We start from the raw sequence: 115,343 nt of genomic DNA on the forward strand, positions 1-115,343 counted from the left end.
AAACCAAGTGTTCCTGGCAAGCCAGATATTATTGCGTGGTGAAGGATGTGGCAGCGGCCAGATTTGTGGCGAATACTGCGGCCATTCACGGACCCGTGCTGTCAGGGTCTGTGAGCGCGTTTCGGGCAGGTAGTAGCGCTGGGCATACTGGCCGACGAGCAGGGTCATTTTAACCTGCCCTAGAGCACCAAGAATCTCCTGGTGCCAGCGGGGGGCGCAGCGCGGATCCGGCGGCAAGTCACCCGACTTCCCCCTGCCCGGGTAGCAGAAGCCCATGGGCACGATGGCAACCTGCTGTTCATCGTAGAACTGAGCGTCTGAAATACCCAGCCACGCCCGTAGACGTGCGCCACTGGGATCGTCCCAGGGCACGCCACTGGCGTGCACACGCGTGCCCGGGGCCTGACCGATGATGAGGAGCTTCGCGGTGTCGGTGGCGCGCAGCACGGGGTTTGCGCCCAGTGGCAGGTCGGACTCACACAGCGTACAACGCCGGGCGGCGGCCAGTGCATCTCTCAGTGCAATGCTGTTTATAGCTGGCATGGCGAGCCTGTGCAGGTTGGTTATTATTCATACTATGTAATTGCTGGTAAAGGTGGAGACTGTTACCATCGCGCCCGTCAAAACCCGCCCCTTTTTAACCGTTTCTCGTCCATGGAGACTTTATGAAGCGCGCACCGCTATTTGACCTCGAAAATCACGCAGAATTCGTTCAGCGTCATATTGGACCGACGCCAAAGCAGCAACAAGAGATGGCCCAGACCATCGGTTACGAGAGCATGGACGCGCTCATCGACGACACAGTACCCGACAGCATACGCCGTACCATGGACCTGCCCAGCGCACAGACCGAGCAGGCGGTGATTGCTCGCCTGCGCGAGATCGCCAGCAAGAATGTTGTGAATCGCTCGTTCATCGGTACGGGATATCACAACACCTACACCCCCCAGGTGATACAGCGAAATGTGCTGGAAAATCCCGGCTGGTACACCGCCTACACGCCCTACCAACCCGAGATATCGCAGGGTCGCCTGGAAGCGCTGCTGACTTACCAGCAAATGGTCATGGACCTTACCGGTATGGAGCTGGCCAACGCCTCTATGCTGGATGAGGGCACCGCGGCGGCTGAAGCCATGACACTGCTGCAGCGGGTCAACAAAAAGAATCGCAGCAATACCTTCCTGATTGCAGACAATTGCCACCCCCAAACCATCGCTGTTATCCAGACGCGCGCGGAAGCACTGGGCATCGATGTACAGATCGGTGACCCTGCAGCGCTGCTGGCCGACACGGAAGCTTTTGGACTGCTGGTGCAATACCCCGGTACGGATGGCGCAGTCACAGACATCGCACCGATGATCGAGCAGGCACACAGTCGCAATACCCTGGTTACCATCGCCACAGACTTGCTGGCACTCACCCTGCTACCGGCACCCGGCGCACTGGGTGCAGACGTGGTCGTGGGCAACAGCCAGCGATTTGGGGTTCCCATGGGCTTTGGCGGTCCTCACGCAGCATTTTTCGCCACGCGCGACGCCTACAAGCGCTCTACCCCGGGGCGCATCATTGGCGTCTCCGTTGACCGCGCCGGCAATCAGGCCCTGCGCATGGCCATGCAAACCCGGGAGCAGCACATCCGTCGGGAGAAAGCCACGTCGAATATCTGCACCGCGCAGGCACTGCTGGCCATCATGGCAGCGTTTTATGCGATGTATCACGGCCCTCAGGGCCTGCGCCGGATTGCCGAGCGCACCCATACGCTGACCAACGTGCTGGCCAGCGCCCTGACAGATGCGGGTCTGGCACCGGACAACAGCAGCTGGTTCGATACGCTGACGATCAGTGTTGGTACTCGGCAGGCTGAAATCATCGCGCGCGCCCTGGAACTGGGCATGAATCTGCGCATCCTTGGCGATGACAAGCTTTCCGTAGCGCTGGACGAAACCACCAGCATTGCGGATGTACGCGACCTGGTCGCAGCCTTTACCGGCAGTGATGCAGCCGATGCTGCGGCGCTGGAGACTTCCTGCGCGCATTCGGGTATCCCGGATGCATCTGCCCGCGATGTAGACTACCTGCAGCACCCACTGTTCAACGAATACCATTCAGAGACAGAGATGCTGCGCTACATGCGCCGCCTGGAAAGCAAGGACATCGCACTCAACCGTGCCATGATCCCCCTGGGCAGCTGCACGATGAAGCTCAACGCCACCACCGAAATGCTGGCAGTAACCTGGCCGGAGTTTGGCGCCCTGCACCCCTTTGCACCCGTGGACCAGACCCAGGGGTATCGAGAGTTGCTGGCTGAGTTGGACACCATGCTGCTTGAGTGCACGGGCTATGACGCCATTTCCATGCAACCCAACGCTGGTTCACAGGGCGAATACGCCGGCTTGCTGGCGATCCGCCGCTACCACGAAAGCCGCGGGGATCATCAGCGCAATGTCTGCCTGATTCCCTCTTCCGCGCATGGCACCAATCCGGCCAGCGCCGCATTGGCGGGCATGAAAGTCGTTATCGTTGAGTGTGACAACCTGGGTAATGTCGACATGGCAGACCTGACCGCCAAGGCGGAGCGTCATACTGATGACCTGGCGGCGATCATGGTGACCTACCCAAGCACCCATGGTGTGTTTGAAGAGTCCATCGTCGAGCTGTGCGAGATCATCCACAGTCACGGCGGGCAGGTTTACGTGGATGGCGCAAATCTCAACGCGCTGGTGGGCTTGGCAGCGCCGGGCAAATTCGGCGCAGACGTCTCTCACCTTAACCTGCACAAAACCTTCTGCATCCCTCACGGTGGCGGCGGCCCCGGCATGGGGCCGATTGGCGTCGGCAAACACTTGCAGCCATTCCTGCCCACCAATCCCGTGGCGCCGGTCCCCGGCTTGCCCGAGACCAACGATGTGGTATCGGCAACGCCCTACGGCAGTGCGTCGATCCTGCCGATTTCCTGGGCCTACATTGCCCTGATGGGCGGCGAGGGCTTAACACAGGCAACCAAGGTTGCGATTCTCAGCGCCAACTACATCGCCTACCGTCTTCAGGATCACTTCCCGATTCTGTACACCGGCACCAGCGGTCGCGTGGCCCACGAGTGCATTATCGATATGCGCCCTATCAAGGAGGCCAGCGGTATCACGGAAGAAGATGTTGCCAAACGTTTGATCGACTACGGCTTCCATGCCCCCACCATGTCGTTCCCCGTGGCCGGCACCCTAATGGTGGAACCCACCGAGTCGGAGTCATTGGCAGAACTGGATCGTTTCTGTGACGCGTTGATCACGATTCGCGAGGAAATCCGGGCTGTGGAAGACGGAAGACTGAGCAGCGACAGCAACCCCCTGGCAAATGCGCCTCACACTGTGAACGAGGTGACTGCCAGCGACTGGCCACATGCCTACACAAGGGAACAAGCGGCCTATCCCGTGACGTCATTGCGCATGGACAAGTACTGGCCACCGGTAAACCGCGTGGACAACGTCTATGGTGACCGCAACCTCTTTTGCGCCTGCCCTGCGATAGACAGCTGGCGCGAGGAAACCGAAGAAGCCTGATACCACCGGCGCCGCGCAGCGGCGCCGACACGCGACAGGGAGAGCACCATGGATCTTTATGAGGTCATGCGGACCACCTTCGCCTGCCGGGAGTTCACAGGTGACCCCGTACCCGGTGAGGTGCTGCAGCGCATTATCGACAACGCGCGCTTTGCACCTAGCGGCGGCAATCGGCAGGGTTGGCGCATTATCCAGGTGCAGGACCGGGCAAAACGTGAGGCGCTGGCAGACTTATCCCTGCCCTGTGCGACACGATATTTGCTGGAAATGCAGGCGGGCGATAGCCCACTCAACACCATACACCCCAGTGCCGTCAGCGATGATGACGTGCTCGCAGCCGAACCGCCCAACTGGCTGGTGGCCCATATACGCAATGCACCGACGGTGCTGGTGGTGACGGTCGATATGGCGCTGGTGGCCAGTATGGATAAAGATCTGGACAGAGTGGGCGTTATCAGTGGCGGATCTATCTACCCGCTGGCGTGGAACATCCTACTCGCCGCCAGAAACGAAGGCTACGGCGGCACCATGACCACCTGGGGTGTCGCGAAAGAACCTGAGATTCAAGCCTTGCTGGACATTCCACCCACCTGGGCGGTCGCGACCATAATGCCGCTGGGCAAACCCGTAAAGCAGCTAACCAAGCTGAAGCGCAAGCCGGTGGCGGAGATTCTTTTCCAGGACTCCTGGAACGGCCAGGCATAAAAAAACCGCGCGGTTGCCCGCGCGGTTTTTTTGCCATCCTATCGCCTAGAAGCGGTAGGAGAAGTCCACGCCATATGAGCGCAATGCCGAGGGATGGTTGAAGCTGCCGCCAAATTCCGGCGCGGGGATCACTTCCTGCAGATACTCCTCATCCGTCAGATTGCGACCCCAGGCAGTCACAGACCAGTTATCAGCCTCTAACCCTATCCGCGCATCAACCGTCGAGAAAGAATCTCGTGACGACTTGGACATATCCTGGTTGAAGACAGGCGCACCGAACAGGTTGTTCCAGATTGTCGGAGTCTGCTCACCCTGCAAGGTGTGAAACCACATCTCTCCGGTGTACTGCCAGTCAATGCGGCTTACGAGATCGACATTGCCAAAGGCAGGGTATACGAATTCAACACCCAGGTTGCCCGTAGTCTCAGGTGCCTGCGGTACATCATTACCTTCAGACAGTGGCCGGTTGCTGTTCTTTTCGATCTCAGAATCCAACAAACCGATACCCCCGTAAAGTGTTAGACCCTCAGCCGCGGCGAAGGTAAAGTCAGCCTCGAAGCCCTGCACATACATCTCATCGATGGTTGTCACTGAGCGCAGCAGACCAAACGGGCCAGCAAAGAATTCGAAGAACTGGTTGTCTTCAACATCCGTGCGGAACACAGCTGCGTTCAGGCGAAGCCGGCGATCAAAGAACTCGGACTTCATCCCGATCTCGTAGGCGGTTGAGACCTCCTTGTCATAATCGTCGGTCACCTGCAGTTGCGCATTCACGTCTTCACCAGGTCCGCCAAAGCCGGCGTTGAACCAGAAGTTCAACAGGTCTTCAGTACCCACTGAGTTAAAACCGCCTGACCGGAAGCCGATGCCATAGCTGGCGTAGAAGTTGATTTCATCACTCGCTGCCCAATTCAGAGTCACTTTGGGCTGGAACTGGCTAAACGAATCATCCCGGTCCGGAATGCCTGCGGGGTTGTTGGCAAACGCAGGGTTGATGGGGCCCGGATTACCATTGGCATCCAGCAGGTTGATGTTGAGACCAGAGTTAGTAACGTTCGGTACCTGGTTGCTGACTTCGCGATCTTCGTAGTCGTAGCGAGCAGCGATTGCCAGCTCCAATGTATCCGTCAGGTCAAACTCAAGCTGACCATACGCGGCATAGACCGTGGTATCGAAATCATCCCAGAACAAAAGGTCTGTCGGATTGGGACCTGTGGGTGACACGTAAGGAGCACGGTCAAAGCCAGCGCCAGTGTCCGCGCCATAGGCCACCACAACCTCACGCTCGATCTCGGCGAAGTAGACACCACCGATCCAACTGAAAGGGCCGTCTTCGGCTGAGACCAGACGCGCGTCGATGCTCAAGTCTTCCTGGTTGCGCTCCTGATACTGGTAACCGTCACAAGCAGTCGCCGTGTAGGGACCATACACACCCTGAAAATCGGCACCCGGAGGCAAAACTAGGAAAGGATCGAGTTGGCCACCAAACAGATCAGGGCGCGTAAAGCTGTTGATCGTGGCGCGGTCGTTCTGGCACGCGCCGGTCAGTTCATAGCCGTAGAATGTCGCGCTGGTGCCATCTGAGATCAAATACTCCTCAAGGTCGTTATACGCAACACTGGCGACAAAATCTGCGAAGCCTAGGTTCCAATCAGCCTTAAGAGCAAGATCAAGAGTTTCTTGCTCATTACCATTGGGCGTATTGAACTGAAACACGAAATCGAGATCGTTTACGTCCTTGAAAAACTCTTCTGAGCCTAACGCATCGACGAAGGCTGGGATGGCAAAAGCGGCATTAAAATTAATCGCACCTGCATCCACCTCGGAGTAACCGGCACGGAAGTCGAAGCTAAGGTCTTCATTCACATTCCAGATAAAGCGCGTTCGAACGCTGGTATCTTCAATGAAGTCGACGACGTCGTCCTGATTGGTAAAGTCATTCTCGTAGAAGCCATCGGTTTCGCGCGTACTTATGGACAAACGACCGAGCAGCGTGTCCTCGATAATCGGCCCACTGATCATGGCATTGACTTTATAGGCGCCATTATTGCCGACGCCGCCGCCAATTTTGGCCTCAAACTCGTTCGTAGGTGCCTGCGTGGTTACCAAAATGGCACCCGCAACGGCGTTGCGGCCGTAGAGTGCGCCCTGGGGGCCTTTCAGAACTTCAATCTGCTTTACGTCAAACAGCTCTTCATTGAAACTATTGGGGTTTGTGCTGAGTACGCCATCAACAACATAGGCGAAGGTTGATTCGGCATCACGGGTTGAAACTACACCGCGAATGCTCACCTGTGTGTCACCCACATTGGCCGTATCTACAAGGGTCACGTTAGGAATCAGACCGATGTAGTCAGATGCCCGCTCGATACCGGCACGCTCAATCGTGCCCTCATCGATGGCCGTGATTGCGATGGGAACGTCCTGCAGGTTCTCACTGCGCTTACGCGCAGTCACCACGACCTCCTCTATCGTAAAACTTTCCGACTGCGCCTGTGCACTGAGCGACGGAATCGTCGATACCAGTGCGGCAGCCAGCGCTCCTACCAATGGTTTTTTACTTAGGTTCATGGCATTCCTCCTGCCTCTTATTACCCGGATGTTGTACCGCTTGAAAATGAATGACTGCTCTCGCCACTGCTGTTTTCTATAACGCGTAATCTGCGCCACAGTGTTGTTGTGCTAATGCCCAGTGCCTGAGCCACTTTGTTTTTGTCACCGTTAAAGCGCGACATGGCCTCGAGAATGGCGTCTGTCTCCTGCTCGCGCAGGGAAGCCGGCGATGTGGATGCCCGGCTTACCGGCGCAAACAGCTCCGGCAGCACCTGTTCCAGCGGGGCCGCGTTTGGGTCCTGAGATTGTGCCGCCTGATTGACGACCAGACGCTCGATAAAGTTCTGGAGTTCGCGCACATTGCCGGGCCAGTGATAATTGGCGAAGTGCTGCGCCACGCCCGCGTAAACGCTGACCGCATCAATGGCCACCTGATACTGACGCGCGTAGCGTTGCAGGTAGTACTGTGCAATCGCCTTTACGTCTTCCACCCTCTCCCGTAGCGGCGGCATTTGCAGTGAGAAGACGTTGAGTCGGTAGTACAGATCGTCGCGGAAGCGACCCTGGGCCACCGCGGCGCCCAGATCCCGGTTGGTTGCTGAGAGCAACTTGAAGTTAAGGGGTATCTCACGATTGCTGCCCACGGGGCGGACACGCTTTTCCTGCAGCACCCTCAGCAGCTTCACCTGCTGTGACGCGGGCATTTCACCGACCTCATCGAGATAGAGCACGCCACCATTGGCGCGCTCGATAAGGCCAATGCGCCCGCCCCTGCGTGAACTGGTAAAGGCACCCTCGACATACCCAAACAGTTCACTCTCGAACAGGTCGTTGGGAATGCTGCCGCAGTTAAGCGCCACCAACGGCCCTTCCTGGTAGTCACTCAGGCGATGAATCTCTTTGGCAATATGCTCTTTACCAGTTCCGCTTTCGCCCTGGATCAGCACTGCGCCATCGCCACGCGCGTAAATAGCGGCCAGTTTGGCAAGTCGCTCCATGCTGGGCGAGCGGATAACAAACTCGTCGCGACTCTTATCGGGCTCGGCGCTGGTTTGGCCGCGATAGGCATTGCCCGCTTCGATGGCTGCTCGCAACAAGTCACGCGCAGAGCTTCGGCTGTAGACCAAGATGGCGGGCAGCCCGGCCTGCTCGGCCATGTGGCAAGTGTAACTTGGGCCCACAATCACACCGGGACGCTCCTCAGCCATTGCCAACTGAAAAGACTCACTGGCCTGGCCAGAGGTCGTGTAACCGTGCGGCGTAAAGTCAAACTTCACCATGCCCTGCAAGCTTTCGAGCAAGCGCGGCGGCTCGGCATTCGCCGCCTGATAATAAAACAGGTGAACATTGCGGGCGATGCGTTGTGCTTTTTCCAGTGCCTCTACGATGTCTGCATCTGACACCGGCTGGCTGATCACGGGCACGGACAGGGTTGCTGACAAATAGGCAGCGTTGGAACCCGCGCTCGCTACAACGTCAGGCTCGTGCAATGCCACCAGGCTGCGATAATCCGTGTTGCCATTGGCCACAGACTCGACGATGGTCACCTCAGCCTGATCTTCGAACTCGTGGACAACCGCATTGATCAGCTCACTGAACTTGCGATACCCCACCAAGAGCACTCTGACTTTGCTGTTACGTATCGATGCCATTAGCTGCGCCCCCTCTCGGCAATCGCGCTCAGAACATCAGCGCTACTCACAACATCCGCATACTTGGCGTGCAGGTCATGCAGATTAGCCTCGTGCGCCTGCGCACTGCGATCACCCACGGCCTCGCGGGGTATGCAAACCGGGTAGTCGTGTTGCAGACCATCCACTGCCGTTGCGCGCACGCAGCCTGAAGTAGTGAGCCCGGTGACTACAAGGCTGTCGGCACCTGCCGCCTGCAGCGCCTCGTTGAGATTGGTGCCAAAGAAGCCGCTGGCGTACTGCTTTTCGATCAGCTCTTCACCCTCACGAGGTGCCAGGCGTGCATCCACCTGAACCCAGTGTGAGTCGGGCTGCAGAACGTCCAGCGCCGGCAAACGCGAGCGGAACACCGGCGCCTGATTGGCGTCGCGATACACCACCGTGGTGTAAAACACGGGCAAACCCTTGTTGCGGAAGGCGTCCAGCAATCTGGCATTGGCTGCCACCACCGCATCACTGTCGCTGCCCAACGGGCAGGTGGGATCGGTAAACCCGTTGATCAGGTCTACCAACACCAACGCGGGCCTCTGGCCCAGTGACTGTGATTGGCGGCTAAGGTCTGGCATGGCTTAGGCGGCGCTACTGGGGTTGAAACGCGGGGACTCGGGCGCCGGCATGTGCGTTTCTTCCAGACAGCGTGCCTTCAATTCCTCGATGGTTCCGCCGCGGTTAAACACCGTCACTTCACCGCGCTCAGCCTTTAGCTGGGCACGCCGGGCTTCGGTGGCAGCCTCATCGAACACGCCGTCTTCTGAAACAATCACGCCATAGCGCTTGGCACCCTCAGGCGTTACCAGACGCCGCGCTATATCCTGCAAAACCAATGCGGGATCGCGATCATAGGGATCACCCCAGCCGCCGCCGCCCCAGGTGTTGAAGTACAGCAGATCACCCGCCTGCACTTTCACACCTTCGATTTTCGCGGGCAGCCATTCCTCAGAGCCATCCTTGCGCACCAGTTTCTTGGTGGACCGCTTGCCGGTCTCTCCGCCCAATACGCCCCAGGGATAGGTCAACCAGCGTTCATCGTGAATACCTATTTCACCGTCAGCGAGGAATCGATAGGCCACACTGAGGCCGTTGCCGCCACGGTGCAGCCCCGCACCTCCGGAATCAGGGATGGTTTCGTAGCGCTCAATGCGCAGTGGGAAGTACGACTCGATAAATTCGTTGGGCACGTTGGTGAAGCCAGGCCAGAGCGAGTGACCGTCCGGACCATCACCGACCGGGCGTCCGGGAATTCCGCCGAAGCCAATCTGGAACAGCTGGAACCAATCGCCATTCTTACCTTCACGCTGGTCATAGCCCGAGTAGAACAGGTGGGGTGAATCGGAGAAGCCCGCCGCGTTCAGCATTTGCTCCGGTGCGCCCATGCCCAATAGCGCGCCCAGCAGATCGAAGATACGACCCAAGGCGTGCGTACGGCCTGACAAGGCCGCCGGGAAATTGGGCTTAAGCAGAGTGCCCTGCGGAATGCGCACATCAACGAGGTCATAGAAGCCGTCGTTAAATACGATCTGCGGATCCACCACGTTGATCGTGAAGGAACCGAAGAACATCTTGAACATGTCTTCGTTGAGGAAGAAGTTTACCGAGCTCTGCGCCTGCGGATCAGTGCCTTCGAAATCGAAAATCGCTGTCGAGCCCTCGCGCCACATCTTGCACTTGATGCGATACGGGCCCATGCCCATACCGTCGTCGCAGAGGAAGTCTTCAAACTCGCGCGGCTCTTCGGGGATGAACATCTCGATGATGTGTTTCATTGCCGCGTGGTTGCGCGACAGCATGGTGTCCATGGTGGAGATCAGGACCTCATCACCAAAGCGCTCAGCCAATTCAACGCAGCGCTTTGCCGCGGTGTTACAGGCCGCTACCAGTGCATTCAGATCGAAGCGGTTCCACTGCGGAGTGCGCACGTTATGAAGGATTAGCTCCAGCAGATCCGCCTGCAGCTCACCCTTCTTGTACAGTTTGATGGGCGGAATGCGGATGCCTTCCTGGTAAATAGTAGTGGCCTCAATAGGAATCGAGCCGGGGACCATGCCGCCGTTATCTGACATATGACCGAACATCGCCGACCAGGCGATGTGCCTGCCTTCTTTGAACACCGGCACCAGCACCACCCAGTCGGGCAGGTGCGACACTGCGGCGTTACACATGTAAGGATCGTTGGTGAGGATAATATCGCCTTCCTCAATCTCCTCATCGTAGGCTTCAAGGAAGGGTCCAATGAACGAGCCGAACTGACCCACCACCATTTTCCCGTCGCGATTAGCGATCATCGGGAAGCAGTCGCCCTGCTCACGGATGCCAGGCGACATGGCGGTGCGGAACAGCACAGCATCCATCTCTTCCCGCGCATTGCGCAGCGCGTTCTCAATGATGTCTACCGTGACTCCGTCGACCTCAACCGGATTCAGGGGCGCCGTATTAGTCTGGATAATTGTTGCACTCATTGTCCTGGTCTCCTTACGCCGCCGGGTTTATTAGAAGGTTGCCCACAGCATCAACACGGGCGTCGTAGCCCGGCAGCACCACGGTGGTGGAGTCCATTTCGCTGACGATGGCAGGGCCAGCCACCACAAGCCCTTCGTGTAGCTTGTTGCGATCGTAGATGCCCGCTTCGTGCCACTGCCCCTCGAAGAAGAACTTGCTCTGGTGCAACTTGCACTCATCCAACGTTGTACCGGCAGTACCCAGACTCATCTCGGCGATGGCCTTGGCCCGCGCCTTGGCAACAGCGCGAATCATCAGGATTTCGTGCCCGTCACCCAGTTTGAAAGTGAACAACTGCTCGTGCTCCGCATCGAACTGGTCCGTCAGCAAGGAGATACCCCGCTCTGTCAGCTCCTGCTCAGTAAAGTCCACGGTAATCTGGAAGGCCTGCCCCGCGTATCGCAAGTCAGCCTGGTAGCCGATCTCGTGGTCTTCGACGGGAATACCGTCAGCAACCAGCGACTCCCCGGCCCGCAGCTGTAGCTCTCTCAGGTCGGCGCGCAGTTGCTCATCGGTCAGATCCGAGGCCATGGTGATGTAGGTTCGCGCAGCTTCATCCTGCACCTGTGTAGTGGCGTCACCGTAGGCGCAAAGTACACCCGGGCCGGGCGGCACAATCACAGGCCAGGCGTCAGTGAGAATGCCCAGAGCGTTAGCATGCAGGGGGCCAGCGCCACCGAAGCCCACCAAAGCAAAATCGCGTGGGTCATAGCCCTGCTCTACCGACACTAGCCGCAGCGCACCGAACATGGCTTCGTTCACAATTTTGATGATGCCTTCGGCCGCTTCCATCAGCTCAATGCCCATGGCATCAGCGACCTTCTGAACAGCCGCAACGGATGCGTCGCGATTGATTTCCATCGCACCGCCTAACTGGACGTCAGAGGGGAGATAACCCAACACCACGTTAGCGTCGCAGACAGTCGGCTCTACGCCACCCTTCATGTAGCAGGCAGGCCCGGGGACAGCACCGGCAGACTCAGGACCTACACGCAGCGCTTTGGTGAGTTCGGGCACAAAGGCAATGGAGCCACCGCCGGCGCCCACTGTACGCACGTCCACTGACGGTGCGCGCACACGCACATCACCCACAAAGGTTTCTCGACGAACGCGTGCACGCGAGTTCTGAATCAGGGCAACGTCGGTAGACGTACCGCCCATATCAAAGGTCAGGATGTCGTCATAACCCGCGCGGCTGCAAAAGTAGATGGCACCCGCCACCCCACCCGCTGGGCCGGACATCAACAAATTTACTGGCGATTCCGCCGACGCACGCGCCGACGCCAGACCACCGTCTGAGCGCAGGATGGACAGCTGGGTGTCTTCACCCATCTTCTGTTCCAGCGCTGCCTGAAGGTTATTGACGTACTGCTCTACCTCGGGCCGCACATAGGAGTTAACCACCGTGGTTTCTGTGCGCTCGTACTCCTGCATTTCCGGCACAACATCACTGGAAATAGAAATAGGCGTGTCGCAGAAAACTTCTTCGGCGATAACCTGCGCGCGGCGCTCATGTTCTGCATTGATGTAAGCGTTGATAAAACAGATCGTCAGGGCTTCGATACCACCGCGGGCTTTCAGAGTTTCAAGATCAGCCCGCAATGCGGCCTCATCCAGTGCCTCTACCACCTCGCCGTCAGCACCGACGCGCTCACGGGCACCGATAGTTAACTCCAGTGGTGCCAGCAGCGGTTTCTTCACGTAGCTCACCCAACCGCCCAGACCGCCAGGACAAAACGAGCGCGCAACCTGCAGTGTGTCTTCGTAACCGGCGGTGGTGACCAGCCCAACTGTGGCCCCCTTGCCAGTAAGTACCGCATTGGTGGCCACGGTAGTACCGTGCATTACCAGCTTGATGTCTGCCGGGTTAACACCCGATTCGTCACACACACGCGCGACACCGTTTAACACACCAATGGACTGGTCCTGTGGCGTTGATGGCACCTTGGCGGTGTGGGTCTGCCCGGTCTCTTCATTCATCAGCAGGAAGTCGGTGAACGTGCCACCGACATCCACACCTAAGCGATAGGCCATGCCTGTTATCTCCTCGTTCTCAAAGCCTGTTACTGCCGCTTCAGGCGGCGTTGTTTGTTAGCCAGTAATGGGCGCGACCGCCCTGCACGTACCCGGTAAATTCGCTGGCGCGACTGACCGCCTGCAACAGCGCGGGCATATTGATGCCAGTGGTAAAGCCCATTTGCTCCACCATCATCACCACGTCTTCGGTAGCGACATTGCCTTTCGCACCGGGGGCGAAGGGGCAACCGCCCAAACCGCCCAATGAGCAGTCAAAGCGGCGCACGCCGCTCTCAATGGCGGCAAATACATTGGCCAGACCCATCGCGCGGGTATCGTGGAAGTGACAGGCCAGTCGCTGAGCGCCGTGCGCTGCAACCAGTGCATCCATGACGTCACGCACCCCGGCGGGATTAGCCGCACCGATGGTGTCAGCCATCACAATCTCATCGGCACCCCAATCGGCCAGCAGTGCAGCCTGCTCAATCACTGTGGCAGCGGGCACGGGACCCTCAAACGGGCATTCCCAGGCGACGGACAGGTAGGCTTGTACGCGCGCGCCCTCAGATTTGCCGCGCGCAATGATGTCCTTGGCAACCGCCAGGGTCTGTTCCAGAGTCATACGAATGTTTTTCAGGTTCATGGTTTCCGTCGCGGACACCACGACGGCCACGGTTTCGGCACCCGCGGCCCGCGCCAACTCGTAGCCCTTCATGTTGGGCACCAGCACACTGAGCTCCGCATCGGCTGGCAACGACACGGCTGCCAGCACCTGGTCAGTCCCCGCCATTTGGGGCACGGCCTTGGGGGAGACGAAACTGCCTGCTTCGATGTGCTTAATACCGGCGGCCAACAAGGACTCAACAAGGGCGACGCGCTGCTCAACCGTGAGGTGCTTGTCCTGGCTCTGCAGGCCATCACGGGGACCAACTTCATTGATGACAATGGTTTCCTGTGTCATTAGCCGATCACTCCCTGTTCACGCAGTGCGGCAATTTCGTCGCCGCTGTAGCCCAGCAATTCACTAAACACACTGTCGGTGTGCTGCCCGAGCAGAGGTGCAGGCGAAAAGTCCTCTGCACTGCTGCGGGAGAGCTTGATGGGGTTTCCGGGCCCCTGGGTGGTTGCACCGTCAGGATGCTTCAACTCGACCACCATATTGCGGTGGTGTACTTGCGGGTCAGAGAGGGCCTGACTGAAGCTATTCACGGGGGCACAGGGAATCCGTTGCGCCTCCAACTGGTCCAGCCAGTAGCGGCAGGTGTTGGTCGACAGGATGTCGTTCAAACGGTTGTTAATCGTTTCTCTGGCGGCCCAGCGTCCGGGCTGCCCATCCAGATCTGGATCGTCAAACTCCGGGCAATCGACCACCGTTTTAAGGTTCTGCCAGAAATTGTCCGTGATCACGGCGATCACGATGAATCCGTCAGAGCATCGGAAGGTGTTGTAAGGCACATGCACAAAGTGGGAATTACCAATGGGGTAGGGATCTTCGCCGGAGAGGAAGTGCATGGTGGCCATGTAATTGAGCAGCGAGATCTGGCAATCGAGCATGGAGATGTCAACGTGCTGGCCTTTACCGCTGCGCTCGCGCTCATACAGCGCCGCCAACAGCCCCATCACCCCGAACATGCCACCACCCAGATCGCCGATGGGAATGCCTGCCCTCACCGGGTGCTCCTGGTCCGGTCCGGTAATGGACATGCCACCGCCGGTCGCCTGGGCAACCTGGTCGAAGGCCGGTCGCTTACACGCGGGGCCGTCGGAGCCAAAGCCGGTGACGGTACAGGTGATGATCTTGGGGTTCACACGGCTAAGCGAGTCGAAATCAATCTTCAGGCGCTCGGGAACGCCGGCACCAAAGTTACTGATCACGATGTCAGACTTCTCAACCAGGCGGTAGAACTGGGCTAATCCCGCTTCGCTCTTTAGATCAATGGCAACACTCCGCTTGTTGCGGTTCAGCGTGATGAAGTAGGCACCCATGCCCTGCAGCGAGTTGTTGGGGTCGCTGGCCAGTAGCTTGCGCGTGCCCTCGCCCTTAAGGGGCTCAACTTTGATGGTATCGGCACCGAGGTCGGCCAAGATCATGGCGCCGTAGGGGCCCGACAACATGTGTGTCAGGTCCAGAACCCTCAGGCCATTCAGGGGTTTGTTCATGCGTGCGAGGCTCCTGTGCTAGTCACTGCACTGATAGACGATGCCCCATACTGGCAGGAACTGTGCCAAGGCCTCATAGAAACCTAAATTTTAGTAAACTTAAATTTATTATTCATAAGAATCAGTAACTTAAGTCGCGGCTTCTGAATATTATGTATTCGTTGGGTTTGAACTAGCTACGCCGGGGCCAACCAAGCGGATTCAATATGAAAAGAATAATTTCAAACTGAATAAGGAGAGTGGTTCGCTAGCGCTCTTCTGGAGACCGTTCGGGATCCTCTGTCAGTTGCAGATCAGCGCCGCTGAATGCATCGGGATCAAGGTCGATAACCTGCCATCCCTCGAGGCCAGTTCGGGGCGAGGTGTTGAGCACTTGGCTGCCATTTTCCTGCACGATATCTCGCGCTGCGGTCACATCGTCCACCCCAAAGGACAGCAGGAACAGACCCTCACCATGCTTCGCCAGGTACTGACCGGGCACACCCTCAGGGTCAGTAGGCTCAATCAGCACGATCCAGGTTTCACCGGCGCGGAATCGGGCCGTCTTAACGCCGCGACCTTGCAGGTTGCCGCGTAAAAATTCAGTCACTCCCAACGCCCCGTACTGGGATATGGCGCTGTCCAGATCGCGAACCAACAGATTGATGTGATGAACATGAGTGAGCATAAGTGGTTCCGCCAAACACGAGTTTGTTTTAGGTCAACTGCGCAGATACCGCCCGTTTCAAAGACAATAGAGGCATTTCGTCGCAGCACCTAACCACTCATCGCAGCATAACAGGCATTCACCGCAAAGCTATCAACATTACCGCGTGAGGGTGAGAGCATCCGATCTCGAACAGACCTATCGTAGGGGTAGGGCCTTCACTGTTACCCACGGTGAGGCACAGGGGCCAAAAGCCCGTTTCGCACAGGACGTGCGAGGAGCTTCGCACAGGATGTGCGTAGAACAAGAAGGCTAAACATGTCAGTAAAGATTCGTAGGCTTATTGCGCCTATCGTCGTTATCGCCGGCGGCATGGGGATGTACTCCCTACTGCACGCCACCAAACCAGAACCTGAGAAAGCCACCGAGGAACCGAGGCCAACCAGCGTCTACACCGCGCCGGCGCAGGCCACGGATGCTACCCTCACAGTAACCACTCAGGGCGAGGTCCGTTCGCGCACTCACGTGAATATGGTGTCGCAAATCAGCGGGCGCATCGTATCTGTATCGCCGGAGTTTATCGAAGGCGGCCGGGTGCACCCTGGTGAAACCCTAATCACTATCGAAGATACCGATTACCAGTTGGCACTGCGTCAGGCGCAGGCGGCCGTCGCCGATGCTGAAGTGGCCTTGCAACAATCGCTGGCCGACGCGGATGTAGCGCGCAAGCAATTACGCAACACTCCCAGCCCCTCTGATCTGGCGCTGAAAAAGCCGCAGGTTGCGCAGGCAAGGGCAGCACTGGCGGCTGCGCGGGCAACTCTTGAACAGGCGCAGGTTAACCTGCAGCGCACGCGGGTCAGCCTTCCCTTTGATGGGCGCATAGCACACACATCGGTTGACCTGGGTCAGTTCATTACTGCTGGCACGGTGCTGGGAGAGGCCTTTGGTACCGAAGTCGTCGAAGTTCGACTGCCGCTGGCTGACAAGCAGTTAGCAGCGCTAGGCCTACCCATCGGCTACAGCGCCGATGAAAATGGCGGCATGCCTGCCACCCTTCGAGCAGACGTTGCCGGCCAGACACATCAGTGGCAAGGAGAACTGGTTCGCCTGGACGCATCGATCGACCCCAGCACCCGCATGCTCTATGCCATTGCCGAAGTGGAAGCTCCTTACTCGGAAGGCGCCTCGCGCGGCGGCATGCCGCTGGCTGTAGGGCTGTTCGTGGACGCCACCATCAATGGTCGGGAAGTCGCAGACTCCGTCGCCGTTCCAAGCAGCGCCTTGCGCGCAGGCAATGTGGTCTTCGTACTGGATGATCAGGGAAGGCTGGATGTTCGCCATGTCGAGGTTGCTCACAGCGATGGTGACACTGCCGTGATTACCGCAGGCCTCGAGCCTGGCGAGCAAGTCGTGACATCGGCCATTCGCAATCCCATTCAAGGGATGGCGCTTTCGCGTATCGATACCAGCGCTGTCGCTAACAACGGCTGAGGGGCGTCATCATGGAACGAATTATTGCGTGGTGGGTGCGTACGCCCGTTGCTGCCAACCTGTTGATGGTGGGCATAGTGCTGGCCGGCTACCTGGGCTTTCTGGCCATGGAGCGGGAAGCATTTCCGCAGGTTTCACCCAATCAGGTTGAGATCGAGGTTACCTGGCCCGGCGCGGCACCACAGGAAGTTGAAGAGCAAATTATCATCCGCATCGAAGAAGCGCTTAAGAACATTGACCGCCTCTATCATGTGTACTCCACGGCACAGGAAAACTTTGGCCGTATTGAAGTCACCACGTTTCCGGATGTTGACGTCAACACATTCCTGAACGATGTGAAAAACGCGGTGGACTCGGTGGCATCCCTGCCCCGGGATATGGAGAACCCCATAGTCCGGCGCACCGAGTGGCGCAATGAAATGATGCGCATAGCAGTTTACGGCGACATTGGCGAGAAGGCCCTGACGCGTCTGGCGCAGGACCTGAGAAACGAGGTCGGTGCCCTGCCCTACATCTCTACCATTGATCTTTTCGGTACCCGCCGCGAAGAGGTCACTATCGAACTTTCTGAAAGCGCCATGCGCAGCTACCGACTGACATTTGCAGAGGTGGCCGATGCGATACGCGCCAACTCGCTCAACCTGTCGTCAGGCCAAGTGCGCACGGACACCGGTGACATCCAATTGCGCGCGCGCAATATGGCTGACACCCAAACGGACTTCGAACAAATCGTTGTGCGCCAGACTGAGGGCGGCGCAGTCATCCGCGTGGGTGATGTGGCCCGCGTTAACGACGGCTTCGAGGACAATGAAATACTCGCCACTATGAACGGCCAGCCCGCCGTCCTTATCCAGGTGCAGACCACCGACAACATGCAGGTGGTGAAGGCCAGTAATGCCGTCAAGGCCTGGATGGCTGAGGCGCAAATGCGTATGCCCGAGGGCGTAGAGCTGACCCTGTGGGCAGACAACGCAGACATTTACAGCAGCCGCATGAACCTGATCGGCGAGTCCTCGGTGCTGGGTCTGATGCTGGTGTTTATGGTGCTTATCCTGTCACTGCGACCCAAAGTCGCCCTATGGGTGACCGGCGGTATTGCTGTGGCATTCATAGGCACCTTCTCACTGCTGCCCATGAACGACGTGTCACTGAACGTGATATCCACTTTCGCCTTCTTACTGGTGCTGGGCATCGTAGTCGACGATGCTATCGTCGTGGGTGAGAGCATCCACCACCACGCCCACGAGGAGCTCTCAGGCGACCAGGCTGCCGTGAAAGGTGCCATGGCCGTGAGTCGACCTGTCATTTTCGCAGTGCTGACAACCATGGTGGCTTTTGCACCCTGGCTGTTTGTTACCGGTGAGGAAGCCCAGGTCACACGCCAGCTGTCAATTGTGATTACCGTGGCGCTGGCCATCTCTCTGATAGAAGCGTTTTTCATCCTGCCCACGCACCTGCGACACCTGGAGCCCCGCAAATCCCTGTCCGGGCTTGCACTGCGTCAGCAACGCATCGAGCACAGTATCGTTACCTTCGCCCACAAGGTGTACCGTCCGGTACTGGCATGGGCCGTGGAACGTCGAGTATTGACAACTTCTCTGTTTGTAGCCGCTTTCATTGTTGCCATGGGACTGTTCTCCAGTGGCTGGGTGCGCTTCTACTTCCAACCGCAGGTTGAGAGCGAGCAGATTTACATCAACGTAGAACTACCCACGGGCACGCCCTACGCCAGAGCTTTGGAAGTGCTGGATCATTTGCAGAAAGCTGAGATGGCACTGATCGGCGAGGTAGAGAAAGCGGCCGAGGCGACCGGTAAAGGTAGCGGACAGCTGATCGAGGGCTGGTACACGCGTTCGCGCCGAGATTCGGTAATTGCCATTGTTGCACTCGCACCGCCAGAGGTGCGTGCCATGTCGGCCCGGGAGGCTGCGGATAGATTCAGGCAACTAGTGGGCGAGATACCCGATGCCGATGCGATCGAAGTGAACTACACCCTGAACAACAACGGGTCTGACCTGACCTACTTGCTCAAGCACCGGGACGATGAACAGCTTCAGGCCGCCAGCAAGGCACTGCAAGCAAAACTCGCGTCCTACGAGAGCACCTTCTATGTCCGTGACAGCCAGCGAGGTGGTCTCGATGAAATTCTGCTGGAGTTGAAGCCCGGCGCCGAGAAGCTGGGCATCACGCTGGCGGACGTATCCCGCCAGGTACGCCAGGCCTACTTCGGCGAAGAGGTTCAGCGCCTTCCCCGCGAGAACGGTGACGTGAAGGTGATGGTCAAGTATCCCCGCGATCTCCGCTCGCGCCTGTCCAGCCTGGACCAGTTCCGGGTGCGCACCGCAGATGGTCGCGAGGTGCCGTTGATGTCAGTGGTGGATATTGAATTGGGTGCGGGGGTGCAACGCATTCAACGACGAGACGGCGAGCGCGTGGTGTATGTGCGGGCGGATATGGCGCAATCGGCGATCAGCGATATCACTCAGGATATCAATGAGCAGTACCTGCCGGAACTCGAGGCGGAGTATCCCGGGCTAGCTATCCTCAAAGGCGGCGCGCAGGAGGCAGAGGAAGAATTCTTCAACGAGATTGCAGCGCTGTACGCGATTGCGTTCTTTGTGATGTACGCGCTGATTGCAATTGCCTTCCACTCCTACTGGCTACCACTGCTCATCATGACGGCCATTCCCTTTGGGTTCATGGGCGCGGTGTTCGGCCACCTGATTTTCGACCTGCCAATGGCACTGTTCTCTTACTTTGGGATTGGCGCGGCGGCCGGCGTTGTTGTGAATGACAACCTGGTGCTTGTGGACTATATGCGGCGGCTAAGGGAGCAGGGGCAGTCAATCAAGGAGGCCGTATTGAATGCAGGCGTCAATCGTTTCCGGCCCATTCTGCTGACTACGGTCACTACCTTTGTGGGGCTGATACCCATCATGTCAGAGCGCTCTACCGATGCGCAGTTCCTCAAGCCTGCAGTACTGTCGCTGGCGTTCGGGGTGCTATTCGCCCTGTTCGTAAGCCTGCTGATGGTGCCCGCTCTGTACGTGATTGGCGACGATGTCTCTCGCGTAGCGACGCGCCTTAAGAATCGCATCCTGGGTCGTTCCACCCAGCCAGTCGCCGAATCCCAGCAAGCCGGCGCCTGACCCCCTTGCCAGTTGAGCATCGCCAGACAGCGGTGCTCAACACGGTACCTCATTGCGCTTTGGATCCACCGCGAGCAAAGGCAAAAGACCACCAATATTCGTCGCACATTGTGTCGAATGTCACATTCACCGAATTGTAATGCGCCAGCCCTTGCGGCTTCATGCGCGCTGGGTAGAATTGCGCCGCTCTCAGGATGGCAGTGGATCCTCACACGAATTAGTAATCGCGGCTGGTTACGGGCAGTAAATTCTGCAGGTTTTAGGCCAGCTGGCACGAGGGTTGCTGGAACTAGCATGACCGTGGGCAAAACCCCAAACCAGGCTCACTTATGCACTGCTGCGGGGAGCGCTCACACAAACCTGGTCAAAAAAGCACCAAAACAGGGCAAAACGGTCATCAGTCCACCAATGGATGGTTGGGCGCAAACAGGAAGCAAGGACAATGAGTGCAGGCATGACAGTGACGGAGAAGGATCGCGTGAAGCAGGCTGTGAACGAGCTGGTGCTAGCGGAGCTATTCCTGGTACAAGCCACCATCGAAAGCGCCACTGCTATTGGCGACGGGCTATCGGCACTGACTGACGACACCCGTGTGCGCAAGGAGTCTGTTGCAAGCGTGCTAGCGCGCACAGCGGATGAAGCACTGGAACCCTACACTTCTCGCCTGAAACTGTATCGAGAGTTACTGGCGCGGGAACCGGGTAACGTCACAACACCCCGGCTACCGGGCTAACCCGCCCTACTACTGGCTATTGGCCGCCTCCAGCGCCGCCAGCTGTTCAGGCGTCGCCTCAGCCTGATGGTTCGCTTTCCACTCACTGTAAGGCATGCCATAAATGTGCTCACGCGCAGCGTCGTAATCCACACTCTGCCCGGCTTCCTCTGCGGCCGCCATGTACCACTTGGATAAACAGTTGCGGCAAAAACCGCCAAGAATCATAAGATCAATGTTCTGAACATCCTTGCGGCTGTCCAGATGTGCCAGCAGGCGACGAAACGCCGCAGCTTCAATAGCGTCTGAGGTAGCTTTGTCCATTGTCGGTCATCCGTTGTTGAAGGCGTGCCATTCTAAAGCAGCGGCTGTCTGGGGCATACTGCGCGCCACACAATAGATAGACACAAACGGGAGACAGGTCTTGGATTCTTTTGAAGGAAATACAGCCGTCATAACGGGCGGTGCAAGTGGCATCGGTAAAGCCATTGCCGCCGCCTGCCTCGCGGAGGGTATGTGCGTGGTGCTGGCTGATATTGAAGAAACAGTGCTTGCAGACACCTGCTCGGAGTTCGACACGCAGTACCCCGACAAGGTGCTGGCGGTGACCACAGACGTGGGAAAGGAGGAGGATTTAACCCGTCTGCGAGACACGGCCTTTGATCACTTTGGTGGCGTGCACCTGCTCTGCAATAACGCCGGCGTCGGTGCTGGCGGGGGCATGTTGGATGCGACGTTGAATGACTGGAAGTGGACCATGGACGTGAATCTATGGAGTGTTATCAACGGGTGCCGACTGTTCCTGCCGCGCATGGTCGCCCAGGACACTCCCTGTCACATCGTAAACACGGCGTCAGCGGCTGGCCTGACTCCGTACAATCCGTCAGCGGCCTATACAGCCACCAAGTACGCTGTGGTGGGTCTCACTGAGAACCTCCACATCGAGATGAAGCAGCGCAACACACAGGTAGGCGTGTCGGTGCTTTGCCCCGGCTTCGTGAAGACAAATATCGCCTACTCGGGCAGAAACCGTCCCGCCGAGCTGCGCGATGGTGGCGGTGATGGCGCGCCTCATGGCGACCCGGCTTTTGAGGCCATGCGACATATGGTGGCCAGCGGCATTCCAGCTGAGGCCTTGGCAGAGATGGTTATAGCCGCAATCCGCTCTCAGGACCTTTACATCACCAGCATCCCACTGGAACCGGTGCTCGCGCTGCGCAACAATGTCATCATCGGCGGTGGTGGCCTGGAGCCATTGACTTCACTGGACGACTTCAAAAACTAGTCGCAGCAATTACCGGCACAAAAAAAGGGGCCTTTCGCGGCCCCTTTTTCATTGCCCCAGCCACCGCTGAGCACGCCGATTCAGATCGGCATAAATTCGCCACCGTTTACATCAAGGGCCGCTCCGGTCACCACGCTTGCGTAGTCTGATGCGAGGAACACCGCCGCTTTGGCACATTCACCATCATCGGGAATGACACCCAAAGGAATGCTTTCGGTGACACCAGCAATCAACTCCTCGACGGTCTTACCCGTTTCGGCGGCCTGCCAGGCAAAGTAGCCCTCCACCGCGGGCCCCCACATCCAGCCCATGTGCGCACTGTTCACGCGAATGTTGTACTGCCCCAATTCCAGCGCAAGGTGCTTGGTGGCGCTGCGAAGCGCAGACTTCGACGCGCCGTAGCCGCCCTGGGTTGCCAACGGCTTGTGTTCAACCATGGTGGCAATCATCACTATCGCGCCGCCGCCGGCGGCTTTCATGCCGGGCACGCAGGCCTGGGTTAACTGTATGGTGCCGAAGAAGTTCACATCCATGGCACGTCGCCAGCTGGACAGATCAGCGGATTCAATAGGCTCAAAGCTGCCAGGGTCATAGGCACTGTTGAACAGCACATCAATACGCCCATACTCCGCTACCGCGGCTTCTGCCAGGGCCTTACACTGAACCTCGTCTGAGATATCGGTCGGCACTTTCAAGAGTGGAGTTTCCAGACCAAGGCCGCGAATCTCTGCCTCGGCTTCGTCAAGTTTAGCTGGCGTCCTGGCGGCCATGACAACGGCGGCAGCGCCCTCTTTGGCCGCCAGCGTTGACAGTTCCTGACCCAGGCCCGGACCAATCCCCGAGACGATTACCACCTTATCGCGCAATAGCATTCTAATTATCCTTCTATCCAAGCAAATCTTAGCCGTTGCACTATATTGTCAGATTGAGTGCAGACACGTCTTTGTCTATGTCATTAGGATGGCTGACGTTTAGCGATGCGGTTTAGAAAACTGGATGCCGGGCGCTGATCAGGGAAACACCCATCACACGACCTAGGCCGGCCACCTGAGTTAGGTGCGGCCAAAAGCTCTTCAGTGACTGCACAAGTAGCCCATCCTTGGAAGAAGCCGTTGTGAAGACATTTCCCACCCCGTCACTGACAGCCGTCATCGCTTTAATAACAGCCGCTTGTTTGAGCGTAGAAACCGTGGCATCCGATTGGCCTGACAATCACTGGCAATTCAGTCACATGCGCGAGTTGTATCCAACCGCAAACATTGAGCGCACTACCTCCTCACCCTGGACACTCACAGGCGAGCCGCTGGCTCCAGAGGACATTGAACTCAGCCAGACGGATGGCGGCTATACACTTGCCGATGCAATCAAGGCACAGAACATCGATTCTCTGATGGTGATTAAGGACGGCCAGGTACGGGTAGAGACTTATCGGGGCGAGCAGTCGCCCTCACGCACCCACCTCATGATGTCCACCACCAAATCAGTAGTAGGCACTATCGCGGCTATTCTAGAAGCGCGCGGCCAACTGGACCTGAGCAAGTCGGTGGATCACTACCTGCCGGAGATGAGTCAGTCGGCTTATCGGGGTGAGTCAGTCCGAGACGTGCTGGACATGCGCGTAGGGTCAAAATTCAATGAGGATTACGAGGCACTGGACAGCGATATTGCCGCCTACGGCTGTGCGACTGGCTGGGACAAGCATCTTTACGAATGCGACGAAGATAGTCCCCAAGGTTTGAAATCGTACATGCAAACTATTCAGCGTGATGAGGCCAATGATAACCGATGGGTCTACAAATCGATTGATACTGATGTGGTTGGATGGGTACTTGAACGCGTCTCCGATAAGCGACTACCCGAGCTCATATCGGACAAAATCTGGAAACCCATGGGCGCAGAATTTGATGCTGACATGATGGGTGACGGGCTGGGCGGTTTCTTTGCATCCGGTGGAATGAATGCTGCTCTCAGAGACTACGCACGCTTTGGGCAGCTGATCTTGGACGGGGGGCGTGGCATTGTTCCCAAAGCATTCATCGACGATCTGATGAACCAGCCCGGCGACCCAACATGGCCTTACCCGGTGGAGGGTGCGAAACCCTACTACCCGTCATTCTGGTGAGGAGAGGGGAACGGCAAGGGCGACATAAAGGCGTACGGCATTCACGGCCAGCTGCTGCATATCGCCCCCACCGAGAACACGTTGGTAGCGGTGTTTTCCAGCTGGGATAGAGCAGACGAGGAGGAGGACTGGGAAGCGATTGAGACGCTGAGCGCAGACCTTATCGCTTACTTCCACACGACAGAAGCTGGCAGCGAGTAAGTACCAGTCGGCCTTACTCTACAATGTTCAGCCGGCGAAGTATCTCTTCGCCCTGGCCCTCAAAGCGCCAACGGACCGCATCAAAGTCTTTCAGCGGAAGCCAGTAAGCGCGCGCGACTTCCCAGGTGTGATCGGTGCTAATAGCGCCTGATGAATCGGTAAGGTCGCAAAAATAGAGATGAAAACCGGTGTCGAAGGTGTGGAACAGCGCACCCGGCGCAAGACTGAGCCCCGTTTCTTCAAAAGTTTCCCGGTGCGCTGTGCATTGTGCGCCCTCTCCCGGCGCGGCACTGCCTCCGGGAGGCCCTACCAGGCCGCGGGGATTTTCCACGACAAGAATGGCATCGTTTTGAACCGCCAGACAGCCAGCACTCAGGGCAGTGACCTGCTCACCACCAAAAGGACAAGGCGGAATTTCACGGGCGCAGCCAGAAGTCAGGACTAGTAGGCAAACAATCACCAGGCGCACGGGATAGGTACTCGGTATCAACGGTAATTCAGTGCCACGTGCTCGCTGCCCACACACTCGCGTAGGGCCTGCAGCAGTTCATCCGAAGGCATCACACGCCAACGCTCCCCGCAGCGCACCCGGGCCACGTTACCCGGCTGGCGATACTCAAGCCATACCGGGCAACTGCCGCCCAAGCCTCGCGACAGTGTGCTTTGCAGTCGCTCGGTGAATCCATCGCTGATCATATCGGTGCTGATGCTGATGGTCAGCGCCGATGCGTAATCCTGCCGCGCCTCGTCCAGGGTGCGAAGCGACTTGGCCCGCATCACCAGACCACCGCTGTAATCATCTGGCGCAACACGACCCTCAACGATGACAATGTTGTCCTTCTGCAGCAGCTCACGGTGCTCGTTATAAGCCTCGGAGAACACCGTAATCTCCATCCGCGCACTGCGATCGTCCAGTTGCAGAATCGCCATGGTGCCGCGCTTACCCTTGATGGTTCGCACCGAGATCACCAGTCCGGCGATCACTGAGTCGCCTTTGCTGTCGCCGCGTAAGTCGACAATGCGCGTGGGCGCGAACTTACGTACCTCGGCCTCATACTCATCAATGGGATGGCCCGAAATGTAAAGTCCCAGCGTGTCCTTCTCGCCGCCCAAACGCTCCTTGCCCGACCAGGGGCGCGCATCCCGGAAATCTGAATACACATCACCGCTGCTGGTGCTGGCTGTGGGCACCACCTCACCAAACAAATCCTGCATGCCGGCATCGCGGTTGCTGGCCGCCTGATCGGCAGCTTTCAGGGCATCATCAACGCTGGCCATCAGCACCCAGCGCTCAACCCCCAGGTTATCGAAGGCCCCGGAGCGAATCAGCGCTTCAATCGCGCGCCGGTTCACCTTGCGCGGGTCGGTGCGTGCACAAAAATCAAAGAGGTCGGTAAATGGGCCGTCCTGCTCGCGGGTGGCCAGCATGTTCTCGATGGGCCCCTCACCGAGACCCTTGATAGCACCCAGGCCGTAGATAATCTCGTTGGCCTCGTTCACGGTGAACATGTACTGGCCTTCGTTCACGTCGGGCAGCTTCAGTGCCAGCCCCATGCGTCGACACTCCTCGACAAAAATTACTATCTTGTCGGTATTGTCGAGTTCCGAGCTCATCACCGCCGCCATAAAAGGCGCCGCATAGTGCGTCTTCAGCCACGCGGTCTGGTATGAGACCAGGGCATAGGCCGCAGAGTGGGACTTATTGAAGCCGTAGCCGGCGAACTTCTCCACCAGGTCGAAGATCTTCATGGCCAGCTGGCCGTCCACGCCTTTGGACTTGGCGCCGTCTTCAAACACGGCGCGCTGCTTGGCCATCTCCTCGGGTTTCTTCTTGCCCATGGCGCGACGCAGCATGTCAGCGCCGCCCAGGGTATATCCCGCCAGTTCCTGTGCGATCTGCATCACCTGCTCCTGATACAGGATGATGCCGTAGGTTGGCTGCAAAATAGGCTGCAGCCACTCATGCTGATATTGGGCATCCGGGTAGGAGATTTCTTCCCGGCCGTGCTTGCGGTTAATGAAGTTGTCCACCATGCCCGACTGCAAGGGGCCGGGACGGAACAGTGCCACCAGTGCCACGATATCTTCGAAGCAGTCCGGCCGCAGGCGCTTGATCAGGTCCTTCATGCCGCGGGATTCCAGCTGAAAGACAGCTGTCGTCTCCGCAGACTGCAGCAGATCAAAACTGGCTGCGTCATCCAGGGGTATCTGGGAGATATCCAGCGGCAGTTCGCCCTGGCGTTCGCGGGCGGTGTTGATCATCTTCACCGCCCAATCAATGATGGTCAGTGTACGCAGTCCCAGGAAGTCGAACTTCACCAGGCCAGCGTCTTCCACATCGCCCTTGTCGTACTGGGTTACCAGACCACTGCCGCTTTCGTCGCAAAAGAGCGGTGAAAAGTCGGTCAGTTTGGACGGTGCGATAACCACACCACCGGCGTGTTTACCCACGTTGCGGGTAATGCCCTCCAACTGCACCGCCATGTCCCAGATTTCCTGGGCCTGGGTATCATCACGCAGGAACTCCTGCAGCAGCTCCTCCTGCTCCAGCGCCTTGGCCAAGGTCATTCCCACTTCAAAGGGAATCATCTTGGACAGCTTATCTGCCAGGCCAAAGGGCTTGTCTTGTGCTCGCGCGACGTCTCGCACCACCGCTTTTGCGGCCATGGTGCCAAAGGTGATGATCTGTGACACCGCCTCGCGGCCGTAGGTATCGGCTACGTACTCAATAACCTGATCGCGCTTCTCCATGCAGAAATCGACATCGAAGTCGGGCATGGAGACACGTTCGGGATTCAGGAAACGTTCAAACAGCAGATCGTACTGAAGGGGGTCAAGGTCGGTAATTTCAAGCGCATAAGCCACCAGCGAACCCGCACCGGAACCACGGCCGGGACCCACGGGTATGTCGTGTCGCTTGGCCCAGCGTATGAAATCCATCACGATCAGGAAGTAGCCTGGAAAGCCCATCTGGATAATGGTGTCCAGCTCAAAATCCAGGCGGTCACGATACGCCTGGCGCAGTGACTCTACCTGGTCACCCGCCTCGGCCAGTATCACCTCAAGCCGCTGGTCCAGGCCTTCATGGGAGAGTTTGCGGAAAAACTCATCCATGGTCATACCGTCAGGTACCGGGTAGTCGGGCAGGAAAGGCTTGCCCAGTTCCAGCACCACGTTGCAGCGTTTGGCGATCTCTACCGTGTTTTGCAGTGCTTCCGGTATATCAGCAAAGAGCTCCGCCATTTCCTCCGGCGAGCGCAAATACTGTTGGTCTGTGTATGGTCTGGCGCGCCGCGGGTCGTCCAGGGTACGCCCCTTGTTGATGCAGTAACGGGCTTCGTGCGCCTCAAACTCATCAGAGGACAAGAATCGTACGTCGTTGGTGGCCACCACCGGGCACTGCTTCTGTTCGGCCAGTGCGACCGCCGCGTGCAAATGTGCTTCATCGCCCTCGCGCCCAAGGCGGTGCAGTTCCAGATAAAAGCGATTGGGGAACACCGCCAGCCAGTGATCGAGTCTGGCACTGGCTAGATCAGGCTTACTGCCCAGCAAGGCCTGGCCAACGTCGCCGCTGGCGCCGGCTGACAAGGCAATCACGCCTTCAGAGTGTTCGCTAATCCAGGCCTTGGAGACTAGCGGCTCACCCAGACGTTGCCCCTGTGTATAGGCGCGAGAAATCAGCAGAGTCAGGTTATGATATCCGGCGTCGTTCATCGCCAGCAGAGTCAGCGGGTAACTGCGCTCGGCGTCCTCATCATCCATAACCTGGAGATCAACACCGAACAGGGGCTTAACACCCGTGCCTAACGCGGCCTTCTGAAACTTGATGAGCCCATAGAAATTGGTGACATCGGTGACACCCACAGCCGGCATTCCCAGCTCTGCGGTGCGCTTGACCAAAGGGCCCATCCGCACAAGGCCATCGACAAGAGAAAACTCGGTATGCAGCCTGAGGTGAACAAATGCGGTCATGGCCGCAGTTTACTCCGCCCCGCTTCCGGCTAACAGAGTTTTCACGGGCGCAAAGCTTTTTCGGTGCACCGGGGTCACACCCAGGCGCTTCAATGCCTCTAGGTGCGCAGCCGTGGGATAACCCTTATGCCCGGCAAAGCCATACCCGGGGTACTGCTCATCGAGCACGATCAGCTCAGCATCGCGCTGCACCTTGGCCAGAATAGAGGCTGCGGCAATCGCGGCCACGCGATCATCGCCCTTCACCACGGCCTCAGACGGGTAAGACCAGTTCGGCAGACGATTACCATCCACCAGCACCATCGCAGGCTGAAGCGACAGGCTCTCTACAGCACGACGCATTGCCAACAGTGACGCCTGCAGAATATTGATCTCATCAATTTCTTCGACGCTCGCTCGGGCGATGGCCCAGGCCTGGGCTCGGGACTTGATCTCCTCCGCCAGCGCCTCACGGCGCTTATGCGTGAGTTTTTTTGAGTCACGCAGCCCGGTGATGGGTTGATCGGGGTCCAATATCACAGCAGCAGCAACCACATCGCCCGCCAACGGGCCCCGGCCTACCTCATCCACGCCGGCAAGGGGCAGCATATCCTGCAGTGGCGCGTCGTAGTCGAAACTGAATAAATCCGTCACGCGTTACGCCCCGCCAATTCCAGCAGGGCTTCCGCGGTTTTACTCGCAAAGTCCAGGCGAAGGCTTCGATGCAGCGCTTCAAATGCCTGCAGCTGGCCGTCATCAGTACCCTCCAGTATTTCATTCACGGCCGACGCAATGCCCTCGGCGGTGGCTGCATCCTGAATAAACTCGGGCACCAGGGCTTTACCGGCAAGAATATTGGGCAATGCGGCAAAGGGGGTTTGGACCAACCGGATTACCAATGCCCAGGACAGTGAGGACATTCGATAGGCCACCACCATGGGTCGCTTCAGCAGCATGGCCTCCAGAGTCGCGGTACCGGACGCCAACAGGACCGCATCAGCCGCTGCCATCACTTCCCGTGACTCTCCCTGCACCAGGGTGACGGGCAGGTCCTGGGTCTGGGCTAGCAAGGCTTTCAGCTGCACCATGCGTTCGCTATTTGCCGCTGGCATTAGCACGTGCAGGGCCGGGTGCGTAGCCTTAAGCCTACGCACCACTTCCAGAAACAGGGGGGCCAGGGCAGCCACTTCGCCACCTCGGCTACCGGGCAGGACGGCCAGAACAGTGGTATCACTTGCGATACCCAGCCCTGCTCGAGCAGCATCGCGATCCGGCTGCAGTGGGAGCTCGTCTGCCAAGGGGTGGCCAACAAAACGGCAGGGAATGTCGTGCTGCTGGTAGATGTCCTGCTCAAACGGAAACAGACACAGCATGAGGTCCACAGAGCGGGCGATCTTGTGGATGCGTTTCTGGCGCCAGGCCCAGACTGTGGGGCTCACCAGGTGCGCAACCGGGATGCCGCACTCGCGCAACTGCCGCTCCAGGGTCAGATTAAAATCCGGTGAGTCTATGCCAAGAAACAGGTCTGGGGGATTATCCCTGAAGTGCTCGAACACCCGTTTACGGATGTTCAACAGCTCAGGCAAGCGCTTCAGGGGCTCGACAAAGCCCATGACCGACAGGCGCTCCATAGGGAACAGGCTATCCAGACCCTGCTGTGCCAGCAGTGGACCGCCAATACCTTCGACAATGAGATCAGGCACGCGGCTTCTCAGCGCTGCAACAACCCGGGACCCGAGAATATCGCCGGACGCTTCGCCGGCAAGAATACCAATGCGCAGGGGGGCTGCAGTCACTACCGGACGATACCGCGCTCCGAGGCGCGAATGCTGTCAATCAATACCTGCACTTCCGGGGTTTCCGCCAGCATGCTTTCCAGCCGCTGCAGTGCGATATCCAGAGTCAGGCTCTGGCGATACACAATCTTGAATGCGCGGCGCAGCTGATTGATGGCATCGGCAGAAAAACCGCGGCGGCGCAGGCCTTCGATATTGATGGTCTTGGCCTCCGCCGGCGAGCCACTGACCGTGACGTAAGCCGGTACGTCCTTACCAATCCCAGTGCCCATGCCGCTAAAGGCGTGCGCACCGATTTTACAGAACTGATGGACCAGCGTGTAACCGCTGAGGATGGCCCAGTCACCCACGTGCACATGCCCCGCGAGCGCGGCGTTATTCACCAGGATCGTGTTGTTGCCGATCACGCTATCGTGCCCAATGTGCACGTAGGCCATAAGCAGATTGTTATTGCCGATAATGGTCTCCGATCGATCCTGAACAGTGCCCCTGTGAATGGTGACATTTTCGCGGATGACATTGTTATCGCCGATCGTCAGGCGGGTAGGCTCGTCGCGATACTTCAAATCCGGCGTCGCCTCACCCACAGATGAGAACTGGTAAATGTGATTGTTGGCGCCAATAGTAGTAGGGCCGCGAATCACCACATGAGGCTCAATAATCGTGCCCTGGCCAATTTCGACATTGGGCCCGATCAGGCTCCATGGCCCGATGGTCACATCATCTGCGATGACGGCCGAGGGGTCGACAATGGCCTGTTCGTGAATCATGGCTATCGGTCAGCGCACAAAATGGTGGCAGAGGCGCAGCGCTCTCCGTCCACATCCGCGCTCACCTCAAACTTCCAGATTCCCCGACGCTCACCCAATATCTTGGCGCGCAGCATCACCCTGTCACCGGGCACACAAGGCCTCTTGAAACGCAGGTTATCGGCGCCAACGAAATAGTAGATAGAGCCATCTGCGGGCGTTTTCCCCTGAGATTTAAACCCCAGTATGCCCGCTGCCTGGGCCATAGCCTCCAGAAGCAGAACACCGGGGAAGACAGGCTTATCGGGGAAGTGGCCATCAAAAAAAGGCTCGTTAATGGTCAGGTTTTTATACGCGACGATTGACTCGCCCAGTTCCAGCTCGACAACCCGGTCGACCAACAAAAACGGATAACGGTGAGGCAGGTGGTTGCGGATGTCTTCCACGTCCATCATGGACCAGGCTCCTTAGTCTTTACTTGCCCCGCAGCGCCTTCTCCAGAGCAGTAATTCGTTGATACAACTTGTTGAGCTGGGTGAAACGCACTGCGTTGCGCCCCCACTCCCGAGTTTCGCCCAGCGGTGTCCCCGACGAATAGGAGCCAGGTTCGGTAATGGAGCGTGTAACCCGCGACTGTCCAGTAAAATGTACGTTGTCACAAATCTCCAGATGGCCGGATACGCCCACCGCCCCCGCCAGGGTGCAGTTTGCGCCAATGGTCGTACTTCCGGCGATTCCCGTGCAACCGGCGATCGCGGTATTTTTGCCAATACGGCAGTTGTGCGCGATCTGAACCTGATTATCGATGATCACGCCATCCTCAATCACTGTGTCATCAAGGGCGCCCCGATCCACAGTCGTATTGGCACCGATGTCCACGTTGTCGCCAATGCGCACACTTCCAAGCTGGCAGATCTTCTCCCAGCCGTCGGGCCCCGGGGCAAAACCAAAACCGTCAGCACCAATCACAGAATGGCTGTGCACAGTACAGTTTTTGCCCATAACAACGCCATGGTAAATCACCGCCTTGGGATGCAGCCGCGAGCCTGCGCCGAGTTCGGCACCGTGCCCCACATAGGCACCTGCACCAATAACAACGCCATCGCCCAGACAGGCATCGGCTTCCACACAGGCGTATGCGCCAATGCTGACGCCCTCACCCAAGGTCACGCTGGGGTCAACCTGTGCGGTTTCATGAACGCCCGGCAACGGTACCGGACTGTCGTCGAATACCTGGGTAGCGCGGGCGAAGCTGACATACGGCTGCGGCGAGAGCAGCACATCGGTGGGGCTTTCTTGCTGCCACTCGGGCTTTAGAATGACTGCGCCGGCGCGTGTTTTCGCCAGCTGGGGCAAATACTTCTTGTCGCTGATGAAAGCGACCTGGTGCTCACCGGCACTGCCCAGTGGGGCAATACCCTCGAGCACCTTATCGCCATCGCCGGAGAACGACAGCTCAAGACGCCGCGCAAGCTCTCCCAGCGTGATCACAATCGAGCCTTATTCAGCAGGCAACTGATTTAGCTTATCGGTCACCTTGGCGGTGATGCTGTAACCGGCGTCCGCATGAATCACAGAGGCGCGCTGCAACAACAGGCCAATGCCTTCTGTAGCAATCAGTTCACGCAGAACCTCCTGCACCTTGGGCGAGAGCTCCTGCAACAGCGTTTGACCTGCCAACTGCTCCGCCTGCTGCAGCTTGCCAGTCACGTGCTCCAGGTCTGCCTGCTTGTTCGCCAGTTTCTGGCGTGCAGCAACCATTTGTTCCTGACTCATCGCCGCTGAATCCTTCTGGAGGTTACCCAGCAGTTCATCGAACTCGGCCTTCAGCTTATCGAACTCGGCCTTATCAGCCTGATAATCTTCGCCATTGCGCACGTCAGCAAGACGCTTCTGTGCGAGATCTGTCTGCAGAATCGCCTCTTGCAGGTTGACCACGGCGATTTTCCCCTGGGCAAATCCCAGTACCGGGAACAGCAAGGCCGTCACGGCGACCAGCGATTTCAGTAAATTAGACACAGTAAACTCCATTGGTTAAAAAATTAGAAGCCGCGGCCGAGGGTAAACTGGAAGACTTCCTCTTCGTCTTCATCGCCCGCATTAAGGGGTTTGGCCAGACTGAAGGTCATGGGGCCGAAGCCGCTCAGCCAGGTCACGCCGACACCGACGGAATAGCGCAACTCATCGGGGTCAACATCGAAACAGTTGATTTGGTTAGACGAACACTGGGTATTGAATACGTTACCCGCGTCGATAAAGAATGCCGAGCGCAGCTTGCTGCGATCCTTGATAAACGGCATGGGGAATAGTAGCTCGGCACTGCCTTCGATCAGCACATTACCACCGAAGGGATCCGCACGATTGCGAATGGTTTCTGCGATGATCTTGCCCGTCTCAGGGTCGACGCGGTAGCCGAAGCCCTGCCCTTCAGGCCCGCCAATTTCGGTTGGATTACCGTTCTCATCGATGCCAGTCACTGGCTGGTCAATGTCATACAACAGCGCCGGAGTACTACGCGGGCCCAGCGTATTGGACTCAAAGCCACGCACGGAGCCAAAGCCACCGGCAAAGAAATGCTCGTAGAACGGCAGCTCGGTCGCGTCACCATAACCGTCCCCATAGCCCAATTCGGTGCGTAAATGGACCACCCATTCCTGCGCAATGGGCAGGAATATCTCACCGCGATAGGTCAGCTTGTAGAACTCCAAGTCAGAGCCCGGGACCGCCACTTCCAGAGCCACTGACTGGGACGCACCGCGCGTAGCGAGTCGACCACGGTTGAGGGTTGACTGCGTCCAGCTTCCTGTAATAGTCCAATTGAGAAACTCGTTGCCGTTCTCGTCCAAAAAGCCCGGTTCAGCAGGAATCGTTAGTGCATCCAGAGGCAGGTCTTCAATGGGTAACAGCACCTCAGGCTCGGCAAAAGTCCCATCCGGGAGTCGCGTACTCTCGAAGAAATCTTCTACGCCGTCTTGCAATCTGGGGCTGGCGAAAATCTCCTGTACAGCAAACCGGCCTGCGGTAATCTCAGTGTTGGATACACCGAAACTGAAGCCCAGACGCTCGGTTTCCTTAATCGGGTAACCAAAGTTCAGCGCCGCACCCACAGTATCGGTGGTGTAACTCGCGACGTTCACTTCTTCCAGGTCAGTTGATCGGTAGAAGATGTTAAAGCCTCGGCTTACCCCGTCTTCGGTGAAATAGGGGTTGGTGTAGCTAAAATTATACAGGTCCTGATAGCGGGATTGGTTCAGCGACACACCCACACGCCGACCGGTACCCAGAAAATTGTCCTGTTGCAGGTTAAGGCCAAGAATCAGGCCCGCATCCTGAGCAAAACCGAAGCTGGCGCCAATGCTGCCGGAGGTCTGCTCCTCCACTTCGAATTCCACATCGATCAAATCATCATGGCCGGGCACTTCGGGTGTTTCTACGCTGGCCTGACTGAAGTAACCCAGCCTTTCCAAACGGATTCGGCTCTGCTCAATCGCGGCCTGGGAGGCGGGTGCGCCTTCCATTTGGCGCATCTCCCGGCGCAGCACTTCATCGGCAGTTTTCTGATTGCCCTTAAAGCTGATACGGCGAACGTAGGTTCGCTTCCCGGGGTCCACGAAAAACTTCATGGAGACCGTGTTGTCTTCTTCATTAACCTCGGGAATACCTGTGACTTTGGCAAAGTTGTAGCCCTCGTTGCCAAGGCGCCGTGTCAGGTAGTCTTCGGTACCCGTTACCAGCTGCTGGGAGAAGGTTTGACCCTCGCCGATCAACAGGAAACGCCGCAGGTCTGCTTCAGGGAGAACCAGATCACCTGAGAGGTCTACGTCACTCACTGTGAACAACTCACCTTCGCTGACATTCGCGGTGATATACACCTCTTCCTTGTTCGGAGATACCGATACCTGGGTAGAGTCGATAGAGAACTGCAGGTAGCCCCGGTCGAGATAGTAAGAGCTGAGCTTCTCGAGGTCGCCGGTGAGTTTTTCGCGGCTGTACTTGTCGTCGCTGGTGAAGAAGGAAAGCCAACCGGTGGTCTTCAGCTCGAAGATATCGGTGAGTTCCTCGTCGCTGAATACCTGATTACCCACGACGTTGATGTGTTTGATGGTAGCGACTGAGCCCTCATCAACGTCGATGTTAATAGAGACGCGGTTGCGGGGCTCGGGTAGCACCTCTGTCTCGATGCTGGCGTCGTAGCGCCCCTGCTGCACATATTGGCGCTGCAGCTCCAACTGCATGCCCTCCAGGGTAGAGCGCTGGAATACCTGACCAACGGCCAGTCCTGCACCTTTCAAGCCTTCCAGCAGCGCTTCCGTCTCGATGGCCTTGTTACCGTCGATATTGATCTCACTGATGCTCGGCCGCTCCGTCACCATGACCACCAGCACATTGCCGTCCCGGCCAATGCGGATATCATCAAAGTTCCCGGTAACAAACAGGCTGCGCACGGCCTGGCGCAAGGCGTACTCGTTAACAACATCGCCCACGCCAACGGGTAACGCAGCGAAAACGCTACCGGCAGAGATGCGCTGCAGACCCTCGACCCGGATATCCGAGATCACGAAGGCCTGGGTCTGTGGCTGGGCATGCGCAGGCATCGAAATGGAAGCCTGTACAATCACCAGCAGGGCTGCCAACACAAACTGCGGCAAAAATGCCCGCGATAAAACAGAGTTTGGGCGTGAATTAATCAAGCTGAAATCAACCAGTTATCGTGCGTTTACGCACCTTATTGTTAAACGCTTTTATAAACGTCGAAACCCCCGAAGCCCCCCGCTCGACTAGAGCCGGGAGAAATCATTAAACAGGGCAACCATCATGATGCCCAACACCAGGAACATTCCCACCTGGTAGCCCAGTGCCTGGATTTTTTCCGGCACCGGTCGCCCGGCCAGCAGTTCCAAGGTGTAGTACAACAAATGCCCCCCATCCAGCACTGGAATCGGCAGCAAATTCAATACACCCAAGCTGATACTCAGCAGGGCGAGAAAGCTGATATAGGATTCCAGGCCCGACTCGGCCGAAGCGGTGGCCACTTTAGCAATGGTGATAGGGCCACTCAAGTTTTTAGGAGAAATCAGCCCCTGAATCATCTTCTTGATGGACTCCAGCGTGAACACCACCAAATCACTGGTTCGCTGCAGCCCTGCACCTAAGGATTCCAGGGGACCGCGCTGGAATTGCCGCAGCATCTCCGGAGGCATCGACGGTAATTCGACGCTCATGCCAACCCGGCCAAAACTCTCTCCATTCTCCGTCACACGATCCGTTGTCAGGTTCAGCACTAGCCGCTGCAGGCCTCGCTCTACCTCCACGCTTATGGATTCGCCAGGTCTGGCGCGCACGTAATTAACCCAGTCGCTCCACAGGGGCATGGCTATGCCATCGGCGCTGATGACTGTGTCTCCAGATTCCATGCCCGCACGCTCGGCTGGGCCTTCCGGTACAATTTCGCCTGCAATGGGTAACACCGCCGGTCGATAGAGGCTAATACCCAGGCCACCATAGAGATCCGGTTCTTCCTGCTCAGACAGCCAGCGTTCGATCACCGCCTCGGATTCGTAGATGACATCGGAGTCCGGGTACTTCACCGCAAAGCTAATAGTGCCCGTGTCGCCAATACGGTCCAGCAGACGGAAACTCAGAGCTTGCCACGTGGGGGTTTCCTGGCCATCCACAGCCACGATTTCCTGCCCCGGCTCCAAACCGGCCACCTCGGCCACAGAATTCGCGCTGACTTCGCCGATCACGGGCACGTAACCGCTCTCTCCGGACAGGTACAAACCCCAGAAAGCCACAATGGCCAGCAGAAAGTTAGCCAGTGGCCCGGCCGCAACAACGGCAATGCGTTGAAGTACCGGTTTGCGATTAAAAGCCAGGTGCTGCTCGGCGCTATCTACCGGCGCTTCGCGCTCGTCCAGCATCTTGACGTAGCCGCCCAGGGGAATCGCGGCCACGGCCCACTCGGTGCCATGGCTGTCGGTGCGCGACCACAGGGGCTTACCAAAGCCAATGCAGAAGCGCAGCACTTTTACGCCACAGCGCCTTGCTACCCAGAAGTGCCCGTACTCATGCACAGCCACTAGTACCGCTAGGGTTAACAGTGTAACTAGGATGGTATAAATCAGATCCATCGTATGCTCAGTTATCTAGTGCGATGTGCGCAGTCGCGCCACGGCCTCAAGTGCCGCCTCACGCGCATCGCTATCGGCTTTTTTGACAACAGCCAAATCATCAGGTTCCACGCTGCTTACGCGCTCAACTACCTGCTCGATAATAGCGGGAATTTGGGCGAATCCGATAGCGCTGTCCAGAAATGATGCCACCGCAATTTCATTGGCCGCATTCACCAGCGCCATGCTGGTGCCACCCTGCTCTACCGCCTCGCGGGCCAGCCGCAGACAGGGAAAGCGCGCTTCATCGGGTGCTTCGAAATCCAACTTTCCAGCCGCCACCAGGTCCAGAGGCCCTACACCCGCATCGATACGCTGCGGCCACGCAAGCCCGTGGGCAATGGGGGTGCGCATATCGGGGTTACCCAGTTGGGCCAGCACTGAGCCGTCACGATACTGCACCATCGAGTGGACAATGCTCTGGGGATGAACCACAACCTCAACCTGCTCGGGTCGCAGGTCAAACAACCAGCAGGCCTCGATGAATTCCAGACCCTTGTTCATCAGGCTGGCCGAGTCCACTGATATCTTTCGCCCCATGGACCAGTTCGGGTGCGCACAAGCCTGCTCAGGGGTTGCCAGCGCAATGTCCTCACTGCTCCAGCATCGGAACGGGCCGCCGGAGGCGGTCAAAAGGACCTTGCTGACACCAGCCATTTCCGGCTGCGCGCGATCGTTTGCTGGCAGGCACTGGAAAATGGCGTTGTGCTCGCTATCGATAGGCAACAGAACCGCGCCACTGCGTTCCACGGCGGCCATAAACAGGTGGCCCGCCATCACCAGTGCCTCTTTGTTGGCTAATAGCACCCGCTTACCGGCTTCAGCTGCGGCAAGTGCGGAAGGCAGGCCCGCAGCGCCCACGATCGCCGCCATTACCACATCGACATCGGCGTGCGAGGCGATCATTGCCAGCGCCGAATCCCCCTGCAATACCTCGGTGCCCAGCGCCTCGGGGAGCGCGGATCGCAGTGCTTGGGCAGCATCGGCGCAGGTCATCACGGCATAGCGAGGCTGGTGCTTTATACACAGGGCCTGCATGGCCTCGACGGATTGATTAGCAGCCAGTGCGAATACCCGATAGCTGTCGGGGTGCCTTGAGATAACATCCAGGGTGCTCTGCCCAATGGAGCCCGTGGCGCCCAGCACCGTGACCCAGCGCCTCTCGCTCATCATCAATAGCCCGCGAGCAGCAGACCCAGGGCGAATACGGGAGCGGCGCCGCACAGGCTGTCCAGCCTGTCCAACAGTCCGCCGTGCCCAGGCAGCAGTGATCCGCTGTCCTTCAGGCCGCTTTCGCGTTTGACCATGCTCACTGTGAGGTCACCAACCACCGACCCCAGCGCCGTGGCCACGGCAATGGCCAGCACCGCCACGTAGTCCAGATGGTCGTAACGGGCAGGCAGCAGCCACCAAACGACGGATGCTACTGCCACAGCCAACAACATCCCCCCCCAGAAACCTTCCCAGGTTTTTGCAGGGCTGACCGCTGGCGCCATATGATGCTTACCGAGGCTCTTACCACTGAAGTAGGCCCCGACATCGGCGGCAACCACCAACAGCACCATAACCACCATCAGGAGCCCACCTCGGGGGTGTGCCAGCAGGAAAACAGCGGCCAGCCAGGCCAGCACCAAGACGACAATACCCATTGTGGAGCGACCAACCACACTGCGCCAGAACACCGCGCTGCGCGGATACCCTTTCACCCACAGCAGGGCAAAGGACCACCACAGGCAGGCCACGCCAAGAAACGGCTGTACGCGTTCGGCAGACGGCCAGGTTGCAGGATCAATGTAGACGTAAAGCCCAGCCATCATGGCCAGTAAGAGAAGTGCATACACTGCACGCGCACCCTTGTTGGCAATGCCCGCAAGATGCGCCCACTCCCAACCCCCGGCCGCCACAATCAGGGCAAACAGCAGCGCAAGAGCCGGTAAGGGCAGGAACATCACCGCCAACAGGAAGGACCCTGCCATGGCAACACCCGTAATCACGCGTTGCTTAAGCATCACCACCCCCGGCAATCATTCCGGCATCCGGGCGCAATCCAAAGCGTCGTTCACGCTGTTGATAGTCGGCCAGGGCTCGCGCGAACTCCAACTCGCCGAAATCCGGCCACAACGTCGGCGTAAAGTAGAGCTCACTGTAAGCGAACTGCCACAGCATAAAATTGCTGATACGGGCATCACCACCCGTTCGGATACACAAATCCGGCGCCGGCAGGTCGGCTGTCGATAATTCCGCCTCAAGGCGCTCGGGGTTAATGTGTTCGGGAGCCAAGGTGCCCGCTTTCACCCGCTCTGCCAGGGTGGCTGCAGCGCGGGCTATATCCCACTGCCCGCCGTAATCGACAGCAATAACAACCGTAGCTTCTGTGTTTTGTGCAGTCAGCGTTTCAGAGCGCTCCATCAGTCGCTGCAGCCGGGTGCTGAAGCGATGGCGCTCACCGATGAAACGCAAACGAATGCCGTCGTTATGCAGTTCCCGCACTTCATTGCGCAGGTAGCGTGACAACAAAGCCAGCAGCGCCCTAACCTCAGGAGTCGGCCGCCCCCAGTTTTCGCTACTGAAGGCAAACAGTGTAAGCACTTCAACACCGTGCTGCTTACAGGCGCGCAAAACGCCGCGCACCGCTTCTACGCCGGCACGGTGACCCGCCGGACCTGGTACGTTTTCACGCTTGGCCCAGCGGTTATTGCCATCCATGATGATAGCGACGTGACGCGGAACCCAGCGTTCTTGGGTACTGGCACCGCTGGGTGAACTGTGATCCGGCATGGGCGCTGGAGATCAGATTTCCATGAGATCGGCTTCTTTTTCCTCGAGCATCTTTTCTACTCGAGCCACGAAGCCGTCCGTGAGCTTTTGTACGACATCCTGTCCACGACGTTCATCGTCTTCAGAGATTTCCTTCTCTTTAACCAGGTCCTTCAACATCTGGTTGGCATCGCGACGGGCATTTCGCACGGATACTCGCGCCGACTCTGCCTCGGATCGGGCCTGACGAATGTATCCCTTGCGGGTTTCCTCTGTCAGCATCGGCATAGGGATGCGAATAACCTCGCCGGCTGTGGCCGGGTTCAGGCCCAGGTCCGACCTCATAATGGCCCTTTCGATATCGGGGATCATGGATTTGTCCCAGGCTGTGAGGCTCAGCGTGCGGGCGTCTTCCACGTTGATATTGGCCACCTGATTCAACGGGGTGTCGGCGCCGTAGTACTCCAGCCGAATGCCGTCCAGCAGACTCGGATGAGCGCGCCCGGTACGGATCTTGTTGAAGTTGTGGGTGAGCGCATCCAGACTCTTCTCCATGCGCTCCGTGGCCTCGGCCTTAATATCGTCAATCACGTCTTTTTCTCTCCCTCTGTGACGGTTTACTCGATGAGCGTTCCGACATCTCCGCCCCGCACAATGCTAAGCAGGGCGCCTTGTTTTTCCATCTCAAACACACGAACCGGCATGTTGTGATCGCGGCACAGGCAGATCGCCGTCAGGTCCATCACTTCCAGTTTCTTGTCCAGCACCTCGTCATAGGTCAGTCGGTCATAGCGTACGGCATCTTTCACCTTCATCGGGTCCGCCGAGTACACTCCGTCCACCTTGGTGGCCTTGAGCACTAGATCGGCCTCAACCTCAATACCTCGCAGGCAGGCAGAAGAATCGGTGGTGAAGAACGGGTTACCCGTGCCTGCGCTGAAGATCACCACATCACCATTACTCAGTGCACGAATGGCCTTGCGACGGTCGTAGTGGTCAACAACACCACTCATTGGGATGGCCGACATCACCTGAGTGGCAATATTGGAACGCTCCAGTGCATCGCGCAGGGCCAGCGCATTCATCACCGTAGCCAGCATACCCATATGGTCACCGGTGACGCGATCCAGACCCGCGGCCTGCAGTGCTGCCCCGCGGAACAGGTTGCCGCCACCTACGACTAGACCAACCTGAACACCAATACCCACCAACTGGCCGATTTCAAGGGCCATTTGATCCAGGATCTTCGGATCGATACCAAAGTTCTCGTTACCGGTCAGGGCTTCGCCGCTAAGCTTGAGGAGTATGCGTTTGTATTTTTTATCCGGGTTTGATTGTGCCATGACGCTCGCTCATTGCAGAAGACGATAGTTTACAGGACAAAGTGCGACTGCCCTAGCGCCGCAAACACGCAGGCACCGCGCCGCGGGCAAAAAAAACGGGGCCGAAGCCCCGTTATGCGAAACGCTGTGATCAGTCGCCCTTCAGCTGGGCGGCTACCTCATCGGCGAAGTCGACTTTCTCTACCTCGATGCCCTCACCCACTTCAAAACGGGCGAATGACTTAACGTCAGCACCAGCATTAGCAACCAGCTTGCCAACAGTCATGTCGGGATCTTTGACGAAGGCTTGCTCGACCAGGCTGTTTTCAGACAGGAACTTCTTGATGCGGCCGCCGATCATCTTTTCGATGATTTCTGCCGGCTTGCCGGATTCCTGCGCCTGGGCGGTGAAGATCTCTTTTTCCTTGGCCACAACGGCTTCGGGCATGTCTTCGGGTGACACAACCTGGGGGTTAACCGCGGCGACGTGCATTGCTACGTCGCGCGCCAGCTCTTGCTCACCGCCCTTGAGTTCAACGATCACCGCAATGCGGTTATTGCCGTGAACGTAGGAGCCAACCACGCCTTCCTCGGCCGTTATCAGCTGGATACGACGCACACTGATGTTCTCACCGATCTTCTGAACCAGCGCTTCGCGTGCTGACTCAAGGTCGCCTGCCATCAGGGCAGCAACGTCCGTTTGACGGCCTTCAAATGCCGCGCTGACCACCTTATCAACGAAGCCAAGGAAGTTTTCATCGCGAGCGACGAAATCAGTCTCGCTGTTCACTTCAACCAGAATGCCGTAGCTGCCATCTTCGGCAACGCGGGTCGCGACAACGCCGTCAGCCGCGGTACGACCCGCTTTCTTGGCTGCCTTCATGCCGCTGGACTTGCGCAGCTCTTCAATGGCCTTATCAACATCACCCTCGGCTGCCGCCAGGGCTTTTTTGCACTCCAGCAGACCAAGGCCGGTGCGCTCACGCAATTCTTTAACCAGTGCTGCAGACATGGATACTCCTCCTGCTCAACACACCCTCACAGGGCATGATTAATGGCTTAAAAAAACGGCGGTGAGATCACACCGCCGCTTGAATGTGTTCGCCCCCGGAAACGAGGGCGTGGGCAATTACTCTGCGGCCGCCTCTTCAGACTGCTCGCTTTCCTCAACGAACTCGTCACGCGCTGCAACCACTTCACCCGCCTCGCTGCGACCCGCCACACAGGCGTCCGCTACCGCGGTGACATACAGCTTGATAGCGCGGATGGCGTCATCGTTGCCGGGGATGATGTAGTCAACACCGTCGGGGTTGCTGTTGGTATCGACAATACCGATGACGGGGATACCCAGCTTGTTTGCTTCGGTGATGGCAATGCGCTCGTGATCAACGTCAACCACGAAAAGCGCGTCGGGCAGGCCGCCCATGTCCTTGATACCACCGATGCTGCGCTCAAGCTTTTCCATCTGACGAGCACGCATCAGCGCCTCTTTCTTGGTCAGCTTGTCGAAGGTGCCATCGGTCTGCTGCGTTTCGAGGTCACGCAGGCGCTTAATAGAAGCGCGGATGGTTTTGTAGTTGGTGAGCATGCCACCCAGCCAGCGATGGCTGACATAAGGCATACCGGCACGTTCTGCCTGCTCTTTAATCACTTTACCCGCGGCGCGCTTAGTGCCCACGAACAGGATCTTGTTCTTGCTGCCTGCCAGTTTGCCGATGAAGGAAAGTGCATCATTGAACGCCGGAACAGTGTGCTCCAGGTTGATGATGTGAATCTTGTTGCGTGCACCGAAGATGTACTGGTCCATTTTAGGATTCCAGTAACGGGTCTGGTGCCCGAAGTGTGCGCCTGCCTGCAGCAGGTCACGCATGCTTACTTGCGTCATATTGATTTACCGTAGTCGGGTTAGTCTTCCACATGCCCCCCGAATCAAACCGGATTTACCGGCACCCTGAACGAAGTTGCGACATGTGTGCGTCGTTTTTCTCGACTTCAGGCGAGTCCAAAACAGACCACCCCTGCGCGAGAGGCGCGCTTTATACCACAAAGGCAAAGGCCATTAAAGGCAATTTTCGGCTGCCTGCCACCAATTTAGTCTGGCTTGGGTTAGACTAGGCGGCCGCCGATCAGCGGGCCAGCGCGCGAAATTCCGCGCTGCAACCAATTTTTCTATATTTATCAGAAGGTTATAGATGTCGGTTACGATCAAAAGCGCCGAAGAGATCGAGAAAATGCGGGTCGCGGGGCGCCTCGCCTCCGAGGTGCTGGAAATGATTCGTCCAAAAGTCGAACCGGGTATTACCACCGGCGAGCTGGATAACATCTGTCACCGCTACATTACAGAGGTGCAGGATGCGATTCCTGCACCGCTTAACTACCACGGGTTCCCACGATCCATCTGCACTTCTGTAAATGAGGTGGTATGCCACGGCATCCCCTCCGACACCAAGAAGCTGCGTAATGGCGACATCGTCAACATCGATGTCACCGTCATCAAAGATGGCTACCACGGCGATACCAGCATCATGGTAGAGGTGGGCGATGTGGCCCCCCACGCCCAACGTCTGATCAAGGTCACCCAAGAATGTCTCTACAAGGCTTTGGACATCGTAAAACCGGGCACCACCCTGGGCGACATCGGCGCAGTCATCCAGCAGCATGCGGAAAAGAACTATTACTCAGTGGTGCGCGAGTACTGTGGCCACGGGATCGGTAAGATTTTCCACGAGGAGCCGCAAGTCTTGCACTACGGCCGTAAAGGAACCGGTATGGTACTGGAGCCGGGTATGACATTTACCATCGAGCCCATGATCAACGCAGGCCGTCGACAAACCAAGCTCAACCAGAAAGACGGCTGGACAGTCACCACCCGCGACGGTCGCCTGTCGGCCCAGTGGGAGCACACCATTGGGGTCACGGAAGACGGCTGTGAGATTTTCACTCGACGCAGCGAGGAATCTTTCTAAAGCTCCATGCAAATCGCCACTCCCCTGCTCCCCAAATCCCTGTTCGACCCCGAGGCCTTTAGCGCAGAACTGGCCGGTGGCCATGCCATCAGCGCCTGCAAGGCCGCTATCGCCGACGTCACCGAGGCACTACACGCGCAGTTCCGCGAAGGTCAAGATATAAACCAGCTTATTGCCCTACGGGCCGCCTTTATCGACGGTCTACTAGGGAGCCTTTGGGATCAAAACGATTGGCAAGGACAAGCCGTGAGTTTGGTTGCCGTGGGTGGCTACGGGCGCGGCGAGCTTCACCCCCACTCTGACATCGACATCCTGCTACTCATGGGCGCAGACTGCCAGGGCTGCGAGGAAGCACTCAGTGGTTTCCTCACGCTGCTTTGGGATATCGGATTGGACGTGGGGCACAGCGTTCGCACCGTTGATGAGTGCGAAGCAGCGGCCCGCGAAGACATCACCATCCTCACCAATCTGATGGAGGCCCGCGTTATCCGCGGGCCGAATCAACTCATGGATGCCGTTAGCCGCCGCATTGCGCCCGATGCCATGTGGCCCAGTGCCGACTTCTTCAGTGCCAAGCTGGCAGAGCAAGAGGCGCGACATGAGAAGTACGCAGATACCGAGTACAGCCTTGAGCCCAATGTTAAAAGCTCACCCGGCGGCCTGCGCGACCTTCAGATCATAGGCTGGATTGCCGAGCGCCATTTTGGCGTGGACAGCCTGGACACGTTGGAAGATGAGCGTTTTCTCGACGCGGAAGAGCGGGAGATTCTCTACCGCGGGCGCGAGTTCATGTGGCGGGTTCGCTACGCACTGCACATGATCACCGGCCGGGAGGAAGACCGCCTCTTGTTCGATCACCAACGTGAGCTGGCGAACCTGTGGGGTTTTGTGGACGGCGAACGACTGGCGGTAGAGCAATTCATGCACACCTACTACCGCTGGGCGCTGTCTCTGGGCCGGCTCAACGAAGTGATCATTCAGTATTTCAGTCAGTCCATACTCCGGCAGCAGGGTCGCGAGACCGAGTCCCAAATCAATGATCGCTTCCTGATCCGCAACAACTATCTGGAAGTGAGCGACGATCAGGTCTTTGAGCGCGAACCCTCGGCCCTGCTCGAAACCTTTCTACTGCTGGGCACTCACGAGAACATTATCGGCGTGGGTGCGCATACCATTCGCCTGATTCGTAATCACAGGCACCTCGTGGATGATGCCTTTCGGGACGACCCGAGGAACCACCAACTGTTTCTGGAGATTCTCCGGGCGCCCTTCCGGATGACGCGCCAGCTGCGGCGCATGACGCGCTACGGCATTCTGGATTTATACCTGCCCGAGTTTGGCGCCATCGTCGGGCAAATGCAGTTCGACCTTTTCCACACCTACACCGTCGATGCGCATACGCTGCAGGTGGTGCAGAACATGCGCAATTTTTTAAAGCCCGCCTATGACGAGCGCTTCCCTGTCACCAGCCGGGTGGCGCGCAGGCTGCCGAAAATGGAGCTTCTGTACATTGCCGGCCTATATCACGATATCGGCAAGGGCCGCGGCGGCGACCACTCGGAACTGGGCGCCGTCGATGCACGCCTTTTCTGTGCGCGTCATGGACTTAATGAAGAAGACACTGACCTGATTGCCTGGCTGGTCGAGAACCACCTGGTCATGTCCAACGTGGCACAGCGCAAGGACATATCCGATCCCGACGTCATACTCCAGTTTGCCAATCACGTGGGTGATCAGGATCACCTGGACTATTTGTTCACCCTCACAGTGGCCGATATCAACGGTACCAATCCTACTCTGTGGAACGCCTGGCGCGGCAGCCTGCTGAGGCAGCTATACACCGAGACCCGACGCGCCCTGAGACGGGGACTGGAAAACCCGGTGGAGCGTGAGGAAGTGATCGCGCAAACGCGCGAAGCCGCCGAGCGCCTTCTGGAGTATCGCGGTTTCACCTCGGATGAACTGGACGAGCTGTGGGCCGAGCGCGGTGACGACTACTTCCTGCGCGAGCGTGCAGAAGATATTGCCTGGCACACCGAGGCAATCGCCGATCATTTTGATACCGAAAAATCGCTGGTGCTGGTGCGAAACACAACCGATTCCAGCGTGGCGAACACCACCCAGATTTTTGTGCACGCCAAAGACAAGGCACAGCGATTCTCGCGGGCCTGCGCGTCTCTGGAACAGATGGACTTGTCTATCCACGACGCCCGCATTTACAGCGCGAACGACGGGATGACCCTGGACACATTCTTCGTGCTGGACTCTGACGGACAGTCCATTGCCGAGGACAGTGTTAGGCTGCGATTTATCCAGGACCAGCTCACCGAAGACCTGAATGCAGACAAACTGGATGCGCCACCACCACAGCGCAGAACGCCACGTAAGGTACGCTCGTTCACCATGCCGGTTGAGACGCGTATGCACCTGGACGAACACAAAAATGTAACCGTGTTGGAAGTAGCGGCGCCTGATCGCCCGGGCCTGCTGGCACGCATCAGCCAGATTTTTGTGGATTTTGGCGTGGAGTTACAGGCGGCGAAAATTCAAACCCTGGGTGAACGGGTAGAAGACGTATTTTTCATCACGGACAGCGACAACCAGCCGCTGGCCAATGAAAGCCTGTGCGAGGACATACAGAGCGCCATCCGCAACGAACTCACCGAGGAGCAGGCTGCCTGAGTTCAGCGCAGTAACCACCGTGAATCCCGATCTGAACGAACTCTACCCCTACCCGTTTGAGCGCCTGCGCACCCTGTTAGATGGCGCACAGGCGCCATCCTCCCTCAGCCCTATTGCACTGTCGGTGGGTGAGCCACAGCATCCGGCTCCGGATTGCGTGAAGAATGCCTTAGCGGATGCACTGTCCGGCTTGTCACGCTATCCCGCCACCAAGGGCGATCTCGCGCTCCGGCAGACTATTGCTGACTGGCTATGCCAGCGATTCAACTTGAGTGCCATCGATCCGAACGCACACGTGCTACCCGTAAACGGAACCCGCGAAGCGCTGTTTGCCGTCGCCCAGGCGCTGGTTGCCCGTGACAGCGGCCAACTCGTGATGATGCCCAACCCCTGCTACCAGATTTACGAGGGGGCCGCCCTGTTGGCCGGTGCAAAGCCTTCCTACTTACCCTGCACAGCCGCCAATGATTATCAGCCCGACTTTGCGGCGATCGACGATGACAGCTGGCGCGCCTGCCAGATGCTGTACATCTGCACACCAGGTAATCCGGCGGGCGCGGTCATGTCTCTAGAGACATTGCAGGATCTTATTCGCAAAGCGCGAGACTTCGATTTCATTATTGTGAGTGACGAGTGCTACTCGGAAATCTACCCGGACGAAACACTGCCACCACCTGGGCTGCTGCAGGCTGCAGCGGCTATGGGTATAAACGACTACGACCGCTGCTTGGCCTTTCACAGCCTGTCCAAGCGCTCCAATTTACCGGGGCTGCGCTCAGGCTTTGTCGCCGGCGACGCACAACTGCTGGCGGATTTTCTGAAGTACCGCACTTACCATGGCTGCGCGATGCCACCGCACCATCAGGCGGCCAGCATCGCCGCATGGTCTGATGAAACCCACGTGATTGAGAATCGCCGCCGCTATCGCGAAAAATTCACAGCGGTTCTCACTGCGCTGGATGACACACTAGCTGTCAGCGCACCAGAGGCCGGCTTCTATCTGTGGCCCCGGACACCCATTGATGATGCCGAGTTTGCTCGTCGCCTTTACCTCGCGCAGGGCGTTACCGTGCTGCCCGGCCAATTTCTCGGGCGCGATGAGGGCGCGGGGAATCCAGCGCAGGGGCATGTTCGTCTAGCCCTGGTGGCTGAGCACGCCGATTGCGTTGAGGCAGCGCGCCGTATCGCTGAATTCACTAGGACGCTCTGAGAATGCTGAAAGCCGAACGGGTCGCCTTCATCCAAAAGCGTCTGGAAGAACTGTATCCCGAGACGCCTGTACCGCTGGATCACAGTGATCCCTACACGCTGCTGATCGCGGTTCTGCTCAGTGCTCAATGCACCGATGAGCGCGTTAACCAGGTAACGCCGGCCCTGTTCGCAATGGCGGACAACCCTGCCGACATGGTGACCCACAGCGTTGAAGAGATACGCGCCATTATCCGACCCTGCGGATTGTCTCCGCAAAAATCCAAGGCCATACATCGCTTAAGCGAGATTCTGCTCGCAGAACATGATGGCGATGTGCCTCAGGATATGGCGACGCTGGAAACCCTGCCGGGCGTGGGCCACAAGACGGCCAGTGTCGTGATGTCGCAGGCCTTTGGCGTGCCCGCATTTCCCGTGGATACCCACATCCATCGACTGGCACAGCGCTGGGGGCTAACCAGCGGCAAGAATGTGGTACAGACCGAACGTGACTTAAAGCGCTTATTTCCGGAGGAGCGCTGGAACAAACTGCATCTGCAGATCATTTTTTATGGCCGCGAATTTTGCAGCGCTCGCGGGTGCGATGGCCGAGTCTGCGAGATTTGCACCACCTGCTATCCCGGTCGCAAACACCCCAAAAAACTTCACAAGCCCTGATACATCATCGGGCATAACTGGCTACTCGGGTCAGTCGAAGTCAGACAAGTAGTTTTTTGGCGGCGGTGCCCACTCGCGCTCACTGCGTTCATGGTGATCGTCACGATCATCGTCCATGGCTGTACTCAGCGCTTCTTCCAACTCAATAAACAGAGACTGGTAGCTGGTGCCGTAACGCTCACCATCCGGCTTTTCCACCCAGGTCTGGTAAAGCGCCTCACGATGACGCTGCTCAAGATCATCGAAGGCGTTACCCAGTTTTTGCGCCTTAAAGGGGTGTACACCCACACTTCTGAGCGCCTCTCGCCCCATTGCCAGGGCAGAGTAGTAGGTCTCGTTAATAACAAAGTCTGCCCCGGCCTCCCGCAGTTGGTAGTGGTGCTGCCGATCAAAGGCACGGGCCAATACGCGAAGGTGTCCATGACTGTGTTTCAGGTGCTCAACCAGGGCCACTGCCTGTTCACGTTCGTCGATGGCCACAACGAACAAGCTGGCCTCGTCCACGCCCGCCGTATGAAGCAGGTCCGGGCGAGACGCATCGCCATAGAAGCTCTGGATTTTGATCTGTCGCATGTTCTCCACCTGCCCGGGCTCGCGATCAAGAACAACCGTGTGAATGCCATTTGCCCGCAACAAGCGGTTGATGATCTGCCCGAAGCGGCCGATACCGGCGATGATCACCGTGCCGTGCTCATCGATATCGTCTGGGTCGGGCTGCTCACTGTTGTCTTGATAACGAGGAAGTACCAGTACGTCGTACAAAATGAACAGCAGTGGCGTTAAGAACATGGATATGGCCACCACCAGCGACAGTATGGGCACGATGTCAGCAGGCAGTACATGATTCTGAGTGCTGTAGCTCAACAGCACGAAGCCAAACTCACCGGCCTGCGCCAGACTCAGCGTAAACAACCATCCGTTAGCACCGCGCAACTTAAACAGCAGCGCCAACCCAAACAGCACCGCGCCTTTGGCGACCATCACACCCAGGGTAAGACCCAATACCAATCCCAGGTTCTCCGTCAGAACCGGGAACTGTATGCCTGCTCCCACCGTGATGAAGAACAAGCCAAGCAACAGCCCCTTGAAGGGCTCGATGTTGGTCTCCAATTCATGCCGAAATTCACTGTTAGCCAGAACGACGCCAGCCAGGAAGGTACCCAGTGCCGGTGAGAGTCCCACCAGGCTCATCAAAAAACCGCAATGCCGATGACCAGCGCCAATGCGGTCGCGGTAAACGCTTCACGCAAGCCGGTGGAGGCAACAAAGCGAAACAGGGGCCGACTCAGGCAATGGCCGATGACGACCACTGCCACGATAGCCGTGATAACAACGGCGCCATACATCCAGCCGGACAGCCCAGCGACCAGGCAAACCACTTGCCGTGCAGGGCATTGCCGTCTTTGCCATAGGCAAAACCATATTCCAGGACCAGGTCTTGCCATTCCTTGAGAATGGCGGGCGTGGAGTACCAGTACAGCGGAAACATGAACACGATGACATCGTGCTCCAGCAGACGCTGCTGCTCGGCTTCAACATCGATGCGAAAGTCGGGGTACTGCTCATACAGATCAACGACAGTCACGGCTTCGGTTTCCCGCGACCGGCGCAAAAGCTCCACATTGACCTCTGAGCGCTCCAGTGAGGGATGCGCAAACAACACCAGGACCCGGCGTTTTATCAACATAGGGCGTATTCCCGGGCAATAGAGACAAACTTGTCAGCTTGAAACCAGGTGCTAGTCTCAATAGACCCGCGTTAATAATAAAATAAGGGATACATCATGTCAGAATTCTTTGTTGCCCCGCCGCTGCTGGGCATTCTAGGCTTGGTTGTGGCTTTGGTCGTGTACAAGGTCATGACCGGCTACGACCAAGGCGACGGCGTTGTCAAAAAAATCGGCGATCAGATTCATCTCGGTGCGATGGTGTTCATGCATCGCGAATACAAAATGTTGGCGATGTTCGCAGCCGTATTACTCATCGGCATCGTGCTGTCGCCGCTGGGCGTCAATACAGCGATCGCCTTCACCGTAGGCGCCCTATCGTCGGCCACGGCCGGCTACCTGGGCATGTTTGCAGCTACCAAAGCCAACGTCCGTACCGCTGTCGCGGCGCACGAACACGGCGCGCCCGCTGCACTATCCATCTCCTTTTACGGTGGCTCCATTATGGGACTATGCGTGGCCTCGCTGGGCCTTATCGGACTTGGCAGCCTGTACTGGTACTTCGGCGGTGAACCCCACACAGCGCACGCGATTCATGGCTTCGGCATGGGTGCCTCTGTCGTGGCGCTGTTTTCGCGCGTTGGCGGTGGCATCTTCACCAAGAGCGCCGACGTGGGCGCGGACCTGGTGGGTAAAGTCGAAGCCGGCATACCCGAGGATGACCCCCGAAACCCCGGCGTGATTGCGGACAACGTTGGGGATAACGTCGGCGATATAGCGGGCATGGGTTCAGATATCTTCGAGTCCTACTGCGGTTCGATGATCGCCTGCATAGCGATTGCCTCCACGATGGCGATCAGCGCCGAGCAGCAGTCAGCCCTGATGTTTCTGCCGCTATCACTGGCAAGCGTAGGCCTGCTGTCCTCGGTGGTGGGCATCCTGATCGTAAGGGCGCGCTCATCCGCAGCACCCGAGACGGCGCTGCGCACAGGTACCCTCGCGGCACCCGTGGTGTTCGCGGCGATGGCCTGGTTCCTTATACAGGCGCTGGGGCTGGACGCCAATGTCTGGTGGTCAGTCGTAGCCGGTGCTGTCGGCGGCGTTCTGATCGGACTAATTACCGAGTATTACACCGGTTCCAGCCCGGTTGAGAAGATAGCGCGCTCCGGCGAAACCGGGCCGGCCACAGTGATGATCACCGGGCTGGCGGTGGGTATGCAGTCGGTCGTATTGCCGGTGCTATTCCTCGCCGCCATTATCTTTATCTCGACCCAGTTATCCGGGCTCTACGGCGTCGGCATTGCAGCCGTTGGCATGCTTGCGACCGTGGGCATCACCATGGCCATCGATGCCTATGGCCCCGTGGCAGACAACGCGGGTGGGATTGCCGAAATGGCGGGTATGGGTGAAGAAACACGCAAGATCACCGATGGACTGGATGAAGTGGGCAATACCACCGCAGCCATTGGCAAAGGGTTCGCCATCGGTGCAGCGGCGCTTGCAGCGCTGGCGATTATTGCGGCCTTCGTGGAGACCGTTGAAGCCAACAACGCGGGCTTCAGTTTGGAAATGTCTGATCCAAAAGTACTGGTGGGCATGTTTATCGGCGGTACAGTGCCCTTCCTGATTGCCTCAATCACCATGACAGCCGTTGGCGATGCTGCCTTCGACATGATCAATGAGATACGACGGCAGTTCCGCGAGATTCCCGGCTTGCTTGAGGGCAATGCGGAGCCCGACACTGCTCGCTGTGTCGACATTGCAACCACGGCGGCGCTGCGGCGAATGATTCTTCCGGGCGCAATCGCAGTGGCAACTCCCGTACTCGTCGGCTTTGGCCTTGGCGCATCTTCACTGGGTGGCATGCTGGGTGGCGCACTACTTGGCTGCGTGCTCATGGCCTTAATGATGGCCAACGCCGGAGGGGCCTGGGATAACGCAAAGAAGTTCGTCGAGAAGGGAAATCTCGGTGGCAAGGGCTCAGATACACATGCTGCAGCAGTAGTGGGCGACACCGTCGGCGATCCGTTCAAAGACACGTCCGGGCCATCCATGAACATTCTCATCAACGTCATGGCCATTGTAAGCCTGGTGATTGCGCCACTGCTTTAAACAGTCGTTCAGCCCCGCGCTGTATGCCGGGGCTATTCACTCACTTTACTACTCGCCTAACGCCTAATACCGGGCTGCCGCGCCCGAGCTGCTAAACCGGTGCTGCCAAAATCGTGCTGAATACAGAATGTTTCTTGCTGCGAGCATGCGCAGGTCTGCTCCTGCTCAGGAGGCAGCACTCATCGTTTTATCGTAGAGCTTATCGAGCACCCGAAGAAAGGTGTCAGGCGTTTGCGCGCCGGGTACCGGGTATCCGTCATTGAAGAAAAAGGCGGGCACCGCAAAGACATCCCTATCCATCCACGCCTGCTGCTCACTGCGCACTGCCGTGGCAAAGCGTTGATCGTCCAATATGTCCTTAGCCTCTGACACATCCAAGCCGACTGCGCCAGCGACCGCCACCAGCACGGACACATCGTTAACATCCTCACCGCGTGTGAAGAACGCCTCGAACAGAGCCAGCTTCAGCGCGGTCTGCTGACCCAGCAGCCCCGCCCAGTGCAGCAACTGATGGGCGCGAAAGGTATTGCGCATCCGCTGGCCGCTACCGTCATTGAAGGTAAAACCAAAAGATTCACCCAGTGCCGTCAGCCTACTCCTGGCCTGTGCACTGCTGGCGGGTGTGGCGCCGTATTTCATTGCCATGTGCTCAGCAAAGTCCTGCCCTGTTTCCGGCATGCAGGGATTCAGTTCGAACGGGTGCCAGCGAAGCGTCACTGAAAAATGCTCCCGCCGCTGCTCCAATGCCAGCATCAACTGTTTATAGCCGATAATGCACCAGGGGCAGACGACGTCCGAGACAATATCGACCTTCAGCTCCATCGCTTTTACTGACAAAACACGAATCCCCCTCTCAATGAACGAAGACTATCGGATTCGGAGCTGCCATGGCCTGCCCGAACCCGAATCAGCGAACTACACAGCGGCCAAAAACGCACGCACGACCATCACCCAGAGCGCGATGGAAGAGAGCAAATAGGCCATGAAACGGTGCATGACTGTGTTGTAGGTGCAATGAATCAGGCTGTGCACCGCGCGAAAACCGACGAACACCCAGGCACAGATCACGTGGAGTTGATCAACTTGCGTAAACACCGTCAGGTAAAAGCAGACCGCATAGAAGACGATAGGCAGTTCAGACAGGTTATTCAGGTTGTCTGCGGGGGCTGACGGTGCTCCGGGTATCAAGCGCCGCGTGTCCTCGGGAGCTTTCATCTCAGCAACATCAACCTGATGCGTCTGCATAAAACCAATACGCTTGATGAAGAGCACCACCCAAACGATCAGGGTGAGCAGCATCATGCTGGCAATGGGTAGGGCTAATCCACCTGAAAAAGACATCGTATATTTTCCTTGTTATGGCACGACGCGCACACGCTAGCGCCTATTGCGCCGCGAGTACAGCAGGTAGGGCTGTGTCTGTGATTGACCTGGGGTATTTGCTATCCTTTTGCGCCTTTTTTCGTTAAGGAATTTCCACTCCATGCTGACCCTCTACGGCATCAAAAACTGCGACACCGTGAAGAAAGCTCGCCGTTGGTTGGACGACCAGGGACTGTCCTACATCTTCCACGATGTGCGCGCAGACGGTCTCGATGCGGCTACCGTCAGCGCCTGGATAGAGCAGTTAGGTTGGGAGTCGGTTATGAACAAGCGCAGCACCAGCTGGAAACAGTTGAATGATGCACAGAGAGAGGCGATGAATGCCGAAGCCGCAACCAGCGCCATCGTTGAAACACCCACGTTATTCAAGCGCCCGCTGCTAGACCGGGGTGGACAGTTCTCGGTGGGGTTCTCTGCCGGTGCCTACGAAACCCTTTTTGCCAACTGAACTTCAATACTGATCGGAGACAGCCCTGATGATTGATAGCGCGTTCGCCTTTGCCCTTGGAACGGGCACCCATAATAGCCAGGGCGAGTGGCTGGAAGTGTATTTCCCCCAGCCAATAATGGCGCCGGACACGGCACTGCTGCGGGCGCTCGGTGATATCGATAATGCTGCCACACTGTCCGCGCAAGACATGGCGGCACTGGCCGAGCGCCTCGAGAGCGCAGGTGCCCAAGAGCAGGCAGCACTGGCCCGACAACTGCAGGAATCGCAGGGCCCTCTGGTGGCGGTGCTATTGGAAACAGATACTGCGCCTAATTCGGTACCCGAGGGCTACCTGAAGCTGCATCTGCTTTCACACCGCCTGGTACCGCCCCACGGTACAGACCTGACCGGCTTGTTCGGCGTGCTACCCAACGTGGCATGGACCAGCGAGGGTGCCATCGCTATCGATGAACTGCCCCAGCGACAACTGGCGGCGCGCCTGCGTGGCGAAACGCTGGAAGTCAGCAGCGTCGACAAGTTCCCCAAGATGACGAATTACGTGGTACCCACCGGAGTGCGCATAGCCCATACGGCGCGCGTGCGCCTGGGCGCCTACCTCGGCGAGGGCACGACGGTGATGCACGAGGGCTTTGTTAACTTCAATGCCGGCACCGACGGCCCGGGGATGATCGAAGGGCGTATCTCTGCAGGGGTTCGTATCGGTGCAGGCTCAGATTTGGGCGGCAGCTGCTCGACCCTTGGGACGCTTTCCGGCGGCGGCAACATCGTACTGTCGGTGGGTAAAGAGTGCCTGATTGGCGCTAACGCAGGTATCGGCATACCACTTGGGGACCGCTGCACGGTTGAAGCGGGCCTGTATGTCACAGCCGGCACCAAGGTCACACTGCTGGATAACGATGGGCAGGCTGCGGGCACGGTGAAGGCACGGGAACTGATGAACCGGAACGACCTGCTCTTTCGGCGCAACTCCACAAGTGGTGCAGTGGAGTGCCTGACCAACCAAAGCGCCATCGCCCTGAACGAAGAACTGCACGCACACAACTGAGGTGAGCCCCTTGGATGCCACTGAACAACTTTGTCGTGAACTGATCGCCCGCCCCTCTGTCACTCCCGAGGACGCCGATTGTCAGGCGTTGATGGCTCAGCGTCTGGAGGCCGTGGGATTCCATTGTGAGTCGCTAGACTTTGGCGAGGTGAAGAACCTTTGGGCGGTGCGTGGCGAGACAGGCCCTTTGTTGGTGTTTGCCGGACACACGGATGTTGTGCCGCCAGGCCCGCTGGAACAGTGGGATTCGGACCCCTTTCAGCCGGAAGTGCGTGACGGTTATCTCTACGGCCGCGGCGCAGCGGATATGAAAGCCAGCCTCGCGGCCATGGTCGTCGCCTGCGAAGAGTTCGCAGAGGCACACAGTAACCACAAGGGGCGCATAGGATTGCTGATTACCTCCGATGAGGAAGGGCCGGCAGTCAACGGCACAGTGAAGGTCGTGGACGAGCTGGTCTCCCGTGGTGAGGTTATCGACTGGTGTCTGGTGGGTGAGCCCTCCAGCACCGAGGCCCTGGGCGATGTGATCAAAAATGGACGCCGCGGCTCACTGGGCGCAGTGCTGCGCATTCACGGAAAACAGGGACATGTTGCCTATCCCCACCTCGCGGAAAATCCGATTCATCGCGCCATGGCTGCGCTGGATACATTAGCCCGTGAGCACTGGGATGACGGCAATGCGTTCTTCCCGCCAACTTCATTCCAGATATCAAACATCAATGCGGGTACAGGCGCGACCAACGTCATCCCCGGCGAACTCGAGGTGCTATTCAATTTCCGGTTTTCCACGGAAAGCACCGCGGAGGGCCTGCAGCAGCGCACCATCGAGATACTGAGCAGTCATGGTCTGAACTACAGCATTGACTGGAATCTCTCCGGCCAACCCTTCCTCACAGATGCAGGCGCGCTGGTGGATGCAGCAGTGGGTTCGATTGCGCAGGAGACAGGATTACAGGCAGAACTCTCAACAGCCGGCGGCACCTCTGACGGCCGATTTATCGCCCCGACCGGGGCACAGGTGCTGGAACTGGGGCCTGTTAACGCAACTATTCACCAACGCAATGAACGCGTGCTGCAGGCCGACCTGCCCCGCCTGACCGCGATCTACCGAGGCGTGATGGAAGGGCTGTTACTGAATTGATGCCACGGTGGCCAGCGCGGCCGCCCTGGCCATCGCAACGTTTTGGTCCCCGGTCACCAGCGTTACGGCGTTCTCATCCAGCGCATTTAGACTGATGGCGACGACTTCATCGGCGCTCATCCAGAGCTCATCTGGCACTTTGGTTTTATCAAAACCGGCAAACAGATCACTGTCGTGAATTTCCGTACGGGTCATGCCCGGACACACACATTGAACCTGGATATTGTCCGCACGAACCTCATTCTGCAGTGACTCTGAGAAAGAGTGTACGAAGGCCTTGCTGGCGCCATACACCGCGGTATCTTTCATCGGCAGAAATGCACCAATAGAGGCGACATTAACAATGGTACCGCCCCCCGCCTCTCGCATAAACGGCAGGGCCGCGCGCGACAACACGAGGAGTGCATCAATGTTCACGCGCACCGTCCTGAGCTGATCGTCAATGCCGGCATCGGTGTAGGGCCCAAAGGCACTGATACCCGCGTTGTTAACCAGCAGGTCTACCGGGCCTTTTTGCCGAAGGGCTTCCGTCGCAAGGGTTACGCCCTCAACGGTTGCCAGGTCAGCAGCCACCGGCACAATCTCGGTTTGAACGGCGAGTTCCTCGCGCAAGGACTCCAGACGGTCAGCGCGCCGCGCAACCGCGATAATGACTTTGCAACGTGACGCCAGTTGCCGGCAATACTCTGCGCCCAGCCCCGAAGAGGCCCCGGTTACCATTGCGATCATTTGCTTGTCTGACATAGTCGCTGTCTCTGAAAGTCTGGCCGCGCATCATACAGAATGCGCGGTGTCGAAGGCACGTCGCACGTACACATCGAAGCGAATGGACTTGCCCCGCAACTGATGCGACGGCGCCGCGCCCGCCAAAGGCTGGGCCCGCAAGGGGCGCTTAACCACTACCCGGGCTGCGGCTTCATCCATCGCCCACTCGAACAGCGCATCGGCATCATCGCCGTTGCTGCCCACCAACAGTTGCTGCAGCAGGGCCAGATCGGCCTTAACGGCGGCACTCTTGCCGCGTTTGGGAAACATTGGATCCAGGTAGATAGTGTCGGCGGTAACTGGCGACAAAAGGCGGGCATCTCCGGCGTGCGCTGTCATTCTGGCGCCCACCGAAGAGAGCCAGGGGTCTATGGCCTGCCGAGCACGATCAAGGCCGTCTGCTAGCAGGGTTGCAACCACCGGATGCCGCTCGGCCATGACAACAGTACAGCCAAGATCTGCGAGCACAAAACTGTCGCGCCCCAGTCCGGCGGTCGCATCCACCACACGAAGATTTTCCCGTTTACCGACCCCTACCGCGCGGCCCAGCAATTCGTTCTGGCCGCCACGCCGGCGGTGCCGCATGCCGCCGCTGCCAAAATCCACCTTCAGCGGTAATGGAGCAGCCTTGGCTACGCGCTGCAGACTGATACCCGCTTCGCCCACAATCAGCAGCATGTCGATATCAGCGTCAACGGTGTACTCGGTGCGTAGGACGGGCAAGGCCAGGGTTTCACCCAGGCGCTGGGCGCGTACTTGATCGCTATTGGTGCGAGGCCAAACGGCCAGGTTCGGCGCCACCATGCTGGCAGATTTCATGGATGCGCTTGGCGCTTACCGATTGCGTTTGCGACTGCCGGGGCCGTGTCGACGCAGAATCTCCGCGAGATCATCAACCACCTCATTCGCGTCTCGGGCTTTTTCGGGCGCAGCGGCCTCAGGCTCAGCAGGCTCAGGCGCGGCCGGCTCAGGATTTTCCTCCGTGGGCGGCAAAGGATCAGTGTGGCCGGGCGCAGAAGTCTGTGCCACATCATGCTGCAGCGGTTGATCAGCGTTCACTGGCTGGGCAGCTAACTGCCCCGGCTCTACAGCTCCTCCCAGAGAAAGGACGCGGTCGGACAAGGCCACCTCCACCTCCAAGTTGTAGGCGTCGTGACTGAGGCCGTGTTTGTCTGTGATGGTAATCTGCGTCGGCTGCTCGCCACTCTTTGGATCATCGCCACTGAGCTTGCACACGATGGCATCCACGGGCTTGCCCGCCAGTGAAATACCCTGCAAACCCGCCAGCCCTCGATTACAGCTGCGCACAAAACCCGGCGTCTTCACCTGCACCGGCAGCATAACTCCACTGCGCTCCCTGCTGGGCATAGACCATTCGAAGTCACCCAGCAGCACCTGGCCGGGTTTCGCCGCATCCACCATACGGGCAAGCTCGATGGTCACATCACCCACTATATAGCTGAACACCGTAGGGTTTACGCCCTCTGCCTGATAAAGCTCGTAGTGACTGCCAATGTGGAATGCCGAGCGAATCAACGGGACGGTATTACCTTTGGACGCTGCCCGCGCGGCGGCATTGTCGGCCAGCACCAGGAGCAGGAAGTTGAATAGGTCCTGGCTGGCGAAAGGGGCCAGGTCACGATTCCAGACGTAGTAACCATCTCCAGTAGTGGTGCGTGCAAAGTTCACCTCTATACCCTTACTCAACAGCTTGTTATAGGCCGAGTTGAGTGAGTAAGAGAGGCTATTGAGCTGGCTGGCCTGCTCAAACGGGGTGTACAGAGAAAACTCGGCGATATCAAACAACAATACGGCGCGGCTGTTCACAAAACTCAGCCCGTAGCGCTTGATCAGCTCTTCAACGGCGTGCTGCACGTTGTCGTCGTTCGCCAAGGGGCTCGCAAGTTTGATGAAGGTAGGGGGAACCCCCAATCGCTTGGCTACATCAAACAGTTCTTCGCGTGACTTCCTACGCTTACCGGAAATCAGGTCACGGACAAACAGTTCATTCTCGGAAGCTTCTCCCTCGGCACAGTAGTTGCCGAGAAAATAGTGCGGCACCAGGATAACCAGCATGCCTTTGTCGTCGGGGCTCCAACACAGCACAATGTTTTGCCCAAGCCGCCACTGCTTGCGCAAGGTCGTCTCCAGTGCCTTGAGGTTACCGCGCTGCACAATACTGATCGCATCGTCAGGCTTTGCGCCACTTCCCCCGCCAGCTACGGTATTTTCAGCCATGAAAACTCTCGTCATCGCCCGTTGATCTCGCTAGCATTGTCGCTAACCCGAGCAAGCAGTCTAAGCCATGGCTGTCGGAACCCCAAATACACCTGCGCCGGAGAGCTGATTTGCTGGTCCGCAGTTCAAGAATCGAAAAACACGGGAAATCGCATGACACCACAACCGATTAAAACCGCACTGGTCGCGTTAATGACGATGCTCGTGCTAGGCTGCAGCAACTATGATGTCAGCGTCAACGAGCGCACCGTCTACACAACAGAGCCACTTTTTGCAGACTTTGACATCGCCGATCCCGCACTCAACCAATGCGTTAGTGAAGCTGTAGAACGCAAAAAAGTCACCAGTGCATCCCGACTGGTCGAATTGAACTGCAATGCCAGGGGCATCGAGAATCTGGCAGGTATTGGCGTATTCACGGGATTGGAGCAGTTGCAGTTGGCAGACAATGCCATCAGTGACATCAGCCCTCTGGTTCCGCTGTCCTCACTGGCCTGGCTGGTGCTGGACAATAACAACATCGCAAACCCGACACCGCTGTACGAGTTACTGTCGTTGCGCAAGCTATCACTGCGTAACAATCCGGGTCTGAACTGCCCCAACCTCAGCGCGCTGTTGCGTGTTGACAGCGCCGTTCTGCCAACACACTGCCCACAGTAGTATCACGGTGCAACGCATTCTTCTCAGGGCAGTTGGGTGGTTGCCCTTCCCACTGTTGTACGGGGTGGCATGGCTTGCCTACCTGTTGCTCTACTACGTCGCCCGCTACCGCCGCGACGTGGTGCGCAGCAATCTCGAACGGGTCTTCCCCGAGAAAACATCAGCCGAAATCACAGCTCTGGGTAAGAACTTCTACCGCCACCTTAGTCGCAGTGCACTCGAGATTCTCAAAGCGAGATGTATGTCACCGGCGCAGTTTTCCGAGCGCATGCAACTGCTTAACCCCGAGGTCATCCGGGAATACACCGAAGACTTCACCCGTTCAGTGATCGTACTCACCATCCACCAGGGAAACTGGGAATGGATGCTGCACGGCGCCATTGCCGAGTTGGGCATCCCCATAGATCCAGTGTACAAGCCGCTCCACAACAAGGCGGTTGATGACATTGTGTTCGATATTCGCGCCCAATTTGGTTCACGGCCACTGTCGGTGGACGAGTCCACCAAGGACATCGTCAAGCGGCGTAAGGAGTTTCGATTGTTCGTCATGGTCGCGGACCAGTCTCCCACCCGACACGATCGTAGCTATTGGACCGAGTTTCTGGGACAGGAATCTGCATTCTTTCTGGGGGCTGAGGTTATCGCGAAGATGACCCGTTTCCCCGTGGTGTTCGCCCAGTGCCGACGTCAGAAGCCGGGTTACTACACGCTGGAGTTCTTGCCAGTGGCAACCCCCCCCTACGAAAAAGAGGGGCACGCCATCACTGAGCAATACATTGAGTACGCTGAGGCGGCGATCCGCGAGCAGCCCGAGACGTGGCTATGGAGTAATCGTCGTTGGAAGCGGGATCGCGCCGTCGAAGAGGCCAGGGAAAAAGCGGAACAGAGCCCAGCCAGTTAGGCGAGGCTAAGCCACTCCAAACCATCGCCTTGATCGGCAAAAATCACACGTTCATCAGTGGGGTCAATGACCGCAGACAGGGCCGAGCGCGCCCGGTCGAGGCAGTTATTGTTTTCTGACACATGTGCCATCACCAAGTGGCGTAGGCCCTCAGTACCGACTGCGCTGAGAAACTGCACTGCCTGGTGATTGTTCAGGTGACCCCAGTCGCCGCCTACCCTGCGCTTCAGCGCCGGCGGATACTCACCGGCCTGCAACATGTCCACATCATGATTGAACTCCAGCATCAGACCCTGGCACTGGCTATAACTTTGTATGACATGGGGAGTGATGCTGCCCAGATCAGTCAGCACGCCCCAACACAGGTCGCCATAACTAACCCGATACTGGCAGGGTTCACGGGCATCATGCGGCACCGCAATGGCCTGAATGGAAAGGTCGCCGATAATGAAGGTATCACCGGCATTGAAACGAACGGTCTCGTGACAGCTCTGGATACGTCCCGTGCTTGCCGTACCGTGGGTGAGGTACACAGGAACTGAGGCATTTCGCGACAGCACCGCAACGCCCGCGCTGTGGTCGCTGTGCTCATGGGTGACCAGGATCGCGTCCAACTGCTCGGGAGCTACCCCCAGTCGCTGCATGCGCCTGCGGGTTTCCTTCAGCGAAAACCCGCAGTCGATCATAACTAGCGTGCTGCCCGCGGCTATGAGTGTGGCGTTGCCTTTACTACCACTACCCAGCGACGCCAGCCGCACTAACTGATATTGCCTTTAATCAGGGCCAGCAGGGCCTGCTCTTCGCGCTTTTCCAGCGGCTGATCTGCATCCTCTGGAATCAGGCGGATATGCACGGAATCAGCGCCCTGCTCGGTCACTGTGGCGCGGAAGGTGCGACCTGCCAGGGGGTGGTCTTCGTCATCACCCCAAAGCCAGTCGAACCAGCCGTCCTCTTCCTGTCCCTGCGGGCCCAGAAAGCGCACGTAGTAGGCGCCGGCACTGCGGTCGCGATCCGTGATCTCAAAGGCTGACGATTCCAGCGCTCTTGGCATAGCCGCCCAGGCGCGATTGAACGGCAGACCCAGATCGATGTAAGTGTAGCCCTCATCGGACTCGGCCATGGCAATTCGACCAGAAGCGCTGATTGCCTGATCGGCAATCATGGAGACGGGCGCATCGCCGGCACTGTTGGCGATGTACTGCGCCACAGAGCGCAACATCTCACCCTCCAGTTCCAGATTATCGGAGGCAGGTGGCCAGCTATTCACATCTCCGGCCTGATTCATTTGCAGCACGTGTAATTCACTGGTGCCGCGCTGCACACCGCGCTCGATACGGTAGCGAAAACGTGAAGCCATGGGTTGCGTCTCAAACTCGACCCAGCCGGTTTCCATAACGCCCGCGCCCGCATCCACACGCGCTGCCTGTATGTTGGCAGCGGCCAGGAAGCTCCGTACCTGTGGCCACAACTGCCCGGGAGCGACCGCAACCAGCGCCCAGCTCTCGTTACCCAGACGCTGGATTCGAACAACATCATCGGCATTGCCCGCCACCAGTGGCGTTGGCCGGGGTACTTCAAAGTCGCCCTCCAATACGAAGTCGTCCTGTACCGAAGGGATGGCATAGATTTCCTGCAATTGTCGCGGCTCTGTGCCATTCGGCATGTCCATTGGCGCGGTCTCGGGAGCACGTTTGTAGTCTTGTGTGCGGTCGGGGAACATACCCTCATCGCCCAGCAGCCAACCACAGCCTGTCAACAGCCCGAGAGGGAGCAGCAGCGCACTGCGAGAAAGTAAACGGATCATGTTAGCTCGATTCCTGCCTTGCCAAGAGCGGCTTCTACGGCCGCGTGATGAGTTGTATCCAGTGTGGTCAATGGAAGACGCAGACCTTCGCCTATCCTGCCCATGCGGTACAGTGCCCACTTCACGGGAATGGGGTTGGACTCCAGGAACAAAGCGCTGTTCAAAGCGCTCAGCTTGGCATCTATCTCCCCCGCTTTGTCCGAGTCACCGGCTAGCGCCAGGGCGCAAAGCTCTGCCATTGCCGCCGGCGCAACATTTGCTGTGACAGAGACATTGCCCTTGCCGCCGGCAAGCATCAGCGCCAGCGCGGTTGGGTCATCCCCGGAGTAAACGGCGAAGTCCGCCGGACTGCTCTCGATCAAAGCACGCCCCCGCGCAATATCGCCTGTGGCATCTTTAATACCGGCTACGTTGTCCAGTTCCGCCAGCGCCATCGCGGTGTCGTTGCTCATATCGACACCGGTGCGGCCGGGCACGTTGTAGAGAATCTGTGGCACGTCAACGGCCTCTGCGAGGGCGCGAAAGTGCTCGTACAAACCACGCTGAGTGGGCTTGTTGTAGTAGGGCGTCACCAGCAGGCACGCATCCGCACCCGCCTCTGCCGCTGCCTGGGTCAGCTCTATGGCCTCCTGAGTTGAGTTTGAGCCGGTGCCCGCCATAATCGGGATGCGGCCTGCCGCGTACTGGACGCAGAAGCGAATCACCTCGCAGTGTTCAGGCGTGGGCAGTGTTGCACTCTCGCCGGTAGTACCCACGGCACCTATCGCCCCCGTTCCAGCATCGACGTGCCAGTCAATCAGGCGCTCAAGCGCAGACCAATCTACGCCTCCATCGGCCTGCATGGGGGTCACAAGGGCAACAATACTGCCGGTAATCATGTAAAGAACTACTCCGGATACACCGCGCTGCGCGAACTGCTGCGCGAAGTCAGCAATTATCCATGCTCGGGATAGGAACACAACCGGATTGCGCTAGACTGGCCATGTGAAACACACACGGCTATGAGAGCACCATGCAACGATCAATCCGCTTTGTTCCCTTATTCTGCCTGCTGACGGCGTCCCTGCTGTGGCCCCTGCGTTCAGCCCATGCCCAGTTTGAAGTCACCTATAGCCAGCCTACGTATCTGGACAGGCAGTACATGTCCCAGCAGCGCACCGGCATCAATGAACTGGCCGCCAATAACACCGGGCAACGTTTTAGCGGTATGGCGAGCCGGGACATTGCACTCATGCAGCGCTTACTCGATCAGGGCATTGTTACACCCACGATGACACGTGAACTGCAGGCCCTGGGCATTGTTTTGGGCGACCTGCTGGCAAAGGAACTGCAAATGGACTGGGTCATCTTTGAGGATGAGGTCGGTCGCAGCCGCGCATTGCGCTTTGGCGACAGCGAGTCACTGCTGTTTCCGGTGACCATGCTGGCAAGACGCAAAGAAGGCGGCGGGCGCACTGACGTTCAGGAAATTTATGACAGCGCCGTTGCAATGGCCTTGGCCGAACGCGAGCCACTGCCGTTTCAATAGGGCGGTCGCTGGTGTTGATTACGGGTGACGTTTAGACTCAAGGACTGCTGACCGCACAAGCAAGGGCGCATGAGTTCCAGCACGGCACAGATTCAGCTCGACCTCGATAACGATCACGGCGCAAAGCTGCACTTTGCGGGCGACTGGGTGGAAGGCAGCGCCACGCCCGAGTATCTAGACTTTAGACCCCAGTTGCTGGCCAGCGCCCCCAACACGCTTGTGCTATCTGGTGAAGGACTCGGTGAGTGGGACTCCATTTTCATGGCCTTCCTGCTACAGCTGTGTAACGACTGTCGCGAGCGGGATATCAGTATCGATAGCGCGGCACTGCCGGCCAGCGCCCATCGCCTCCTGCAGGTTGCGACCACCGTTAAACCTCACAAACCGCCCGAGGAAGACAGCCCCCCGCTGTTAGCCACTCTGAACCCGGTTGCAATGCTTAAGGGAGTCGCCGAGGGAACACGAGACTCCCTCGCTTTCATGGGCGAAGTCACCGTTGCTCTGGGGCGGCTGGCGGTGGGCAAGGCCAATACCCGATTTAGCGACTTCCTGACCTTCTGCTACCAGGCAGGGCCTAACGCCTTTGCCATCATTAGTCTTACCAGCGTGCTGGTTGGCATGATCCTCGCGTACCTGGGAGCAGTTCAGCTGCAGCAGTTTGGTGCCGAGATCTATGTCGCTGACCTGGTAGTGATTGGCATGCTGCGTGAGATGGGCGCTTTGATGACGGCTATCGTGATGGCGGGACGCACGGGGGCCGCCTATGCGGCACAACTGGGCACCATGCAGACCAATGAAGAGGTCGACGCCATTTCTACCATGGGCATATCGCCGGTGGAGTTTTTGGTGGTTCCTAGGATGCTGGCCCTGGTGGCCATGATGCCGCTGCTTACCATCTACGCCAATATACTGGGCATCGTTGGAGGCGGCATTGTTGCCGGTGGAATGGGAATCACACCGCTGCAATACATTAATGCTGGCGAGGCCGCCATTGATAGCGCACACATATTTGTCGGCATGCTAAAGAGCTTTGTCTTTGCCGTACTCATAGCAGTCGCGGGCTGCCGCTCAGGCATCAACTCTGGCCGCAGCTCCGCTGCGGTCGGCCAGGCCGCGACCGAAGCGGTGGTTACCGCGGTGGTTTACCTGATCATTGCAGACGCCGCGATCAATATTCTGTTTCAACAGTTGGGTATTTGACGCATGTCAGAATCCCGGGCGCATATCCATATCGACAAGCTCACCATGGCCTATGGCGACTTCGTCATTCAACGGGACCTGTCTTTCGACATTAACCGGGGCGACATCTTTGTCATTATGGGCGGCTCTGGCTGCGGCAAGAGCACGCTGCTCAAACACATGCTTGGGCTGATCACACCGGCCAAGGGCGACATTGCCTTTAATGGCCAGAGCTTTTTCTCAGCACCGCCGGCCCGGCAGGACGAAATGCGTCAAGGCTGGGGCATTACCTATCAGACCGGGGGTATGTTCAGCGCCATGACCCTGGCAGAGAACGTCACACTGCCCCTGCAACTGTACACAGACTTCAATCGCGACCAGATCGCCGAAGTGGTTGCCTACAAACTGGCACTGGTGGGGCTGGACGGCTATCAGGACTACTACCCCTCGGAAGTCAGCGGCGGTATGCGCAAACGGGCAGCACTGGCGCGAGCCATCGCGCTGGACCCGGAGATCCTGTTTTTCGACGAGCCGTCTGCGGGCCTGGATCCCATCAGCTCGCGCTTGCTGGACGAGCTGATACAACAGCTACAGGAGTCGACGGGCGCGACGGTTGTTATGGTCACTCACGAGCTGCCCAGCATTTATGGTATCGCCACAAACTCGGTCTACCTGGACGCCCATACCCGGACCATGATTGGCTATGGCGACCCCAAACATCTGCGCGACCACAGCAATGAGCCGGTTGTGCGACAATTCCTGACCCGCGGCCTTGGGGCTGCTGAGGACAGCACGGCATGAATGAAAAGTCACATAACGTACTGATAGGCGCCTTCATTGTGGGCGCGCTAATCATCGCGCTATCGGGCATTATTTTTCTCAGCAGCACCGGGTTCGGTACCGATAGACAGAAGGTCGTGATGGTCTTTGATGGCTCAGTGAAAGGCCTGACACTGGGCGCACCCATCGCGCTGCGCGGTGTGCAGATCGGTCAGGTCACAGACATCCGACTCATCCTGGATACCGATACGATAGACGTCATCATGCTGGTTGAGTCCGAGATCAACAGCGCCAACATCCAGCGCCGCGGATCCATTGGCGGCAGTCTTATGGATGAGCTGATTGCCCGCGGGATGCGGGCACAGTTGAACACCCAAAGTTTCCTCACCGGCCTGCTCTATGTGCAATTGGACTTCTTCCCGGACAGCGATGTGAATCTGGCTGCCATCGAGTCTGAGTACCCGCAGATACCCACCATCCCCACGGAGCTACAGCGCTTGCAGCGGCAAATTGAGTCCATCGATATCGCCCGTATCGCAGAGGACATTGGTGCGATTGCCGATGGTGTGAATCAGTTCGTTAATAACCCGCAGTTCCAGCAGTTGCCCGAGGACGTGCAGGCGGGGATTGCCAGCTTCCAGGGCTTGAGCAGCGATCTGCGCGGCCTGTTGGCCAGCACCGGCCCACGGGTTGATACCCTGTTGGATAACGCCACCGAAACATTCGATAGCGTGAATAACGAGCTGCCGGAACTGTCGCGTTTGGCCAAGACCAATCTGGCGGTACTCGATGAGGCCATTATCGCCTTCGAATCCGCTATGCAAGAAATTGATGGGCTGGTGTCGGAGGACTCCAACACCACTTATGAGCTGAACCGTGCTCTGCGCGAACTGGCGGAAGCCGGGCGAGCCTTACAACTACTGGCCAAGACGCTAGAGCAGCAGCCTGAGGCCCTGATCAGAGGCAAACGTGAGGAAGATCAGTAAATGACACCTATTCGACTGATTGCAGCACTGGCGCTGCTGTTACTGGCCGGCTGCGGCACCACACCGCCCAGCACGTATCACTTGCTGGACGCTCGCGGCACCACCCTACCCAGCGGTGACAGCCCGTCACTGGGTGTGGGGCCTATTATGATTCCCGAGTACCTGAACCGTAACGGTCTGGTCTACCGAAAAGACAGCAATACTCTGGAAATTGCCTCTTACGAGCGCTGGGCTGAGTCACTGGCCGACGGTATCGAGCGTGTGCTCTCGCTGAATCTCGCGAGCCTGCTGGATACCCAGAACGTGCGGACTTTCCCCTGGAACCGCTCTCGCGCACCTCAGTTCAGTGTACGGGTTCGCATTGTCGCGCTGGACGCAAAGCCCGGGAAAGCCGAGTTAGTGGCGGAATGGCTGCTACTGCAACCGGGAGACCCGGATACCGAGCTGACGCGCCAGCTAACAACGCTGTCGGCGCCCCTCGGTGGTGATACGGCTGGCGGGGCTGCAGTCGCCTCCGCCTACAGTGATTTGTTAATGCAACTGAGTGAGCGAATCAGCGCGGAGATCCGCGAGGCTGCAAATCAGGCGGCGCTGCAGAACGACGATTAAAGCGTCAATGGCACCCGTGAATTGCGCACTTCTAGAAGTCGTCGTTGCGCATCATGGCGTCTGAACCGCCATCCACAAAGAATACTGACCCACAGACAAAATCCGCTGCCTCGCTTAACATAAATGCCATGACACTGGCTATTTGATCGGGCTGTGCCGTGCCTCCCCAGGGCACGCTGTCAGCAAAGTCGCGCATCAATTGCCCCAGCGTCGGGTCAGACATCACCTTCTCCGACAGAGGCGTGCGGGTAATACCGGGCGCAACTGCGTTGATACGTACGCCCATCTCAGCGTAGGCAACCACCTGGCGTCGCATCCACATGGTCAGCGCGCGTTTTGATCCGGCGTAAGCTGTGTGGCCGTCCCGAGCATCGATGTCGGCACAGGCCTTATCCTCATCGCCGTCAAGGCAGGCTTGCACGTAGCTGTCATCACCCGTCACCATCGGCGCTGAGTTAGAGCCCACCAGCAAGACGGTGCCACGGCGTTTGGCAACCAAGTCTTTCAGGCCCTCCACCACGGCAACCACGCCAAAGTAATTCACGCGAGCGATCAGGGATAGCGGCTGTGTGACGGGTGGCACTCCGGCACAGGGAATCAGGCCGTCAAGTCCATCAGCGGCTCTTGCGCGCACCTCAGCGACCGCATGCTCACGACCCTCTGCGGTAGAAAGGTCTGCAACAATATCCGCATCCCGGATGTCCACACAGATCACATCGTGTCCGCTGGATTGCAGGCGCGCTTTCAGCGCAGCGCCGATTCCGGTGGCGCCACCGGTCATTGCGTAAACACCCATCGTCTTCTCCTTCAGGTTGTCAGAGAGTATCGGTGAGAATCTGGCTTAGCCACAGTTCCAAATCGGTCAGCGTGACCGTCCAAAAGTGTCGATCAGCCCGGCGCCAGCACCGTGCTGTCACCGACACCACCAAGCAGACTGGGCGATTTGTTGGTCGAGCGAGAGATCGCCCGATCCAGCGGCTGAACATGCAATGGCTGTTTCAGAATCGGGGCGAAAACCGGATCCCCATCGACGATAACAGCGCTATTGTCCAACCATCGGGGTATCTCTTCGCGCTGCAGCATCACTGGCATGCGCGAGTGCCAGGGCTCCAGGGCAGTGGCTGCCTGCGTCGTAACCAGAGTGCAACTGAGCAGGGGCTGACCGCCTTTTTCCCAAATATCCCACAAGGCGGCAACAGCTAAAGCGCCGGAATCAGGCGTGAACTGGTAGGGCTGCTTGCCTTCACCCTCTTTGCGCCACTCGATAAAACTACTCATAGGCACCAGGCCACGCTGGCGTTTGAAGGGCGTTGAAAACGCGCGGCTCCGTGACAGGGTTTCGCTGCGGGCGTTAAACATGGCGTATTTCTGATCGACCGCCGGCGCCCAGGACGGTGTAAGCCACCATCGCGCGCTGTCTAGCGCGCCTTTGCCCGTTACATTGCGCACCAGTCGCACAGACTCGGTGGGTGCGACGTTAATAGCCGGCGGTAAATTGAGATCAATTCCCAGGTCTTTCAGCAATTGCTGCAGGCCGGGGTTGTCGATGACATTGAAACGTCCACACATGGCACTACTGTGCCAACTGGCGGCCAGCGCTGCAAACAAGGTTTGCCAAAGTGAACCCCGGTGCAGCTCGGCCTGCGATTCTGTGCTTCAGGTGCTGCGTGGCCTTGCCTGTCTCAAAATGCGGGTAGTACTCTGAGCGCCGGATCTGGAGGATACACCATGAGTAATAAACCCAGTGCACCGGCTATCGAAGGCTGGTTCACCCTGGACGAGCAGCCGCACCTCATAGGCACCCGCTGCAACGCCTGCGGCACTTACTATTTCCCCAAGCAGGACCAATTTTGCCGCAACCCCGGCTGCGACAGCACCGAGTTCAGCGAGGTGAAATTGAGCCGCACCGGCACCCTCTGGAGTTACACCAACGCCTGCTACAAGCCGCCGGCGCCCTTTGTCGCGGCAGAGCCTTTTGAGCCCTACGCCATTGCCGCCGTGCAACTCGAGGCAGAACAAATGGTTGTGCTGGGTCAGGTCGTGGAAGGCACTGGCGTGGAAGCGCTGAAAGTAGGCATGCCTATGGAACTGGTGCTGGAACCATTGCACGAAACTGACGACGACGTAAAGATCACCTGGAAGTGGCAGCCCATGTCCGCGACCGCAAGCGAGGAAGGCTGAATCCATGAGTAATGAGATTGCAATTCTTGGGGCGGGAATGCACCCGTGGGGCAAATGGGGTCACAACTTCGTACAGTATGGCGTGGCCGCAGCTCGCGAGGCGCTGGATGACGCCGGCATACCTTGGAAAGACGTCAGCTTTGTCTCTGGTGGCGCTACTGTCCGCTGTGGTTACCCTGGTTATGTGGCCGGAGCAACCTTTGCACAGGCATTGGGCTGGCAGGGGGCCGAGGTGAATACGTCCTATGCGGCCTGCGCCTCCGGGTCGCAGGCACTGGCCGCTGCGCGCAACAAAATTCTGGCGGGAGGCTGTGACGTTGCACTGGTGGTGGGTGCCGACACTACACCCAAGGGCTTCCTTGCACCGGCCGGCGGCTACCGCCCGGAAGATCCGGACTGGGTGCGTTTCTATCTAGGCATCACCAATCCAACCTACTTTGCCCTATACGCCAGGCGCAGAATGGACCTGTACGGTGACACACTGGAAGACTTCGCAGCCGTTAAGGTGAAGAACGCACTGGTGGGCAGCAAGAATCCCAGAGCGCGTTACAAGAAGTGTTTCACGGCTGAAGATGTCGCTGCCTCTGCCATCGTAGCGGACCCTCTGCGCCTGATGGATATCTGTGCCACGAGTGACGGCGGTGCGGCTCTCATTGTTTCGAGCGTGGAATACGCAGAACGCATTGGCAAAGGGGATGCGCCCCGCGTAGCGGCAATCTCCACCGTTACACCCACTTTCGCAAGCGGCGTGGTAGAGATGCCCGATATCGCCACAGACTCGGCTGCAGCGGCAGGCATCGATGCCATCAGTTATCGCTCGCAACTGCCTCTCAAGGCGTATGAAGAAGCCGGAATTGGCCCCGAGGATGTCGACTTGGCAGAAGTCTACGACTTGTCGACAGCGCTGGAACTGGACTGGATAGAAGATCTGCAACTGGCACCGCGCGGCGAAGCCGCGGCGATGCTGCGAGCCGGTGACACCACTGTCGGTGGGCGCACGCCCGTTAACGCCTCAGGTGGTCTGGCCTGCTTTGGTGAGGCCGTGCCCGCGCAGGCATTGGCGCAGGTCTGTGAGCTGACCTGGCAGTTGCGCGGCCAGTGTGGCGAACGTCAGGTTGAGGGTGCGCGGGTTGGCATTACGGCTAATCAGGGCCTGTTCGGCCACGGAAGCTCGGTCATCGTGAAACGCTGATCAGGGCTCTCGCACCGAGGCTTTCATAAGGTAGGCAATGAGGTCGGCCCGGTCCTTTGGATCGGGCACCCCCAGACTCATCATCGTCGTATCAGGAAACATCGCCATGGGATTGGCCAGCCAGAGGTTTAATAGCTCCGGTGTCCACACGAAGTCTGCCTGCTTGAACGTATCCGAGTAGTGCTCGAAACCGGCTTGCTTGCCGGCAATCCGACCAAAAATGCGATGCAGGTTGGGCCCATTGTTATGGCCCATGATTTTTTCGGGATAATGACAGGTCCGGCATTGGCCAAACACCAGACGCCCGCGCTGGGCGTCCCCCGCCTCCAGAGTCAATGCCGGCTGGGTCCCTCCTGGTTCATTGGGGTCTGTCTGACCGACCGCAACCACCGAGTACGTCAGTCCCGCAATCGCCAACACTGCGGCCAGGTATTTGTGGAGGCTCATCACCCACATCATGCCAAGTCTCCTGCGGCGGCCAGACCCGCCTGTCGACCGAAGTAGGTGCAGTCACCCAGCGACAGTCCGCTGGCAATGTAAGGCGCAAGGGGCAACCCCGCTGTAGTGCGGCCAGCCGCAAACAAGCCCGGCACCGGTTCGCCGTAGGGCGTGAGCACGCGGCCGTTGATATCGGTGTGCAGACCGCCAAAGGTATGCGCGGGAAAGAAAGCTTCGTCCACCGATAAGGCCCAGGCCTTGTAGGGTGGCCCCTGCAGCGGGCGCAGGTAAACCGGCGATTTCTGAAACTGGGGGTCACGCCCTCTGGCGGCGAAGCGGTTGTAGTAGGCCAGCGTGTGCTGCAACGCCCCAGCAGGAAAACCCACCGCGGTCGCCAGTGCCCCAATGCTGTTGGCGCTGGCAACTTCAGGAAAGTTGTCCTGGGCCAACGCATAACTGCTGTCAGCATCTGTGATCAGCCAGGCCTTTCCCTGCTGTTGATAGGCGATGTGATGCCCCAATACACCATGGTAAGAATCTTCTGCGACAAATCGCTGCGCCTGATGATTGACGACAATGCCCGACAACACATTCTCGGGTGGGTAAATCGGGGCAATGGCAAAGCCATGGTCCATTCTCAATACATCGCCGCCGGCAGCCAGGCCCAGAAGAATGCCCGCGCCCAAATCGCCAGCATTACCCCAAGGCACCGAGCACTGAGCTAACTCTGGCGCGTAACGGGCCAACATATCGCGATTGTGAATAAAGCCACCGGCGGCCAGAACGACACCGCGCTTCGCACGAATATGTTTTGTCTCGCCGGCCATATCCGCCCGCACGCCAATTACCCGGCCATCGCTGGCGGTAACCAGCTCTGTCACCGCAGAGCGAGACTGCATCTCAATGCTGGCCGCCCCCGCCCGCCCCAATAAGGCGGCCATCAGGGTACGGCCACCCGTCATGCCTGCAACGCCCGGCACATGGCCACGCGCGGCAGGTGTCGCCTGCTCCCTCGCGGGCCAGGCCAGCTCATTGCCAGAAACATAAAGAGACTCATCGCCCATGGGTAAGCCCTTGGCGGCGGTGAAGCCCTCGCTATAGGGCACGCCCTGATCGACCAGCCAATCAAAGTGTGCCACCGACTCTTCGCAATAGCGCTGAACCTTGTCCCGTTGAGGATTCAGCGCGCCCGTATTGGCGATAAAATCGTACATCGCCTCGACGGTATCGCTGACGCCCAGAGCGCGCTGCAGTACCGTGCCACCACCGGCATAGACCACGCCGCCGGACATCGCCGACGAGCCACCGAAGCGCGGCAGTGATTCAAGAACAAGTACGCTCGCACCCTGCCCGGTAGCTTCCAGCGCGGCGCACATGCCGGCAGCACCTGACCCCATCACCACAACATCGGTGGTCAAATCCCAATGAGTGACCGCGGTACCGTCGATTGCGGCCCGGGCGCCAACCCCGGCCACCGCCGCGCCAGCCACCGCGCCGCCGAGAAATCCGCGCCGGCTGAGGCCTCCGGCAGCGGTCGCACGTCTTTCGCGGTCGCTAGTCATGCGTCAGGCATACCTCTGGTAGTCCAGCTTTTTATTCACCATGTAGGTGCGGTGTCGAGCGCCGGCCCGATCAAGATCACCACTGCCATAGGCGACGTCACCGTGATAAAGGAAGCAGTATCCGCCATCCACTATCACGACCTCGGGTTCGAAAACATCGGGCTCGGCATTGGCCAAATGAGAACGCGCAGCGCTGCAATCAGCGAACTCACTGACTTGCACTATGCTGACGTAGGTCGGTGGTGCAAGAAAGAAGGGATGCTCGTCGTCTTCAATATCGGCAAACGCCTGGGCCGGGCTGCACCAGCGATGGCGCGCAATTTCACCGCCATCCACTTCCACTTCCTGGCCGTCATCCAATACACACAGGAAAAACCAGGTGGCGTAACGGCGCTTGGCCCCTTGCGGCGTAGTCCAGTGCGACAGGTACAGCAGTTGTTCGTCGCTGACTTCCAGACCAACTTCTTCGCGCGTCTCTCGAATGGCCGCAGCGCGCGCCGTTTCCAGTGGGCTTGCGGCTGGCTGCGCATCTTGCGGGTCGACCTTCCCTCCCGGGAACACCCACATCCCGCCCATGTGACTCACGGCCTCACTGCGCTGAACCAACAGGACCTCAAGGCCGGAAGCACCATCACGAGCAACAACCACAGTCGCGGCGGGCATGGCAGCAGCGCTATTGGAGGTATCGGCCATGCGATCTACGGAAAAAATCGGCTGATGGTGTCGATCACACAGGCCGGCCGGTCACCGCCCTCAACCTCGATGGTGACGCGCACGACGACCTGAACCCCGCCTTTAACCTCTTCGGCCCTGATAATTTCGCCAGCGCCACGGACGCGACTCCCGACTGGCACAGGGGCAGGAAAGCGCACCTTATCGCAACCATAATTCACGCCCATAGACACATTTTCGACGGTCATCAGCTCCGGCAGAAACAGGTTTGCCAATGACAGCGTCAGGTAGCCATGTGCGATGGTCTTGCCGAAGGGGCCCTGCGCTGCTCGCTCGGGATCCACATGAATCCACTGATGGTCACCTGTTGCTTCCGCAAACTGATCGATTCGCTCTTGCTCAATAGTGAGCCACTCGCTGTGCCCAAGGTGTGTTCCCTCCTTGCCCATCAGTTCCTGCGGTGATAAAAACGTGGCCATGTTAGCGCTCGCTCCTGTGAGTAATGGCAGGGACTATACCACCGCGATAGCTGCGCCAGCAGACGCCTGCTACGCAAGACTGCTGCAGCGCAGCATGTCGAACCACAGACCGGTGAACAGCCCTCGACAGGTAGCTCTGCCTGTGAGATCGATCGCAATTACACAGCATGAGCTGACAAAACAGGCACAACCACCAGTAATCATCTATAGTCATTGCAACAAACTATGAACTATGGAGACAACAATGGACGGACTGGACTCGGATACGCTGCTTAATCTCTACATCATCCCCTGGGGCATCAAGATTGTGCTCGCCCTACTCATCTTCCTCATCGGCCGAAAAATCGTCGGCATGGTGGTGGGTTTTGCAGAGCGAATGATGGAACGCCAGGAGATGGATGAAATTCTGATCCGGTTTATCTCATCCATCATCAAATGGGTGCTGCTGCTGTTTGTAATTATCGCGGCACTGAGTCAGCTGGGCGTAGACACGACTTCCTTGATTGCACTACTGGGTGCAACGGGTCTTGCCATTGGTCTTGCACTGCAAAGTTCGCTGTCAAACTTTGCTGCCGGAGTCATGCTGATCATCTTCCGTCCATTTACCAAGGGTGACTTCGTCGAGTCCGGCGGCGCCGCTGGTGTCGTGGACTCTATCAGCATCTTTACCACCAAGCTGACCACGCCCGATAACAAGGAAGTCGTGGTACCCAACAGCGCCGTGTTCTCAAACAACATTACCAACTACTCGGCGCGCCCCACACGCCGCGTCGACATGGTCTTCGGTATCTCGTATGACGACGACATCCGCAAAGCAAAGAGCGTGCTGGAAGAGATTATCGCCGCAGACAACCGCGTGCTCGGCGAACCGGCACCGGTGGTGGCATTGGGGGAACTGGCAGACTCCAGCGTGAACTTTCTGGTAAGGCCCTGGGTCAATGCAGAAGACTACTGGGCGGTGCTGTGGGACACCACCGAGGCCGTGAAGTTGCGCTTCGATGCAGAGGGTATCAGCATTCCCTACCCCCAGATGGACGTGCACTTCGACAAGTCTGAATAGCGCGACGCTCAGAGCCTAAATAGACCCTTAACCCCCGGCAGCCTTCGCGTGCTGTCGGGGCACGCCTCCCGCACCTCGACCGAAAAGTCCAGGTTACGAGGATTTCACAGAATCCCCCGCTTCTCTTGTGTTATAACCCCACTGTATTCCAGTGAAGCGGTATTCCCTTGAAGCCCACAGTTCGACAGACATTGCTGGCAGCGTCATTGCTGATTGGTGCAACGACGATCAGCGCTATGCTTTTCCTCTCCAGGCCGGAAACGGAGATCGCAGAACCCGTCTACAAGCCCGTGACCGTCGACGCTGCTGAGGTGGTCATGGAGAAGGTCCGCATACCGGTATCTGCTCAGGGCACAGTGGCCCCCATGCAGCAAACCAGCCTGCAATCTGAGGTACGCGGCCGCGTTGTGGAAGTCTCAGACAACTTCAATGTGGGAGGCTTTGTCGCCGAGGGTGAGACATTGCTGCGGGTGGACCCTCGCGACTACCAGACCGACCTGCTGCGCGCGCAAGCTGCGCTGGAGTCCGCCGAGAGCGCGCTCGCACAGGAACGTGGACGCGCAGAGGTTGCCAGACGCGAATGGGAGCAACTGCCCAAGGGCAGCCAGCGCAGCGATGAAGCGCGCGACCTGTATTTACGGAAACCACAGCTGGAACAGGCAGAAGCGCAGTTACTGTTCGCCAGGGCTGATCTCGAGACCGCGCAGGATAACCTCGACCGCACAATTATCCGCGCGCCTTATGACGCCATTATTCAGGCCAAAAACAGTGAACTTGGCCAGTTCCTGAATGTTGGCGCCAGTATCGCCGAAGTGGTTGGCGTGTCTATGGCTGAAGTGCGATTGCCTATCCCCCAGTCACGCCTGCCTTATCTGAATCTCCCTGGCGTCACTGGCAAGGAAACCAACAGCCAGGCAGCCATCGACCTTTACACTGACAATGGTGAGCAGCGTCAGCACTGGCCGGCGCGACTGCACCGGACCGAAGGCAGCTACGACCAACGCTCTCGCTCATTGTTTACCGTGGCACGCGTACAAGACCCCTACGGCCTGAAAAATACAGACCAGACACCACTGCGTTTTGGCAGCTTCGTCAGCGCGCGAATCCTGGGTAAGTCGTTCGACAACATCGTGGTACTGCCGCGCTACCTGCTGCGCGCGGGCAATGAGCTGTGGGTGATTGGGCCGGGCAATATCTTGCAGAGCCGCGCTGTCTCAATCCTGAAAACTGGCGGCGACCTGATCTACATCACCGATGGACTCAGCGATGGCGAGATCGTTTCCCTGACGTCGCTGGATAGCAGCTTCCGCGGTGCCGAGGTTGATATCCAATCCAGCACCCCCAGCAATCAATTGCACGGTGATGGGACGCCCGCCGGTGACGACCCTGCTGTCCCGGCCGAAGAAGCCACAGTGACCATCACCCCGCCTGAGGGCAACGCCGGATGAGCCAAACTCCCCGTCGCGGCATCATCGCCTGGTTTGCCCATAATCCGGTCGCTGCCAATCTGCTGATGGCAGTCATCATGGTGGTGGGACTGGCCTCGGCCTTCAACATTCAGCGCGCAATGTTCCCGGCTTTGGACCTCGAGGTCGTGATGATCAACATGGCCTACCCTGGCGCTGCGCCGGAGGAAGTTGAAAAGGGCGTGGTGTTCAAGATTGAGGACGCCATTAATGATGTGGACGGCATCAAGCGGGTGGAATCAGACGCGCTGGAGTCCACTGCTCGCCTGTTCATCGAGCCACAAGAGGGCTACGACCTTAACAAGCTCATGGACGACATCAAAAACCGCATTGATGCCATCCAGTTTTTCCCGGAGGGAGCAGAAAAACCGATTATTTCCAAGCCGGAGCTCATGTTCCCCGCCATCACCGTCCAGATCACTGGCAATCTGGACGAGCGCAGCATGAAGGCCATGGCGGAAAGCATACGACGAGAGCTGCTGACCTTCCCCGAGATTTCTGCGGCTGAAGTTGTCGGTGCCAGAGAGTACGAGATCTCGGTCGAAATTACAGAAGCGCAATTGCGCGAGTATCAAATGACCCTGGGAGATGTTGCACGCGTCATCGCCAACTCCTCCCTGGATCTGCCAGCGGGTTCTGTACAGACGCGCAACGGCGACATCATGCTGCGCACCGTGGGGCAGGCCTATGTGCAACAGGACTTTGAAGACATCGTGCTGCGGACCTTCCCCGACGGTACACGGCTGATGCTCGGCGACATCGCCAACATCAACGATGGCTTTGTAGATGCCAAGGGCTTCGCTTTGTTTGACGGCAACTACTCCCTGGGCGTTAACGTATTCTCTATCGGCTCTCAGGACATTATCGACACGGCTGAGGTGACCAAGGCCTATGTGGCCGACAAGCAGGCTCAGTTGCCCAAGGGCATCGATCTCACCGTGTGGTCCGATACCACCTACTATCTGGAAGGTCGGCTCGGGATGATGGTGCGAAACCTGGCGATGGGTGCGCTGTTGGTGTTCATCATTCTGGCCCTGTTCCTGGAGATCAAGCTCGCGTTCTGGGTGATGCTTGGCATCCCGGTCTGTTTTCTGGGCGCAATGGCGCTGATCAACACGCCTTACATCCACACCAACCTGAACATGATCAGCATTTTCGGCTTCATTCTGGTGCTGGGAATTGTGGTGGATGACGCCATCATCATGGGTGAAAGCGCCTACACCGAGCAGGAAGCACACGGCCACAGCATCGAGAGCGTTGTGAATGGCGTCTACCGAGTGTCTACACCAGCCACCTTCGGCGTGCTGACTACCATCGTGGCCTTCGCACCCACACTGTTTATGGACGGCGTCTTCGCTGCCTGGCCCGAAGCCTGCGGCTGGGTCGTTGTACTTTGCCTGATGTTCTCACTGGTCGAGTCCAAGTGGATTCTGCCTGCTCACCTTGCACACAGTAAGCCCACCCAGAATCGCGCCCTGCTCGCCATCGACCACATACAGGAAGGCGTTAACTCACGCCTTAGACGTTTTGTAGAACAGCGGTACCGGCCTATGGTGCAGCGCTGCGTAGATAATCGCTACATCACGCTGTCGGTTTTCCTCTCGGGCCTGATTCTTTGCGCAGGGCTGTTACTCGGCGGCGTTGTTCGCATGGTGATATCGCCTGATGTACCCGGCGAGTTCCTGCAGGTAGAACTGAGAATGTCGGAAGGCACGCCGGAAGAGCGAACCCGCGAGGCCGTGCTGGAAATCAGCCAGGCACTGTACGATGTGGAGGCGCGACTGCAGCGTGAAAGCGGTGTAGACGAACCGCTGGTAGAGCACATCGCAGCCTACGGCTACGATCGCATTAACGGCCGCCTGGACGTTGAGCTCACCAAGGAAGATCAGCGATCCATCACTACACGCGTCATCGAGCAGGCCTGGCGTGACGAAGTGGGTACTATTCACGGCGCCGACGTGATGGCGATAACCAACGTGGACGGCCCGGGCATCGGCCCCGATATCGCCTTCGACCTGATGCATAACGATCTCGGAACGCTGCGCAAAGCCTCCGCTGACCTGGAGGAAGCCTTACGCCATTACGAGGGCCTGTACGACATACGCAACGGCGCCAGCGATACAGCAGATGAATTCCACCTGGAAATTCTCCCGGAAGCCGAGTCGATGGGCCTGACCCGCTTTGATCTCGGTAACCAGGTTCGCCACGCCTTTTACGGCGCGGAAGCACAGCGAGTCCAGCGCGGCATCGACGAGATTAAAGTGATGGTGCGCTACCCCGAGGCCGACAGGGAAACCGTTTCCAGCCTGACTGATATGTATATTCGCACACCCCAGGGCGATGAGATTCCATTTGACACAGTGGCGCGGGTAGATGTTCGCCAAGGCTTGCTGAAGGCCACACACATCAATTACCAGCGCGCTGCGGAAATCACCGCTGAAGCCAATAAGGATATTGTCGAGCCGGGTCGGGTACTGGCAGATATCGAAGAGAAAGTGATGCCGGAGCTGATGGCGCGTTATCCCGGTTTGAACTGGGCAATTTCGGGGCTGTCCGACGAGGAGACCAAATTCTTCGTTAGCCTGATGATTGGTTTTGCGCTGGCGCTATTTGGCATTTACGCCCTGTTGGCTATTCCTACACGATCCTACTTGCAGCCATTGATCATCATGGGCGTGATTCCGTTTGGCATTATTGGCGCTGTAGTGGGCCACTGGCTGCTGGGTCTGCCGCTGAGCATGATGTCATTCATGGGGGTTATTGCGCTGTCCGGCGTTGTGGTTAACGACAGTCTGATTCTGGTGGACTACGTCAACAAGGCCGTGGGCGCGGGCACACCTTTGCGACAGGCCGTGCTCGACGCCGGCGCTAGACGCTTCCGCGCCATCCTACTGACCTCGCTTACGACTTTCTTCGGTCTCGCGCCAATGCTTATGGAGCGCAGTGTACAGGCGATGGAAATCATCCCGATGGCAGTGTCACTGGCCTTTGGTATCGTCTTTGCAACGGTGATCACACTGTTGCTGGTGCCCTGTCTGTACATGATTCTGGATGACTTCAACGCGCTGTTCGCCAGCCCTGACGAAGGACAAACAGGACATACAGCGACGGGTGGTGCAACAGCCCCAACGGCTCTCAGCGCGGATTGATCTCCCGTCCGCGCCACCGCACGTAACACATAGCAGCAGTGAACAGCAGGGTAACGCTACTCAGCCCCACCCACGCCACTGTTTCATGGGGTTGGGCAAATACCCGCTCCACCCCGAGGACGAAGTAACCCAAGGCGATAAAACACAGCCACACATAGCTGCGCAGACTGTCCTTGAGCATGCCGGGCAAGAAAATCAGCAGTGGAAGAAGCTTAGCCACCCAGATCACCCAGGGAGCGCCGCGCAACAGAGCGTCTGTCGCCTGTTGCCCCACAAAGCACCCATAGCTCAACCAGGTAAGGGACCATAAAAGCCGCGTCAGCGGCTCGCGTTGTACTGCCATTAGACCAATCCCCTTGCGATACGGGCCACACGTGCACCCAGCGCCTGGCACAGGCTTGATTCGGTATCGTCCAGTGCGCGGCCATTGTCATCACCCGCCCAGTGACTGGCGCCGTAGGGCGTTCCGCCGCTTTGGGTACGCATCAATCCAGCTTCGCTGTAAGGTAAGCCCACCATGAGCATGCCGTGATGCATCAGCGGCGTCATCATACTCAGCAAAGTGGATTCCTGACCGCCGTGCAGACTGGATGTGGACGTAAATACCGCGGCAGGCTTATCGATCAGCGCACCGCTGAGCCACAGGTCGGAGGTCTGATCGATGAAGTGCTTTAGCGGGGCTGCCATATTGCCAAACCGCGTCGGACTGCCCAACAGTAGACCCGCGCAATCGCGCAGATCGTCAGGCTCGCAATACACTGCTCCCTCATCAGGGATCGCGGGCGCAGTGGCCTCACTCACTGCCGATACGGGCGGCACCGTGCGCAAGCGGGCATCCATACTGCCCTCGCGCTGCACACCGCGAGCGATCTGCCTTGCCATTTCCGCGGTAGCGCCACCGCGGCTGTAATACAGCACCAGTATGTAGGGCGCACTCACTTGTTAATCAGCTCCAGCACGTTCTCTGGCGGGCGGCCCAGTATCGCACGTTCACCAGCAACAACGATGGGACGCTCAATCAGTTTTGGAAAAGCCACCATGGCGTCCAATACTGCCGCTTCATCAGAGGCCTTGGATAGACCCGCTTCCTTGTAATCAGCCTCGCCACGACGCACCAGTTCAGAGGGCTGTTTGTTCAGCGCCGCCAATAAGGCCTGCAGCACCTTGCGATCAGGCGGTGTTTCGAGATAGAGAATCACCTCGGGCTGCACACCGTGCTCCTGCAGCAGTGCTAGTGTATTGCGAGACTTGGAACAGCGCGGGTTGTGGTAAATTTGAAACTCAGCCATAGCATCATCCAGGTAAAGCGGCGAGTATAACAAAGCGCCAGTCGTGGCCGGGGTTTCGGGGAACACAACGCATGTCAGTAATGGTCAGCTCTCAGGACAACCTGCAACGCAGCTTACGCGGTGTGCAGTACCTCTTTTCTCGCTTCGGCACGGACCGCTGTTCGGAGATTGCTGCGGCCCTCACCTACATGAGTTTGTTTGCGCTGGTGCCACTGCTTACGGTGCTTTACACCATGGCCTCAGCAATACCTGCTTTTCAGGGGGTGGAGAGTCAAATTCAGGAGTTATTGTTCCAACACCTGCTGCCCGAAACTTCATCAGATATCGAACAGTACCTGAACGACTTCTCCCGCCAGGCAAAGAACCTGACCGGAGCGGGCATCGCCTTTCTGGTGGCCACCGCGGTACTGATGCTGCGAAACGTCGAACGCGCCTTCAATACCATCTGGCGTACCCGTGAAAACCGCTCGGCGGTCTCCAGCTTCCTGCTGTATTGGGCGGTTCTTAGTCTGGCACCACTCACCATTGGTATGGCGTTGGCCATCAGCACCTACCTGTCGTCCATTGCCATGTTGGTGGAAAACTATGATGTCATCGGTGCCGGCTCTGCCCTGCTGGCCCTGACGCCGTATCTGCTCAGCGGAGCGGGATTTACCCTGTTGTATGTGGCGGTCCCCAACTGCCAGGTGCCGTTCCGGCATGCCCTGGCGGGCGGATTGATCGCTGCGCTCGCTTTCAACGTGGCCAGACGCGCCTTCACCGATCTGGTGGTTGGCTCCAGCTATACGTTCATCTATGGCGCCTTCGCGGCTGTGCCGCTATTCCTGTTATGGATCTACTTATCGTGGAACATCGTACTAATGGGTGGCATCTTTGTGCACAGCCTGTCGGCCTACCAAACACAGGAAGAAGCAGCCAGGCCCACCGTGCTCAAGGCCTTGGATGTGCTTTACATCCTCTGGTCAAATCAAAAGCGCGGAATTTCAGTCAAAGAGTCGGAAATTCTCAGCAACCGCAACCCGGTGACGGGCGGCCTGGATAGCGAAACCTGGCGCGATCTGCGCAAGCTATTCCTGGACAACCACCTGATTGCGGAGAACGACCGGGGCCGATACCTGCTGGCCCGCGATCTGCACGAGGTCAAGTTCTGGCAGATCAAGGAGCTGGTGAACGAAGAGCTGCCGCTGGACAGCAGCGACGTGAAAACCGGCATGCCCTGGCAAGCCAGCGCCTACCATCTACTGCGAGACCAGCGCGGCGACCAGAGGAATCAACTGGACACAACACTTGCGGAGTTATTTGCTGAATGAGAGAAAGACTAGTCGTAGCCCTGAGCCTGGTCCTGTTATTGGGAGGCTGCAGCAAAGCCCCGCTGGAAGCCGCTCGCGGCCAATGGGTGCTGGTTAATTACTGGGCAATTTGGTGTAAGCCCTGTATTCAGGAAATCCCCGAGCTCAATGAACTGGATCACAGCCGCAGCAATGTCACCGTACTGGGCGTGAACTACGACAACCTCGCCGGTGATGAGCTCCAGTCCCAGTTAGATGAGTTAGGCGTGGAATTTGCGACGCTGCCAGAGGACCCGGCGGCGCAGTTGGGTGTGGCAAGACCTCAGGTGCTGCCCACAACCTTTATTCTGGACCCCGAGGGCAATCTGGTGTCCACCCTGGTTGGACCGCAGACACTGGATAGTCTCAATCAGGCACTGGTGAGCGCAGGCGCACCTGCAGGCTAAAAAAAAACCGGCCTGAGGGGCCGGTACAAAGGAGTCTCGAAGAAGTAGAACCTGGACGGTGTCCAGTCGAACAAACCGGTATTCGGACCCAGTCGGGGTAGGTACTGACTGCCAAAAACCGCGTTGTTACAAGATAAGACCCGGCACCGCGAGAAAAGTTCACCCTACCTCCTGTTTTAATATTCACTGTTCTTGTACTCCACGTTTCACCCTTGAAATAGACCCACGCAAACATCGCCGGGCAGAGGCTGAATGGACAGCCAGCGCAGGCAGGTCTAGTCTCATTCCCACATTGCCTACCACCACTAAAGGACTGTCTTCCATGGGCCATATTTTTGACGATGTATCTGAAACCATTGGCGGCACACCGCTGGTAAAAATAAATCGCATTAGTGACGGCAACATTTTTGCCAAAGTAGAGAATCGCAACCCGGCAATGTCCGTGAAATGCAGAATCGGCACCAGCATGGTGATGGCCGCTGAGGCTGACGGCAGTCTCAAGGCCGGCATGACTATTGTGGAGCCCACCAGCGGCAACACTGGCATTGCGCTGGCTTTTGTCGCAGCGGCGCGCGGCTACGGTTGCATCCTCGTTATGCCGAGCACCATGAGCCTTGAAAGACGGATGATCATGAAAGCACTGGGTGCACAGATCATTACCACCGAAGGCGCCAAGGGTATCCCCGCTGCCATCGAGAAAGCCAACGAGATCATCGCTTCAGACCCCGATAAGCACTGGGGCGCGCACCAGTTTGAGAACCCCGCCAATCCCGCAATCCACGAGAGCACAACCGGCCCGGAAATCTGGAAAGACACCGACGGCGCGATTGATGTGCTGGTTTCTGGCGTAGGCACCGGCGGAACGCTGACGGGAATATCCCGCTACATCAAGAACACGCAAGGTAAGGCGATCACCACTGTCGCCGTTGAGCCGGCAACAACCACCATGATTACTGCTGCGAAATCAGGGCAGGAGCCCACTCACGCGCCGCACAAAATACAAGGCATAGGCGCGGGCTTTGTCCCCGAGAATCTTGACCTGGCTATGGTTGACCAGGTTGAACAAGTGACCAATGAAGAGGCCTTTGAATGGGCACACCGGCTCATGCAGGAAGAAGGCATTCTCGCAGGGGGTTCCTGCGGGGCAGCCATGGCGGTTGCCCATCGGGTGTCTCAGCAGGAGCAGCATAAGGGCAAGAACATCGTTGTGATCCTGCCCGACTCGGGTGAACGCTATCTCAGCTCGCCGCTGTTCGAGGGCGTGTTCTCCGACAACGAAACGGTGCAGTAATTGGAGGTACCGGCGCTACATGGCGTAGCGCTGGTTCCAGGCATCAACAATGCGCTGGTAGCTGCCATCGGAACGCGCCTTGGCCAGCGCCGTATTGAATCTAGCGATCAAATCTTCCGTTCCGACTTTGGAGCGAGAGGCGGCGACATACAGGCCCCGTTTAGGCAGGGTAATGTCTAGAGGGGTCAACTCGCCCCGCCTGTCTTCCAGGTACTCTGACAGCATCAATGCGATAACCCGATTGTCACCAATGACATAATCCACCTTGCCATTGAACAGGTTCATCAGGCTCTGAATCATGTGGTTCTCAACCACCAGCGACACGCCGTCTATCCCTTTCAGATCCATGCCATACGAGTAATCCTCTAGCACACCGATGCGGCTACCCGCGAGCTGCTCCAGCGAGCGCGGGCGACGATTGGCGGCTTTTGTCGTCACCAGGATAGTGTCGTTCAGCAAATAGGGGTCACTGTAAATAAAGTCGCGCTCGCGCTCCTCATCGCGCCAGGCTGCGCCCAGCACGTCATACAGACCAACACGCACGCCCTCCATCGCGCGCGGCCAGCGCTCGATGCTGTTGTCTACGGGCAGCCCGGCCTGCTGGAAGATGTGCGTCACCAACTCCAGCGCCAAGCCGCCCTCGGGGAGTTGAGCGTCCACGTAAGGGGGCCAGGTGTTGGTCATCATTGTGACCGGCGCGGGTGTCTCTGCCGATGCACGCACTGTGGCCAACAATAGCAGTGCGACTAGCAACCATCTAATCTGCATGGGATTCCTCATTGTTAACGGGCTGTTGCCTGCAACTTCTGTTGCAGCCGGCGGCCCACATCAGGCCACTCATTATCCAGAACACTAAAGTACACGGAGTCTCGGGAGAAGTCCCCCTGAACGATCATGTGCTGGCGTAGCACACCCTCGCGGGTTGCACCGATCCCCTCCAGCGCCCGCTGCGAGCGCAAATTGCGCGCGTCGGCCTTGAATTCAACCCGCCGACAGCCCATAACCTCGAATGCATGGGACAGCAGGAGATACTTTGCTTCAGTGTTCACGCCTGTGCCTTGCCAGTCCTGACCCAGCCATGTCCAACCAATCTCCAGCGATGCGTGTTCGGGGCGAATATTCAGATACCGCGTGCTGCCCACAACCTTACCCTTGGCTACCTCAACAATCGCAAAGGGATACTGGTCGGCTTGCGCCATGGCCTCATCAACCCAGTGCCGTGTGTCTGCAAGATCGACAAAACAGGCGCGGGGCATGTAGCGCCAGTCATCTGCCTCACGGCCACGATTGAACAAGCCTTGCGCATGAGACTGGTCCAGATGCTCAAGGCGAATGCGCGACCCCTGCAGCGGCTGTGCGGGAAGTTTCATCGATAGGACTCCAATGTCCGAGACAAGGCTAGGGAATTAACAAACTTGAACCGGTGGTCTTACGCGATTCCAGATCGCGATGTGCCTGTGCGACATCAGCGAGCGCGTAGCGCTGCTGAATATTTACGGCGAGGCGCCCATCTAACACGCGCTCGAACACATCTGCAGCCGACTGTCTCAGTTCTTCTGTGCTTGCGGTGTAGGTCATAAGGGTGGGACGAGTGATGAACAATGATCCCTTGTTGGCAAGCACCTGCAAATCCAAAGGTTCCGGCGAGCCGGAGGCATTGCCAAACGACACCATTAAACCGCGCATGCTCAAGCAATCCAGAGAGGTTTCGAAGGTGTCTTTCCCTACCCCGTCATAGACCACCGGCACGCCCAAACCACCGGTAATCTCTCGCACGCGCTCTGCCACATTTTCATGGCTATAGTTAATGACATGGTCATACCCGTGCGCCCTGGCCAACTCAGCCTTGGCTTCCGTGCTCACGGTGCCAATGACTGTGGCACCCAGCGCACTGGCCCACTGCCCAAACAGTAAACCCACACCGCCGGCTGCCGCGTGGAACACGCAGGTTTGGCCAGATGCCAGTGGATAGGTGCGTTGCAGCAAATACTCAACGGTAGCGCCCTTCAGCAATACTGCCGCTGCGGTTTCCAGGTCGATGCCGTCGGCGACACGAACCAGTCTAGCGGCAGGAAGATTGATACATTCGGAATACGCACCGAAACCCGCCGTGCAGTAAGCGACACGATCACCCACGTTCAGGTCTGCGCCCTCCCCTACTGCGATAACCTCACCGGCCGCTTCCAACCCTATGCCGGTTGGCAATGGCAGGGGATACAGGCCACTGCGATGATAGGTATCTATGTAGTTGAGACCGATGGCCTTGTTGCGAACCTGCACCATGCCCGGCCCCGGCGCATCCAGCTCAACTTCTATCAGGTCGAGCACTTCCGGGCCGCCTGTCTGCTCTATCCTTACTGCCTTTACCATGCTCTACACTCCTGCATTTTGCGCGCGGCTATGGCGAGCGCTCCCGGCGACAATGCACGCTGCGGTATACTACCCTGATAACGACAAGAATGAGCAGTCATGCACGGCTACACCCAAACTGAGCGTTTCCTTTCGCTCTTCACTGCGCTGAGAAGCGGTGAGGGAGACAGCGCCCTGCGCCTGTGCCTGCAGTCCTTTGTCATTATGTTCGCGTATTACCTCCTCAAAGTGATTCGCGAACCACTGATCCTCGCCGACGGCTCAGCAGAGCTTCGCGCGTACACTACAGCAGCACAGGCGATGCTGCTGATGCTCATCGTGCCACTATTTACGCGCGCGTACTTAAAGGTCCGGCTGCTACAGGAAAAGCATCACCTCTTTCGGCATACGCTGTTATTTTTTATTGCTAACCTCTCAATTTTTGCGATAGCACATGCTGCAGGACTGGCCATCGGCGTAGCCTTCTATATCTGGCTCGGCATATTTGCGGTCATGATCCCGGCACTGTTCTGGGCCTTCGCGGCTGACCTGTACAACCTGAAGTCAGGCCAACGTATTTTTCCGCTGATCGCGGCCGCCGCTGCTTTCGGCGCGTTGCTGGGTTCAGGCGTTGCCGGGGAACTGGATGTCCGTGTGGGCCATCATGGGGTAATAATCGCAGCGGCCGTGGCTCTGTTACTGCCATGGATGCTGAGCCGGCGCACAGAGCAGTTCATTCCTACCGGATCGCGATCCTTGACACTGGAACGAGGCGGACAGGTTCAACACCCTTTACTAGAGGGCTTTCTCGTCGTCTGGCGAAGCCGCTACCTCACCCTGATTGCCATCTTTGTCATTCTGCTGAACCTGATCAACACCAACGGTGAGTACATTTTGGCGGAGTTCGTTACCGACGAGGCTGCCAGGCACAATGCAGTCACCGGGGACGCAGATGCCTACATAACGGGTTTTTACAGCCAGTACCTATTTATCACCACGCTTCTTGGCTTTCTCATTCAGCTGTTCCTGGTATCGCGAATATACGAGCGGGTGGGCATTGCCGGCGCCCTACATATACTGCCCATACTGATGATCATCAGCTACAGCGCGATCGCCCTACTTCCGCTGCTAGTGGTGGTTCGCCTTGCGCTCATTGCCGAGAACAGTCTGAATTACTCGCTGCAAACCACCACGCGGCACGCCTTGTTCCTGCCTGTAGAGCGCGAAGAAAAGTATGTCGGCAAGCACATCATCGACACCTTTTTCTTTCGACTGGGGGACGTATTGTCCGGGGGTTTTGTTTATCTGGCGAGTACGCTGGTTGGCCTGGGAATCGTGGGCTTCGTCTCCATCAACATTGTTTTGGCAGGTCTGTTGCTGGTGGTGTCGCGTGCCATCGGCCAGCGCCACAGCTCGACTGCAGCGGAGCAGCTCAACAACATGGCGCCAGAGGTTGCCTGTGCACCCGCGGATCTTTACGTGACTGCTGGTGCCTCACAACAAATGGCCTTGCCCTCTGACACCTTCGTTGACCCTGACGTTGGAGATGCACTGAAGTATCAGGCTTTTGCAACGCACTCGGATCGACTGCCCGCCTGGATAAAGTTCGATACGCTGAATCGAACCTTCACCTTCGCGCCACCGCCGAGGGCGGCCGGCAGTCTGCGCATTCGTGTCGTGGCCAGGGACTACGACGGTTTGGAAGCCGAACTCAGTTTTACCGTGAACTATGGCGCAGGTGCCTGAGCCGTTTCAGCTCGTTCGTATTCGGCAAATCGACGCCCCGCATACGTCGCCGCCCAGAGCCACACCGCCAGAAGTACAAGCGTAATCACGCTCAAATACCTTAGACTTTCGAAGTCGCTGAACATCAGGGTAAGACCCAGACTCACAACCACCGCGATTGCCTTGGCAAAACGCTGCACAAACATATCGATAAACGCCTTGGCTCTGTACTTCTCCGCCTGGGAGGTCGGCACATACAGGGCTTCCTTTGCCGACTGGTTGATGGAGTAGCTGAAAGCATTATCTGCCGTGTTCAATAAGCTGCCGACCCAGAGCACGGGGAACAGCAGGAAGGCCGAGGAACCTAGCGCTATCGCGCAGGGCAGAACGATCAGCGCAATCCCCACGCCAAAGCGAGACATCACCAGCCCGGTGAGAAACAGCTGCACGAACAGGGAGACCCAGTTGGTGATTGAGAACACCAATGCAAACTGCGCCCCTATCTCAGGGCCCGACAAGTAGTGAGCGATAGTCGACGTGAACTGGAAGTCCACCATCGTTGATATCACTTCATACAAGCCGACAATAGCGACAATCGACAGCAGGTAAGGCGATCGCATCACCAGCAGCGCACCCTCGGTTGCAGGGTTTGCACTGCCTTGCTCAGGGTCGGGAGCACTGGGTTCTATCTCGACCTGCACATAACGGCTGGCATAGGCCGCCGCAATCAGAATCAGCAGTGCGAAACCCGTACACACCCATAACCACTCGCCATTACTGAAACGCTCGATGTTCAGCCTCAGCACCGTTGTGCCGAACACACCGCCCGCGACGCCGCCAAGACCGACCAGCCCGTACAAGCGCTTTGCTGTATCGGGCCTCACCGAGTCATTGAGAAACGCGAAAAATGTCGCGACCATCAGCGTGCTGAACAGGTCGCCAAAGAGATAGAAGCTCCAGACAGTGCCAGGTCCAGGCTGGTGCAGAAGTTGGACGAACAGCACGTAGCACGCGACAAAGAAACCGGTGAACACGAAGCTGAGTTTTTCCCGGCGCAGTTGCCGACTGAGCGCACTGAACACCACAACCGCGATAAAGGCCACGACCATGTTCAGCACCTTCGCCAGCAGCTCCGCCTGGGCTGCGTTGAACACCGTACCTAGGAAAGTGAATCCTCTGTCATCGTAGTACTGGATGAACAAGCCCTTCTTCAGAGGCTTGAGAATCCAGAAGCTGCTGATCACCAGAAAGAAGTAGCAAAACATCGAGAGCGCCAGCGGCCATTCGCCGCGCCGCACATCCATAAACGCCTGCAAGGGATTAGTCATCGACTATCCCTGATCGAGTAGCGCGCGGCTCGGCCTTCACACGATGTTGCCAATGAGAAAACAACTCAGCGATCTTCTGGGCGCTTGGCCTGCTTGAGAATAAGGTCCCGCCGCTCCAGTATTGCCTGTATCTGCTTGGGGTGAAGGTATTCTGACAACTCCGCCGTCAGCATCTCCTCATCCAGCGCCTCTAACTTACCGCGCAGCAAGTCAGACACCTGCAGGATGACCTTACGGTATTGCTTGGGTCGGTCATCCTTGGCGCGGAAGGCCAGCGAGTGATCGATAAAGCGCAACATGTAATCGTCCTTGGTCCACAGGATATTGGTCAGATTGCGGTCATCGTTATGAATCAGGATGTCGAATATGTAGCGTAGCCGGTACTGCTCATGCTGCTTACAGAAGCTATTGAATGGCATATCGCTCGCCACCCTGTCCCGTTCGTTAATGGCATTCTCCACCCAATCCGACAGTGCACCGTCCTGACCCTCCACTTGGGCGAGCGTCGCGGTGGGAACCATTTGCAGATCAATCATCCGGTCAATCTTGTAGGCCGCCACGTCGTAGACGTAGCGATCTGCATCATCGTTGCGACGGGGGATGTAGCGCTCCCGGGATTCAATACCCGGGTGACTGTCTTCGTATTTGAAGACTGAATCATTGGTCATGCCGTTGGCGCTCTGACGAACGCGCTTGGGTTTGGTAATGCCTGTGCCAATATCTTTCACCGACACCACCTCCGCGGTACGCATAAACTCCTCGAGGTCGGCATCTGACATCTGCGACAACTGCATTGCCAGTTCACGCACTTCAGGGGTTGGCTGCGCACGCTCACCATTACCAAGGTAATGGATATATTCCTGGCCGTCGCCATAAATCAGGGCAGCGGCACGCCCCTTATAAACAGACTTCAGCATGCCGGTATCAAGCCGGATGGCGCTTCCCCCCATGCGGGAGTGGACATCTCCACGCGTTGGTGTGTGTCCGACAACAAGTTGCTCGGCACCAACCTTCTTCAGAAACCGTTCCGTATTGAATGACTCCGTGTACGGATGACACAGTGCTGTACCGCGGTACCAGATTGGGCTGTCATCACTGAAAACGACCGCTTCCTGCGCTTCAAATACTGCCGTGAGCGGATCAAACCAGTCCGCCCGCTTTCGAGGGTTCGCCAAAGCGAACTTTTCTGCGGCGGCATTCAGAAAGCGCAAGCGGTCGTCATAGCTCACATGCCAGGGCATCACGCCCGCATCACGGAGGTCATCAATATTCTTGAGATAATCCTGCAGTTCAGTCTGCAGCTCTTTGTTCAATTGTCGCAGAGTCTTGTCACTGAGCTCGTACGCTATACCCGCATGCAGAAACACCTTATCGTTGACCTTGATCACGTAGGGTTTATCGATCAACCATGACCCCAATGGACCATCACTGGCGTAAGCTTTGCGCAGCGCGAAATAGCCGGGCGGGTACTGCGTATCGAAGGCAGCCCGCACATCCGCATCATCGCCTCCACTGTTGAAGCGGCGGTAGTCCGCAAAGGCGGCGTCCCTGTCAGCAGCTGTCTCATCGGCTGAAAACTCTGCAAATTCCGCTGCCGACACGTAGCGCAAGTCACCCGTTAACACCATGACTTCATGGTTGCCCAAAATGAGATGAACGGCACCACCCGCGGCGGCGGCCTGCTGCTCAAGCTTCATCATTAATTCAACGACTTTGCGAGAACCAGGCCCGCGGTCGATCAGGTCACCGACTGATACGAGATGGGCGTTACCCCCAACCCAGTTGAGGTCAGCATCCGCAACACCCACCTCCTGCAGCAATGCCGTCCAATCTTCATAGGCACCATGGACATCACCAAAGGCAACCACACGGCCCGGTGCCTGCACGTCATACTCTGCAGCCGCTGCGCCTGCAGGCAACAGCAGTGCACAAACCGTAAATACAGATATCAGCCAACGCATCAGCAGCATTGATCTAGCCCCTCTGGAGTGGTTATTTTCTGGTTAAAGTGTAGCTGGCCAGGCGACAAATGCCACGCGGCAAGGTCAGTCTATCCAACCCAGCACATCCCGAATAATGGACCAGCGCGGCCCGCGCTGTTGCGATACGCCCCCCAGCATCCAATAGGTATGCAATTCATCGACAGTGCCGTCCTTGCGCTTCAAATCGACCCAGTTGCTGACAAAGGCCTGCATTTCAGTATCGCCCTTGGGTACTGCATAGGCAGCTGGATAGCGGATACCGCCATCCCGGGCGCGAGCAACTGTATACCGAGGGTAGCGATAGGCATAGGCGGCACCCTCTTCGGCCGACAGCAGTAGCGCATCGGCGCCCTGGTTATCGCCGCTGAAAAAGTCCTCTGCGGCCTCCAGGTACACCACCTGGGCATTGGGTAACAGTTTGTGAATACGCGGGGCAAAATAGTGCGAGCTAACCAGGGCAATAGTCAGCTCTGGCTCCGCCCGCAGGGCTTCAACATCCGCATACAATTCACGCTCGTGATCAAGAACTACGAAAGACAGGTGCAGATCGATGTACGGCTGTGAGAAGGAGGCAATAGCAAAGCGATCTGGCAGCGCCGCAATACACGACATCGCCATATCAATCTGGCCGGAAGCCAACATACGCTCAAGACCGCCAAACTCGAAAGGCACAAACTCCAGGTCAACACCCAGGTCTTCGGCCAGCACATGCGCCATTTCCACATCAAAACCGACAAGCTCGCCATCCGGCGTGAGGAAACTGCAGGGCAAATTGTTCGGCCGGTAACCGACCTGGAGGATGCCGCTATACAACACATGATCCAATCGCGTGCCCGCCAGTTGCGTGACGCTTGCTTCGGGTACGTCCACGCGGATGCGCGCACTCACGCGCTCCTGCATCAGCTCGATTTCCGCCAGTACCTCATCACGCGGCGGCGCCGCCGGCACGAAATGACTGAAGTAGAGGCGCAGTCCAACCACCAGCGCCACCAGGCATAAACCACTCACGGCCAGGTAGCGCAACACGTCGCCAGAGCGCACTCGTACCAGACCGCCCAGCGCCAGCGTTCCCAACACACTAACAACGATGATGTGTAGCGCCGCCAGCATTGCGCCAAAGCGGCCAACAACGATGCCCGTCACCAGGAACAACTGGAACATGTCAGCGGGTATGCGCAGGGCATTCAGAAGGTACGGAACGGCAATATTGATGCTGCCGAATAGGCTGAAAAATCCCTCAAAGGCCAGCGATACTCGATCGCCTCCGTTAAGTGGGGTATCAGTGAACCAGGCGGCAAACAGCACGAAGAGCAGTACAAGCAACTTACCCAGTGAGGGGAAGTTAAACGACACGGGCACGATGATATCGATGGCCGACTCGGCCTCCTGGCTATCCACACGACGTTGGGCCAGCAAGGCCTTACAGCGCTCGGCTATCTGCGGCAGCACAACAAACTGATTGCCCGTCGCAAATGCCGTCACCAGCGGATCACGAAACGTCGCCAACACCTGCCGAAAGGGAATGCCACTCACAGTCGCGACAAGCCCCGGGAAAATCCAAAAGGTAATCAGCAGTGCAAGGCTGATATAGGTCATCAGGTAGACCTGAACCCTTCCCAGTTCATCGATGGTCATGGTGCCAGCAGCGGCAGCGGCGATGGCAAAGATGCCGTAGGGCGTTAGCTGCACCACGGCGCCGTTGATGCGGGTCAGGGCCTGGTTCAACCCATCGAGAATGTCGACCAGCGTCTCTTTTTCCTCCACCGCGATAAGTGCAACGCCAACGAGGATGCTGAAGAGGACGACGGCGGGTACGAGGTTATTAGACAGCGAATAGAAGATATTCGCGGGCAGGTAGAGCTCCAGCAGGTCTGTCTGCTCAGTAACAGTCCCCTGCATACTGCTAAAAAACGATGCCGCTTCCAGGCTGGGAAAGGCCAGAGAGACCGTGAAAATCATCACCAAGGCCAATCCCCAGATGGCCAGCAATACCAGGGTGCCTCGCAGGGCCAGGCGCTTGGCCTGTTGCATGTCCATGCGCGCGAAGCCAGAGATCAGTGAGACAACGATATACGGCAGTACCGTGATCTGAAGCAGCCTGACGAAGATATCGCCAAAGATCTTGAGGCCCGCTGCCAGCTCACCAAAAAACAGTCCTGCTGCCACACCCAGCAGCAAACCCAGCAGAATGCGCCCCGACAAGCCCATAGTGATCAGTTATCCCCTATTATTCACAGCCAGCATACACCAGCGGCGGCTCAACGGCCGATCTGACCCTGATTGGTGAGGAAAGGCCAGCCCAGTGACAGATACAGGGCATCAAAGTCTCCCTCGGCAGAACCCAAACCAAGGAAAAGGGGCCCCAGTGGCGAATCGATGCCGAGGTATATACTACCGGCCCCCACCAGGTCCCCGAAATCCACCTTGGAGCGGTCGCTCCACAGTTGTCCGCCTTCGATTGAGAAACCGGCATAGACCGGTAGGTCAATGGGTAGCACCGAGTTATCAGACAGGCGTTTCTGGTATTGCACCATGGCAAATGCCATCTGGCGCCCCGAGAAGTAATTCTGCGGCAGACCGGACACATTGAAGAGCCCGCCAAGTTGATAGTAGTTCTGGGGCTCATTCGTGGCGCCCAGGCTTTGGCCCGTGCGCGCTGTAACAATCACCGTGTGGTCTTTGTCCGCACCAAAACTATAGGCCGCCTGTCCCATGGCTCGCCAACGCTGAAACGTATTGTCAGCACCCAAACCATCCTCTACCGCTTCGTACTCGGCAAACAGGAAGCCGCCCTCGGTTGGAAAAAACAGCTTGTCCAAGCCATCGTAACGTAGCGACGCATAGACACTGCCCTCGCGAAAATCTTCTTCCGGCAGATTCTCCGAACTGGAGACATCGATGCGATACTCGCCACTGGCCTGGCGAAGCCCCAGACGAAGCTGGGTACGATTTCTGATGTTGCTGCCCACGGCGGCTTCGCCCCGGTACTGCCGCACACGCCAGTTACCCAGGGTGTCACTGGGATCAAACTCGGGACCAATGGTGAACACGTCGTAGTCCACATAATCCAGCTGCGTTTCTACGAAGAAACGCTGCTCAAGATCTATGGGTTGATAAAACTGCCCGACAAGATTGATGGTATCGCCCACCTGACCCCGGGCATAAAACTCACCCCCAAGGTCGTTCAGCCCCTGCCACAAATAGCTGGTGCCCAAGTTGAACTCACTGGCGCCATCCATATCGGTGATGAGGTTAAGCCCGAATTTAAGCCGGCTTTCACTGTTGCGTTCATAGGCGTTCACGAACAAGGTGTTCTGCCCGTCCTGTTCGCGAACATCGAAATCAATGAGCTCCCAGTAATCCAGGGCATAGATACTGGCCAGGTCATCATTGAGTTGTTCACGATCGAGCAGCTCGCCGGTCTGCTGGGTGAGGCGCACCCGAATCATGTCATCTGAGACAGGACTGTTGTTATTGATTGCGATACGCTCAATCGCCAACTCGGGGGGCGCGGATAAGCGCCGTGCGGCAACAAACTCGCCCCATGTCGCTTCGCTAACTGTCAGCTCATCCAGCTCACCACCTAACTGCTTCGCTGCCTGGTAGCCGGCCTCATAAATCGCATCGGTATCTTCGAAGTCCAACATGCCGATGCCTTCCAGAGTTGGCGAGATCAACACATCGGTTTTGGACAGCGTGGATAACTGCAACTCGGAGTTTCTTCGCGTGAGGAACCCCACCATCTGGTCGGCGACTGCCACCACCGAGTCGATGCTATCGCGACTGCGCAGAGGCGTGCCAATGTCCACCACGATCAGCCGGTCTACGCCCATGGAGCGGGCGATATCAACCGGTATGTTATTGGCGATGCCACCGTCGACCAGCAGCATGCCTTCATGCTCCACCGGTGCCAAAAGTCCGGGGATTGACATACTGGCTCGCATGGCGGTGACAATGTCGCCGCGATTGAAGACATAGGCCCGGCCTGTCTCTATGTCAGTGGCTACGGCGCGATAGGGCGTGGGCAATTCGTCGAAATCATCGACATGGGCAACATCGCGCATCAGCGCTTTGATAATCTGGCGAACCTGCTGCCCCTGAATCAGCCCCAGTGGCATCGTCAACGACCCCTCACTCAGTGAGAAGCGAATACTGGTGGGGTAATCGTAATCGTCTTCTTTTCTGCGTTGGGGTTTATCGCCACGCTCCAAGCTGTCCTGAAACGCTTGACCCCAATCCATGGTTTGCACGACTTCGAGAAGCTGGTCGCTGTTCATGCCGGCAGCATACATTCCGCCCACCAGCGCTCCCATGCTGGTGCCGGCGACGGCGTGAACGGGAATCTGCATTTCCTCCAGCGCCTTGATCACACCGACATGCGCTATGCCGCGTGCACCGCCGCCCGCTAATACAAGGCCAACGCGCAGCTCGCCGTTAGTGTCAGGCACTGCAGACTCATTACCCCAGGCATTGGGGATAAGCAGCAGTAGACACAGCATGTATACACGCATGGTGGTAATCCTTGTTGAGACAGACAACATTATCCCCGAGATCGGCTAAGATGTGCGGCGAAATAATGCCGAAGCAACCGCGATGACCGAGAACGTTTTTGCCGACACCAGCCTGGACCCGCGCCTCATCAAAGCACTGGCGTCTATGGAGATCTCGGCGCCAACTGAAGTGCAAGCTAGCGTTATACCGCCGGCGCTTAATGGCGAGAACCTGCGCATCAGCGCCCAAACCGGCAGCGGCAAAACACTGGCCTATCTGCTGCCCATTGCGCAATCAATGTTGCTCACACCGCCCGGCCGCAGCGAAGCCATGATGGCGCTGGTGCTGGTGCCCACCCGCGAACTCGCGCGTCAGGTGACGAAAGTGGCCAGAGCCCTACTGAAGTTCACGTCACTGCAGGCCGACGCCATTACCGGTGGCGCTGATTTCAAATACCAGCGCGCCATGCTGCGCAAAAACCCGGAGATTGTGGTCGCGACTCCCGGACGAATCCTGGAGCACTGCCAGCGTAGAAGTACCGACCTTGCCGACCTTAGAACCCTGGTATTGGATGAAGCTGATCGCATGCTCGAGTTGGGCTTTCGCGAAGACGTACTGGAGTTGGCTGCCCTCAGCGACCAGCGGCCGCAAACCCTGATGCTATCGGCAACCCTAGGTTACCGCGGGCTGGGGGCACTTGGGCGCGCAGTGATGAGCGACGCAAAGACTCTGGAGACTACGCCACAGCGCCAAGTGCATGAAGACATCTTCCATCAGCGCATTCTTGCCGATTCCCCTGAGCACAAAGACAAACTCCTGCTCGCACTGCTGAGCACTGGCGAGAATCGCCGCTGCCTGGTGTTCGCCAACAAGCGGCGCACCGCCGATCGGCTAGCCGGGTTGCTGGCGCACCACCGAATCAAGTGCAGCGCCCTGCATGGCGAACTCTCTACGGAAGAGCGCAAAGCCGTGGTCGCGCGCTTTGCAGACAACAAACTGCAGGCGCTGTGCGCCAGCGACGTGGCAGCGCGCGGACTCGATGTTCCGGGTATAGACCTGGTCATCAATTACGACGTGCCGCACAGCGGGGACGACTACGTGCACCGTACCGGGCGCACCGGTCGCGCGGGCGCATCAGGACTGGCCATCAGCCTGGTTGACGCCAACGAGTGGAACCTGATGGCCAGCATACAGCGTTACCTGAAGACGGAATTCGAACTACGCGCCCTGCCCGGTTTGAAGGCACGTTACAGCGGGCCAAAAAAACTGAAGTCTTCGGGTAAGGCGGCCAGCAAAGGCAAGAAGAAGAGTGCTGCGCCGCGAAAGAAAGTGCGACAGCGGGATCGCAAGAACGTGGGCAAGCCAGTTCGAGCCGGCAATACCCACAACGATGGTTTTGCACCGCTGACCAAAAAGCCCAGCGGCAAGGACAAAGACTAACGACGCGCTACTTCGCGTCTTCCTTCTCCGGCGCATATCGCTCGAACCAGGCCAGTATCGATACAATCTTGGCCATTAACTGGCTGGGACGCTTTGCGATACTGTGTGACGCCCCCGGGATACGCACCATCGCGGTGTCTACACCCCGCAGGCGCAGCGCTTGGTAGTACTGTTCCGTTTCGGCGATCGGCGTGCGCAGATCGTTCTCACCCGTTAGCAGCATGGTTGGCGTGTTCACATTTCCCACCAAGGACAGTGGCGAACGCTTCCAGTAATCCTCCTGGTCCTCCCAGGGCATGGCACCAAACCAGTACTGGGTAAAGTACGGCGAGGCATCTGCGGTCAGAACAAAGCTGGTCCAGTTAATCACCGGCTTCGCCACGACTGCTGCGCGGAATCTGTCGGTATTGCCCACTATCCAGGCTGTGAGTACACCCCCGCCACTGCCGCCGGTCACATACAGCTGATCCGGGTCCACATAGCCCTGCTCAATCACTGCATCCACCGCAGTGATCAGATCATCGTAGTCTTCGCTGGGATAGTTATGGTGGATAAGGTTGGCGAATTCCTCGCCGTAACTGGTGCTACCACGGGGGTTGACGTAAAGCACCACATAGCCAGCTGCTGCGAACAGTTGAACCTCCGCCGAGAAGCGCGAGCCATAGTTAGTGTGAGGGCCACCGTGAATCTCAAGGATCAACGGATATTGCTTGTTGGGATCAAAACCGGGTGGTTTCGCTATCCAGGCCTGCACATCGCGGCCGTCTGCCGAGGACTTCAGCCATAGTTCTTCCACGGGTGCCAGCTCGCGGTGAGCCAGCAGGTTGTCGCTGACAGCGGTAATCTGGCGACGTTGGTCGCTGCCCCTGCGACCAACGCTAATGTCCGCAGGCTTCTGGGTTGTACCGGAGGTATACGCGAACACGTCGCGGCCACCCACATCGTAGCTGGCACCGGAGTATGGCCGCCCAAGCGACATTCCACCCAAGCCACGCTGGTGCTCGGTCATGCGTCCGGACAAAGAGGTAGACGCGAGAATGGTGTCGCCCTTGTCGTCGTAGATGAAGAACAGTCGCTTGCCATCGGCAGACCACTGGGGATTCTGTATGCTGCGATCCAGATCAGCCAGCAACTCCCGGCTATTGCTGCCGTCAGCGTTCATGACATACATACGAGAACGCTGGTAACCGAGGCGTTTATCGTCATAGCCCAGATACGCGATCTGTTTGCCATTGGGTGAAACACGCGCGCTGTAGTCAGGTCCCTGACGGTCTGTCAGCGCACTGATCTCACCGCCGCTTCGAGCAACACTGTAAATCTCGGAGTTACCACCCGCCATCTCCCAGTCGTCATTGCGATTACCGGAAAAATACAGGGTATCGCTGTCTGCAGACCAGGCGATACCGCCACTGTGATGAAAATCATCAGAAGTCACCTGCCGCGGCGCTCCGCCGGCGGCGGGAATGACAAACACATGCTGGAAACCGTGTTTGGTGTTGCCTGCGCCGTCGCGCCGATAGCTCATACGATCTTCAACAATGGGGGGCGGTGCCCACTCGGCCCCGGCGGGCTTGGGCGGCAGCTTGCCCATGGTCGGTGCCGGCCTGTCCACGCGCATGCCGAAGGCAATCCACTCACCATCGGGAGACCAGCTGAGCCTTGCTGGTGCTCCAGGTAGACGCGTCAGCTGTGCCGTTTTGCCACTGTCTAGCCAGTGGATAAATATCTGTGAACCGGTGTCGTCCTTATCGACATAAGCGACACGGTTGTCATCCGGAGCCATCGCTACTGTCGCGATGTTATTGGCACCGGAGGTGATCGGCCGCTGGTCTTTGCCGTCAACATCCGAGACCCACAGATTACTGCGGCCGCGATCTTTCATGATGTCCATGGTGTGCTGCAAGTACAGCACGGTGTTGCCATCCCCGCTGACCTGCGGCGAGGCTGCATAGCCCAGCCCAAATACATCTTCGGGCGCCAGTGGCGGCGGGTTCTGAGCGAGGGAAAGGCTGGAGACCGAGTAGGAAAGCAGCCCCAGCGCGATGGCTGAAGCCCGGGTGAAGCGGTTCAACATGCGTCGTCCTTGTGCGTTTGCGTTACTATTGCGAGCTGTTTTGACCCCGCGAGTATACCCGCATGACTAATCCCCTGCTCGAAGATCTGCCGCTGCCTCCCTTCAGTCAGATCGAGGCGAACTGCGCCCTACCTGCCATCGAGCAGATCATTGCGCACAACAAGACTTCCATCACCCAACTGCTGAAAAACCCGGGGGATGTATCGGTGGCCAAGCTGCTAACGCCGTTGGAGGAGCTAGACGATACGCTGGCAAAAGCCTGGTCACCCATCGGCCACCTTAACGGGGTCCTGAATTCCGAGGCCCTGCGCGATGCTTACAAAGACTGCCTGGCCCTGTTATCGGAGTACGGCACATGGACCGGACAGCACAGCGAGCTATTTGCGGCCTATCAGAAGCTGGCTGAATCGGGCGATATTGAAGATGCAGCGACTCAAATGGCGATCAACAATAGCCTGCGCGACTTTCGGCTCGCGGGCGTAGACCTTCCCGAGGCAAAGCGTCAGCGTTTTGGCGAGCTGCGCCAACGCCTTTCTAAGCTGGGTGCACAGTTCAGCGAGAACGTAATGGATGCCACCGACAACTGGCGGCGCTTGTGCAATGAGGAGGATTTAACAGGCCTACCCGAAACCGCCCTAGCCAGTGCTCGCCAGGCCGCACAGCAGTTAGAGAGCCGCAAGGGCGTTCCCGGCGAGGGTGACTACCTCGTCACCCTTGAATTTCCATCCTACCTGGCCGTGATGACCTATTGCGAGAACGCCGAGCTTCGTGAACAGATGTACACGGCATTCTCAACCCGGGCCTCAAACCAGGGACCCCATGCCGGGCGCTGGGACAATTCGCCTGTCATTGAAGAAATCCTGAACTTGCGCTTGGAAATCGCACAACTCGTCGGTTTCGCCAACTACGCCGAATACTCCCTGGCCACCAAGATGGCAGGCTCAACGGACGAGGTCCTCGAGTTTCTGGAAAAGCTGGCCGCCAGTTCGCGCAGCCAGGCCAATGAGGAGTGGGCCGCACTGGAAGCCTTCGCCGCGGAGTCGCTGGATATACGCACCTTGCAGGCCTGGGATGTGACCTTCGCCAGCGAGAAAATGAAACAGGCGATGTACCAGGTTTCGCAAGAGGAGATACGCCCTTACTTGCCGGTGGACCGTGTACTCGCAGGTTTGTTTGAGCTGGTACAGCGTCTCTACAGCATTGAAATTGCCGAGCTACACGATTTCGACACCTACCATGCGGATGTCAGATTATTCGAAGTCCGTCAGGGGAACGAGCCCCTGGCACGTTTCTATCTCGATCTCTACGCCCGCGCCAATAAACGCGGCGGCGCATGGATGGACGATTGTCGTGTCAGGCGCCTGCGCCAGCAGGGCCTGCAAATCCCGGTGGCGTACCTGGTATGTAATTTCACGGCACCGGTGGGCGAACAGCCCTCTTTGCTGACCACCACAGAGCTCACCACGCTGTTCCATGAATTTGGGCACGGTCTTCACCACATGCTCACACGGCAAACGGTTGCCGCTGTCTCGGGCATCAACGGTGTACCCTGGGATGCTGTGGAGCTACCCAGCCAATTTTTAGAGAACTGGTGCTGGGAGCCTGAGGCGCTGGCGTTCATCTCCGGACACTTTGAGACCAGCGAGCCACTGCCAGATGAATTGCTAACCCGAATGCTGGATGCACGTAACTTTCAATCCGGCATGCAAATGTTGCGACAGTTAGAGTTTGCGCTGTTCGACTTTCGCTTGCACCGCGATTGGCAGGATGGCGTGAGCGACGCGCAGGCGCTGCTGGACAGCGTCCGATCGGAGGTCGCTGTTGTCACGCCGCCCAGCTTCAACCGTTTTCAACACAGTTTCTCGCACATATTTGCGGGCGGCTATGCCGCGGGTTACTACAGCTACAAGTGGGCCGAAGTATTGTCGGCAGACGCGTACTCCCGTTTCGAAGAGGAGGGAATTTTCAATGCGACCACCGGCGCAGCCTTTCGGCGAGAGGTGCTGGAAGTTGGTGGGGCACGCGATGCCATGGAGAGCTTTATCGCCTTCCGCGGTCGCAAACCGGAAGTCACTGCATTGCTACGCCACAGCGGTATCGCAGCCTGACAATAGCCTAGTCCAGAGTGGCGAGCGCTCCTTTGACGGAGGCTCGCATATCATCAATGGAACGGACAATGGCTTCAGTGGATTCACGCTCCGACGCCATGGACGACCAGCGCCGGGACCAGGTCTCCTTCAGATCCAGCGCGGCCCGCTCCACGGGCTCATCGATGCTTTCGCTCAAATCCACGAGCAAACCCACTTTCACCCAGCCAACGCGGGGATTTCCCGCCACAGCGTCCTGGTCGTAATGCGCGGCAAAAACCAGTTGCTCCAGCTCGGCCAGCTGCAAAAGGCTTTCGAAGCTGGCCTCACGCCTGCTGCTGTTGCGTTCGGTGACTTCCAGTCGCCATACGTTATAGGTGAAACCCAGGAGAGCGAAGAGCACGCTGAATATTGCCGTGGCCTGATACCACTTCATGCGTCGCTCGACGCCCACGGTATCCATCCCGATGGTCTGTCTAGTCTTCCTTGCCCAGCCAGTTATAGGCAACGCCCGCGAGCGCTGCACCTACAATGGGCGCCACCCAGAAAGCCCACAGCTGCTGGATGGCCCAGCCACCCTCGAAAATCGCCACGCCAGTGCTTCGCGCCGGGTTTACAGAGGTGTTCGTCACTGGGATGCTGATGAGGTGAATGAGGGTCAAGCCCAAGCCGATCGCGATGGGCGCAAAGCCAGCGGGTGCTCTACCGTCTGTTGCGCCGAGAATGATCATCAGGAACATGAATGTCATCGCCACCTCACAGACCAGTGCAGCCATCAGTGTGTAATTGCCCGGTGAGTGTGCCCCGTAGCCGTTGCTCGCGAAGCCGGCGGTTTCGAAACCAGGCTGGCCCGATGCAATGACGTAGAGAATAGCTGCACCGGCAATGCCACCAGCCACCTGCGCCAGCACATAGGGCAGCAACTCGCCCGCGGGAAAGCGCCCACCAACCATCAGGCCAACGGACACGGCCGGATTGAGGTGACACCCCGAGATATGCCCTATCGCAAACGCCATAGTTAACACAGTGAGACCAAATGCCAGCGACACACCCAGTAAGCCTATGCCGACATCCGGAAACGCAGCGGCCAAAACGGCGCTACCGCAGCCACCAAGAACCAGCCAGAAGGTGCCGATAAATTCAGCACCGAGTTTTTTTGACAGGGACATACGCAGAACCCTCTTGCTCATTATTGTTGTGTTTATAGCCACCCCTGACGGTGACCCTTAGAGCATAGGCGATAGGCGGCTGCGGTCAAACGCTGGCCGGATAATAGCGGTGCAGCGCAGGCGCGCCAGCACCCGCGACTTTATGACGAGCTATGCCAGGAGGCGCAGCCCTTCTGTCCTGGGCCCGAGGCCACACAGAGTTGTAGCTCGCGGATATCCTCGCCTTCAGAGCGCTGAACCAGTTTCTGCAGCAGGTAGTGGGAGAATTCCTCAACCGTGGCATTACGGATAGGAAGTACCTGAGTATCGCAGCGCAGAAACTCCATCACCTCACCCGCAAAGATCACCCTGTAGCGATCGTCCAGCGTCTCGATAGTTTGGTAGGGGGAATTGCCGGCGAGCAGCATGTACTCGTCCAATTCATCGCACAGTGCTTTCAGACGGTTTTTGTAGACGTTGTAGTCGGCGGAGAAGCCATTGTCACCCATGGGCGCCACAATTTTCGCGGAGACCGAATAGTTGTGCCCGTGCAGGCGCTCTCGCTCAGTGGCAGAAAAAATCGTGAAATGTGCAGCAGAGAACTTGTGGCTCTCCTTATCGATGTAAAGGGTAGTTAGCTGAGTCATTCAGATCTCTGGTGGTTTGGAACGGCGCAGTGTGCGCCGTATTCAGGGTGTGCGCAATTCAGCGCCAATTCTTATACGCGAGATGTGCCGGCGGGGATTGCTTCTTGCGCTCCAGCGCCCTATCACCCAGCCAGTTGAACCATTCGGCCCAGGATGGTTGGGCCTGCTCTTCGCGCACATCCACCAGCCACTGGTCCAACTTACGCCGCATGACGGCGACAATCCCACCCGCCAGATCCAGTACCAGATCGAGTTCGGCAATACGCTTGTAGACCAACAACCCCATGGTTTCGAAGGAAGTGCAAACGGTGATTGCCGCATCCTCGTACTCGCGCCCCATTGCGCGCAATTCCTTGAGCGAAACGTTATCCGGCACATGCTGCATGCGCACAACTGCCTGGGCGAAGTCGCGGTTGTAAAAGGTCTGAGCCAGGTTGATGGCAACGGCATTACGTTGCTGCGACCGGTGGTGACGTATCTGAAACCAACCGACGATCAGGCCGGTCACGATGCTGAAGCCGCCGATAATTTCAGCCAACATAGCCCAGGTAGAAAGTGGTATTGCGCCCATATGCGGATCCTCGCATCCGTGAGGCATGAAACCAGTGTAGATCACTGGCCGTACACCCTGCTGTATTTGCAACTGGCTGCGCTATGATGCGGTCTACCGCAGTGCTGACCCGGATAATCAACGAGAGACTTCATGAAAACAGCAATCATCACCGGCGCGAGCGTTGGCATTGGCAAGGCCACGGCGCAGCAGTTCATTGCCAGCGACTATCAGGTGATTAATCTTTCCCGGCGCAGCTGCGATGTCGACGGCGTGCACAATCTGCCCTGCGACTTGATGGATTCAGCCGCTATTCAGTCCTGTGTTGATCAATTGTTGGCGTTGGCGCAAGACAGCGAATCCATCGCATTGGTCCACAATGCCAGCCAGATGCGCAAAGACTCCACCCGTGACTGCGCCGACGAAGATCTGCGATCGGTTCTAGAAACGAACGTGGTCGCTATTAACACCCTCAATCGCGGCTTACTGCCGTTGATGGGATCAGGCTCAAGTATTTTGTACGTCGGTTCAACACTGTCTGAGAAGGCAGTGCCGTCTTCGTTCAGCTACGTGCTGTCCAAGCATGCCCAACTGGGAATGATGCGCGCCACCTGCCAGGACCTGATGGGAAGCGGCATTCACACAGCGCTGATCTGCCCCGGTTTTACAGACACCGAGATGCTGCGTACTCATCTGGGAAATGATGACGCGGTTCTCCAGAGCATCGGCGGAATGAACAGCTTTTGCCGGTTAATTGAGCCTGAGGAAATCGCAGGCCTACTTCACTGGTGCCACCATAATCCAGTGATCAACGGCTCAGTGCTGCACGCCAACCTCGGACAGAAGGAAGCCTGAGGCGTGTCAGAGTTTCAGTTGTGGGAACGCAGGGAACGCGTATTTTTGGTTCTAGCGGGCATTTTCCTGGGCGCGATGACCCTGCTGAACGTTATCGGCATTACGCGTTTTATTCAGCTGGGCCCTATGGCGCTTGCCGTGGGCGTACTGCCTTACCCACTGACTTTTCTCTGCACCGACCTCATCTGTGAACTCTACGGTAAGGCCAGAGCTAACTTCCTGGTGAGCGTGGGGCTGGGTCTGAACTTTCTTATCCTTGCCGTTCTCTATTTGGGCAATGCTATTCCCTCGGTGCCACCGGAGGCCATGCCGCCCTGGCAGATCATTCAACTCAGCGAGCCTGTACCCCTGCCCAATGGCGATATCGTGGAAAACAGCATCGGACTGTATCAGCTGATTTACGCGACGACCTCAGGTGCGGTGTTCGCATCCATGCTGGCCTACATAGCGGCACAGTACTGCGATGTGCAGTTGTTTCACTTCTGGAAGCGAGTGACAAAGGGCAAGTACCTGTGGGTGCGCAATAATTTCAGTACCCTGATGAGCCAGATGGTGGATTCCGTGATGGTGATTACGGTGACTTTTGGTGCCGCCTTCCTGCGGGATGAGATCACTCTGAAGATGATGGCGGTACTGGTGGGCAGCAACTATTTATTCAAGGCAACGGTCGCCCTGGTCGACACCGGCCCGTTCTACCTGGGCGTGCATTACCTGCGTCGCTACCTTCACCTGGGGCCCAATGAACTGGCAGCCCCAGGCGCAAGAGCGCAGTAAGTTCAGCCTACAGCCGCCAGGCTAGCGCCGCGTGATGCGCGGGCCGAGGCTAGAATCTCTTCAGCCAGCTGTTCCGCAATCTCCTGCGTTTGCAGATGGCATTCATCTGCTCGGCGCAGCACTTCAGACAAGGTCGCCTCGATTCGCTGGATATGAGCCCGCTTCTGTGCTTCGGGTAAACCGATACGCTGGTGATGCACATCCACAATACCGCCTGCGTTGATCAGGAAATCTGGGCAGTACAAGATGCCACGATCCTGCAGGCTGGCGCCGTCTTCGTCGGTGGCCAACTGGTTGTTTGCCGCGCCAGCGATGATGCCAGCGCGAATGGCCGGAATACTGCGTGCATTCAGCACAGCGCCCATGGCACAGGGTGCCAGCACATCAGCCTCTATTGAAAGAATGTCATCCACATCCACGGGGATAACACCCAGATCATCCACGGCGCGCTGCAGGTTTTCGCTGCTTACGTCCGCGCCATACACTTTAGCTTTTTCAGTGACCAAATGCTTGGCCAAGTAATAGCCAACATGACCGAGGCCTTGAATCGCAACGCTGAGGCCTTCCAGACTGTCCACACCCAGACGATGCTTCACCGCTGTGCGAATGCCAAGGAACACACCGTAAGCCGTACTGGGGGATGGGTCGCCGCCGTACTCGTTATCATCCAGTCCGCTAACAAAGGCAGTACGTTCAGCCATCACACGAATGTCTGCAGGGCCCGTACCCGAATCCTCTGCAGCAACGTAGCGGCCACTCTGGCTGTCAATAAAATCACCCATAGCTTGCAGGAGCTTGCGCGATTTGTCGCTGCGCGGATCACCGATGATCACGGACTTACCGCCGCCCAGGGGCAAACCCGCTAGGGCGGATTTATAGGTCATACCTCGTGAAAGACGCAGCACGTCGTGCAGAGCTTCCTCGTCGCTGGCATAGGGGTACATACGACAACCGCCAACGCCAGCACCGAGGGTGCTGTCGTGTACGGCAATAATTGCGCGCAGTCCCGAGGACTTATCTTCGCAGAACGACACCAGTTCATGACCATCAAAGGCCGGCGCAGAAAATACACTCATCTCAAGGTCCTCCGGGGGTTAACCGTCTATGCGGCTTCAACAATCTTGACTGCGCTTGCATCGGTCTCGCCGCGCAGTTCTCGTAATAACTTTTCCTGCTGCACGAGTAGGTTCTCGCGGTTACGATCCTTCACATGGCCAAAGCCGCGCAGCTTGCGTGGCAGCGCCGCAAGCGCCGCTGCTGCATCGTAGTTAGTTCCATTGAGCTCAGCGCTGACAACGTCCAGTAGCTGTTCGTAGTCGGAGATATCGGCGCGTTCCTGTCGACGCTCTTCCGTGTAGCCAAAGAGGTCAAGGCGCGTGCCGCGCAGCGACTTGAACTTCGCTAACCAGTGGAATGCGGTCTCCATCCACGGACCGAACTCCTGTTTGATCAGGTTACCGGTGTCTGGATCGCGTTTGCTGAACAAGGGTGGTGCAAGGTTGAACCGCAACTCGTAGTCGCCCTCGAACTGCTCAGCCAACTTGGCCCTGAACGCCGGATCGCTGTAGAGGCGAGCGACTTCATACTCGTCCTTGTACGCCATGAGCTTGAAGAGGTTGCGTGCCGCTGCGTGAGAGATACTGCCTGGCTGTTCGGCGCGGGAATCCGCTGCACGGACCCGCTCGATAACTGCCTGGTAGCGCTCTGCGTAAGCGCTGTCCTGGTACTCCGTCAGACGCTGAACGCGATCCTGAATCACCTCGGCCAGGGATTTCTCTACGCGAGGCTGGGCTTCGGCGATCAGCGCCAGCACTCTCTCCGGCTGATGCGCGCAGCGGCGTCCCCACAGGAAGGCCTTCTTGTTGAATTCGATCGCGACACCGTTCAGTTCGATCGCCTGTTCCAATGCTGCCGCAGAAACGGGCACCAGACCCTGCTGCCAGGCATAGCCCAAAAGGAACAGATTGCCGCCGATAGAATCGCCCAGCAGCTGCGTGGCTATGCGCGTCGCGTCAATGAAGTGACTGCCCTGCTCGCCCACTTCGGCCGTGATTTTGTCTTTCATGGCCTGCGTTGGAAACGCGGCGTCCGGATCAAGAATAAAGGATGCCGTGGGCACCTCAGCATCGTTAACGACTGACCAGGTGCGCCCCTGCGCCACCTTACCCATGGCTTCATAGGTGCTGGTCACGACCAGGTCGCAGCCCAGCAGTAAATCTGCCTCGCCTGCGGGAATTCGAACTGCGCGAATGTCATCCTGCTCTTTACCCACACGCACATGGCTGACCACGGCACCGAATTTTTGCGCCAAGCCGGTCTGGTTCATGGTCGCACAGCCCTTGCCTTCGATGTGGGCGGCCATGGCCACCAGCGCTGTGATCGTCAAAACGCCGGTACCGCCTACACCCGTCACCACGGTGTTCCAGGGGCGTTCCAAATCCGGCAGCGTGGGCTCCGGCAGCGGGTCGAACACTATCGATGTGTCACCCGAGCTAGATACTGGCTTGCGTAGTTTGCCGCCCACAACGGTGACGAAGCTGGGGCAAAAACCTTTGGCACAGCTGTAATCCTTGTTACAGGCGCTCTGGTCGATCTTGCGCTTGCGTCCCAGCTCCGTCTCTTTGGGCAATACCGAAAGGCAATTGGATTTCAGACTGCAGTCTCCGCAACCCTCACAAACCTCATCATTTATAAATAGGCGCTTGGCGGGATCATCCATGAGCCCCTTCTTACGACGACGGCGCTTCTCGGCGGCACAGGTCTGTTGGTAGACAATCACCGAGGTTCCCTTGTACTCGCGCAACGACTTCTGCAATGCATCCATCTCATCCCGATGATGCAATGAATAGCCCGGTACGCCATGGAATTGACCGCGCCACTGACCGGGATCATCGCTGACCAGCGCAATGCGTCGTACGCCTTCGCCGCGCACTTGGTAGATCAAGTCCTCAACACTCAGCGAACCATCGATGGGCTGTCCGCCTGTCATGGCCACCGCGTCGTTGTAGAGAATCTTGTAAGTGATGTTCACACCTGAGGAAACCGCGGCACGAATCGCCAGAATGCCCGAGTGGAAGTAGGTGCCATCGCCCAGGTTCTGGAATACATGACCCGTATCCGTGAAGGGTGCCTGACCAATCCAAGTGGCGCCCTCTCCACCCATCTGGGTGAAGGTGTGGGTTTCACGGTCGGGCATCCAGGTGGCCATGTAGTGACAACCAATGCCGCCGAGGGCATGACTGCCCTCAGGCACGCGGGTGGAGGTATTGTGGGGACAGCCAGAACAGAAATGCGGCGTGCGTTCGATACTCTCCCTTGGCTGCGCCAGCGAGGCTTCTTTTTGCTCGATCCAGCCAATGCGCCTGTCCATAGTCTCTGACTGGTAGAAGCGCTTCACCCGGCTGGCAATGGCCAGCGCAATCATGGCCGGTGTCAGCTCACCCAGGTTGGGCAACAGATCCCGGCCTTCTTCATCAAACTCGCCAAAAACGCGCGGGCGAGCGGCCACAGGGTAGTTATACAACTGACCCGTGAGCTGGTCTTCAATGATGGAACGTTTTTCCTCGACGACCAGAATCTCTTCAAGCCCATCGGCAAATTCGTGGGTGGTTCTGGGTTCCAGCGGCCAGGGCATACCGACTTTATAGACGCGTAGGCCAATCTCGGCGGCCACAGCCTCATCAATGCCCATGTCCTCCAGCGCCTGCATCACGTCGAGGTAGGCCTTGCCAGAGGTAATGATGCCAAAGCGGGCGTTGGGACTGTCCAGCACAATACGATTAAGTCCGTTCACGCGGGCGAACTCGCGAGCGGCATAGATCTTGTACTTGTTGAGGCGAAGTTCCTGCTCCAGTGGCTTGTCCGGCCAGCGACCGTGGACACCATCGGCGGGCAGCTCAAACGCCTCGGGAATGACAATGTCGATGCGGGTGGGGTCGATATCGGCAGAGATAGCGGAATCCATGTTCTCTGTGATCGCCTTCATAGCGACCCAACAACCGCTGTAGCGCGACAGTTCCCAACCATAAACGCCCAGGTCCAAAACCTCCTGAACGTTCGCTGGGGCCAACACAGGTACAGAGGCCCCTATGAACATGTGCTCGGACTGATGCGGCAACGTTGACGATTTACAGGCGTGATCGTCACCGGCAATCGCAAGCACGCCACCGTAACGGGAGGTACCGAAAGCGTTGGCGTGTTTGATCACATCCATGCTCCGATCGACACCAGGGCCCTTGCCGTACCACATTCCAAAGACACCATCGTATTTGGCGCCGGAAAACAGGTTGGTCTGTTGACTGCCCCAAACGGCCGTTGCTGCCAGGTCTTCGTTAACCCCCGGCTGGAAATGAATGTTGTGCTGATCGAGCCAGGGCTTGGCTTTCCACATGGCCTGATCGACGCCACCTACGGGGGAGCCACGATAGCCTGAGATGAAACCGGCAGTGTTCAAGCCGCGGTGCAGATCACGTTGATGCTGCAGCATGGGCAGTCGTACCAGCGCCTCGATGCCGGTCATGTAGGCGCGCGTTGTATCCAGTGCGTATTTATCGTCCAGGGACACTTTGCGAATCGCTGTTGAATGATCCTTACCCACGCGCTCTCTCCTCTGTGCAACCAGACGTCTATTCAGGTGACTATTTTCTCGCAGAATATGGGTATTTATTATGTCAATTACGCAGTAGTCGGCGCGATATTGGTATAATCTATTCTCTATAAAGTGCTATTAGGGATAATTATGTCGATTAATCTGGACGCACAGGATGTCGCCATTCTCAGACTGCTGCAGCGCGACGCCAGTCTCAGTTCCACCGCCATTGCCGAACGGCTGAATATGTCCCAGTCGCCCTGCTGGCGGCGCATCAATCGGTTGCAACAGGAGGGGCTGATTCAGCGGGAAGTCGCGCTACTGGACCGGCGAGGTTTGGGCATGGACGTGGTTGTCTTTGCCACTATCAACCTCACTTCCACGGGGCGGCAGAATCTCATGGCCTTTGAGCAGGAAATCGTGCAGCACACCGAGGTGATGGAGTGCTATACCATGACAGGTATCTGGGACTACATGCTGAAAATAGTGACCCGAGATATCCGCCACTACGAGGAGTTCGTACGCAATACACTCACAGCCAGCCCGGAGATCCGTGAGCTGCACTCACACATGGCAGTGACGGAAATTAAGAACTCCACAGAACTCCCATTGGATACGCAGCTGCTATAAGTGTAGCGCGCTCATGAGGTAACACATGCGAAACCTGACGGTCGCTTTTGCACAGACGGAATTGCAATGGGAACAGCCCGCCGACAATAGGCAGCAGTTCGAACAACTACTGATTCCGGTGGCGTCCGATTGCGATTTGCTGGTACTGCCAGAGATGTTTACAACGGGCTTTTCCATGAATGCCCTTGCCAATGCGGAAACCCCCGGTGGCCCCACTGAGCGCTGGATGCAGAAGCTGGCCGCAGACAACGATTGCGCGGTAGCAGGCAGCATTGCCGTCACTGTGGGCAGTGATGACGAACCGGCAGTCTACAACCGACTGCTGTTCGTCACCCCGGAGGAAACCGCTGTCTACGACAAGCGGCACCTATTCCGTATGGCCGGTGAGCACAAGCGCTATGCGCCAGGCATTGAGCGTAAGGTCGTTCACTGGCGTGACTGGCGCATCAAACTGGAAGTCTGTTACGACCTACGCTTCCCAGTGTTCAGCCGCAATAGGGACGATTATGACCTATTAGTGAATGTAGCGAACTGGCCTGCACCGCGCGCCACGCACTGGCGCTGCCTGTTGCAGGCTCGCGCTATTGAGAACCAGGCCTGCGTGGTCGGAGTGAACCGCATTGGCGAGGACGCTAACGGCCTTAGCTACCAGGGAGATAGCCTGGTGTTCAACGGTCGGGGTCAGGCTCTTGTGGACGCGCAAGATAAGGCGGGCGTTTTCTCGACCACACTGGACGCACAGGCGCTACTCGCTTACCGCGAGAATTTCCCCTGCCATCAGGATGCCGACGCCTTCTCGCTGGATCTTGCCTGAGTAACACGGGGGCGACGCGCCCCTCCCCCGCACTGGTCAGCCCGAGACTTTGGGGCTAATCTGCGTCTGCATTTCCGCTGAGAATAACGCCAAGGATTTCCATGAAGCAGACCACACTGCTGGCCACGCTGCTTGCCAGCCTCGCACTTCCGCTTGCACCCGTAACACTGGCTAACGATGCACACCCCCTCGCGGGAGTACCGCTGCGCCACATTGGGCCGGCTATCACCTCAGGGCGGATCTCCGACTTCGCCTTTCACCCGGACCGCCCCGAGATTTTTTATGCGGCGGTAGCCTCTGGAAACCTCTTTAAAACAACGAACGACACCATCACTTGGGAGCCCATCTTTGACAATGAAGGAAGCTACGCAATCGGTGTGGTGGAATTGGCGCCCTCGGACCCCAAGATCGTCTGGGTAGGTACGGGCGAGAATAACTCCCAGCGCAGCGTTGGTTACGGCGACGGTGTGTATAAGTCTATTGATGGCGGCAAGTCCTGGCAGAACATGGGACTCAAAAACTCCGGGCACATCTCCCAGATCTGGATTCACCCCGAAGATGCCAACCATGTGCTCGTTGCTTCACAGGGCCCGCTCTGGAGTGAGGGCGGCGACCGCGGTTTGTACCGGACGCTTGATGGCGGTGAGAACTGGGAACTGATACTCGAAATCGACCAGCATACCGGCGTCAATGAATTCGCGGTTGACCCGCGCAACGTTAATAACATCGTTGCCAGCACCTATCAGCGTAGGCGTCACGTCTGGGTGCTTATCAACGGCGGACCTGGCAGTGGCATTCATAAGACCACCAACGGCGGTGAGAGCTGGACCGAGATCTCGGCAGGCTTGCCCAGCGATGACATGGGCCGTATCGGACTAGCCATGGCCCCCTCCAGCCCCGACACCCTCTATGCAATCATCGAGGGCATGCCGAATGAGCAGGGCGTCTACCGCTCTACCGATTTCGGCAACAGCTGGACCAAGCGATCTTCCTACATGGCCAGCAGTCCCCAGTACTACAACGAGTTGATTGTGGATCCGCTGAATCCGGACCGGGTGTATTCCATGGACACCTTCACCCACAAATCAGAGGACGGCGGCGCCAGCTTCCAACAGTTGGGTAACCGCTGGCGGCATGTGGATGACCACGCACTATGGATCGACCCGAAGAACACCGAGCACCTTTACATCGGCGGCGATGGCGGTATTTACGAAAGCTGGGACCGCGGCACCACCTGGCGCCATGTGCGCAATCTGTCGATCACCCAGTTCTATCGAATCCAGCCCGATAACGCCGAGCCGTTTTACAACGTGTGCGGCGGCACCCAGGACAACAACTCGCTGTGCGCTCCATCACGCACCAGCACCCTGCATGGCATCACCAACAGTGACTGGAAATTGATCCTTGGAGGCGACGGCTACAAGCCGCAGTTCGACCCCCGAGACGCCAATATCATTTACACCCAGTACCAGTACGGCAACCTGTTCCGTTACGACCGCCGCACCCAGGAGCGAGTCAGCATCACACCGCACCCCGAGAGTGGTGAGCCGGCCTACAAGTGGAACTGGAATACCCCAATTCTCATTAGCCCCCACAACCCCGAGCGCATTTACTATGCCGCGGAGTACCTGTTCCGCTCCGACGATCGCGGCGACAATTGGCGCAAGGTCAGCGGTGACCTGACCCGCGGCGTCGACAGAAACAGCCTGGAAGTCATGGGCCGCGTGTGGAGTGTGGATGCCATTGCCAAGAACGACTCCACGTCGCGCTTTGGATCAGCCATCGGCCTCTCAGAGAGTCCTCTGCAGGAAGGCCTGATCTATATCGGTACGGACGACGGCGTGATTAGCGTCACGGAAAACGGCGGCGACAGTTGGCGTCGTCAGGAACGTTTCCCGGGGGTACCTGAAATGTCGCTGGTGGAGGATGTCATCGCCTCCGCTCATGATGCGGATACCGCCTATGCAGTCTTCGACAACCACAAGCGCGGGGACTACAAGCCCTACGTTATGCGGACCACTGACAAGGGTAAAAGCTGGAAATCCATCGCCGGCAACCTGCCGGAATGGGGATCAGCGCATACCATTGCCGAAGACCACGTAAACCCCAACCTGCTGTTCGTTGGCACTGAGTTTGGTTTGTTTTTCACACAGGACGGCGGCGCTAACTGGCATCAGTTGAAGGGCAACTTCCCCACCATCGCAGTGCGTGATCTTGAGATACAGCAGCGCGAAAACGACCTGGTAGTGGGCACCTTTGGTCGCGGAATCTACATCCTCGATGACTACTCGGCATTGCGAACCACCAAAGCGGATATGGCAGAACAACACCTGTTCCCGGTGCGCGGTACTTGGCTATATGTTGAGGGCGATCTGTGGGGCGGCGAGCGCAAAGGCAGCCTGGGTGAGGAATTCTTCTCGGCTGACAATCCCGAGTACGGCACAGTATTCACCTATTACCTGGCCGATGCTGTGCAGTCCCGAGCAAAAGCCCGTCGCAGTGCAGAGCGCGAAACCGAGAAGGACGGTGGCGACACGCCCTACCCCAGCTGGGATGAACTGCGCGCAGAAGACCGTGAGATAGCACCGGCGGTGTACCTGATGGTGCGCGATGCCAGCGGCAAACTGGTGCGGCAGGTGGCTGCGAACAGCGGCAAGGGCCTGCATCGCACCGCTTGGGACCTGCGGTTGCCGGCGCCCGGACCCATTGAGCTGGAATCCGTTGAGCGGCCCATATGGGCAACGCCTGCGCCAGGACCGCTGGTTGTACCCGGTGAGTACACCGCCACACTGGCCGTGCTGCGCGACGGTGAACTGCAGGAAGTGGGTGAGCCGCAAGCGTTTGTTGTCAAAGCGCTCAAGAACAGCCCTGAGATCACCGAAGACCGTCGCCAGTTGCAGGACTTCATGATTGAAGCGGCTGGCTTGCAGCGCTCTGTGGCCGGTGCCGTTGCCGCAACCCGTGAAATAGAGAACCGCATGCGTTACTTAAGGCAGGCCCTGGTTGAGACGCCGGCCACAGGGGATGCTGAGCGTGCGCAGCTGAATGCGCTC

General features: G+C 57.9%; 99 protein-coding genes (2 of these 99 cut by a window edge). 38 read left to right on the forward strand and 61 right to left on the reverse strand.

Going from position 1 to position 115,343, the window contains the following annotated elements; genetic code table 11:
• On the reverse strand, positions 1–543 hold the 5' portion of the coding sequence (locus IE089_RS08090) for a uracil-DNA glycosylase family protein (protein WP_189477008.1). Its footprint begins 54 nt before the window's first position; the window shows 543 of its 597 coding nt (coding positions 1–543); the start codon lies at positions 541–543; its stop codon lies off the left edge, out of view.
• A gap of 122 nt (positions 544–665) precedes the next feature.
• On the opposite strand from IE089_RS08090, the gene gcvP reads away from it, so the two are divergent.
• Together gcvP and IE089_RS08100 are read left to right on the forward strand one after the other, a co-directional pair.
• A complete protein-coding gene (gene gcvP / locus IE089_RS08095) occupies positions 666–3,557 on the forward strand; it encodes an aminomethyl-transferring glycine dehydrogenase (RefSeq protein ID WP_189477010.1) in 2,892 nt (963 codons plus the stop codon).
• Positions 3,558–3,605: 48 nt separating this feature from the next.
• Entirely contained in the window at positions 3,606–4,262 is a 657-nt protein-coding gene (locus IE089_RS08100; RefSeq protein ID WP_189477012.1) for a nitroreductase family protein, read from the forward strand.
• 45 nt (positions 4,263–4,307) lie between these two features.
• On the opposite strand, the gene IE089_RS08105 is transcribed toward IE089_RS08100, so the two are convergent.
• The 8 genes from IE089_RS08105 to IE089_RS08140 all read right to left on the reverse strand — a co-directional run bounded on the left by IE089_RS08105 (position 4,308) and on the right by IE089_RS08140 (position 15,845).
• The gene (locus IE089_RS08105) at positions 4,308–6,833 is read right to left on the reverse strand and encodes a TonB-dependent receptor (protein WP_189477014.1); all 2,526 of its coding nucleotides are present in this window, start codon (positions 6,831–6,833) and stop codon (positions 4,308–4,310) included.
• Positions 6,834–6,853: 20 nt separating this feature from the next.
• A complete protein-coding gene (locus IE089_RS08110) occupies positions 6,854–8,467 on the reverse strand; it encodes a sigma 54-interacting transcriptional regulator (RefSeq protein WP_189477015.1) in 1,614 nt (537 codons plus the stop codon).
• Positions 8,467–9,072, reverse strand: a complete 606-nt coding sequence (locus tag IE089_RS08115) for an isochorismatase family protein (RefSeq protein ID WP_189477017.1) — start codon at positions 9,070–9,072, stop codon at positions 8,467–8,469. The genes IE089_RS08110 and IE089_RS08115 overlap by 1 nt, the downstream gene beginning before the upstream one ends.
• A 3-nt stretch (positions 9,073–9,075) precedes the next feature.
• The gene (locus tag IE089_RS08120; protein WP_189477019.1) at positions 9,076–10,962 is read right to left on the reverse strand and encodes a hydantoinase B/oxoprolinase family protein; all 1,887 of its coding nucleotides are present in this window, start codon (positions 10,960–10,962) and stop codon (positions 9,076–9,078) included.
• Between the two features lie 13 nt (positions 10,963–10,975).
• Entirely contained in the window at positions 10,976–13,036 is a 2,061-nt protein-coding gene (locus tag IE089_RS08125) for a hydantoinase/oxoprolinase family protein (protein ID WP_189477021.1), read from the reverse strand.
• 40 nt (positions 13,037–13,076) lie between these two features.
• Positions 13,077–13,979: a hydroxymethylglutaryl-CoA lyase gene (locus IE089_RS08130; protein WP_189477023.1), complete on the reverse strand. Its 903-nt coding sequence runs from the start codon at positions 13,977–13,979 to the stop codon at positions 13,077–13,079.
• Positions 13,979–15,178 carry a CaiB/BaiF CoA transferase family protein gene (locus tag IE089_RS08135; RefSeq protein WP_189477025.1) on the reverse strand — a complete coding sequence of 400 codons (1,200 nt, stop codon included), beginning with the start codon at positions 15,176–15,178 and terminating at the stop codon, positions 13,979–13,981. The genes IE089_RS08130 and IE089_RS08135 overlap by 1 nt, the downstream gene beginning before the upstream one ends.
• A 247-nt stretch (positions 15,179–15,425) precedes the next feature.
• Entirely contained in the window at positions 15,426–15,845 is a 420-nt protein-coding gene (locus IE089_RS08140) for a VOC family protein (RefSeq protein WP_189477027.1), read from the reverse strand.
• A 297-nt stretch (positions 15,846–16,142) separates the two neighbouring features.
• Here IE089_RS08140 and IE089_RS08145 point away from each other — a divergent pair, with 297 nt between their 5' ends.
• The 3 genes from IE089_RS08145 to IE089_RS08155 all read left to right on the forward strand — a co-directional run bounded on the left by IE089_RS08145 (position 16,143) and on the right by IE089_RS08155 (position 21,200).
• Positions 16,143–17,318 carry an efflux RND transporter periplasmic adaptor subunit gene (locus IE089_RS08145; protein ID WP_189477029.1) on the forward strand — a complete coding sequence of 392 codons (1,176 nt, stop codon included), beginning with the start codon at positions 16,143–16,145 and terminating at the stop codon, positions 17,316–17,318.
• Positions 17,319–17,329: 11 nt separating this feature from the next.
• A complete protein-coding gene (locus tag IE089_RS08150) occupies positions 17,330–20,467 on the forward strand; it encodes an efflux RND transporter permease subunit (protein ID WP_189477031.1) in 3,138 nt (1,045 codons plus the stop codon).
• Positions 20,468–20,909: 442 nt separating this feature from the next.
• Positions 20,910–21,200, forward strand: a complete 291-nt coding sequence (locus IE089_RS08155) for a hypothetical protein (protein ID WP_189477033.1) — start codon at positions 20,910–20,912, stop codon at positions 21,198–21,200.
• Positions 21,201–21,209: 9 nt separating this feature from the next.
• Here IE089_RS08155 and IE089_RS08160 read toward each other — a convergent pair whose 3' ends face one another.
• Positions 21,210–21,503 carry a DUF1244 domain-containing protein gene (locus IE089_RS08160; RefSeq protein ID WP_189477035.1) on the reverse strand — a complete coding sequence of 98 codons (294 nt, stop codon included), beginning with the start codon at positions 21,501–21,503 and terminating at the stop codon, positions 21,210–21,212.
• Between the two features lie 100 nt (positions 21,504–21,603).
• On the opposite strand from IE089_RS08160, the gene IE089_RS08165 reads away from it, so the two are divergent.
• Positions 21,604–22,464, forward strand: a complete 861-nt coding sequence (locus IE089_RS08165; protein WP_189477037.1) for an SDR family NAD(P)-dependent oxidoreductase — start codon at positions 21,604–21,606, stop codon at positions 22,462–22,464.
• 80 nt (positions 22,465–22,544) lie between these two features.
• On the opposite strand, the gene IE089_RS08170 is transcribed toward IE089_RS08165, so the two are convergent.
• Complete coding sequence (locus tag IE089_RS08170) at positions 22,545–23,336, reverse strand: SDR family oxidoreductase (protein ID WP_189477039.1); 792 nt, start codon at positions 23,334–23,336, stop codon at positions 22,545–22,547.
• A gap of 242 nt (positions 23,337–23,578) precedes the next feature.
• Here IE089_RS08170 and IE089_RS08175 point away from each other — a divergent pair, with 242 nt between their 5' ends.
• The gene (locus tag IE089_RS08175) at positions 23,579–24,586 is read left to right on the forward strand and encodes a serine hydrolase domain-containing protein (protein ID WP_189477041.1); all 1,008 of its coding nucleotides are present in this window, start codon (positions 23,579–23,581) and stop codon (positions 24,584–24,586) included.
• Positions 24,587–24,800: 214 nt separating this feature from the next.
• Here IE089_RS08175 and IE089_RS08180 read toward each other — a convergent pair whose 3' ends face one another.
• From IE089_RS08180 to rpsB, 17 genes are all read right to left on the reverse strand, one after another.
• Positions 24,801–25,256, reverse strand: a complete 456-nt coding sequence (locus IE089_RS08180) for an NUDIX hydrolase (RefSeq protein ID WP_189477043.1) — start codon at positions 25,254–25,256, stop codon at positions 24,801–24,803.
• Between the two features lie 17 nt (positions 25,257–25,273).
• Positions 25,274–28,759: a DNA polymerase III subunit alpha gene (dnaE, locus tag IE089_RS08185; RefSeq protein WP_189477044.1), complete on the reverse strand. Its 3,486-nt coding sequence runs from the start codon at positions 28,757–28,759 to the stop codon at positions 25,274–25,276.
• 9 nt (positions 28,760–28,768) lie between these two features.
• Positions 28,769–29,347 carry a ribonuclease HII gene (rnhB, locus tag IE089_RS08190; RefSeq protein ID WP_189477432.1) on the reverse strand — a complete coding sequence of 193 codons (579 nt, stop codon included), beginning with the start codon at positions 29,345–29,347 and terminating at the stop codon, positions 28,769–28,771.
• Between the two features lie 41 nt (positions 29,348–29,388).
• On the reverse strand, positions 29,389–30,534 hold the full coding sequence (gene lpxB / locus IE089_RS08195) for a lipid-A-disaccharide synthase (RefSeq protein WP_229802644.1): 1,146 nt from the start codon (positions 30,532–30,534) through the stop codon (positions 29,389–29,391).
• Positions 30,534–31,304 carry an acyl-ACP--UDP-N-acetylglucosamine O-acyltransferase gene (gene lpxA / locus IE089_RS08200; protein ID WP_229802645.1) on the reverse strand — a complete coding sequence of 257 codons (771 nt, stop codon included), beginning with the start codon at positions 31,302–31,304 and terminating at the stop codon, positions 30,534–30,536. Before lpxA ends, lpxB begins: the two co-directional genes overlap by 1 nt.
• A gap of 2 nt (positions 31,305–31,306) precedes the next feature.
• A complete protein-coding gene (gene fabZ, locus IE089_RS08205) occupies positions 31,307–31,738 on the reverse strand; it encodes a 3-hydroxyacyl-ACP dehydratase FabZ (RefSeq protein ID WP_189477046.1) in 432 nt (143 codons plus the stop codon).
• A gap of 19 nt (positions 31,739–31,757) precedes the next feature.
• On the reverse strand, positions 31,758–32,774 hold the full coding sequence (lpxD, locus tag IE089_RS08210) for a UDP-3-O-(3-hydroxymyristoyl)glucosamine N-acyltransferase (RefSeq protein WP_189477048.1): 1,017 nt from the start codon (positions 32,772–32,774) through the stop codon (positions 31,758–31,760).
• A 9-nt stretch (positions 32,775–32,783) separates the two neighbouring features.
• Positions 32,784–33,302 (reverse strand): OmpH/Skp family outer membrane protein, encoded by a 519-nt coding sequence (locus tag IE089_RS08215; RefSeq protein WP_229802646.1) that lies wholly within the window; start codon positions 33,300–33,302, stop codon positions 32,784–32,786.
• A gap of 23 nt (positions 33,303–33,325) precedes the next feature.
• Entirely contained in the window at positions 33,326–35,878 is a 2,553-nt protein-coding gene (gene bamA / locus IE089_RS08220) for an outer membrane protein assembly factor BamA (RefSeq protein ID WP_189477435.1), read from the reverse strand.
• Between the two features lie 183 nt (positions 35,879–36,061).
• Positions 36,062–37,414 (reverse strand): RIP metalloprotease RseP, encoded by a 1,353-nt coding sequence (gene rseP / locus IE089_RS08225; RefSeq protein ID WP_189477051.1) that lies wholly within the window; start codon positions 37,412–37,414, stop codon positions 36,062–36,064.
• A 15-nt stretch (positions 37,415–37,429) separates the two neighbouring features.
• Entirely contained in the window at positions 37,430–38,623 is a 1,194-nt protein-coding gene (gene ispC / locus IE089_RS08230; protein ID WP_189477436.1) for a 1-deoxy-D-xylulose-5-phosphate reductoisomerase, read from the reverse strand.
• A gap of 2 nt (positions 38,624–38,625) precedes the next feature.
• A complete protein-coding gene (locus tag IE089_RS08235; RefSeq protein WP_189477053.1) occupies positions 38,626–39,462 on the reverse strand; it encodes a phosphatidate cytidylyltransferase in 837 nt (278 codons plus the stop codon).
• A complete protein-coding gene (gene uppS / locus IE089_RS08240) occupies positions 39,455–40,231 on the reverse strand; it encodes a polyprenyl diphosphate synthase (RefSeq protein ID WP_189477055.1) in 777 nt (258 codons plus the stop codon). The genes IE089_RS08235 and uppS overlap by 8 nt, the downstream gene beginning before the upstream one ends.
• A 12-nt stretch (positions 40,232–40,243) precedes the next feature.
• On the reverse strand, positions 40,244–40,801 hold the full coding sequence (gene frr, locus IE089_RS08245; protein WP_189477056.1) for a ribosome recycling factor: 558 nt from the start codon (positions 40,799–40,801) through the stop codon (positions 40,244–40,246).
• A 26-nt stretch (positions 40,802–40,827) separates the two neighbouring features.
• The gene (pyrH, locus tag IE089_RS08250; RefSeq protein ID WP_189477057.1) at positions 40,828–41,553 is read right to left on the reverse strand and encodes a UMP kinase; all 726 of its coding nucleotides are present in this window, start codon (positions 41,551–41,553) and stop codon (positions 40,828–40,830) included.
• Positions 41,554–41,683: 130 nt separating this feature from the next.
• Positions 41,684–42,544, reverse strand: coding sequence for a translation elongation factor Ts (gene tsf, locus IE089_RS08255; RefSeq protein WP_189477058.1), 861 nt, complete (start codon positions 42,542–42,544; stop codon positions 41,684–41,686).
• Positions 42,545–42,661: 117 nt separating this feature from the next.
• Positions 42,662–43,417 carry a 30S ribosomal protein S2 gene (rpsB, locus tag IE089_RS08260; RefSeq protein ID WP_189477059.1) on the reverse strand — a complete coding sequence of 252 codons (756 nt, stop codon included), beginning with the start codon at positions 43,415–43,417 and terminating at the stop codon, positions 42,662–42,664.
• A 307-nt stretch (positions 43,418–43,724) separates the two neighbouring features.
• Between rpsB and map the strand changes: the two genes are divergently transcribed.
• The 4 genes from map to nth are packed head-to-tail and all read left to right on the forward strand — an operon-like array spanning position 43,725 to position 49,046.
• Entirely contained in the window at positions 43,725–44,498 is a 774-nt protein-coding gene (map, locus tag IE089_RS08265) for a type I methionyl aminopeptidase (protein ID WP_189477060.1), read from the forward strand.
• Between the two features lie 6 nt (positions 44,499–44,504).
• Positions 44,505–47,180, forward strand: a complete 2,676-nt coding sequence (gene glnD, locus IE089_RS08270) for a [protein-PII] uridylyltransferase (protein ID WP_189477062.1) — start codon at positions 44,505–44,507, stop codon at positions 47,178–47,180.
• 19 nt (positions 47,181–47,199) lie between these two features.
• Complete coding sequence (gene dapC / locus IE089_RS08275; RefSeq protein ID WP_189477064.1) at positions 47,200–48,390, forward strand: succinyldiaminopimelate transaminase; 1,191 nt, start codon at positions 47,200–47,202, stop codon at positions 48,388–48,390.
• Positions 48,391–48,392: 2 nt separating this feature from the next.
• Positions 48,393–49,046 (forward strand): endonuclease III, encoded by a 654-nt coding sequence (nth, locus tag IE089_RS08280; RefSeq protein ID WP_189477066.1) that lies wholly within the window; start codon positions 48,393–48,395, stop codon positions 49,044–49,046.
• Positions 49,047–49,076: 30 nt separating this feature from the next.
• On the opposite strand, the gene IE089_RS08285 is transcribed toward nth, so the two are convergent.
• The gene (locus tag IE089_RS08285; RefSeq protein WP_229802648.1) at positions 49,077–50,237 is read right to left on the reverse strand and encodes an NAD-binding protein; all 1,161 of its coding nucleotides are present in this window, start codon (positions 50,235–50,237) and stop codon (positions 49,077–49,079) included.
• Positions 50,238–50,331: 94 nt separating this feature from the next.
• Positions 50,332–50,733 carry an NAD(P)H-dependent oxidoreductase gene (locus IE089_RS08290; RefSeq protein WP_189477068.1) on the reverse strand — a complete coding sequence of 134 codons (402 nt, stop codon included), beginning with the start codon at positions 50,731–50,733 and terminating at the stop codon, positions 50,332–50,334.
• A gap of 96 nt (positions 50,734–50,829) precedes the next feature.
• Between IE089_RS08290 and IE089_RS08295 the strand changes: the two genes are divergently transcribed.
• Positions 50,830–52,824 (forward strand): sodium-translocating pyrophosphatase, encoded by a 1,995-nt coding sequence (locus IE089_RS08295; protein ID WP_189477070.1) that lies wholly within the window; start codon positions 50,830–50,832, stop codon positions 52,822–52,824.
• 165 nt (positions 52,825–52,989) lie between these two features.
• Here the strand turns inward: IE089_RS08295 and IE089_RS08300 are convergent, their stop codons facing one another.
• Positions 52,990–53,661: a DsbA family oxidoreductase gene (locus IE089_RS08300; RefSeq protein WP_229802649.1), complete on the reverse strand. Its 672-nt coding sequence runs from the start codon at positions 53,659–53,661 to the stop codon at positions 52,990–52,992.
• 78 nt (positions 53,662–53,739) lie between these two features.
• Positions 53,740–54,165 (reverse strand): MAPEG family protein, encoded by a 426-nt coding sequence (locus IE089_RS08305; protein ID WP_189477072.1) that lies wholly within the window; start codon positions 54,163–54,165, stop codon positions 53,740–53,742.
• A 142-nt stretch (positions 54,166–54,307) separates the two neighbouring features.
• Here IE089_RS08305 and IE089_RS08310 point away from each other — a divergent pair, with 142 nt between their 5' ends.
• The 3 genes from IE089_RS08310 to dapE are packed head-to-tail and all read left to right on the forward strand — an operon-like array spanning position 54,308 to position 56,844.
• A complete protein-coding gene (locus tag IE089_RS08310) occupies positions 54,308–54,655 on the forward strand; it encodes an ArsC family reductase (protein WP_189477074.1) in 348 nt (115 codons plus the stop codon).
• A 28-nt stretch (positions 54,656–54,683) separates the two neighbouring features.
• Positions 54,684–55,703, forward strand: coding sequence for a 2,3,4,5-tetrahydropyridine-2,6-dicarboxylate N-succinyltransferase (dapD, locus tag IE089_RS08315; protein WP_189477076.1), 1,020 nt, complete (start codon positions 54,684–54,686; stop codon positions 55,701–55,703).
• 10 nt (positions 55,704–55,713) lie between these two features.
• Complete coding sequence (gene dapE, locus IE089_RS08320; protein WP_189477078.1) at positions 55,714–56,844, forward strand: succinyl-diaminopimelate desuccinylase; 1,131 nt, start codon at positions 55,714–55,716, stop codon at positions 56,842–56,844.
• Here the strand turns inward: dapE and IE089_RS08325 are convergent.
• The 3 genes from IE089_RS08325 to IE089_RS08335 are packed head-to-tail and all read right to left on the reverse strand — an operon-like array spanning position 56,833 to position 59,847.
• Positions 56,833–57,588: an SDR family NAD(P)-dependent oxidoreductase gene (locus IE089_RS08325; protein ID WP_189477080.1), complete on the reverse strand. Its 756-nt coding sequence runs from the start codon at positions 57,586–57,588 to the stop codon at positions 56,833–56,835. The two genes, dapE and IE089_RS08325, sit on opposite strands and share 12 nt — an antisense overlap.
• Positions 57,589–57,618: 30 nt before the next feature.
• Positions 57,619–58,428 (reverse strand): class I SAM-dependent methyltransferase, encoded by an 810-nt coding sequence (locus IE089_RS08330; protein WP_229802650.1) that lies wholly within the window; start codon positions 58,426–58,428, stop codon positions 57,619–57,621.
• Positions 58,429–58,443: 15 nt separating this feature from the next.
• Entirely contained in the window at positions 58,444–59,847 is a 1,404-nt protein-coding gene (locus tag IE089_RS08335) for a hypothetical protein (protein WP_189477082.1), read from the reverse strand.
• 153 nt (positions 59,848–60,000) lie between these two features.
• Between IE089_RS08335 and IE089_RS08340 the strand changes: the two genes are divergently transcribed.
• Both IE089_RS08340 and IE089_RS08345 read left to right on the forward strand, forming a co-directional pair.
• The gene (locus tag IE089_RS08340) at positions 60,001–60,507 is read left to right on the forward strand and encodes a hypothetical protein (RefSeq protein WP_189477084.1); all 507 of its coding nucleotides are present in this window, start codon (positions 60,001–60,003) and stop codon (positions 60,505–60,507) included.
• Between the two features lie 7 nt (positions 60,508–60,514).
• Entirely contained in the window at positions 60,515–61,408 is an 894-nt protein-coding gene (locus IE089_RS08345) for a lysophospholipid acyltransferase family protein (RefSeq protein ID WP_229802651.1), read from the forward strand.
• Here IE089_RS08345 and IE089_RS08350 read toward each other — a convergent pair.
• From IE089_RS08350 to dapA, 3 genes are read right to left on the reverse strand one after another with little or no spacing between them, the layout of a single operon-like run.
• Positions 61,405–62,166, reverse strand: a complete 762-nt coding sequence (locus tag IE089_RS08350) for an MBL fold metallo-hydrolase (protein ID WP_189477087.1) — start codon at positions 62,164–62,166, stop codon at positions 61,405–61,407. The two genes, IE089_RS08345 and IE089_RS08350, sit on opposite strands and share 4 nt — an antisense overlap.
• Entirely contained in the window at positions 62,166–63,212 is a 1,047-nt protein-coding gene (gene bamC / locus IE089_RS08355; RefSeq protein ID WP_189477089.1) for an NlpB/DapX family lipoprotein, read from the reverse strand. Before bamC ends, IE089_RS08350 begins: the two co-directional genes overlap by 1 nt.
• Positions 63,209–64,090 carry a 4-hydroxy-tetrahydrodipicolinate synthase gene (gene dapA, locus IE089_RS08360; protein WP_189477091.1) on the reverse strand — a complete coding sequence of 294 codons (882 nt, stop codon included), beginning with the start codon at positions 64,088–64,090 and terminating at the stop codon, positions 63,209–63,211. The genes bamC and dapA overlap by 4 nt, the downstream gene beginning before the upstream one ends.
• A gap of 134 nt (positions 64,091–64,224) precedes the next feature.
• On the opposite strand from dapA, the gene IE089_RS08365 reads away from it, so the two are divergent.
• The 5 genes from IE089_RS08365 (at position 64,225) to IE089_RS08385 (ending at position 68,294) form a co-directional block, all read left to right on the forward strand.
• Positions 64,225–64,740 (forward strand): DUF3806 domain-containing protein, encoded by a 516-nt coding sequence (locus tag IE089_RS08365; RefSeq protein ID WP_189477093.1) that lies wholly within the window; start codon positions 64,225–64,227, stop codon positions 64,738–64,740.
• 69 nt (positions 64,741–64,809) lie between these two features.
• Complete coding sequence (locus tag IE089_RS08370; protein WP_189477095.1) at positions 64,810–65,940, forward strand: MlaE family ABC transporter permease; 1,131 nt, start codon at positions 64,810–64,812, stop codon at positions 65,938–65,940.
• Positions 65,941–65,943: 3 nt separating this feature from the next.
• Complete coding sequence (locus tag IE089_RS08375) at positions 65,944–66,720, forward strand: ABC transporter ATP-binding protein (RefSeq protein ID WP_189477097.1); 777 nt, start codon at positions 65,944–65,946, stop codon at positions 66,718–66,720.
• Positions 66,717–67,685 (forward strand): MlaD family protein, encoded by a 969-nt coding sequence (locus tag IE089_RS08380; RefSeq protein ID WP_189477099.1) that lies wholly within the window; start codon positions 66,717–66,719, stop codon positions 67,683–67,685. Before IE089_RS08375 ends, IE089_RS08380 begins: the two co-directional genes overlap by 4 nt.
• Positions 67,686–68,294, forward strand: a complete 609-nt coding sequence (locus tag IE089_RS08385; protein WP_189477100.1) for a PqiC family protein — start codon at positions 67,686–67,688, stop codon at positions 68,292–68,294. It begins immediately after the preceding gene.
• Between the two features lie 31 nt (positions 68,295–68,325).
• Here IE089_RS08385 and IE089_RS08390 read toward each other — a convergent pair whose 3' ends face one another.
• Both IE089_RS08390 and IE089_RS08395 read right to left on the reverse strand, forming a co-directional pair.
• Positions 68,326–69,090, reverse strand: coding sequence for an SDR family oxidoreductase (locus tag IE089_RS08390; RefSeq protein WP_189477102.1), 765 nt, complete (start codon positions 69,088–69,090; stop codon positions 68,326–68,328).
• A 92-nt stretch (positions 69,091–69,182) separates the two neighbouring features.
• Entirely contained in the window at positions 69,183–69,863 is a 681-nt protein-coding gene (locus IE089_RS08395) for an SOS response-associated peptidase (protein WP_189477104.1), read from the reverse strand.
• Between the two features lie 159 nt (positions 69,864–70,022).
• On the opposite strand from IE089_RS08395, the gene IE089_RS08400 reads away from it, so the two are divergent.
• The gene (locus IE089_RS08400; protein WP_189477106.1) at positions 70,023–70,475 is read left to right on the forward strand and encodes a Zn-ribbon domain-containing OB-fold protein; all 453 of its coding nucleotides are present in this window, start codon (positions 70,023–70,025) and stop codon (positions 70,473–70,475) included.
• 4 nt (positions 70,476–70,479) lie between these two features.
• A complete protein-coding gene (locus tag IE089_RS08405) occupies positions 70,480–71,667 on the forward strand; it encodes a lipid-transfer protein (protein WP_189477108.1) in 1,188 nt (395 codons plus the stop codon).
• Here the strand turns inward: IE089_RS08405 and IE089_RS08410 are convergent, their stop codons facing one another.
• Genes IE089_RS08410 through IE089_RS08425 form a run of 4 tightly spaced genes read right to left on the reverse strand, consistent with a single transcriptional unit; the run spans position 71,668 to position 74,818 of the window.
• Complete coding sequence (locus IE089_RS08410) at positions 71,668–72,126, reverse strand: c-type cytochrome (protein WP_229802652.1); 459 nt, start codon at positions 72,124–72,126, stop codon at positions 71,668–71,670.
• Entirely contained in the window at positions 72,123–73,667 is a 1,545-nt protein-coding gene (locus IE089_RS08415) for an FAD-dependent oxidoreductase (RefSeq protein ID WP_189477110.1), read from the reverse strand. Before IE089_RS08415 ends, IE089_RS08410 begins: the two co-directional genes overlap by 4 nt.
• A gap of 3 nt (positions 73,668–73,670) precedes the next feature.
• Positions 73,671–74,360, reverse strand: coding sequence for an NUDIX hydrolase (locus IE089_RS08420; RefSeq protein WP_189477112.1), 690 nt, complete (start codon positions 74,358–74,360; stop codon positions 73,671–73,673).
• 5 nt (positions 74,361–74,365) lie between these two features.
• On the reverse strand, positions 74,366–74,818 hold the full coding sequence (locus tag IE089_RS08425) for a MaoC family dehydratase (protein ID WP_189477114.1): 453 nt from the start codon (positions 74,816–74,818) through the stop codon (positions 74,366–74,368).
• Between the two features lie 244 nt (positions 74,819–75,062).
• Between IE089_RS08425 and IE089_RS08430 the strand changes: the two genes are divergently transcribed.
• From IE089_RS08430 to IE089_RS08440, 3 genes are all read left to right on the forward strand, one after another.
• Positions 75,063–75,878: a mechanosensitive ion channel family protein gene (locus IE089_RS08430; RefSeq protein ID WP_189477116.1), complete on the forward strand. Its 816-nt coding sequence runs from the start codon at positions 75,063–75,065 to the stop codon at positions 75,876–75,878.
• Between the two features lie 167 nt (positions 75,879–76,045).
• Positions 76,046–77,326, forward strand: coding sequence for an efflux RND transporter periplasmic adaptor subunit (locus IE089_RS08435; protein WP_189477118.1), 1,281 nt, complete (start codon positions 76,046–76,048; stop codon positions 77,324–77,326).
• Positions 77,323–80,493 (forward strand): efflux RND transporter permease subunit, encoded by a 3,171-nt coding sequence (locus IE089_RS08440; RefSeq protein ID WP_189477120.1) that lies wholly within the window; start codon positions 77,323–77,325, stop codon positions 80,491–80,493. The genes IE089_RS08435 and IE089_RS08440 overlap by 4 nt, the downstream gene beginning before the upstream one ends.
• Here the strand turns inward: IE089_RS08440 and IE089_RS08445 are convergent.
• Genes IE089_RS08445 through arsC form a run of 3 tightly spaced genes read right to left on the reverse strand, consistent with a single transcriptional unit; the run spans position 80,480 to position 81,782 of the window.
• Positions 80,480–80,836: a DUF2069 domain-containing protein gene (locus IE089_RS08445; RefSeq protein ID WP_189477122.1), complete on the reverse strand. Its 357-nt coding sequence runs from the start codon at positions 80,834–80,836 to the stop codon at positions 80,480–80,482. The genes IE089_RS08440 and IE089_RS08445 overlap by 14 nt on opposite strands.
• The gene (gene wrbA, locus IE089_RS08450) at positions 80,836–81,432 is read right to left on the reverse strand and encodes an NAD(P)H:quinone oxidoreductase (protein WP_189477123.1); all 597 of its coding nucleotides are present in this window, start codon (positions 81,430–81,432) and stop codon (positions 80,836–80,838) included. The genes IE089_RS08445 and wrbA overlap by 1 nt, the downstream gene beginning before the upstream one ends.
• Positions 81,429–81,782 carry an arsenate reductase (glutaredoxin) gene (gene arsC / locus IE089_RS08455; protein WP_189477125.1) on the reverse strand — a complete coding sequence of 118 codons (354 nt, stop codon included), beginning with the start codon at positions 81,780–81,782 and terminating at the stop codon, positions 81,429–81,431. The genes wrbA and arsC overlap by 4 nt, the downstream gene beginning before the upstream one ends.
• Before the next feature lie 71 nt (positions 81,783–81,853).
• Between arsC and IE089_RS08460 the strand changes: the two genes are divergently transcribed.
• The 3 genes from IE089_RS08460 (at position 81,854) to cysK (ending at position 84,808) form a co-directional block, all read left to right on the forward strand.
• Positions 81,854–83,092, forward strand: coding sequence for a YihY family inner membrane protein (locus IE089_RS08460; RefSeq protein ID WP_189477127.1), 1,239 nt, complete (start codon positions 81,854–81,856; stop codon positions 83,090–83,092).
• Positions 83,089–83,517 carry a TlpA family protein disulfide reductase gene (locus tag IE089_RS08465; RefSeq protein ID WP_189477128.1) on the forward strand — a complete coding sequence of 143 codons (429 nt, stop codon included), beginning with the start codon at positions 83,089–83,091 and terminating at the stop codon, positions 83,515–83,517. Before IE089_RS08460 ends, IE089_RS08465 begins: the two co-directional genes overlap by 4 nt.
• Positions 83,518–83,839: 322 nt before the next feature.
• Positions 83,840–84,808: a cysteine synthase A gene (cysK, locus tag IE089_RS08470; protein ID WP_189477129.1), complete on the forward strand. Its 969-nt coding sequence runs from the start codon at positions 83,840–83,842 to the stop codon at positions 84,806–84,808.
• 15 nt (positions 84,809–84,823) lie between these two features.
• Here cysK and IE089_RS08475 read toward each other — a convergent pair whose 3' ends face one another.
• Genes IE089_RS08475 through IE089_RS08485 form a run of 3 tightly spaced genes read right to left on the reverse strand, consistent with a single transcriptional unit; the run spans position 84,824 to position 87,178 of the window.
• Complete coding sequence (locus IE089_RS08475) at positions 84,824–85,576, reverse strand: substrate-binding periplasmic protein (protein ID WP_189477131.1); 753 nt, start codon at positions 85,574–85,576, stop codon at positions 84,824–84,826.
• Between the two features lie 14 nt (positions 85,577–85,590).
• The gene (locus IE089_RS08480) at positions 85,591–86,178 is read right to left on the reverse strand and encodes a GNAT family N-acetyltransferase (protein WP_189477133.1); all 588 of its coding nucleotides are present in this window, start codon (positions 86,176–86,178) and stop codon (positions 85,591–85,593) included.
• 28 nt (positions 86,179–86,206) lie between these two features.
• Positions 86,207–87,178: a quinone oxidoreductase family protein gene (locus IE089_RS08485; RefSeq protein ID WP_189477135.1), complete on the reverse strand. Its 972-nt coding sequence runs from the start codon at positions 87,176–87,178 to the stop codon at positions 86,207–86,209.
• A gap of 99 nt (positions 87,179–87,277) precedes the next feature.
• Here IE089_RS08485 and IE089_RS08490 point away from each other — a divergent pair, with 99 nt between their 5' ends.
• A complete protein-coding gene (locus tag IE089_RS08490; RefSeq protein ID WP_189477137.1) occupies positions 87,278–88,903 on the forward strand; it encodes an ATP translocase in 1,626 nt (541 codons plus the stop codon).
• On the opposite strand, the gene IE089_RS08495 is transcribed toward IE089_RS08490, so the two are convergent.
• The 4 genes from IE089_RS08495 to IE089_RS08510 form a co-directional block, all read right to left on the reverse strand.
• On the reverse strand, positions 88,885–90,210 hold the full coding sequence (locus tag IE089_RS08495) for an NTP/NDP exchange transporter (protein ID WP_189477140.1): 1,326 nt from the start codon (positions 90,208–90,210) through the stop codon (positions 88,885–88,887). The two genes, IE089_RS08490 and IE089_RS08495, sit on opposite strands and share 19 nt — an antisense overlap.
• 65 nt (positions 90,211–90,275) lie before the next feature.
• Positions 90,276–92,180, reverse strand: a complete 1,905-nt coding sequence (locus IE089_RS08500) for a HipA family kinase (RefSeq protein WP_189477142.1) — start codon at positions 92,178–92,180, stop codon at positions 90,276–90,278.
• A gap of 75 nt (positions 92,181–92,255) precedes the next feature.
• Entirely contained in the window at positions 92,256–94,400 is a 2,145-nt protein-coding gene (locus IE089_RS08505) for a cation:dicarboxylate symporter family transporter (protein WP_189477145.1), read from the reverse strand.
• A 50-nt stretch (positions 94,401–94,450) separates the two neighbouring features.
• Positions 94,451–96,703 carry a patatin-like phospholipase family protein gene (locus IE089_RS08510; RefSeq protein WP_189477147.1) on the reverse strand — a complete coding sequence of 751 codons (2,253 nt, stop codon included), beginning with the start codon at positions 96,701–96,703 and terminating at the stop codon, positions 94,451–94,453.
• 82 nt (positions 96,704–96,785) lie between these two features.
• On the opposite strand from IE089_RS08510, the gene IE089_RS08515 reads away from it, so the two are divergent.
• Entirely contained in the window at positions 96,786–98,123 is a 1,338-nt protein-coding gene (locus IE089_RS08515; protein WP_189477149.1) for a DEAD/DEAH box helicase, read from the forward strand.
• Positions 98,124–98,130: 7 nt separating this feature from the next.
• Here the strand turns inward: IE089_RS08515 and IE089_RS08520 are convergent, their stop codons facing one another.
• Positions 98,131–100,197 (reverse strand): S9 family peptidase, encoded by a 2,067-nt coding sequence (locus IE089_RS08520; RefSeq protein ID WP_189477151.1) that lies wholly within the window; start codon positions 100,195–100,197, stop codon positions 98,131–98,133.
• Between the two features lie 62 nt (positions 100,198–100,259).
• Here IE089_RS08520 and IE089_RS08525 point away from each other — a divergent pair, with 62 nt between their 5' ends.
• Positions 100,260–102,305: a M3 family metallopeptidase gene (locus IE089_RS08525; protein ID WP_189477153.1), complete on the forward strand. Its 2,046-nt coding sequence runs from the start codon at positions 100,260–100,262 to the stop codon at positions 102,303–102,305.
• Positions 102,306–102,312: 7 nt separating this feature from the next.
• Here IE089_RS08525 and IE089_RS08530 read toward each other — a convergent pair whose 3' ends face one another.
• From IE089_RS08530 to IE089_RS08545, 4 genes are all read right to left on the reverse strand, one after another.
• Entirely contained in the window at positions 102,313–102,747 is a 435-nt protein-coding gene (locus IE089_RS08530) for a hypothetical protein (RefSeq protein ID WP_189477155.1), read from the reverse strand.
• A gap of 13 nt (positions 102,748–102,760) precedes the next feature.
• The gene (aqpZ, locus tag IE089_RS08535; RefSeq protein ID WP_189477156.1) at positions 102,761–103,453 is read right to left on the reverse strand and encodes an aquaporin Z; all 693 of its coding nucleotides are present in this window, start codon (positions 103,451–103,453) and stop codon (positions 102,761–102,763) included.
• 140 nt (positions 103,454–103,593) lie between these two features.
• Positions 103,594–104,079: a 6-pyruvoyl trahydropterin synthase family protein gene (locus tag IE089_RS08540; protein ID WP_189477160.1), complete on the reverse strand. Its 486-nt coding sequence runs from the start codon at positions 104,077–104,079 to the stop codon at positions 103,594–103,596.
• 58 nt (positions 104,080–104,137) lie between these two features.
• Positions 104,138–104,650 carry a DUF4760 domain-containing protein gene (locus IE089_RS08545; RefSeq protein ID WP_189477162.1) on the reverse strand — a complete coding sequence of 171 codons (513 nt, stop codon included), beginning with the start codon at positions 104,648–104,650 and terminating at the stop codon, positions 104,138–104,140.
• A 132-nt stretch (positions 104,651–104,782) separates the two neighbouring features.
• Here IE089_RS08545 and IE089_RS08550 point away from each other — a divergent pair, with 132 nt between their 5' ends.
• Positions 104,783–105,484, forward strand: a complete 702-nt coding sequence (locus IE089_RS08550; RefSeq protein ID WP_189477165.1) for an SDR family NAD(P)-dependent oxidoreductase — start codon at positions 104,783–104,785, stop codon at positions 105,482–105,484.
• A 3-nt stretch (positions 105,485–105,487) separates the two neighbouring features.
• On the forward strand, positions 105,488–106,258 hold the full coding sequence (locus tag IE089_RS08555) for a queuosine precursor transporter (protein ID WP_229802653.1): 771 nt from the start codon (positions 105,488–105,490) through the stop codon (positions 106,256–106,258).
• A 2-nt stretch (positions 106,259–106,260) separates the two neighbouring features.
• On the opposite strand, the gene IE089_RS08560 is transcribed toward IE089_RS08555, so the two are convergent.
• Together IE089_RS08560 and IE089_RS08565 are read right to left on the reverse strand one after the other, a co-directional pair.
• On the reverse strand, positions 106,261–107,334 hold the full coding sequence (locus IE089_RS08560) for a Glu/Leu/Phe/Val family dehydrogenase (protein ID WP_189477167.1): 1,074 nt from the start codon (positions 107,332–107,334) through the stop codon (positions 106,261–106,263).
• Positions 107,335–107,360: 26 nt separating this feature from the next.
• The gene (locus IE089_RS08565; protein WP_189477169.1) at positions 107,361–110,855 is read right to left on the reverse strand and encodes an indolepyruvate ferredoxin oxidoreductase family protein; all 3,495 of its coding nucleotides are present in this window, start codon (positions 110,853–110,855) and stop codon (positions 107,361–107,363) included.
• 141 nt (positions 110,856–110,996) lie between these two features.
• Between IE089_RS08565 and IE089_RS08570 the strand changes: the two genes are divergently transcribed.
• The 3 genes from IE089_RS08570 to IE089_RS08580 form a co-directional block, all read left to right on the forward strand.
• The gene (locus IE089_RS08570; RefSeq protein WP_189477171.1) at positions 110,997–111,476 is read left to right on the forward strand and encodes an Lrp/AsnC family transcriptional regulator; all 480 of its coding nucleotides are present in this window, start codon (positions 110,997–110,999) and stop codon (positions 111,474–111,476) included.
• A 25-nt stretch (positions 111,477–111,501) separates the two neighbouring features.
• On the forward strand, positions 111,502–112,290 hold the full coding sequence (locus tag IE089_RS08575; RefSeq protein ID WP_189477173.1) for an amidohydrolase: 789 nt from the start codon (positions 111,502–111,504) through the stop codon (positions 112,288–112,290).
• Between the two features lie 101 nt (positions 112,291–112,391).
• Positions 112,392–115,343 carry the 5' portion of a glycosyl hydrolase gene (locus tag IE089_RS08580; protein WP_189477175.1) on the forward strand. 294 nt of this gene lie beyond the right edge of the window, so only the first 2,952 of its 3,246 coding nucleotides appear in the window; it begins with the start codon at positions 112,392–112,394; its stop codon lies beyond the right edge, outside the window.

Source organism: Parahalioglobus pacificus, from assembly GCF_014652275.1.
GTDB lineage: Bacteria > Pseudomonadota > Gammaproteobacteria > Pseudomonadales > Halieaceae > Parahalioglobus > Parahalioglobus pacificus.

What these genes read in the sequence shown, in the direction of transcription:
- gcvP (WP_189477010.1), top strand. Translation starts at nt 666, where the DNA reads ATGAAGCGCGCACCGCTATTTGACCTCGAAAATCACGCAGAATTCGTT.
- IE089_RS08100 (WP_189477012.1), top strand. Translation starts at nt 3,606, where the DNA reads ATGGATCTTTATGAGGTCATGCGGACCACCTTCGCCTGCCGGGAGTTC.
- IE089_RS08105 (WP_189477014.1), bottom strand. Translation starts at nt 6,833, where the DNA reads ATGAACCTAAGTAAAAAACCATTGGTAGGAGCGCTGGCTGCCGCACTG.
- IE089_RS08110 (WP_189477015.1), bottom strand. Translation starts at nt 8,467, where the DNA reads ATGGCATCGATACGTAACAGCAAAGTCAGAGTGCTCTTGGTGGGGTAT.
- IE089_RS08115 (WP_189477017.1), bottom strand. Translation starts at nt 9,072, where the DNA reads ATGCCAGACCTTAGCCGCCAATCACAGTCACTGGGCCAGAGGCCCGCG.
- IE089_RS08120 (WP_189477019.1), bottom strand. Translation starts at nt 10,962, where the DNA reads ATGAGTGCAACAATTATCCAGACTAATACGGCGCCCCTGAATCCGGTT.
- IE089_RS08125 (WP_189477021.1), bottom strand. Translation starts at nt 13,036, where the DNA reads ATGGCCTATCGCTTAGGTGTGGATGTCGGTGGCACGTTCACCGACTTC.
- IE089_RS08130 (WP_189477023.1), bottom strand. Translation starts at nt 13,979, where the DNA reads ATGACACAGGAAACCATTGTCATCAATGAAGTTGGTCCCCGTGATGGC.
- IE089_RS08135 (WP_189477025.1), bottom strand. Translation starts at nt 15,178, where the DNA reads ATGAACAAACCCCTGAATGGCCTGAGGGTTCTGGACCTGACACACATG.
- IE089_RS08140 (WP_189477027.1), bottom strand. Translation starts at nt 15,845, where the DNA reads ATGCTCACTCATGTTCATCACATCAATCTGTTGGTTCGCGATCTGGAC.
- IE089_RS08145 (WP_189477029.1), top strand. Translation starts at nt 16,143, where the DNA reads ATGTCAGTAAAGATTCGTAGGCTTATTGCGCCTATCGTCGTTATCGCC.
- IE089_RS08150 (WP_189477031.1), top strand. Translation starts at nt 17,330, where the DNA reads ATGGAACGAATTATTGCGTGGTGGGTGCGTACGCCCGTTGCTGCCAAC.
- IE089_RS08155 (WP_189477033.1), top strand. Translation starts at nt 20,910, where the DNA reads ATGAGTGCAGGCATGACAGTGACGGAGAAGGATCGCGTGAAGCAGGCT.
- IE089_RS08160 (WP_189477035.1), bottom strand. Translation starts at nt 21,503, where the DNA reads ATGGACAAAGCTACCTCAGACGCTATTGAAGCTGCGGCGTTTCGTCGC.
- IE089_RS08170 (WP_189477039.1), bottom strand. Translation starts at nt 23,336, where the DNA reads ATGCTATTGCGCGATAAGGTGGTAATCGTCTCGGGGATTGGTCCGGGC.
- dnaE (WP_189477044.1), bottom strand. Translation starts at nt 28,759, where the DNA reads ATGACCGCATTTGTTCACCTCAGGCTGCATACCGAGTTTTCTCTTGTC.
- rnhB (WP_189477432.1), bottom strand. Translation starts at nt 29,347, where the DNA reads ATGCTGCCCCTTGCCGGCGTGGATGAGGTAGGCCGGGGCCCGTTGGCG.
- lpxA (WP_229802645.1), bottom strand. Translation starts at nt 31,304, where the DNA reads ATGATTCACGAACAGGCCATTGTCGACCCCTCGGCCGTCATCGCAGAT.
- fabZ (WP_189477046.1), bottom strand. Translation starts at nt 31,738, where the DNA reads ATGATGGACGTGGAAGACATCCGCAACCACCTGCCTCACCGTTATCCG.
- bamA (WP_189477435.1), bottom strand. Translation starts at nt 35,878, where the DNA reads ATGCCTGCGCATGCCCAGCCACAGACCCAGGCCTTCGTGATCTCGGAT.
- rseP (WP_189477051.1), bottom strand. Translation starts at nt 37,414, where the DNA reads ATGGATCTGATTTATACCATCCTAGTTACACTGTTAACCCTAGCGGTA.
- ispC (WP_189477436.1), bottom strand. Translation starts at nt 38,623, where the DNA reads ATGAGCGAGAGGCGCTGGGTCACGGTGCTGGGCGCCACGGGCTCCATT.
- IE089_RS08235 (WP_189477053.1), bottom strand. Translation starts at nt 39,462, where the DNA reads ATGCTTAAGCAACGCGTGATTACGGGTGTTGCCATGGCAGGGTCCTTC.
- uppS (WP_189477055.1), bottom strand. Translation starts at nt 40,231, where the DNA reads ATGCCGGATCACAGTTCACCCAGCGGTGCCAGTACCCAAGAACGCTGG.
- pyrH (WP_189477057.1), bottom strand. Translation starts at nt 41,553, where the DNA reads ATGGCACAATCAAACCCGGATAAAAAATACAAACGCATACTCCTCAAG.
- tsf (WP_189477058.1), bottom strand. Translation starts at nt 42,544, where the DNA reads ATGTCTGCAGCACTGGTTAAAGAATTGCGTGAGCGCACCGGCCTTGGT.
- rpsB (WP_189477059.1), bottom strand. Translation starts at nt 43,417, where the DNA reads ATGACGCAAGTAAGCATGCGTGACCTGCTGCAGGCAGGCGCACACTTC.
- map (WP_189477060.1), top strand. Translation starts at nt 43,725, where the DNA reads ATGTCGGTTACGATCAAAAGCGCCGAAGAGATCGAGAAAATGCGGGTC.
- glnD (WP_189477062.1), top strand. Translation starts at nt 44,505, where the DNA reads ATGCAAATCGCCACTCCCCTGCTCCCCAAATCCCTGTTCGACCCCGAG.
- nth (WP_189477066.1), top strand. Translation starts at nt 48,393, where the DNA reads ATGCTGAAAGCCGAACGGGTCGCCTTCATCCAAAAGCGTCTGGAAGAA.
- IE089_RS08285 (WP_229802648.1), bottom strand. Translation starts at nt 50,237, where the DNA reads ATGAGCCTGGTGGGACTCTCACCGGCACTGGGTACCTTCCTGGCTGGC.
- IE089_RS08290 (WP_189477068.1), bottom strand. Translation starts at nt 50,733, where the DNA reads ATGTTGATAAAACGCCGGGTCCTGGTGTTGTTTGCGCATCCCTCACTG.
- IE089_RS08295 (WP_189477070.1), top strand. Translation starts at nt 50,830, where the DNA reads ATGTCAGAATTCTTTGTTGCCCCGCCGCTGCTGGGCATTCTAGGCTTG.
- IE089_RS08305 (WP_189477072.1), bottom strand. Translation starts at nt 54,165, where the DNA reads ATGTCTTTTTCAGGTGGATTAGCCCTACCCATTGCCAGCATGATGCTG.
- IE089_RS08310 (WP_189477074.1), top strand. Translation starts at nt 54,308, where the DNA reads ATGCTGACCCTCTACGGCATCAAAAACTGCGACACCGTGAAGAAAGCT.
- dapD (WP_189477076.1), top strand. Translation starts at nt 54,684, where the DNA reads ATGATTGATAGCGCGTTCGCCTTTGCCCTTGGAACGGGCACCCATAAT.
- IE089_RS08325 (WP_189477080.1), bottom strand. Translation starts at nt 57,588, where the DNA reads ATGTCAGACAAGCAAATGATCGCAATGGTAACCGGGGCCTCTTCGGGG.
- IE089_RS08330 (WP_229802650.1), bottom strand. Translation starts at nt 58,428, where the DNA reads ATGAAATCTGCCAGCATGGTGGCGCCGAACCTGGCCGTTTGGCCTCGC.
- IE089_RS08335 (WP_189477082.1), bottom strand. Translation starts at nt 59,847, where the DNA reads ATGGCTGAAAATACCGTAGCTGGCGGGGGAAGTGGCGCAAAGCCTGAC.
- IE089_RS08340 (WP_189477084.1), top strand. Translation starts at nt 60,001, where the DNA reads ATGACACCACAACCGATTAAAACCGCACTGGTCGCGTTAATGACGATG.
- bamC (WP_189477089.1), bottom strand. Translation starts at nt 63,212, where the DNA reads ATGATCCGTTTACTTTCTCGCAGTGCGCTGCTGCTCCCTCTCGGGCTG.
- dapA (WP_189477091.1), bottom strand. Translation starts at nt 64,090, where the DNA reads ATGATTACCGGCAGTATTGTTGCCCTTGTGACCCCCATGCAGGCCGAT.
- IE089_RS08365 (WP_189477093.1), top strand. Translation starts at nt 64,225, where the DNA reads ATGCAACGATCAATCCGCTTTGTTCCCTTATTCTGCCTGCTGACGGCG.
- IE089_RS08370 (WP_189477095.1), top strand. Translation starts at nt 64,810, where the DNA reads ATGAGTTCCAGCACGGCACAGATTCAGCTCGACCTCGATAACGATCAC.
- IE089_RS08375 (WP_189477097.1), top strand. Translation starts at nt 65,944, where the DNA reads ATGTCAGAATCCCGGGCGCATATCCATATCGACAAGCTCACCATGGCC.
- IE089_RS08380 (WP_189477099.1), top strand. Translation starts at nt 66,717, where the DNA reads ATGAATGAAAAGTCACATAACGTACTGATAGGCGCCTTCATTGTGGGC.
- IE089_RS08385 (WP_189477100.1), top strand. Translation starts at nt 67,686, where the DNA reads ATGACACCTATTCGACTGATTGCAGCACTGGCGCTGCTGTTACTGGCC.
- IE089_RS08390 (WP_189477102.1), bottom strand. Translation starts at nt 69,090, where the DNA reads ATGGGTGTTTACGCAATGACCGGTGGCGCCACCGGAATCGGCGCTGCG.
- IE089_RS08395 (WP_189477104.1), bottom strand. Translation starts at nt 69,863, where the DNA reads ATGTGTGGACGTTTCAATGTCATCGACAACCCCGGCCTGCAGCAATTG.
- IE089_RS08400 (WP_189477106.1), top strand. Translation starts at nt 70,023, where the DNA reads ATGAGTAATAAACCCAGTGCACCGGCTATCGAAGGCTGGTTCACCCTG.
- IE089_RS08405 (WP_189477108.1), top strand. Translation starts at nt 70,480, where the DNA reads ATGAGTAATGAGATTGCAATTCTTGGGGCGGGAATGCACCCGTGGGGC.
- IE089_RS08410 (WP_229802652.1), bottom strand. Translation starts at nt 72,126, where the DNA reads ATGATGTGGGTGATGAGCCTCCACAAATACCTGGCCGCAGTGTTGGCG.
- IE089_RS08415 (WP_189477110.1), bottom strand. Translation starts at nt 73,667, where the DNA reads ATGACTAGCGACCGCGAAAGACGTGCGACCGCTGCCGGAGGCCTCAGC.
- IE089_RS08420 (WP_189477112.1), bottom strand. Translation starts at nt 74,360, where the DNA reads ATGGCCGATACCTCCAATAGCGCTGCTGCCATGCCCGCCGCGACTGTG.
- IE089_RS08425 (WP_189477114.1), bottom strand. Translation starts at nt 74,818, where the DNA reads ATGGCCACGTTTTTATCACCGCAGGAACTGATGGGCAAGGAGGGAACA.
- IE089_RS08430 (WP_189477116.1), top strand. Translation starts at nt 75,063, where the DNA reads ATGGACGGACTGGACTCGGATACGCTGCTTAATCTCTACATCATCCCC.
- IE089_RS08440 (WP_189477120.1), top strand. Translation starts at nt 77,323, where the DNA reads ATGAGCCAAACTCCCCGTCGCGGCATCATCGCCTGGTTTGCCCATAAT.
- IE089_RS08445 (WP_189477122.1), bottom strand. Translation starts at nt 80,836, where the DNA reads ATGGCAGTACAACGCGAGCCGCTGACGCGGCTTTTATGGTCCCTTACC.
- arsC (WP_189477125.1), bottom strand. Translation starts at nt 81,782, where the DNA reads ATGGCTGAGTTTCAAATTTACCACAACCCGCGCTGTTCCAAGTCTCGC.
- IE089_RS08460 (WP_189477127.1), top strand. Translation starts at nt 81,854, where the DNA reads ATGTCAGTAATGGTCAGCTCTCAGGACAACCTGCAACGCAGCTTACGC.
- IE089_RS08465 (WP_189477128.1), top strand. Translation starts at nt 83,089, where the DNA reads ATGAGAGAAAGACTAGTCGTAGCCCTGAGCCTGGTCCTGTTATTGGGA.
- cysK (WP_189477129.1), top strand. Translation starts at nt 83,840, where the DNA reads ATGGGCCATATTTTTGACGATGTATCTGAAACCATTGGCGGCACACCG.
- IE089_RS08475 (WP_189477131.1), bottom strand. Translation starts at nt 85,576, where the DNA reads ATGCAGATTAGATGGTTGCTAGTCGCACTGCTATTGTTGGCCACAGTG.
- IE089_RS08480 (WP_189477133.1), bottom strand. Translation starts at nt 86,178, where the DNA reads ATGAAACTTCCCGCACAGCCGCTGCAGGGGTCGCGCATTCGCCTTGAG.
- IE089_RS08485 (WP_189477135.1), bottom strand. Translation starts at nt 87,178, where the DNA reads ATGGTAAAGGCAGTAAGGATAGAGCAGACAGGCGGCCCGGAAGTGCTC.
- IE089_RS08490 (WP_189477137.1), top strand. Translation starts at nt 87,278, where the DNA reads ATGCACGGCTACACCCAAACTGAGCGTTTCCTTTCGCTCTTCACTGCG.
- IE089_RS08495 (WP_189477140.1), bottom strand. Translation starts at nt 90,210, where the DNA reads ATGACTAATCCCTTGCAGGCGTTTATGGATGTGCGGCGCGGCGAATGG.
- IE089_RS08500 (WP_189477142.1), bottom strand. Translation starts at nt 92,180, where the DNA reads ATGCTGCTGATGCGTTGGCTGATATCTGTATTTACGGTTTGTGCACTG.
- IE089_RS08505 (WP_189477145.1), bottom strand. Translation starts at nt 94,400, where the DNA reads ATGGGCTTGTCGGGGCGCATTCTGCTGGGTTTGCTGCTGGGTGTGGCA.
- IE089_RS08510 (WP_189477147.1), bottom strand. Translation starts at nt 96,703, where the DNA reads ATGCGTGTATACATGCTGTGTCTACTGCTGCTTATCCCCAATGCCTGG.
- IE089_RS08515 (WP_189477149.1), top strand. Translation starts at nt 96,786, where the DNA reads ATGACCGAGAACGTTTTTGCCGACACCAGCCTGGACCCGCGCCTCATC.
- IE089_RS08520 (WP_189477151.1), bottom strand. Translation starts at nt 100,197, where the DNA reads ATGTTGAACCGCTTCACCCGGGCTTCAGCCATCGCGCTGGGGCTGCTT.
- IE089_RS08525 (WP_189477153.1), top strand. Translation starts at nt 100,260, where the DNA reads ATGACTAATCCCCTGCTCGAAGATCTGCCGCTGCCTCCCTTCAGTCAG.
- IE089_RS08530 (WP_189477155.1), bottom strand. Translation starts at nt 102,747, where the DNA reads ATGGATACCGTGGGCGTCGAGCGACGCATGAAGTGGTATCAGGCCACG.
- aqpZ (WP_189477156.1), bottom strand. Translation starts at nt 103,453, where the DNA reads ATGTCCCTGTCAAAAAAACTCGGTGCTGAATTTATCGGCACCTTCTGG.
- IE089_RS08540 (WP_189477160.1), bottom strand. Translation starts at nt 104,079, where the DNA reads ATGACTCAGCTAACTACCCTTTACATCGATAAGGAGAGCCACAAGTTC.
- IE089_RS08545 (WP_189477162.1), bottom strand. Translation starts at nt 104,650, where the DNA reads ATGGGCGCAATACCACTTTCTACCTGGGCTATGTTGGCTGAAATTATC.
- IE089_RS08550 (WP_189477165.1), top strand. Translation starts at nt 104,783, where the DNA reads ATGAAAACAGCAATCATCACCGGCGCGAGCGTTGGCATTGGCAAGGCC.
- IE089_RS08560 (WP_189477167.1), bottom strand. Translation starts at nt 107,334, where the DNA reads ATGAGTGTATTTTCTGCGCCGGCCTTTGATGGTCATGAACTGGTGTCG.
- IE089_RS08570 (WP_189477171.1), top strand. Translation starts at nt 110,997, where the DNA reads ATGTCGATTAATCTGGACGCACAGGATGTCGCCATTCTCAGACTGCTG.
- IE089_RS08575 (WP_189477173.1), top strand. Translation starts at nt 111,502, where the DNA reads ATGCGAAACCTGACGGTCGCTTTTGCACAGACGGAATTGCAATGGGAA.